Source organism: Corynebacterium lipophilum (assembly GCF_024102595.1).
GTDB lineage: Bacteria > Actinomycetota > Actinomycetes > Mycobacteriales > Mycobacteriaceae > Corynebacterium > Corynebacterium pseudogenitalium.
Genome location: NZ_JAEUWV010000005.1, coordinates 1 through 114,455, shown reverse-complemented (window position 1 = coordinate 114,455; position 114,455 = coordinate 1). Strand labels below are relative to the sequence as shown.

The 114,455-nt window shown below is 61.3% G+C and carries 106 protein-coding genes, 4 tRNA genes and 1 pseudogene; 44 read left to right on the top strand and 67 right to left on the bottom strand.

Annotated features, from left to right (window positions below):
• The first annotated feature begins 178 nt into the window (after window positions 1-178).
• Window positions 179-2,905, top strand: a complete 2,727-nt coding sequence (gene aceE, locus JMN37_RS05735; protein WP_252931334.1) for a pyruvate dehydrogenase (acetyl-transferring), homodimeric type — start codon at window positions 179-181, stop codon at window positions 2,903-2,905.
• A gap of 3 nt (window positions 2,906-2,908) precedes the next feature.
• On the opposite strand, the gene JMN37_RS05730 is transcribed toward aceE, so the two are convergent.
• Window positions 2,909-3,814, bottom strand: coding sequence for a Rib/alpha-like domain-containing protein (locus JMN37_RS05730; RefSeq protein ID WP_252931333.1), 906 nt, complete (start codon window positions 3,812-3,814; stop codon window positions 2,909-2,911).
• 3 nt (window positions 3,815-3,817) lie between these two features.
• Window positions 3,818-4,819, bottom strand: a complete 1,002-nt coding sequence (locus JMN37_RS05725; protein ID WP_252931332.1) for an alpha/beta fold hydrolase — start codon at window positions 4,817-4,819, stop codon at window positions 3,818-3,820.
• Between the two features lie 22 nt (window positions 4,820-4,841).
• Here JMN37_RS05725 and JMN37_RS05720 point away from each other — a divergent pair, with 22 nt between their 5' ends.
• Window positions 4,842-5,165: an acyl carrier protein gene (locus JMN37_RS05720; RefSeq protein ID WP_252931331.1), complete on the top strand. Its 324-nt coding sequence runs from the start codon at window positions 4,842-4,844 to the stop codon at window positions 5,163-5,165.
• Window position 5,166: 1 nt separating this feature from the next.
• On the top strand, window positions 5,167-5,961 hold the full coding sequence (locus tag JMN37_RS05715) for an HAD-IIA family hydrolase (protein ID WP_252931330.1): 795 nt from the start codon (window positions 5,167-5,169) through the stop codon (window positions 5,959-5,961).
• Window positions 5,962-5,963: 2 nt separating this feature from the next.
• On the opposite strand, the gene JMN37_RS05710 is transcribed toward JMN37_RS05715, so the two are convergent.
• From JMN37_RS05710 to JMN37_RS05685, 6 genes are all read right to left on the bottom strand, one after another.
• Window positions 5,964-6,287, bottom strand: a complete 324-nt coding sequence (locus JMN37_RS05710; protein WP_252931329.1) for a hypothetical protein — start codon at window positions 6,285-6,287, stop codon at window positions 5,964-5,966.
• A gap of 227 nt (window positions 6,288-6,514) precedes the next feature.
• Window positions 6,515-7,456, bottom strand: a complete 942-nt coding sequence (gene uriH, locus JMN37_RS05705) for a uridine-preferring nucleoside hydrolase UriH (RefSeq protein WP_252931328.1) — start codon at window positions 7,454-7,456, stop codon at window positions 6,515-6,517.
• The gene (gene uriT / locus JMN37_RS05700; RefSeq protein WP_070477959.1) at window positions 7,457-8,914 is read right to left on the bottom strand and encodes a uridine transporter UriT; all 1,458 of its coding nucleotides are present in this window, start codon (window positions 8,912-8,914) and stop codon (window positions 7,457-7,459) included.
• Between the two features lie 10 nt (window positions 8,915-8,924).
• On the bottom strand, window positions 8,925-9,722 hold the full coding sequence (locus JMN37_RS05695) for a serine hydrolase domain-containing protein (protein WP_252931327.1): 798 nt from the start codon (window positions 9,720-9,722) through the stop codon (window positions 8,925-8,927).
• Between the two features lie 13 nt (window positions 9,723-9,735).
• Window positions 9,736-10,374: a DUF4230 domain-containing protein gene (locus JMN37_RS05690; RefSeq protein ID WP_252931326.1), complete on the bottom strand. Its 639-nt coding sequence runs from the start codon at window positions 10,372-10,374 to the stop codon at window positions 9,736-9,738.
• A gap of 22 nt (window positions 10,375-10,396) precedes the next feature.
• Window positions 10,397-11,014, bottom strand: coding sequence for a hypothetical protein (locus JMN37_RS05685; RefSeq protein ID WP_252931325.1), 618 nt, complete (start codon window positions 11,012-11,014; stop codon window positions 10,397-10,399).
• Between the two features lie 115 nt (window positions 11,015-11,129).
• On the opposite strand from JMN37_RS05685, the gene JMN37_RS05680 reads away from it, so the two are divergent.
• Window positions 11,130-11,202: transfer RNA gene (locus JMN37_RS05680), tRNA-Asn, on the top strand.
• A gap of 562 nt (window positions 11,203-11,764) precedes the next feature.
• Here JMN37_RS05680 and JMN37_RS05675 read toward each other — a convergent pair.
• Complete coding sequence (locus JMN37_RS05675; protein ID WP_143110593.1) at window positions 11,765-11,944, bottom strand: hypothetical protein; 180 nt, start codon at window positions 11,942-11,944, stop codon at window positions 11,765-11,767.
• A gap of 46 nt (window positions 11,945-11,990) precedes the next feature.
• Window positions 11,991-12,374: a hypothetical protein gene (locus tag JMN37_RS05670; protein ID WP_143110594.1), complete on the bottom strand. Its 384-nt coding sequence runs from the start codon at window positions 12,372-12,374 to the stop codon at window positions 11,991-11,993.
• Between the two features lie 227 nt (window positions 12,375-12,601).
• Between JMN37_RS05670 and JMN37_RS05665 the strand changes: the two genes are divergently transcribed.
• From JMN37_RS05665 to JMN37_RS05635, 7 genes are all read left to right on the top strand, one after another.
• A complete protein-coding gene (locus JMN37_RS05665; RefSeq protein ID WP_083329380.1) occupies window positions 12,602-12,760 on the top strand; it encodes a LacI family DNA-binding transcriptional regulator in 159 nt (52 codons plus the stop codon).
• Between the two features lie 30 nt (window positions 12,761-12,790).
• A complete protein-coding gene (locus tag JMN37_RS05660) occupies window positions 12,791-13,285 on the top strand; it encodes an MFS transporter (protein WP_255365828.1) in 495 nt (164 codons plus the stop codon).
• Window positions 13,278-13,946 (top strand): DUF3800 domain-containing protein, encoded by a 669-nt coding sequence (locus JMN37_RS05655; protein ID WP_070975340.1) that lies wholly within the window; start codon window positions 13,278-13,280, stop codon window positions 13,944-13,946. Before JMN37_RS05660 ends, JMN37_RS05655 begins: the two co-directional genes overlap by 8 nt.
• Window positions 13,947-14,408: 462 nt before the next feature.
• On the top strand, window positions 14,409-14,957 hold the full coding sequence (locus tag JMN37_RS05650; protein ID WP_071573477.1) for an excalibur calcium-binding domain-containing protein: 549 nt from the start codon (window positions 14,409-14,411) through the stop codon (window positions 14,955-14,957).
• A 105-nt stretch (window positions 14,958-15,062) separates the two neighbouring features.
• Window positions 15,063-16,094 carry a LacI family DNA-binding transcriptional regulator gene (locus JMN37_RS05645; RefSeq protein WP_071573478.1) on the top strand — a complete coding sequence of 344 codons (1,032 nt, stop codon included), beginning with the start codon at window positions 15,063-15,065 and terminating at the stop codon, window positions 16,092-16,094.
• A gap of 179 nt (window positions 16,095-16,273) precedes the next feature.
• A complete protein-coding gene (locus tag JMN37_RS05640) occupies window positions 16,274-17,542 on the top strand; it encodes an oligosaccharide MFS transporter (RefSeq protein ID WP_252931324.1) in 1,269 nt (422 codons plus the stop codon).
• A 28-nt stretch (window positions 17,543-17,570) separates the two neighbouring features.
• Entirely contained in the window at window positions 17,571-18,998 is a 1,428-nt protein-coding gene (locus JMN37_RS05635) for a glycoside hydrolase family 32 protein (RefSeq protein WP_252931323.1), read from the top strand.
• 91 nt (window positions 18,999-19,089) lie between these two features.
• Here the strand turns inward: JMN37_RS05635 and JMN37_RS05630 are convergent, their stop codons facing one another.
• Window positions 19,090-20,463: an NAD-dependent succinate-semialdehyde dehydrogenase gene (locus tag JMN37_RS05630; protein ID WP_252931322.1), complete on the bottom strand. Its 1,374-nt coding sequence runs from the start codon at window positions 20,461-20,463 to the stop codon at window positions 19,090-19,092.
• Between the two features lie 135 nt (window positions 20,464-20,598).
• On the opposite strand from JMN37_RS05630, the gene JMN37_RS05625 reads away from it, so the two are divergent.
• A tRNA-Asn gene (locus tag JMN37_RS05625) sits at window positions 20,599-20,671 on the top strand.
• 296 nt (window positions 20,672-20,967) lie between these two features.
• Here the strand turns inward: JMN37_RS05625 and JMN37_RS05620 are convergent.
• Window positions 20,968-21,336, bottom strand: coding sequence for a DUF3800 domain-containing protein (locus JMN37_RS05620; RefSeq protein WP_252931321.1), 369 nt, complete (start codon window positions 21,334-21,336; stop codon window positions 20,968-20,970).
• Window positions 21,321-21,677 (bottom strand): DUF3800 domain-containing protein, encoded by a 357-nt coding sequence (locus JMN37_RS05615; protein WP_252931320.1) that lies wholly within the window; start codon window positions 21,675-21,677, stop codon window positions 21,321-21,323. The genes JMN37_RS05620 and JMN37_RS05615 overlap by 16 nt, the downstream gene beginning before the upstream one ends.
• A 159-nt stretch (window positions 21,678-21,836) precedes the next feature.
• On the opposite strand from JMN37_RS05615, the gene JMN37_RS05610 reads away from it, so the two are divergent.
• On the top strand, window positions 21,837-24,140 hold the full coding sequence (locus tag JMN37_RS05610; RefSeq protein WP_252931319.1) for a DEAD/DEAH box helicase: 2,304 nt from the start codon (window positions 21,837-21,839) through the stop codon (window positions 24,138-24,140).
• A 45-nt stretch (window positions 24,141-24,185) separates the two neighbouring features.
• Here JMN37_RS05610 and JMN37_RS05605 read toward each other — a convergent pair.
• A tRNA-Ile gene (locus tag JMN37_RS05605) sits at window positions 24,186-24,259 on the bottom strand.
• Window positions 24,260-24,415: 156 nt separating this feature from the next.
• Between JMN37_RS05605 and wecC the strand changes: the two genes are divergently transcribed.
• The 4 genes from wecC (at window position 24,416) to JMN37_RS05585 (ending at window position 27,484) form a co-directional block, all read left to right on the top strand.
• On the top strand, window positions 24,416-25,675 hold the full coding sequence (gene wecC, locus JMN37_RS05600) for a UDP-N-acetyl-D-mannosamine dehydrogenase (RefSeq protein ID WP_305883253.1): 1,260 nt from the start codon (window positions 24,416-24,418) through the stop codon (window positions 25,673-25,675).
• 311 nt (window positions 25,676-25,986) lie between these two features.
• A complete protein-coding gene (locus tag JMN37_RS05595; protein ID WP_252931318.1) occupies window positions 25,987-26,463 on the top strand; it encodes a hypothetical protein in 477 nt (158 codons plus the stop codon).
• Between the two features lie 2 nt (window positions 26,464-26,465).
• Window positions 26,466-26,843 (top strand): integrase core domain-containing protein, encoded by a 378-nt coding sequence (locus JMN37_RS05590; protein WP_252931317.1) that lies wholly within the window; start codon window positions 26,466-26,468, stop codon window positions 26,841-26,843.
• A 278-nt stretch (window positions 26,844-27,121) separates the two neighbouring features.
• The gene (locus tag JMN37_RS05585) at window positions 27,122-27,484 is read left to right on the top strand and encodes a terminase gpP N-terminus-related DNA-binding protein (RefSeq protein WP_252931336.1); all 363 of its coding nucleotides are present in this window, start codon (window positions 27,122-27,124) and stop codon (window positions 27,482-27,484) included.
• Between the two features lie 444 nt (window positions 27,485-27,928).
• On the opposite strand, the gene JMN37_RS05580 is transcribed toward JMN37_RS05585, so the two are convergent.
• From JMN37_RS05580 to JMN37_RS05530, 12 genes and pseudogenes are all read right to left on the bottom strand, one after another.
• The gene (locus tag JMN37_RS05580; RefSeq protein WP_252931316.1) at window positions 27,929-28,207 is read right to left on the bottom strand and encodes an ATP-binding protein; all 279 of its coding nucleotides are present in this window, start codon (window positions 28,205-28,207) and stop codon (window positions 27,929-27,931) included.
• A 316-nt stretch (window positions 28,208-28,523) separates the two neighbouring features.
• Window positions 28,524-28,747: pseudogene (locus JMN37_RS11430) on the bottom strand (hypothetical protein).
• Window positions 28,748-28,761: 14 nt separating this feature from the next.
• Window positions 28,762-30,948 carry a hypothetical protein gene (locus JMN37_RS05575; protein ID WP_252931315.1) on the bottom strand — a complete coding sequence of 729 codons (2,187 nt, stop codon included), beginning with the start codon at window positions 30,946-30,948 and terminating at the stop codon, window positions 28,762-28,764.
• Between the two features lie 33 nt (window positions 30,949-30,981).
• A complete protein-coding gene (locus JMN37_RS05570; protein ID WP_252931314.1) occupies window positions 30,982-32,208 on the bottom strand; it encodes a glycosyltransferase in 1,227 nt (408 codons plus the stop codon).
• Between the two features lie 63 nt (window positions 32,209-32,271).
• Window positions 32,272-34,266, bottom strand: coding sequence for a glycosyltransferase (locus JMN37_RS05565; protein WP_252931313.1), 1,995 nt, complete (start codon window positions 34,264-34,266; stop codon window positions 32,272-32,274).
• Entirely contained in the window at window positions 34,232-36,322 is a 2,091-nt protein-coding gene (locus JMN37_RS05560; protein WP_252931312.1) for a CgeB family protein, read from the bottom strand. The genes JMN37_RS05565 and JMN37_RS05560 overlap by 35 nt, the downstream gene beginning before the upstream one ends.
• Before the next feature lie 238 nt (window positions 36,323-36,560).
• Complete coding sequence (locus JMN37_RS05555) at window positions 36,561-37,400, bottom strand: ABC transporter ATP-binding protein (protein WP_252931311.1); 840 nt, start codon at window positions 37,398-37,400, stop codon at window positions 36,561-36,563.
• Window positions 37,384-38,316 (bottom strand): ABC transporter permease, encoded by a 933-nt coding sequence (locus tag JMN37_RS05550; protein ID WP_252931310.1) that lies wholly within the window; start codon window positions 38,314-38,316, stop codon window positions 37,384-37,386. Before JMN37_RS05550 ends, JMN37_RS05555 begins: the two co-directional genes overlap by 17 nt.
• A gap of 51 nt (window positions 38,317-38,367) precedes the next feature.
• On the bottom strand, window positions 38,368-40,431 hold the full coding sequence (locus JMN37_RS05545) for a glycosyltransferase (protein WP_252931309.1): 2,064 nt from the start codon (window positions 40,429-40,431) through the stop codon (window positions 38,368-38,370).
• 7 nt (window positions 40,432-40,438) lie between these two features.
• The gene (locus JMN37_RS05540; RefSeq protein WP_252931308.1) at window positions 40,439-41,056 is read right to left on the bottom strand and encodes a hypothetical protein; all 618 of its coding nucleotides are present in this window, start codon (window positions 41,054-41,056) and stop codon (window positions 40,439-40,441) included.
• Between the two features lie 10 nt (window positions 41,057-41,066).
• Window positions 41,067-42,089 carry a glycosyltransferase gene (locus tag JMN37_RS05535; protein WP_252931307.1) on the bottom strand — a complete coding sequence of 341 codons (1,023 nt, stop codon included), beginning with the start codon at window positions 42,087-42,089 and terminating at the stop codon, window positions 41,067-41,069.
• A gap of 255 nt (window positions 42,090-42,344) precedes the next feature.
• Complete coding sequence (locus JMN37_RS05530; RefSeq protein WP_252931306.1) at window positions 42,345-43,769, bottom strand: glycosyltransferase; 1,425 nt, start codon at window positions 43,767-43,769, stop codon at window positions 42,345-42,347.
• Between the two features lie 190 nt (window positions 43,770-43,959).
• On the opposite strand from JMN37_RS05530, the gene JMN37_RS05525 reads away from it, so the two are divergent.
• Window positions 43,960-44,032: transfer RNA gene (locus JMN37_RS05525), tRNA-Asn, on the top strand.
• A gap of 620 nt (window positions 44,033-44,652) precedes the next feature.
• Here JMN37_RS05525 and JMN37_RS11425 read toward each other — a convergent pair.
• Together JMN37_RS11425 and wecB are read right to left on the bottom strand one after the other, a co-directional pair.
• Window positions 44,653-45,981: a glycosyltransferase family 4 protein gene (locus tag JMN37_RS11425; protein WP_330166368.1), complete on the bottom strand. Its 1,329-nt coding sequence runs from the start codon at window positions 45,979-45,981 to the stop codon at window positions 44,653-44,655.
• 72 nt (window positions 45,982-46,053) lie between these two features.
• Complete coding sequence (wecB, locus tag JMN37_RS05515) at window positions 46,054-47,190, bottom strand: non-hydrolyzing UDP-N-acetylglucosamine 2-epimerase (RefSeq protein WP_252931335.1); 1,137 nt, start codon at window positions 47,188-47,190, stop codon at window positions 46,054-46,056.
• Between the two features lie 145 nt (window positions 47,191-47,335).
• Between wecB and JMN37_RS05510 the strand changes: the two genes are divergently transcribed.
• Window positions 47,336-47,584: a hypothetical protein gene (locus JMN37_RS05510; RefSeq protein WP_071573499.1), complete on the top strand. Its 249-nt coding sequence runs from the start codon at window positions 47,336-47,338 to the stop codon at window positions 47,582-47,584.
• On the opposite strand, the gene JMN37_RS05505 is transcribed toward JMN37_RS05510, so the two are convergent.
• From JMN37_RS05505 to JMN37_RS05470, 8 genes are all read right to left on the bottom strand, one after another.
• Complete coding sequence (locus JMN37_RS05505) at window positions 47,581-48,540, bottom strand: Ppx/GppA phosphatase family protein (RefSeq protein ID WP_252931304.1); 960 nt, start codon at window positions 48,538-48,540, stop codon at window positions 47,581-47,583. The two genes, JMN37_RS05510 and JMN37_RS05505, sit on opposite strands and share 4 nt — an antisense overlap.
• Complete coding sequence (locus JMN37_RS05500; RefSeq protein WP_252931303.1) at window positions 48,537-49,082, bottom strand: DUF501 domain-containing protein; 546 nt, start codon at window positions 49,080-49,082, stop codon at window positions 48,537-48,539. The genes JMN37_RS05505 and JMN37_RS05500 overlap by 4 nt, the downstream gene beginning before the upstream one ends.
• 61 nt (window positions 49,083-49,143) lie before the next feature.
• A complete protein-coding gene (locus tag JMN37_RS05495; protein ID WP_252931302.1) occupies window positions 49,144-49,629 on the bottom strand; it encodes a DUF4411 family protein in 486 nt (161 codons plus the stop codon).
• Between the two features lie 3 nt (window positions 49,630-49,632).
• Window positions 49,633-50,784 (bottom strand): ImmA/IrrE family metallo-endopeptidase, encoded by a 1,152-nt coding sequence (locus tag JMN37_RS05490; protein ID WP_252931301.1) that lies wholly within the window; start codon window positions 50,782-50,784, stop codon window positions 49,633-49,635.
• 76 nt (window positions 50,785-50,860) lie between these two features.
• Window positions 50,861-51,016: a hypothetical protein gene (locus JMN37_RS05485; protein ID WP_252931300.1), complete on the bottom strand. Its 156-nt coding sequence runs from the start codon at window positions 51,014-51,016 to the stop codon at window positions 50,861-50,863.
• 345 nt (window positions 51,017-51,361) lie between these two features.
• Entirely contained in the window at window positions 51,362-51,970 is a 609-nt protein-coding gene (locus JMN37_RS05480) for an FtsB family cell division protein (RefSeq protein ID WP_252931299.1), read from the bottom strand.
• A 90-nt stretch (window positions 51,971-52,060) separates the two neighbouring features.
• Window positions 52,061-53,335 carry a phosphopyruvate hydratase gene (gene eno / locus JMN37_RS05475; RefSeq protein WP_252931298.1) on the bottom strand — a complete coding sequence of 425 codons (1,275 nt, stop codon included), beginning with the start codon at window positions 53,333-53,335 and terminating at the stop codon, window positions 52,061-52,063.
• 240 nt (window positions 53,336-53,575) lie between these two features.
• Window positions 53,576-54,388 carry a lytic transglycosylase domain-containing protein gene (locus tag JMN37_RS05470; RefSeq protein WP_252931297.1) on the bottom strand — a complete coding sequence of 271 codons (813 nt, stop codon included), beginning with the start codon at window positions 54,386-54,388 and terminating at the stop codon, window positions 53,576-53,578.
• Window positions 54,389-54,510: 122 nt separating this feature from the next.
• Here JMN37_RS05470 and JMN37_RS05465 point away from each other — a divergent pair, with 122 nt between their 5' ends.
• The gene (locus JMN37_RS05465) at window positions 54,511-54,939 is read left to right on the top strand and encodes a hypothetical protein (protein WP_252931296.1); all 429 of its coding nucleotides are present in this window, start codon (window positions 54,511-54,513) and stop codon (window positions 54,937-54,939) included.
• Window positions 54,940-55,171: 232 nt separating this feature from the next.
• Here the strand turns inward: JMN37_RS05465 and JMN37_RS05460 are convergent, their stop codons facing one another.
• On the bottom strand, window positions 55,172-55,636 hold the full coding sequence (locus tag JMN37_RS05460; protein ID WP_252931295.1) for a hypothetical protein: 465 nt from the start codon (window positions 55,634-55,636) through the stop codon (window positions 55,172-55,174).
• A 9-nt stretch (window positions 55,637-55,645) separates the two neighbouring features.
• Window positions 55,646-56,299 (bottom strand): 8-oxoguanine DNA glycosylase OGG fold protein, encoded by a 654-nt coding sequence (locus tag JMN37_RS05455; protein ID WP_252931294.1) that lies wholly within the window; start codon window positions 56,297-56,299, stop codon window positions 55,646-55,648.
• Between the two features lie 20 nt (window positions 56,300-56,319).
• On the opposite strand from JMN37_RS05455, the gene JMN37_RS05450 reads away from it, so the two are divergent.
• A complete protein-coding gene (locus JMN37_RS05450) occupies window positions 56,320-56,919 on the top strand; it encodes a MazG nucleotide pyrophosphohydrolase domain-containing protein (RefSeq protein WP_252931293.1) in 600 nt (199 codons plus the stop codon).
• Here JMN37_RS05450 and dnaG read toward each other — a convergent pair.
• Complete coding sequence (gene dnaG, locus JMN37_RS05445) at window positions 56,916-58,829, bottom strand: DNA primase (protein WP_252931292.1); 1,914 nt, start codon at window positions 58,827-58,829, stop codon at window positions 56,916-56,918. The genes JMN37_RS05450 and dnaG overlap by 4 nt on opposite strands.
• Before the next feature lie 36 nt (window positions 58,830-58,865).
• On the opposite strand from dnaG, the gene JMN37_RS05440 reads away from it, so the two are divergent.
• The 5 genes from JMN37_RS05440 to JMN37_RS05420 all read left to right on the top strand — a co-directional run bounded on the left by JMN37_RS05440 (window position 58,866) and on the right by JMN37_RS05420 (window position 63,457).
• Window positions 58,866-59,261, top strand: coding sequence for a guanyl-specific ribonuclease (locus JMN37_RS05440; RefSeq protein WP_252931291.1), 396 nt, complete (start codon window positions 58,866-58,868; stop codon window positions 59,259-59,261).
• Between the two features lie 70 nt (window positions 59,262-59,331).
• On the top strand, window positions 59,332-60,333 hold the full coding sequence (locus JMN37_RS05435; protein WP_252931290.1) for a hypothetical protein: 1,002 nt from the start codon (window positions 59,332-59,334) through the stop codon (window positions 60,331-60,333).
• A gap of 250 nt (window positions 60,334-60,583) precedes the next feature.
• Window positions 60,584-62,278 carry a carbon starvation CstA family protein gene (locus JMN37_RS05430; RefSeq protein ID WP_252931289.1) on the top strand — a complete coding sequence of 565 codons (1,695 nt, stop codon included), beginning with the start codon at window positions 60,584-60,586 and terminating at the stop codon, window positions 62,276-62,278.
• Window positions 62,262-62,525 (top strand): cory-CC-star protein, encoded by a 264-nt coding sequence (locus tag JMN37_RS05425; protein WP_252931288.1) that lies wholly within the window; start codon window positions 62,262-62,264, stop codon window positions 62,523-62,525. The genes JMN37_RS05430 and JMN37_RS05425 overlap by 17 nt, the downstream gene beginning before the upstream one ends.
• Window positions 62,516-63,457, top strand: coding sequence for an ArsA family ATPase (locus JMN37_RS05420; RefSeq protein WP_252931287.1), 942 nt, complete (start codon window positions 62,516-62,518; stop codon window positions 63,455-63,457). Before JMN37_RS05425 ends, JMN37_RS05420 begins: the two co-directional genes overlap by 10 nt.
• 119 nt (window positions 63,458-63,576) lie before the next feature.
• On the opposite strand, the gene JMN37_RS05415 is transcribed toward JMN37_RS05420, so the two are convergent.
• Window positions 63,577-64,836 carry a deoxyguanosinetriphosphate triphosphohydrolase gene (locus JMN37_RS05415; RefSeq protein WP_370295953.1) on the bottom strand — a complete coding sequence of 420 codons (1,260 nt, stop codon included), beginning with the start codon at window positions 64,834-64,836 and terminating at the stop codon, window positions 63,577-63,579.
• Between the two features lie 57 nt (window positions 64,837-64,893).
• Here JMN37_RS05415 and JMN37_RS05410 point away from each other — a divergent pair, with 57 nt between their 5' ends.
• A complete protein-coding gene (locus JMN37_RS05410) occupies window positions 64,894-66,915 on the top strand; it encodes a TPM domain-containing protein (RefSeq protein ID WP_252931285.1) in 2,022 nt (673 codons plus the stop codon).
• Between the two features lie 4 nt (window positions 66,916-66,919).
• Here JMN37_RS05410 and JMN37_RS05405 read toward each other — a convergent pair whose 3' ends face one another.
• From JMN37_RS05405 to JMN37_RS05395, 3 genes are read right to left on the bottom strand one after another with little or no spacing between them, the layout of a single operon-like run.
• Window positions 66,920-67,345, bottom strand: coding sequence for a hypothetical protein (locus JMN37_RS05405; RefSeq protein WP_070362096.1), 426 nt, complete (start codon window positions 67,343-67,345; stop codon window positions 66,920-66,922).
• Window positions 67,345-67,851, bottom strand: a complete 507-nt coding sequence (locus JMN37_RS05400) for a hypothetical protein (protein WP_252931284.1) — start codon at window positions 67,849-67,851, stop codon at window positions 67,345-67,347. Before JMN37_RS05400 ends, JMN37_RS05405 begins: the two co-directional genes overlap by 1 nt.
• Window positions 67,852-67,863: 12 nt before the next feature.
• On the bottom strand, window positions 67,864-69,246 hold the full coding sequence (locus JMN37_RS05395) for a glycine--tRNA ligase (protein WP_252931283.1): 1,383 nt from the start codon (window positions 69,244-69,246) through the stop codon (window positions 67,864-67,866).
• A 114-nt stretch (window positions 69,247-69,360) separates the two neighbouring features.
• On the opposite strand from JMN37_RS05395, the gene JMN37_RS05390 reads away from it, so the two are divergent.
• A complete protein-coding gene (locus JMN37_RS05390) occupies window positions 69,361-69,777 on the top strand; it encodes a Fur family transcriptional regulator (RefSeq protein ID WP_252931282.1) in 417 nt (138 codons plus the stop codon).
• On the opposite strand, the gene JMN37_RS05385 is transcribed toward JMN37_RS05390, so the two are convergent.
• The 14 genes from JMN37_RS05385 to JMN37_RS05320 form a co-directional block, all read right to left on the bottom strand.
• The gene (locus JMN37_RS05385; RefSeq protein ID WP_240492792.1) at window positions 69,774-70,514 is read right to left on the bottom strand and encodes an isoprenyl transferase; all 741 of its coding nucleotides are present in this window, start codon (window positions 70,512-70,514) and stop codon (window positions 69,774-69,776) included. The genes JMN37_RS05390 and JMN37_RS05385 overlap by 4 nt on opposite strands.
• Before the next feature lie 8 nt (window positions 70,515-70,522).
• Window positions 70,523-71,260 (bottom strand): DNA repair protein RecO, encoded by a 738-nt coding sequence (recO, locus tag JMN37_RS05380; RefSeq protein ID WP_071573517.1) that lies wholly within the window; start codon window positions 71,258-71,260, stop codon window positions 70,523-70,525.
• The gene (era, locus tag JMN37_RS05375) at window positions 71,250-72,248 is read right to left on the bottom strand and encodes a GTPase Era (RefSeq protein ID WP_083433250.1); all 999 of its coding nucleotides are present in this window, start codon (window positions 72,246-72,248) and stop codon (window positions 71,250-71,252) included. Before era ends, recO begins: the two co-directional genes overlap by 11 nt.
• A gap of 658 nt (window positions 72,249-72,906) precedes the next feature.
• Window positions 72,907-73,821, bottom strand: a complete 915-nt coding sequence (locus JMN37_RS05370; RefSeq protein ID WP_176754791.1) for a DUF559 domain-containing protein — start codon at window positions 73,819-73,821, stop codon at window positions 72,907-72,909.
• Between the two features lie 741 nt (window positions 73,822-74,562).
• A complete protein-coding gene (gene pdxY / locus JMN37_RS05365; protein ID WP_070975323.1) occupies window positions 74,563-75,414 on the bottom strand; it encodes a pyridoxal kinase PdxY in 852 nt (283 codons plus the stop codon).
• A 25-nt stretch (window positions 75,415-75,439) separates the two neighbouring features.
• Window positions 75,440-76,780, bottom strand: coding sequence for a hemolysin family protein (locus tag JMN37_RS05360; RefSeq protein WP_252931281.1), 1,341 nt, complete (start codon window positions 76,778-76,780; stop codon window positions 75,440-75,442).
• The gene (gene ybeY / locus JMN37_RS05355) at window positions 76,781-77,347 is read right to left on the bottom strand and encodes an rRNA maturation RNase YbeY (protein WP_070975325.1); all 567 of its coding nucleotides are present in this window, start codon (window positions 77,345-77,347) and stop codon (window positions 76,781-76,783) included.
• Window positions 77,344-78,348 (bottom strand): PhoH family protein, encoded by a 1,005-nt coding sequence (locus JMN37_RS05350; RefSeq protein WP_070478049.1) that lies wholly within the window; start codon window positions 78,346-78,348, stop codon window positions 77,344-77,346. The genes ybeY and JMN37_RS05350 overlap by 4 nt, the downstream gene beginning before the upstream one ends.
• Before the next feature lie 11 nt (window positions 78,349-78,359).
• A complete protein-coding gene (locus JMN37_RS05345) occupies window positions 78,360-79,079 on the bottom strand; it encodes a 16S rRNA (uracil(1498)-N(3))-methyltransferase (protein ID WP_252931280.1) in 720 nt (239 codons plus the stop codon).
• Window positions 79,080-80,210, bottom strand: coding sequence for a molecular chaperone DnaJ (gene dnaJ / locus JMN37_RS05340; RefSeq protein WP_252931279.1), 1,131 nt, complete (start codon window positions 80,208-80,210; stop codon window positions 79,080-79,082).
• Window positions 80,211-80,238: 28 nt separating this feature from the next.
• The gene (hrcA, locus tag JMN37_RS05335; protein ID WP_252931278.1) at window positions 80,239-81,255 is read right to left on the bottom strand and encodes a heat-inducible transcriptional repressor HrcA; all 1,017 of its coding nucleotides are present in this window, start codon (window positions 81,253-81,255) and stop codon (window positions 80,239-80,241) included.
• A gap of 32 nt (window positions 81,256-81,287) precedes the next feature.
• Complete coding sequence (gene hemW, locus JMN37_RS05330; RefSeq protein ID WP_252931277.1) at window positions 81,288-82,439, bottom strand: radical SAM family heme chaperone HemW; 1,152 nt, start codon at window positions 82,437-82,439, stop codon at window positions 81,288-81,290.
• Window positions 82,440-82,705: 266 nt separating this feature from the next.
• Complete coding sequence (locus JMN37_RS05325) at window positions 82,706-83,374, bottom strand: hypothetical protein (RefSeq protein ID WP_083290858.1); 669 nt, start codon at window positions 83,372-83,374, stop codon at window positions 82,706-82,708.
• Between the two features lie 96 nt (window positions 83,375-83,470).
• A complete protein-coding gene (locus JMN37_RS05320) occupies window positions 83,471-85,309 on the bottom strand; it encodes an AMP-dependent synthetase/ligase (RefSeq protein ID WP_252931276.1) in 1,839 nt (612 codons plus the stop codon).
• Between the two features lie 84 nt (window positions 85,310-85,393).
• Here JMN37_RS05320 and malQ point away from each other — a divergent pair, with 84 nt between their 5' ends.
• Window positions 85,394-87,532 carry a 4-alpha-glucanotransferase gene (gene malQ, locus JMN37_RS05315; protein ID WP_252931275.1) on the top strand — a complete coding sequence of 713 codons (2,139 nt, stop codon included), beginning with the start codon at window positions 85,394-85,396 and terminating at the stop codon, window positions 87,530-87,532.
• Between the two features lie 4 nt (window positions 87,533-87,536).
• Here malQ and JMN37_RS05310 read toward each other — a convergent pair whose 3' ends face one another.
• From JMN37_RS05310 to JMN37_RS05285, 7 genes are read right to left on the bottom strand one after another with little or no spacing between them, the layout of a single operon-like run.
• Window positions 87,537-87,677 (bottom strand): hypothetical protein, encoded by a 141-nt coding sequence (locus JMN37_RS05310; protein WP_252931274.1) that lies wholly within the window; start codon window positions 87,675-87,677, stop codon window positions 87,537-87,539.
• Between the two features lie 11 nt (window positions 87,678-87,688).
• Window positions 87,689-87,817, bottom strand: a complete 129-nt coding sequence (locus JMN37_RS11310; protein ID WP_255364707.1) for a hypothetical protein — start codon at window positions 87,815-87,817, stop codon at window positions 87,689-87,691.
• Window positions 87,810-89,786, bottom strand: coding sequence for a M3 family metallopeptidase (locus tag JMN37_RS05305; RefSeq protein WP_252931273.1), 1,977 nt, complete (start codon window positions 89,784-89,786; stop codon window positions 87,810-87,812). The genes JMN37_RS11310 and JMN37_RS05305 overlap by 8 nt, the downstream gene beginning before the upstream one ends.
• A 27-nt stretch (window positions 89,787-89,813) precedes the next feature.
• On the bottom strand, window positions 89,814-90,554 hold the full coding sequence (locus JMN37_RS05300; protein ID WP_252931272.1) for a class I SAM-dependent methyltransferase: 741 nt from the start codon (window positions 90,552-90,554) through the stop codon (window positions 89,814-89,816).
• A gap of 36 nt (window positions 90,555-90,590) precedes the next feature.
• Window positions 90,591-91,394 carry an ABC transporter ATP-binding protein gene (locus JMN37_RS05295; protein WP_252931271.1) on the bottom strand — a complete coding sequence of 268 codons (804 nt, stop codon included), beginning with the start codon at window positions 91,392-91,394 and terminating at the stop codon, window positions 90,591-90,593.
• On the bottom strand, window positions 91,395-92,414 hold the full coding sequence (locus JMN37_RS05290; protein ID WP_252931270.1) for an ABC transporter substrate-binding protein: 1,020 nt from the start codon (window positions 92,412-92,414) through the stop codon (window positions 91,395-91,397).
• A gap of 21 nt (window positions 92,415-92,435) precedes the next feature.
• Window positions 92,436-93,500 carry a FecCD family ABC transporter permease gene (locus JMN37_RS05285; RefSeq protein WP_252931269.1) on the bottom strand — a complete coding sequence of 355 codons (1,065 nt, stop codon included), beginning with the start codon at window positions 93,498-93,500 and terminating at the stop codon, window positions 92,436-92,438.
• Window positions 93,501-93,586: 86 nt separating this feature from the next.
• Between JMN37_RS05285 and JMN37_RS05280 the strand changes: the two genes are divergently transcribed.
• Window positions 93,587-94,831 (top strand): alpha/beta fold hydrolase, encoded by a 1,245-nt coding sequence (locus tag JMN37_RS05280; RefSeq protein WP_252931268.1) that lies wholly within the window; start codon window positions 93,587-93,589, stop codon window positions 94,829-94,831.
• 1 nt (window position 94,832) lies between these two features.
• On the opposite strand, the gene idi is transcribed toward JMN37_RS05280, so the two are convergent.
• Window positions 94,833-95,390 carry an isopentenyl-diphosphate Delta-isomerase gene (gene idi, locus JMN37_RS05275; RefSeq protein WP_252931267.1) on the bottom strand — a complete coding sequence of 186 codons (558 nt, stop codon included), beginning with the start codon at window positions 95,388-95,390 and terminating at the stop codon, window positions 94,833-94,835.
• The gene (locus tag JMN37_RS05270) at window positions 95,390-95,860 is read right to left on the bottom strand and encodes a hypothetical protein (protein WP_143109957.1); all 471 of its coding nucleotides are present in this window, start codon (window positions 95,858-95,860) and stop codon (window positions 95,390-95,392) included. Before JMN37_RS05270 ends, idi begins: the two co-directional genes overlap by 1 nt.
• A gap of 149 nt (window positions 95,861-96,009) precedes the next feature.
• Here JMN37_RS05270 and JMN37_RS05265 point away from each other — a divergent pair, with 149 nt between their 5' ends.
• The 11 genes from JMN37_RS05265 to JMN37_RS05215 all read left to right on the top strand — a co-directional run bounded on the left by JMN37_RS05265 (window position 96,010) and on the right by JMN37_RS05215 (window position 109,703).
• On the top strand, window positions 96,010-97,863 hold the full coding sequence (locus tag JMN37_RS05265) for an ABC transporter ATP-binding protein (protein WP_252931266.1): 1,854 nt from the start codon (window positions 96,010-96,012) through the stop codon (window positions 97,861-97,863).
• A 61-nt stretch (window positions 97,864-97,924) separates the two neighbouring features.
• Complete coding sequence (locus JMN37_RS05260; protein ID WP_252931265.1) at window positions 97,925-99,046, top strand: MalY/PatB family protein; 1,122 nt, start codon at window positions 97,925-97,927, stop codon at window positions 99,044-99,046.
• A gap of 6 nt (window positions 99,047-99,052) precedes the next feature.
• Window positions 99,053-100,762, top strand: a complete 1,710-nt coding sequence (gene treS, locus JMN37_RS05255) for a maltose alpha-D-glucosyltransferase (protein ID WP_252931264.1) — start codon at window positions 99,053-99,055, stop codon at window positions 100,760-100,762.
• A 10-nt stretch (window positions 100,763-100,772) separates the two neighbouring features.
• Window positions 100,773-101,903 (top strand): phosphotransferase, encoded by a 1,131-nt coding sequence (locus JMN37_RS05250; protein ID WP_252931263.1) that lies wholly within the window; start codon window positions 100,773-100,775, stop codon window positions 101,901-101,903.
• Window positions 101,904-101,962: 59 nt separating this feature from the next.
• Window positions 101,963-103,327: a branched-chain amino acid transport system II carrier protein gene (brnQ, locus tag JMN37_RS05245; RefSeq protein WP_252931262.1), complete on the top strand. Its 1,365-nt coding sequence runs from the start codon at window positions 101,963-101,965 to the stop codon at window positions 103,325-103,327.
• A 9-nt stretch (window positions 103,328-103,336) separates the two neighbouring features.
• A complete protein-coding gene (locus JMN37_RS05240; RefSeq protein WP_252931261.1) occupies window positions 103,337-104,323 on the top strand; it encodes an LLM class flavin-dependent oxidoreductase in 987 nt (328 codons plus the stop codon).
• Window positions 104,324-104,334: 11 nt separating this feature from the next.
• A complete protein-coding gene (locus tag JMN37_RS05235) occupies window positions 104,335-105,780 on the top strand; it encodes an ABC transporter substrate-binding protein (RefSeq protein WP_070478023.1) in 1,446 nt (481 codons plus the stop codon).
• Window positions 105,777-106,685, top strand: a complete 909-nt coding sequence (locus JMN37_RS05230) for an ABC transporter permease (protein ID WP_252931260.1) — start codon at window positions 105,777-105,779, stop codon at window positions 106,683-106,685. Before JMN37_RS05235 ends, JMN37_RS05230 begins: the two co-directional genes overlap by 4 nt.
• Window positions 106,682-107,467 (top strand): ABC transporter permease, encoded by a 786-nt coding sequence (locus JMN37_RS05225; protein ID WP_070478025.1) that lies wholly within the window; start codon window positions 106,682-106,684, stop codon window positions 107,465-107,467. The genes JMN37_RS05230 and JMN37_RS05225 overlap by 4 nt, the downstream gene beginning before the upstream one ends.
• Entirely contained in the window at window positions 107,451-108,776 is a 1,326-nt protein-coding gene (locus JMN37_RS05220) for an ATP-binding cassette domain-containing protein (protein WP_252931259.1), read from the top strand. The genes JMN37_RS05225 and JMN37_RS05220 overlap by 17 nt, the downstream gene beginning before the upstream one ends.
• A gap of 18 nt (window positions 108,777-108,794) precedes the next feature.
• Window positions 108,795-109,703: a ribokinase gene (locus JMN37_RS05215; RefSeq protein ID WP_070478027.1), complete on the top strand. Its 909-nt coding sequence runs from the start codon at window positions 108,795-108,797 to the stop codon at window positions 109,701-109,703.
• On the opposite strand, the gene JMN37_RS05210 is transcribed toward JMN37_RS05215, so the two are convergent.
• On the bottom strand, window positions 109,683-110,897 hold the full coding sequence (locus tag JMN37_RS05210; protein ID WP_252931258.1) for an alpha/beta fold hydrolase: 1,215 nt from the start codon (window positions 110,895-110,897) through the stop codon (window positions 109,683-109,685). The genes JMN37_RS05215 and JMN37_RS05210 overlap by 21 nt on opposite strands.
• A gap of 36 nt (window positions 110,898-110,933) precedes the next feature.
• On the opposite strand from JMN37_RS05210, the gene JMN37_RS05205 reads away from it, so the two are divergent.
• Genes JMN37_RS05205 through JMN37_RS05195 form a run of 3 tightly spaced genes read left to right on the top strand, consistent with a single transcriptional unit; the run spans window position 110,934 to window position 114,246 of the window.
• On the top strand, window positions 110,934-111,593 hold the full coding sequence (locus tag JMN37_RS05205) for an aldose epimerase family protein (RefSeq protein WP_070478029.1): 660 nt from the start codon (window positions 110,934-110,936) through the stop codon (window positions 111,591-111,593).
• Window positions 111,577-112,350: a CPBP family intramembrane glutamic endopeptidase gene (locus tag JMN37_RS05200; protein WP_252931257.1), complete on the top strand. Its 774-nt coding sequence runs from the start codon at window positions 111,577-111,579 to the stop codon at window positions 112,348-112,350. Before JMN37_RS05205 ends, JMN37_RS05200 begins: the two co-directional genes overlap by 17 nt.
• A gap of 27 nt (window positions 112,351-112,377) precedes the next feature.
• On the top strand, window positions 112,378-114,246 hold the full coding sequence (locus tag JMN37_RS05195) for a BCCT family transporter (RefSeq protein ID WP_252931256.1): 1,869 nt from the start codon (window positions 112,378-112,380) through the stop codon (window positions 114,244-114,246).
• Window positions 114,247-114,455: the final 209 nt, after the last annotated feature.

The window sequence follows — 114,455 nt, the reverse complement described above, 5'->3', positions numbered from 1 at the left end:
CCGTTTAGTGTACATCTGCGGGTTACACATTACCGGACAAATATGCGACGGCCTCCGGGGGCCCTCGAGTTTTGTGACGTTCAACGCAATTGGCTGAAACCACGTATCCTGTTTTGCAGGTTTTCATTCCCGCCTGTGCCTCGCTGGTTGCAGGCCCGAAACGTTAGGAGGACGTTCCTTGGCTGAACACAATAATGACTCCAACATCCCGTTGATCCGCGAGGGTGTCGCTTCGTATCTGCACGATACGGACCCGGAAGAGACCCAAGAATGGATTGATTCGTTTGATGGGATTCTGGACCAGTCCACGCCGGAGCGTGCTCGATTTTTGATGCTGCGCCTGTTGGAGCGGGCGTCGGCGAAGCGAGTGGATTTGCCTGCGTTGTCGTCGACGGATTTCGTGAACACGATTCCGACGAAGATGGAGCCGGAGTTCCCTGGCGATGAGCAGATTGAGAAGCGTTACCGTCGCTGGATGCGTTGGAACGCGGCAATCATGGTGCACCGCGCGCAGCGTCCGGGTGTGAAGGTTGGTGGCCATATTTCCTCGTATGCGTCGGCGGCGGCGTTGTATGAGGTTGGTTTTAATCACTTCTTCCACGGCAAGGACGCTGAGCAGGGCGGCGACCAGATTTTCTACCAGGGTCATGCTTCCCCGGGCATGTACGCGCGTGCGTTCCTAGAGGGTCGTCTGACTGAGGATGATCTGGATGGTTTCCGTCAGGAACATTCGCGTCCGCAGGGTGGCCTGCCGTCGTACCCGCACCCACACGGTAAGGAGGACTTCTGGGAGTTCCCGACGGTCTCGATGGGCTTGGGCCCAATGAACGCCATTTACCAGGCACGTTTTAATAAGTACTTGCAGGATCGTGGCATTAAGGACACGGATCAGCAGCACGTGTGGGCGTTCCTCGGCGACGGCGAGATGGACGAGCCGGAATCGCGCGGTCTGCTGCACATGGCGTCGCTGTACGGCCTGGACAACTTGACCTTCGTGGTCAACTGCAACTTGCAGCGTCTCGACGGCCCCGTCCGCGGCAACGGCCAGATCATTCAGGAGCTGGAGGCCTTCTTCATTGGCGCTGGCTGGAATGTGATCAAGGTTGTGTGGGGCCGCGAGTGGGATGAGCTGCTGGAGAAGGACAAGGACGGTGCGCTGGTCCACGTCATGAATACCACTCCGGATGGTGATTACCAGACGTTTAAGGCCAATGATGGCGCGTTTGTGCGCGAGCACTTCTTCGGCCGCGACGAGCGGACGCTGAAGCTGGTCGAGGACATGTCGGATGAGGAGATCTGGGCGCTGCGCCGCGGCGGCCACGACTACCGCAAGATCTATGCGGCGTACAAGCGTGCGTTGGAGACGAAGGGCAAGCCGACGGTCATTTTGGCGCACACGATTAAGGGCTACGGCCTGGGCCACAACTTTGAGGGTCGTAACGCGACGCACCAGATGAAGAACCTCACGCTGGAGGACCTGAAGCGCTTCCGCGACAAGCAGGGCGTGCCGATCAGCGACGAGGAGCTGGAGAAGGATCCGTACCTGCCGCCGTACTACCACCCGGGCGAGGACGCTCCGGAGATCAAGTATTTGAAGGAGCGCCGCGAGGAGCTTGGCGGGTTCTTGCCGGAGCGTCGTGTGAAGTTCACGCCTCTGGAGCAGCAGCAGGACTTCGAGAAGGCTTACAAGGCCATGTTCAAGGACTCGGGTAAGCAGGAAGTTGCCACGACGATGGCGCTGGTGCGTACGTTTAAGGCGTTGATGCGCGATAAGGAGATCGGGAAGCGAGTGGTGCCGATCATTCCGGATGAGGCGCGCACATTCGGCCTGGACTCCTGGTTCCCTACCCTGAAGATTTACAACCCGCAGGGCCAGAACTACGTCCCAGTGGACCACGACCTGCAGCTGTCTTACCGTGAGGCGGCGGACGGCCAGCTCCTGCACGAGGGCATCAACGAGGATGGTTCCTCGGCGTCCTTCATCGCGGCCGGTACGTCCTATGCGACGCACGGCGAGCCGATGATCCCGATGTACATCTTCTACTCGATGTTCGGTTTCCAGCGCACGGGCGACAACTTCTGGGCCGCTGGCGACCAGATGACGCGCGGTTTCATCATCGGCGCGACTGCTGGCCGCACCACCCTGTTTGGTGAAGGCTTGCAGCATATGGATGGTCATTCGCCGATTTTGGCGTCGACAAATCCGGCGGTGGTCACCTACGATCCTGCCTTTGCGTACGAGATGCCGTACCTGATTGCCAAGGGCATCGAGCGCATGTACGGCGACGGCCACGGCGAGGACGTGATGTACTACATCACGGTTTACAACGAGCCGACGCATCAGCCGGCGCGTCCGGAGAACCTCGACGTTGAGGGCCTGCACAAGGGCATCTACCTGTTCGACGAGGGCGAGAAGCACGAGCACAACGTGTCGTTGCTTGCTTCCGGCATTGGTATGCAGCAGGCGCTTCGCGCGCAGAAGATCCTGCAGGAGGACTACAATGTGGGCGCCTCGGTGTACTCGGTGACCTCCTGGGTGGAGTGCGCGCGCGACGGTGCGCGTGTGGCCAACGAGCAGCTGCTGCACCCGGGCGAGGACGTCGGCGAGGCGTTCGTGACCCGTCAGCTGAAGCAGACGGAGGGCCCTTACGTTGCGACGTCCGACTTCGCCACGGACCTGCAAGAGCAGATCCGCCCGTACGTGCCGGGCCAGTACTTGGTGCTTGGTGCGGATGGGTTCGGTTTCTCGGATACGCGTGAGTCGGCACGCCGCTACTTCAATATTGACGCCGAGTCGATGGTGGTTGCGGCGCTGATGGGCCTGGCGAACGAGGGCAAGATCGAGATGGATGTTGCCGCGCAGGCCGCGAAGGACCTGAAGATCGACGACCCAACCGAAGCCTAAGGGCTAGCGCGGGAGGTACGGGGCGAGCGCCGGAATGTTCGGCGCCAACGCTGCGAACAGCGCCCCGACCACCGCGAGCGTAGAGAGCACCCCTAGCGTGATGACGAGCGCCCTCGAACCCGAGGAGCCGTTCGAGTCCGCTGGGGGTGTTTGCGGTTGCGTCGGCTCTGGCGGGTTGGGGCCGTCGTGGCTGATCCGGAGGAATGCGGTGCGGGTCGTGCCGTCTTCGAAGGTGGCGCGGACTTCGACGGTCGAGGGGGTGCGTGCGGCGTCGGTGGCGGTGCCGCTGACGGTGCCGGTGACGGGGTCGATGGAGAGGTCCCACCCGGCTGGTGGGTCGATGAGCTCGAACTTCGCGTCGGTGGGGAGCTCGACGCGATCGCGAAGGTTGAACGGCGTCGCTGTGAACGATGTGCCGTGGGCGACCTCGACTGGTTTGTAGACGGGTTCGTAGATCAGGCGCTGGTCGGCAACGAGCGAGACCGGCACGCTGATGTACTCCGTGGTCCCGTCTGGGTATTTCACACCGATGTCGAGGTTGCGGGTGTTTTCGCCGCGCTGGACGGTGGTGCAGCTCGGTGCGTAGAGCTGCCCGGCTTCGACTTGGTCGCAGTTGAAGAACTGGAGGCGCACGACAAGGGTCGTGTCGTTTTCGATCGTGGCAACGATGGGCACCCCCTGCGTTTCTCCCCCGCCGGCGACCCAGAACGTTGTCCCCTCCGGCGCCCCGGTCGGGGTGAAACGTGTGCTCTCTGTGTAGAGCTGACCTGGGACCAGCGGTACGTAACGGGGCTCGGTTTGGAACGTGGGCTGGTAACGGTCAGCGTCCGTGGTAACAGCCGCCGCGTACGGGGCACAGGCGATGGCGCAGGTTGCAGCGGTGGTGGCGGCGAGCAGTGTGTAGTTCATGGGTTATTTCGCGTCTTCGGTAATGCGTTGGATGAGTCGGTTGATGGCGGTGCTGACGGCGCCAGGCGCGTCGAGGGGCGGCATGTGGCCGCTTTCGGGCAGCACCTGCATGTAGGCGCGTGGCCAAATTTCGTGAAGCTTCGCGCTTTGGGAGACCGGGGTGACGGCGTCGTGGTCACCGACGAGGATGTAGCCGGGGATGGTGCTGAGCACCTCGCCGGCGTCGAGTTCTGAGTGGTGCAGCAGGTCCTCGAAGTAGCCGGCGTAGGTTTCCAGCGGGGTTTCGCGGATCATGGCGGCGTGGAACTGCACCAGTTGGTAGCTCATCGGCCGAAAGTAGAACCCGAGCGCGAGGACCGGGGTGAGCATGTCGGTGACGACTTGCCGCACACCTTCCGCGAAGTGCGGGGTCACGGCGACGACGCCTTCGATGAAGCGCCCGATCGGTCCGGCGAGGATCTGCGGCAGGCCTTGGACGGTGAAGGGTTCGACCGCACTGGAGATCTGCACCGAGCCGGCGAGGTTGAACTCGTGGTGGTAGCGCCGCATCATCGAAAGCGAAATCGGCCCGCCGAGCGAGTGCCCGACCACGATGGAGGGTCCGCGCACGTTGCGTTCGCGCATGACGGAGGCGACGTCGTCGGCGGCGGCGTCGATGGTTAAGAGTTCGGGGTCGACTTTGCCAGTCTGCCCGTGCCCGCGCAGGTCAAGCAGCAGTTGGCGCACCCCGTGGCCTGCGACCGCTTCGGTTTGCAGGAAGAATTCTTCGGCGGCGATGTTGAAGCCGTGGACGTAGACGACGGTGACGGCATCCGGGTCCTCGGGGCCGAGCTCGTACCAGTGGATGTTGACGCTCTCTCCCCCGGCGTCGACGGTGAGCACGCCTTCGCGGTCGGGCTTGAGCCCGTATTCGCCGTCGCCGGTGTGCAGCAGTTCGCGGGTTTCCACGAGCTGTCGGCGCGCTTTCGGCGTCAGCGATCGGAGGTAGGCAACTGTTTGCAGCATGCTTCCACCTTATTATGTGGGTATGGAACTCTCACAACGCTTAGATTTGAGCGCCCTCCAGCTTGAGGACGCCCCCTCCGACCCGACCGCGAACACCGAGGACGTCTCCGCGTTCGCTCAGCTCACGCGCCTCATTGAGCGGGTGACCGGCGAGGACACTGAAGCGCTGGACCGGGAGACCACGCTGGATGGTGCCGGGGTGGCGTCGTTAGATCGTATTGAGCTTGCGGTGCGCATCGAGCAAGAGCTTGGTGTGCCGATTGATGAGGAAACCTACCGGCAGCACTCGACGCTGGGTGAGCTATGCGCCTACATTGAAGGGCACGAGGAATACAAAGGAGCGTAGCGTGACTATTTCCTATCTCACTGACATGGATGGCGTCCTGCACAAGGAAGGGCAGATGATTCCCGGCGCGGACGCCTTCATTCAGCGCCTGCACGATGAATCGATTCCGTTTATGGTGCTGACGAACAATTCGATGCAAACCCCGCGGGACCTCTCGGCGAAGCTGGTCCGGATGGGCTTGCAGATTGAGCCGGAGCGGATTTGGACGTCCGCCACGGCCACGGCGACGTTTTTGTCGCAGCAGGTCGGAGAGGGTTCGGCCTACGTGATTGGTGAGGCCGGGATGACCACGGCATTGCACAAGGCCGGGTGGATCCTGACGGACCAGGATCCGGACTTTGTGGTGCTGGGTGAGACGCGCACCTATTCGTTTGAGGCGATCACGACGGCCTGCAACCTGATTTTGAAGGGTGCGCGGTTCATCGGCACGAACCCGGATCTGACGGGCCCCGGCCCGAACGGCATTCTCCCGGCGACGGGCGCGGTGGCCGCCATGATTACGTCGGTGACTGGGATGGAGCCGTACTACGTGGGCAAGCCGAACCCGGTGATGATGCGCTCGGCGCTGAACAATATCGGCGCGCACTCGGAGCACACGGTCATGATTGGTGACCGGATGGACACGGACGTGAAGTCCGGCCTGGAGGCCGGCATGCGCACACTGCTGGTGCGCACCGGGATTTCGGACAACGCCGAGATCGCCCGCTACCCGTACAGGCCAACGAAGGTGATTGATTCCGTCGCCCAGCTTGTGGACGTCATCACCGATCCTTTCGGCGACGGCGCGTACAGCTAGCCCTATCCTGCCGCTTCGACGCTGGCGCTGAAGCGGTACTCGGCGGCTAGCGCCGCGAGCGCGTCCGCGAAGCTGCGTGTGACGTCCGGGGTCGCGCGGAAGGTTTCGCGGCACTGGTAGGTGCCAGTGCTGTCCCGGCGCCAGCGGGTGAACCAGGCGTCATCCCAGAGCGCTTCGGGGTTGACGGGCGCGTCCGGAAGCATGAGCAGGAGCTCTTCGACGTGCATGCGCGCTGCGGCGGGCATGTCTTGGATGCTCATGACGGAGGTCGTGGGCGCGGCGCAGACAGAGCGCCACGTACGCGGGGCAACGAGTGTTGTTGTCATTGTGGGGACCCTTCTGTGTGTGACAGTGCGGCGCACGCGCCCGGTGACTAGCCGGTTCCGCGCCCGCTGACTAGGCGGGCGCATCTTCGTGCGAGACGAGGTTCGTCTTCCCCAACGGCCTCTCGCATCACTTTGCATGACACGAGACACACCGGGCAACCCTCAACAACTGGTTGATCCCCCTGTTTACTGAAGCTCTACTTGAGGGTCAGGGGGCTGCATCGCGGCTACCCCAGTGCCTTGACAGCGTCGAGCACCATGGACCAGAACCGCTCGGCGTCAAGCTTCGTGGCCACGGAGGTGTGGCAGTCCGCGGGCGCGGGGCTGCGGAAGTCGGCCACGGTGCGCCCGGTGGTGAGCAGCCCTTGCGTCTCGACGTCCACCGGTACCTTGACCGTCTCCACCACAGTTGGGTCGATGAGGTAGGCGACGCAGCATGGGTCGTGGACTGGCGGGTCATCAAAGCCCTGGGCGTCCTGGTAGTTCTTGCGGAACGCACCGAAGAGCCCCACTACGAAGTCGCCGACGTTCGTGCCCAGCGCAGCGAACTGCTCCTCGACCTCTTTCGTCGCCAGTGCCTGGTGCGTCAGATCAAGGCCAACCATGACGACGGGCCACTTCTCGTTGAAGACGATATGGGCGGCTTCAGGGTCGACGATGATGTTGAACTCCGCGCTTGGCGTCCAGTTGCCGGTGCCATACGCCCCACCCATCAGGACGACCTCCTTGACGCGCTCGACGATGCGCGGCTCCAGCCGGGCTGCAAGCGCGATGTTAGTCAGCGGGCCTGTAGGTACCAGGGTGACGGTCCCGGCGGGCTCGTTCATGATCGTGTCGATGATGAACTGCACACCGTGCGTCTCCTGCACCGACAGCGCCGGCTCGGGAAGCTCGAAGCCGTGGATTTCCATGCCGGTGTCGCCATGAATGCCCTCGGCGGTTTCCACCTCGCGCAGGATCGGCCGGGTCGCACCCGCGTACAGCGGAACGTCCGTGAGCTTTGCCACGGTCAGCACCTGCGCCGCGTTACGCGTGACCTTCTCCAGCGTGTGGTTGCCACCGACGGTGGTCACGCCAAGGAGTTCAATGTTTGAGTTTCCGGCTGCGAGCAGGATGGCCACGGCGTCGTCGTGGCCTGGGTCGCAGTCGAGGATGATCTTGGTTGTCATTTACTGCACCTTCTTTCGTGCCGCGTCTTCTGCGGCGATCGTGTCAGGAAGCGATTCGGGGCGCGGGATGAGGAACGACGTGCAGAACGCGCCGATGAGCAGGACCGCGCCCGCGATCATGCCGGCGCGGTAGCCGCCGTTCTGGTCGGCGAATGTGGCCACCACCGCGAAGATCACCGTGAAGGAGATCCCGGCGCCCAGGTTAAACGCGCCCGCGTTCAAGCCTGGCAGGTAGCCCTGGTTCGTCTTCGGCGCCAGCACCACGTGCAGCGACCCGAGCATGATGTTCGCGATACCCGCGTAGGTCACACCAGCGGCAACTGACAGCGCCAGCAGCAGGCCCTTCGTCGGGTTGGACACCACGAACGTGCCGAAGACCACCGACAGGAACGCACCGGCGATACCGATCTGCAGCATGAGCTTGTAGCCCACCCGCCCGGCACAGAACCCGGCGATCGGGCCGAACACCAGGCCGGCCAGCGCGTACGGGGTCAGCGTCCACCAGGACACCACGCCCGCCGACATCCCCGGCCCGAACGTTTCGTCCTGAGCAAGGTTCGGGACCAGGCCGTTCATCACGGCGAAAATGCCGGTCATGGTCAGGGTGGTCGTCGTCAAGAGTGCCCACGTGCGCCGCTCCTTGAGCAGGTGCGGGGCAACCAGCGGGTGCTCCGTGGAGGACTCGATGCGCCAGAAGACCACCAGCGCCACCGCGCCGACCGCGAGCAGAACAATAACCATGAACCAGTTCGCGGCGGCCAACGCACCGGCCTCGTTCAGCGCGGTCAGGATCGCGCCGACGGCCACGACCAGCGGGACCACACCCTTCCAGTCCATGGCGTAGCCGGCGTCGGACTTCGTCTCACGCACGCCGAAGTGCACGGCAAACACCGCCACGACCGCGAAGACGCCGATCACCCAGAACAGAGAGCGGAAGCCGAAGGCAGCTGTGAGCCAGCCGCCCATGATGGCGTCGATACCCGCGATACCACCGTTAATCGAGGTCAAGATGCCAATCAGCAGCGCGAACTGTTTCTCTTCGCGCACCTCCTGGCGCAGCATCACGGACGTCAGCGCGACCGTCGGCCCCGACACGCCCTGAATGACGCGCCCGATGAACAGCATGGTGACATTCGCCGCCAGCGCCGCAACCACCGAGCCAATCGCGGTGACCACCATCATGCCCACCAGCACTTTTCGACGCCCAATTAAATCTCCCCACCGCGGCATAAACAGGGAAAACAGTGCCGCAGCGGTAAAGAACGCGGTCTGCGTCAACCCGATCTGGGAAGTGGTGGCGTCGAGTTCACGCTCCATCGTCGCCAGCGCGGGCGCCAGCATGGACGCGTTCAGTTGGAACGCGAAGACGGCGGTTAACAGGGCAAGCATGAGTGGCCAAACCTGGCCGGGCGGCAGGCGGTGGCCTGCTTCCGGGGGTGGCGTGTGTGTATCGTGCATGCCCCCGAGTCTAAAGCAGGGCGTTCCAGATGGCAGTGTTCGTTTCCTGCCACAAGGGCTTCGCCCACTCGCCGAACTGCTCGTCAGTGAGCGCGACCATGGCTTGGCCCTGCGCAACCCACAGATAGGTCCCCGCCATACCGAAATGCCCCACCGTGTCGGCCGGCATGGTGTCGCCCGTCCAATGGGGGGACTTCTCCCCCTTAATCTCAAATCCGAGACCCCACGGGCATGGCTTTTGCATCCCGTAGCCGGGCACTACCCCACGCAAGTCCCCGAACTGGTTGCGGAACGCCTCCGCGACGGTGTCCGGGTGCAGCAGTGTGGGCTGCAGCAGTTCCGCGGCGAACTTGCTCAGGTCTGCGACGCTCGCGCGCGCCCCGTGGCCCGCGGAGCCTTCCAACACGGCGGTGTCCATCCCCAACGGTTCAAAGACACCTTCGTGCAGGTACTCCGGAAATGCGATGCCGGTGGTTTCCTCCACGAAGTCCGCAAGAATTTCGTAGCCAGCGGACGAGTAAATCCGCCGCTCCCCGACTGGCTTCTGCGGGCGCCTGCTATCGAAGCCGACGCCGCTGGCGTGCGACAGCAGGTGCCGCACCATCGATCCCTCCGGCCCGCACGGGGTGTCCAGCTCGAAGGCGCCTTCCTCCACCGCCAGCAGCACCCCGTACGCGGCGAGCAGTTTGGTCACGCTCGCCAGCTCAAACACCCGGTGCTGGTCCCCGTAGGTTTCCCCATGCGTACCGACGAGCGCCGCCGCGCAGTGCTTCACCGGCCAGGATGCAAGGTGCTCTTCTAAAATCATGCCCACATGATAGCTACTTGCGCACCCACTCGACGTGCACTTCGTAGTCCTGCATCGCGGTGCCCTGCTTGAGCGCCTCCGCGTGCGAGGTCATGAGCTCCTCCACTCGCGTGTGCGCGCGATCCAGCAACCCCTCCTTGACCGCACTGTCCGCCGCACGCGTCTTCTCCTCGGCGAGGAAGCCGGTGACGTCCTCCACCTTGACCTGGTTGAGCGGGTTCATCGACTGCTTATACACCTGCACGCTCTTATCGTCGATCTCCGAGGAGGTCACGCTCACCTCTGGGACTCGCACCGTGATGGTCTGGGCGGCGTCGTCAATGTTGACGCCGATCGCCTCGACGTCCGCGATGCCCGCCTTGACGGTCCCACTGTAGCTCAGCAAGAAGTTGCGCCCGGTCAGCGGCACTTTCACACCCGCGAGCTCAAGCCCCTTATTGTCGTAGTTGCCCACGTTCGAGTACGCATACTCCTCAACCGAGAGCTCCCCCACCTGCCTAAACGACGCCCCTATCGACGCCTCACTGATCTCCTCCCGACCGACCTGCAGGCCGTTCGGGACCACAAACTTCAACACCGCGAGCGCGGTGACCAACGCAATCACCAGTGCGGTAAGCACCAGCGCGCCTACTCGAAATCCTCTTTTTTCCACGCCGCAAGACTACAGCGACACGTTACCGCCCGATCTCATCGGGGGCACAGACCCGGATCTTGTCAACAAACTGCTGTGGCGCACCGCGGCCTCGCAGCGCGTCACCGTTGTAGCACGCGGAGTTCAGCCCGCGCTTCGACGTCCCATCCGGCAGCAGCGCCACCCAGCGATCCCCCTTGCGTTCAAACGGCACAATCCAGTCCGACTGCTTCTGCCCCGCCACGGCCCACTGGCCCTCGCAGTACAGCACGGTCGTCCCGGTCACGCCTGGCCAGCCCGGCATCGCCGCATCAAAGGCCTGCGGAGAGCACTTATTTATCGACGCCCCTCCGAAGCCCAACGCCGCCAACCCCGGCACCGTCGAGGACAACCCCGTCAGCCCAGCAACCACCTTCGGGTCCACGTTCGGGATCAGCCCCTGCGACACGGCGAACGCAGCTCCCGCACCAACAGCGGCCAGGACACCAAGCGTGATCCCCGCAATTGCAGCCGGGCTCAGTTCCTCGCCGTCGGAGCTGCCGGAGCTGTTGGCCTTGTCCGGCGCGGCCTGCTGCGTCTCCTCCGACCACGCGACAGGCGCCTGGACGGCCGTCACGGACACAGCCGAAGCTACAGTGAGTGCAAGCAGTGAGTGTTTCATAGCGACCACCCTACAACCGCCCACTGCTCATGTCCACGAAACATGCCCTGAACTGGCGATTTTTCAAATCCCAACATCCGGGTTAAAGTATTGCTCGTTGCTTTTAAGCACGTATTCCTCCATAGCTCAGTTGGCAGAGCATTCGACTGTTAATCGAAGGGTCACTGGTTCGAGCCCAGTTGGAGGAGCAACCACAACCCGAGGCGATCACCTCGGGTTTTTGCGTTTCTGGTTGCTGCGGTCTTGACCACGCTGATCCCGTCGATCTCTTTCGGCCCCCGACCGGAGCGAACGGGCACGCTCCCAAGTTGGCTTAAGGGACATTTTGTGTGTTTATCTCCGTCCGGCCCACCCTCTTCTCACGCCTAAGCTGGGGTTCCACTGATGATCAATGCCGGTTTCGAATTCTTTCGGTCCGTCGACCTCTTCCCGTTGACCTACTCCCGTCGACCGGAACACCCGAGCGCCTCGATGCGACCAGAATTGTGCACGTCAAGGGCTTTGCGCGTCCCCCTGGCTATATGCGACCGCCCAACGCACAGGCGGCTGGTTCTAGTCCCCTAGAGCCCTCGATGCCGCGGGTCCCTGCGCTACCCGCAGACTCCAGACCACACACCAGACGTCATTCGGTGTTGATTTCTCAAAACGGGCGAATGGAACTGTTTTGAAAACCATATCTGGTTGTTGGCCGAGGTCATCCCGGGAAACCAGATAGATTTATACACATAAAATGTCCCTTAAGCCCCCAAGTTATGAATTCCCGCTTTTTGCCGGTCCAAGAATCTCTATCACTAGAGGATCGACCTCCCCCTTGGCACTCGTCAGCAGCGCAAGGCGTGCCAACCTTGTTTTCGCGTCATCGGTGTCCTGGAAAACAGTGCGCTCATCATTCGCGTACGGAAGCACGCGCTTGCGGCGAAAAAGTCCCATAGTGTGCATGCTAATTTCCTTTTAACTCGAGCCGAAATATAGATTTTCAGTCTACTCGCAAAGACTTCAATGCCGAGTTCATTATGTTGTTGATTAGTTTGCGCTCTTCCTCGTTAGGGATGTTTGACTTCAAATGCGCCACTAGAATCTCGGACATGGTTCGAATCTCATGATGATTCCGAGCGCCAATCAGCCTATCGACGATCCACTCGGTTCTGTGCCACCATTCTTGAACGTTGGCAACTTCAAGCGTTCGAATTACTCCACGCAACGCAACTATCGACGCAAAGATAGGTGTCGCGGCAATGATTGCATTTGTTGCGGTGAAGTCCCAACCATCGATCATCACGGCAGCAGCAAATATACCTAAAAAGATGAAATATGCGATCCTTAAACTAATTTGGAGGATCGCGCCTTCCATAACCCCCATGCGTCTAAAGATAGTGTGTGAACGCACGCCCCGCCAGTTACACCACTGTGCCTGGACCCGTCGGTGCCACCGACGGGTTCGCTGGCTGGAGCGAGCACCCCATCTCACAGCAGACGCAATTCTGTTCACAAAATCCCGAGTCAGTTTTCGACGAGTACTCCGACCTCACCGCATCCCACCACGCCCATCCCAACCAAGACCACCCCACCCCGGCTATACTGCTTCAAATGTCCAGAAGTTCGCATCGTGTCACGCTCGCGGATATCGCGAAGCATCTCGGCGTCTCCACTGCCACGGTAAGCCTCGCACTAAACGGCAAACCCGGTTCGCGCATTCCGGAAGAGACAGTGCGGAGGGTCCGGGAGGCGGCCCGCGAGCTGGGCTAACGTCCAAACACCTTGGCGCGGGTTTGAAGACTGGGCGCCCGCACTACGCTGCTTTTGGGTATCGGCGTGATGTTCGTCCGCATTTTCCTCTGCGCGGCGTTTACCGGCCCGGTGTTGATTAGTATCGCGAAGATGCTGCACGCGTTTGAGGTTCCGCTGTGCATCCTGGCTATCTTCAAGTACTTCGCTATCCACTTCAACAAGGCACTCTCCGCGACCCTGTACCTGGTGGCATTCCAGCTGTCTTCGCAGCTCGGCAACGTGATCCTGTCCACCCCGCTGGGCTCGCTCCGTGACCAGATTGGTTACCAGCCAACGTTCTTCGTCATCTCCGGCGTGGCTTTCCTCGCTGGTGTGATCGCGGTGTTCGCGCTGAAACGCGACGATGAATGTTTTCTCAAAACGGTCGAATGGGACTGTCTTGAAAACCATATCGTGATGTTGGGCGAGGTCATCCCGGTAAGCCGGATAGATTTATACACACAAAATGTCCCTAAAGCCTCTCTGAATGGAAACCATGAATAAACGCATCTACCTCTACGCCGACGAAACCGGAAACCTTGACTACGACGGGACACCGAACCCACAAGGTGGCGGAGCATCAACCTACTTCGGCTTCGGAACCGCCGCATTCCAGCACGACACACACGGAGACGACCTCCTACAAGGGCTCCACCTACGCGCTAGTCGCTCCAAAGAAGGAATAAAGCTCACCCGCGGATTCCACGCCGTCGACGACTCTGCTAGAACGCGAAACGAAATGTTCAGCCTCATCCAAAAGCAAGCGCCCCGCTTCGATACAACCTTCCTGTACAAGTCAAACGCATACCCGCACATCAAAGACGCTGGACCAATGGGTCTCTACAAGACAGCCTGGTACTTACACCTCAAAGAAATCGCCCTCCAAGTTTCCGAGCCTCAAGACGAGCTGTTCGTCATTGTGGCAGAGTTCGGTACCAAAGGAATCAGAGAAGCTGCGCGACAAGCAGTAGAAGAAGTGTGCAGTCAGATACAGCGAAATATCACGCTATGTGTGTGGACCGCGCCCTCAGCGTGGGGATTACAAGTAGCTGATTACGGCCTTTGGGCTGTACAGCGGCATTTAGAAGGTAAGAAATGCACATGGTTTGAGCCGTGCATTAAACCGACGCTTGCGAGTTTGTTCCTTCCATGGGGGCGACCATAGAACATAGAGAAGCTGGCTATCTCACCTATCGGGGTAAGAAGTCCTCCCCTGGAGGACTTATCGCCAGCGTTGCCTTGATTATAACCAATAATGTCCACCGATTCAAGAGTTTTATGAGATGTTTCATACACAAACCGCTTCACTTTCTCCATCTGCCTGAAATCACTCCCCGAGCTCCAGGTTGTTCGCACACCCCATCACTGACAGGGATGGCTCGATCTCGTGCGGTGGACCAGAGCTTGGTGAAAACGAAGAACGACTAAAACGAGGTGAAGCCGCCATCGACTGGCTCAGGGGAAAGCTTGCAAGACAGCGAATTAGCGAAAAGACATGTAAAGAGTTTTTACAAAAGCCCACAGGCTTCATGCCTCCACGGCGACGAGTGAGGGATTAGGGATTGCCAACCACTCTCTTACAACATGTCATTTCAGGCTTTTCCAATATTCATGACATGATTTACACATGAGAAAAACAACTATCGCAGCAGCCCTCGCCTGCTCGCTCACGCTCGGCGTCGCAGCACCAGCACACGCCACTCCTGAAAGCCCTGCCCCGGCAACCACCACGACCTCCAAGCCGGAGACCCCTTCAGAGGGGCTTTCCGACGGCGCCATCGCCGCCATCGCAGTCACAAGCATCCTCGCGGTTCTGGGCATCGGCGCTGGTGCTACGTTCTGGGCGGTCCAGCAGCGCATCATTCCGAATCCACTGCCAGGCATTATCCCTGGACCACCGGCAAAGAAGCCTGCCCCGAACCCAGCTCCCGCTCCAAAACCAGCACCAAAACCCGCGCCGGCACCGAAGCCTGCCCCAAAGCCTGCCCCGGCTCCGGCTCCAGCTCCGGCCCCGAAGCAGGCACCCGCGCCTTCGCGCAGCGGCAAACTGCCTGCTAATGGCTCCTACAAGTCCTGCGCAGAAGCTCGCCGAGCCGGAGTCACTCCGATTTACAGCCACGAGCCTGGCTACCGCTCGAAGCTCGACCGTGACGGTGACGGTGTCGCCTGCGAGTAGTCGCGCCGACAGCAGACGCAATTCTGTTCACAAATTCCCGACTATTCCCACGAAGGCACCTACCACCCCCATCAAGCCCGACCCACCCCGGCTATACTGCTTCAAATGTCCAGAAGTTCGCATCGTGTCACGCTCGCGGATATCGCGAAGCATCTCGGCGTCTCCACGGCCACGGTGAGCCTCGCGCTCAACGGCAAGCCCGGTTCACGCATCCCCGAGGAGACGGCGTGGAAGGTCCGAGAGGCCGCGCGCGAACTGGGCTACCGCCCAAACACCTTGGCACGGGCGCTCAAGACTGGACGTACGCACACGATTGGTTTCCTCTCTGACGAGGTCACTACTACGCGTTTCGCCTCCCCGATGATTACAGGGATTGTGGATGAGGCCGAGCGGCTTGGCCACGCGGTCATGATGGCGGAGACCGGCCACCGTTCGGATCGGTTTGCTCCGGCGTTGCGTACGTTGGAGTCGCGGAACGTGGATGGCGTTGTGGTCGGGTTGATGGCGTCGCGTGAGCTGGATCTGCCGAAGACGAGCTTGCCCCTCGTGATCTGCAACGGTCAGGCTGGCGATCTTCCTGCGATTTTGCCAGATGACTATGCGGCGGGCCGGGACGCGATTGACTATTTGGTGGCGCGGGGGCACCGTTCGATTGCGTTGATCGGCAGGTTCCCAGACGAAGAAACCCCCTCGTTCAGCATCAGCGAGCGCATGCGCGGTATCGACGCCGCCCTGGCGCATCACGGGATCCGTCTGCACGTGGAGGGCTACGCGTCGGTGTGGGAGCCGGCGTCGGGGTATGCACGGATGTCGGAAATTCTTGACGACGACCCAGCAAACTACCCCACCGCGGTTCTGGCCGCGAACGATCGTTTGGCGTTGGGCGTGTATCAGGCGATGCAGGACGCGGGGTTGGATGTGGCGTCGACAATTTCGGTGTTGTCCTTTGATGATGAGGATTTGGCGGCGTTGGTGCGGCCGGGGTTGACGACGTTCCGGCTGCCGTATCAGGAGATGGGTGCGCGGGCGGCGCGCATGCTGGTTGGCCTTCTGTCCGGCGAACAGCCCGGTACCGAGAATCCCACATTGCTCCCCCTGAAAGTGGTTGAGCGTGGGAGCGTTTCCCAAGCTCGCTAAATCGTTTTAGCAACTTCCCCACCTTTCGCACACCCCCGACATACTATGTGCTTAAAGGTTTAAGCAGGGTCGCTGCAAGGACCAAGAACGAGAAGCGCAGCACGCGCACCTGCACATATCCCTGTGAAGCCATTGTCGTGCCCGGCTACCCCGGGCCTAACACGAAAGGACGTTCGGCGATGGATATGCTTCGATCGCAGTTTTCAAACCCCGCGTACCGCTTCGGTTCCGCCACGATTTTCCTGTTCTTCGCAGCGTGGGGGATCTGGTGGTCCTTCTACCAGATCTGGCTCACATCTGAGGCTGGCGGTCTGCAGCTCAACGGCGCGCAGGTAGGTACCGTCTACGCCATCCAGGGCGCGATCACGATGGCGTTGATGCTGGTGTACGGCGTGCTTCAGGACAAGCTGGACCTGAAGCGCCCGCTGACTATTTTCATCGGCGCGAGCGCAACCCTCATCGGTCCGTTCACGCAGTTCATTTACCACCCGTTGCTGCGCGACCACTTCATCGTCGGCGCAATCCTGGGCAGCGTGGTGCTCTCGGCGGGGTTCGTGGCTGGCGCCGGGCTGCTGGAGGCGTTCGTGGAGAGGATGGCAAACCGAACCGGCTTCGAGTACGGCCAGGCCCGCATGTGGGGTTCGTTTGCCTACGCAATTGTCGCGTTGCTCGCGGGTATCTTCTTCACCATCAACCCGATGCTGAACTTCTGGATCGGTTCCGCGCTCGGCGCGCTTCTGCTGTGCACCCAGCTGTTCTGGCACCCGCAGGGCACGGCGCAGGAGGCCTCGATTGAGGAGGTCACGGCGAAGACCCCGCCGGTCTCCGAGATGTTTGGCCTGCTCAAGGACAGCCATGTGTGGAAGGTCATCGTGATTGTGTTGCTGTCCTGGACGTTCTACACCGTGTTTGACCAGCAGATGTTCCCGGACTTCTACACGTCCCTGTTTAGTTCGCCGGAGGTCGGCCAGCGTGCGTACGGCACGTTGAACTCGGTGCAGGTCTTCCTTGAGGCAATCATGATGGGCCTCATCCCGCTGTTGATGCGCAAGGTGGGCGCCCGCAATACGTTGCTGCTGGGTATCGGCGTCATGTTCGTCCGTATCTTCCTGTGTGCGGCGTTCGCGGGCCCGGTGTTGATCAGTATCGCGAAGATGTTGCACGCGTTTGAGGTTCCGCTGTGCATCCTGGCTATCTTCAAGTACTTTGCGATCCACTTCAACAAGGCGCTCTCCGCGACCCTGTACTTGGTAGCATTCCAGCTGTCTTCGCAGCTCGGCAACGTGATCCTGTCCACCCCGCTGGGCTCCCTCCGCGACCAGATTGGCTACCAGCCAACCTTCTTCGTCATCTCAGGCGTGGTCTTCGTCGCAGGTGTGATCGCGTTCTTCGCGCTGAAACGCGACGATGAAGCCGTGGTCAACCCCGAAGAAATCCCAACTCGCTAGCCCGCAACGTTTCTAGAAAGGTTTCATCATGCAACCCCTCCGCCGCACCAACGACCGCTGGTACCCTTCGTTCCACGTCGCAGCCCCTGGCGGCTGGATCAACGACCCGAATGGCCTCTGCTTTTTCGACGGCCGGTTCCACGCTTTCTTCCAACATCACCCGTACAGCCCGGCGTGGGGCCCGATGCACTGGGGCCACGCCTCCTCTGCGGACCTGCTCGAGTGGCGCGAGGAGCCTATCGCGCTGGCCCCGGGTGAACCCGGTTCCGACGACGCCGACGGCATCTGGTCGGGTTCCGCCGTCGTCCACGATGGCACGCTGTATGCGTTCTATACGGGTAACCGCTGGGTCAACGGCGTCGATGACAAGGACGGCAAGTTCCAGACCCAGATGCTGGCCACCTCCACTGACGGCGTCCACTTTGAAAAGCACGGCGCCGTGGTCCCGCCCGTCAACGCGGATGCGCGAGACCCGAAGGTGTTCTCCCACGACGGACGCTGGTACATGACCATCGGCGCAGAGGTGGACGGGCGCGGTCACGTGCTGCTCTATACTTCCGAGGATCTCTACAACTGGTTCGAGGCCGGCTCCCTCTTTGTCGACCCAGACCCGAACGTCTTCATGGTCGAATGCCCTGATTTCTTCTTCCTCGACGGCAAGTGGGTGCTCATCTACGGCCCGATGGTGCGCACGCCGATCCGCTCCGGGTACAGCCTGCGCAACGGCCACAACGTCGGCTACGTCGTGGGCTCGTGGGAGCCCGACGCGCAGTTCGTGCCCGAAACCGACTTCCGGCTTCTCGACTGGGGCCACCACTTCTACGCCACCCAGTCTTTCGCCGCCCCCAATAACCGCCGCCTGGCGTTCGGCTGGATGGGCGAGTTCGCTCACCCGCTCGCCTCTCGCGAGGACAGTTGGTCCGGTCAGCTCAGCCTCCCCCGGGAGCTCTCTCTTAGCGACGCCCTCACGCTCCACTGCGCGCCCGCCCCCGAAATCGCCGGGCTCTTCGGCCCCGCCGAGACGCACGACGCCACCCTCCAAGCAGGCGAAACAACAACCCTTCCCCCGTTTGAGGAGGCATGGCTGCGCGTCACCCCCGACCTGGAGCAGCCCGTCCCGCTGCAGACAAACACCTGCGAGCAGGTGGTCCTCCACCTCATTCGTGACGACGTCCCCTCCGCCCACATCGTGTTCGACACCCTCGCCGAACGCATCCACCTGGTGCTCGCGCGGGGTAACGGCGCCGGCAGCGGCTACCGCTCCATGCCTTGGACCCCGGGCGACGCCCTGGGCATCTACCTCGACCGCGGCTCTATCGAGCTGTTCACCGCGGACGCTACGGAGACGCTCTCCTCCCTCGACTTCCTCGGTGAGGGGCCTCGCACCGTGGAGATCGAGTCCGTGGCGGGCCCTGTCGGTGTCAACGTCGAGGTGCGCCCGCTGAAGCGGGGTTAGCCCCGCCCACAGCAGACGCAATTCTGTTCACAAAATCCCGAGTCAGCTTTCGGTGACTACTCCGACCCCCGAAAGCCCCCGAACCACAGCGCTACTTCGCCACGAAGTAGCGCTGCTTATTCACAAACTCGTCCATCCCGAGCGGACCCATTTCACGGCCGAAGCCGGAGTTCTTCACGCCGCCGAACGGCAGACCTGCACCGCGGGCCTGCGGGATGTTGACGTGGATCATGCCGGTGACGACCTGGTTGGCAACCTTCTTGGCGCGCTCCTCATCGGTGGAGAACACGGCGCCGCCGAGTCCGTAGCGGGAGTTGTTGGCCAGTTCCACGGCTTCCTCATCGGAGGACACTTTGTAGATCTCCACGACGGGGCCGAAGAACTCTTCGTAGTAGGAGTCGGAGCCGACTGGGATGTCGGTGATGACGGCCGGGGTGAAGTACGCGCCTTCCCCAGTCAGTTCGCCTCCACAGTGCAGGGTGGCGCCGGTGTCGACGGCTGCGGCGACTTGTTCGCGCAACGTTTCGGCGGCTTCGCGGGAGGATAGCGGGTAGTAGTGACCGTCTTCCGGCGAGAACGGGTCTCCCTGGCGAAGCTCGGACACGGCGTCGACCATCTTGGAAACGAACTCGTCGTAGATGTCGTCCATGACGATGATGCGCTTGTTGGAGGTGCACGCCTGGCCGACGTTGCTCATGCGCTTTGTCAAGGCGGTGCGCACTTCACGGTCAATGTCGTCAGTATCCAGGACGATGTAGGCGTCAGTACCACCGAGCTCCAGCAAGGCCTTCTTTAGGTTGGCGCCTGCCGTCTTCGCAACGGCCTTGCCTGCCCCCTCGGAACCGGTGAGTGATACGCCTTGCACGCGTGGGTCCGCGAGCAGGTCTTCGATCTGGCTGTGGCTAATGCGGCGGTAGTTGAAGACGCCCTCGGGCACGCCGGCGTCGTCAAAGATCTGCTGGATTGCTTCGGCGGAGCGCGGACAGATGGACGCGTGCTTAAGAATTATGGTGTTACCCGCCATCAGCGTCGGCGCCGCGAAGCGCGCGACTTGGTAGTACGGGAAGTTCCACGGCATCACGCCGACGATCACGCCGAGCGGTACCTTCCGGATCACAACCTCCCCGCCATCGTGCGGCAGCGGCTCGTCCGCGCCGAACTCGGCACCGTGGTCTGCGTAGTAGTTGCAGATTTCCACGCATTCGCTGACTTCCCCGTCGCCTTGGTTAATGGCCTTGCCCATCTCCTCGGCGATGATGTTCACGAGGGTGTCGCGGCGCTCGTCGAAAAGCTGGGCAACTTTGCGCAGGTACGCGGCGCGTTCCTCGTAGCTGAGGGCACTCCATGTCTTGTACGCAGCGTCGGCGCGCTGGAGGGTGTCCTGCAGCTCCTGGTCAGTGGTCTGCTCAAACGTGGCGACGATCTCATTCGTCACCGGATTTTGTACTCGATATGTCGTAGCCATGGCCCCACGCTACAGCTTCTTCCCACTTTTCGACGCCCACTCACGCACCTTTACGCCAGTTCCCAGTCTATGCGGACCGCAGATTTCCCTTGTTCCCTGTCATGCGCTAGAGTGTCTTTCGCACCAAGTGTGTATTCCTCCATAGCTCAGTTGGCAGAGCATTCGACTGTTAATCGAAGGGTCACTGGTTCGAGCCCAGTTGGAGGAGCAAAGCAAAAGGCCCGAGGTTTCCGCATCCTCGGGCCTTTTGCTTCTCCTAGGCAGAATTACCCCTTAAGGGCTTAAGCCGGGTATCCCCTTTTGCTGAAAACGAGGACCGGCCCCCGTTACATTCGAGATGCAGGAGGGCCGGTCAAGTCTGAATACGCATCGAATCTATGCGCTAGTCTGGGAGAGCGGTAACCAACCGCAACCAGGTGCCGAGGTAGTGGGAGGTGAGCCCAAGTCTCAACACAATGACAACTATACCACTAGTAACCTACCATTTGGCAAGTTTAGTCCGCCCTATTTGTACTTAAGTTCGTCCTCAATAGTGAGAATATTGACTTTTCCAGCTTGAACGTCATCAAAACTATCCAGATCGAGCGCCCTTCGGAGACGGGCTGCTACCCGAGCTTTCACAGTCTCGGTCCCTTTTGGATGACAACGCTCATAGTTAATTGAGCTCGCGACAACATCCGCAAGTTGTATCAAGTCTGTTGACTTCGAATCGACATCGTAGGCCTCAATGACACTTCTAGATCCCATTCGCTTATTCACTTGTTCTTTTACTACCTTCGCGGCAGAATTCCCCTGGGGCGTCTGAACTAGATCCAGAAAAACATTAACGAGTTCACCCCGGTTAATATTTCCTCGTATCAGCTTTGCTGCCATGAGCGACTGTTGCTCCCAAGTCGCCAAATCATCACTAAAGGATCGTTGTGAATCGTAGACTGAACCCCCACCCTAACGTTGGCGATCGCCAGTTCTTCTACCAGATCGAAGTAAAACGGCAACTGATTTTTGCTAATTTGAGCAAAATGAATTTCCCCGTAAAAGCGGTATTTCTGGCGAAGATGCCTGATAGTACGAGCTAAGAGATATGGCTCCCGCACTTTTACAAAACCAACTACAAAGAATCCGCCTCTCGAATTTTTTGCACCCGATTCATCAATATAAATAGTTGAAACATCCACTCGATTGGGCAGAGAATAAGGCTTTTTCTGGGCTGTCATTCACCTGTCATACTACGAGGCTGGGATACCTCAGCTTTTCTTACACGCTATAGGATAACGCCTCCTTCCGCGTCGCAAATCAGCATACCGCCGCCCTACTCGCCGCACCCCCAGTTACACTGGTTTCATCGCTTACCCTCCCCAAAACCGGAGCCAACCATGCCAAACGCAGACGACCTCGAGGCCCGCGTGCAGCTCCTGGAGCGTGCGCTCGCGAAGCTCCTTGGCACCGATGATTTCGAGGCATTCCTCACCGAAACCGGAACCGAGCAGACCCGACCCAAACCCGCAACGCCACCGCAACCACCACAAGCATCACAAGCGCCAGCACACGAAGACCTCACCACAGTCACCAATCTCTCCTCCCCCGACGCAAAGCTGCGGCTGTTCGCCGACTACTTCCGTGGCCGCGAGGACGTGTACGCCACCGCATGGCAGAACGGCGAGAAGAAAGGCTGGTCACCGGCGTCCTACGGTCGTTACGACCGCAACAACCCAAATCTCAAGCCGCTCACGCCCCAGGTCCTCGAGCAGCATCTCCGCCGCGACAACAACCTCCACGTTGGGCTCTATCCACTCTGCAAGGGCGACACATGCTTCCTTCTCGCCTGCGATTTCGACGACGCCGACTTCCGCACCGCCGCCCGCCTGTATGCCGAGACCTGTCGCGAGTACGGCCTCGACCCGCTCATCGAAATCTCCCGTTCCGGAACTGGTGCTCACGTGTGGATCTTCTTCAGCGAGCCCGTCCCGGCTGCCCTTGCGCGCACCGTGGGAACCGGCCTGCTCGCTAAGGCCAGCCCGAAGCAGTTCTTCACCAGCTTCGACCGCTTCTTCCCTTCCCAGGACACACTGCCCGGCAAGCGCCGTGGCTTCGGCAACCTCATCGCGCTCCCACTCGCGGGTCAACATCGTGCCGAGCAGCGCACCATCTTTGTCGACGCCTCCTTCGAACCCACCGACGATCAATTCGCCACGCTCGCCTCCACCGCCAAAGCGTCTAAGTCCCAGCTCAAAAAGATTGCTGCACGCCTGCGGCCGGATCCAGAGACTCAGCTCCCCCAACCGCCGACCAAGGCCGAGCTCAAAGCGCTCAAACAAACCGGCAAAGTACTCATCACGCACGATTCCCGCGTGCACATCTCACTCGAAGGCGTCGACGGCACCACGGCCACCGCACTTCGCCACCTCGGCGCGATCCCCAACCCGCAGTTCTACATCCGCCAGGCCCAGCGCCTGTCCACCTTCCAAACGCCCCGCCTCATTATCCGCTTCGACGAGCACGACAACACTCTCACTCTGGATCGCGGCACGCTTGATCAGGCCATCTCTATCCTCAAAACCGCCGGTTACACCGTGAGTCGCCGTGGCAAAACACCAAAGCCGCACACCATGCACGCCGAATTCACCGGCGAGTTGCACCCCAAGCAGCGCAAAGCCGTCACAGCCATGCGCAAACACCCCACTGGTGTACTCGTCGCGCCACCGGGTGCGGGCAAGACCGTGATGGCGTGCGCGCTGATCGCACACCGCCAAGTGCCGACCGCAATCATCGTTCCCAATGTAGAGCTCGCCACGCAGTGGCGAGAAGCACTTACCAAATTTCTCGACGCCCCCACCATCGGCCGATACGGCGGCAACTCCAAGAAACTGAGCGGAGACATCGACATTGTCACCGCTCAGTCCATCAGCCGAACCGACTCACGAACCGATTTCCTCGCCGACTACGGCTACATCATCATCGACGAATGCCACCGCGTCGGTGCCGCCGGCCTCACCCGCGTCCTTGCAGACCTCAACGTCCGATTCATCAACGGCCTTACCGCGACCCCGTACCGCTCCGACGGCCTCGACGCCCTGCTACCTCTGATCTGCGGTCCTATCCGCCACACGATGGAACTCGAGCATGCCGGCCCCAAGCATTACGTTGTGCAAACTACGGAATTCTCCTACGCCGAGCCCCACCTCTATTGGCCCGACCTCGACAATGCCCTCGCCGCCGATTGCGCCCGCAACGCGCTTATCGCCGAGACCATCACCCGCGCCTCCGCCAATGGAAGCAACGTCCTTGTGTTGGTCAAGCGCCGCGAGCACATCAGCGCCCTCGAAACGCTGCTCACACGCGATCACCCCGGCCTCCGCATGCCGGTCTTCACGCTCCACGGCGCGCAGTCTTCGAAGGACCGCAAAGCCACCAGAAAGGCCCTCGACAGCACGCCCCAGTTCATCCTTATCGCCATGACCCAAATTGCAGGAGAAGGGGTAGACCTCCCAGCTCTCGACACCCTCGTCCTCGCAGCTCCTGTCGCGTTCAAAGGGAACGTCATCCAGCAAATCGGACGCGTTACCCGCGGCACGGAAAACACAGCCACGGTTTACGACTTCCACGACCACCAAGTCCCTGCACTCACCGCAGCGTTCCGCAAACGCAGTTCGGTCATTCGCAAGCAGGGCTTTGTGTAAACCGATGCGCTTACTTCTCGACGCTTTCCAGTATCTTAATTCTTGTGGGGCCAGCGGGGCTCGAACCCGCGACCAGCGGATTATGAGTCCGCGGCTCTAACCGACTGAGCTATAGCCCCAGTTGCTCCAACCAATTGGAGCTCGGTGCAGTATAACTGACCAGTCTACCGAGACCCAATCACACTGATTTGGACTGCTTTAGTACAATTCAAACAATATACCGAAGGGCGCAAAGTCTTGGCTGCACCTGAACTACTACCTATCAGAAAGTGGCAATGAAAATGGACGCAGATGTCGCATTTGTTGGCCTTGGATATATTGGCCTACCAACCGCCGTGGTGATGGCGGAATCCGGCTTGAAGGTAATGGGCGTTGATGTTGTCCAAGAAAAGGTGGACGCAGTCAACGCAGGCCACGTCACCATTGTCGAGCCGGGACTGGAGGAAGAGCTCAAGAATGCCCTTGAATCAGGCAATTTCAAGGCGACCACTCAAATGCCTCACGCGAAGAACTACGTCATCGCGGTTCCCACCCCATTTAACGACGACCACAGCGTTGACATGCGCTTTATCTATTCAGCCGCTGAAGCTATCGCACCAAAGCTCGAAGGTGACGAGTTGGTTATCCTCGAATCCACTTCCCCACCAACGACAACCGAAAAGATGGCGGCCCGGATTCTAGAACTTCGCCCCGACCTCCGTGCAGATGGCGACAACTCGGATTCCTCAAAACCTGTAGTCTTTTTCGCTCACTGCCCAGAGCGCATCTTGCCGGGCAAAGCTATGGAAGAGCTGCGCACAAACGACCGAATTATTGGTGGTATGTCCCCTGGCTCAGCGGAACGCGCTGAGGCAATATATGCAAGCTTCTGCAAGGGCGAGCTGCTCAAGACCAACGACCGCACAGCAGAACTAGCAAAGCTCACAGAGAACTCCTTCCGTGACGTCAACATTGCCTTCGCAAACGAGCTTTCTCTCATCAGCGACAAGCTGGGCATCAACGTCTGGGAACTCATTAACCTTGCAAACCACCACCCTCGCGTGAACATCCTGCAACCAGGCCCTGGCGTCGGCGGCCACTGCATTGCAGTTGATCCGTGGTTCATCGTTTCCGCTGACCCGGAGAACTCGAAGCTGATCCACACCGCCCGCAAGATAAACGACGGTAAGCCGGAATGGGTTAAGCAGAGGATCAAGGAGGCTGTGGCAGAGTCCAACGCTTCCAAGGTTGCTGTCTTCGGTCTGGCATTCAAAGCAGATATCGACGACCTGCGCGAGTCCCCCGCTCTTAACATCGCCGTCGATCTCGCAGAGGAGCTTGAGGATAAGCAGATTCTTGCTGTTGAGCCGAACTGCTCCGAGCTTCCAAAACGACTTAAGGGCTTCGATAACGTCGAATTGGTCAGCTACACCGACGCTCTCGAGCAGGCCGACGTCATCGTCCTGCTCGTCGATCACAAGGAGTTCAAGACCCTAGCCAACGACAAGTTCGAGGGCAAGAATGTTATTGACACTAAGGGCCTGTTGAACCGTTAGTTCTGCTCGTCGTCATTCCTAGGCTGTGCTCGAAACTGCGCTTCGGGTAAGCCTAGGAATGTGATGTCCAGTGACTTTTTGGACACGGAGTCCAGGATGTTTTTGGACGGGATGTCTATTGGCTTGTTGGACATTCTCGGCGGTGGAATAGCCAGATGGCTATTCCATTGCATAAACGAAGAAAGATCGCAGATTTCAATCCCGTTCGTGACGGTAAAACGGTCACACAGTTTTGCAAAGAGCTGGAGATCTCGCGACAGACGTACCACAACATCAAAAACCGAATAGCGCAGAAGGGCTGAGCAGGTATCGTGCCGGATTCGACTGCCCCGAAGAATCCGATGAAAAAATTTGATGAGGCCGACAAAATCGCAGTCGTTAATGCCAGACAACAGTTGATGGAACAAGGCTTGGATTATGGGCCTTGGTCGATCTACTACTTCTTGTTTGACACTTCAGGTGCAGATCGCACCCCATCGCGTTCCACAATCGCCTCGTGGCTGCATGAGCTGGGATTGGTTGATACCAATGCCCGCAAACGGCCCCGCAGCTCCTATAAGCGCTTCGCCCGTGACTTTGTCGGTGAACTTTGGCAAATCGATGGACTGGTCTATCGCCTCTTTGACCATGCCCACACACATGTCACGATTTACCAGATCATCGATGACGCCAGCAGATTCGATGTCGGAACCACAGCATTCGCCCTGCCTGAAAACGGTACTGATGCGCGCGCTGCGCTGGCCGTAAGCGTTCGTCGCTTACGGCAAACCTCAAGAAATCCTTTCTGACAATGGCGAAGCTTTCGCCACCTACCACCGTGGTTTTCTCTTTGGCTACTGAAACTTGGCTCGCTGGCGAAGATGTACTTGCTATTGCTGGTTTCGTCCCGACAACCCAGGGAAAAGACGAGCGATCTCACCGTAGGTTGATCCAGTTCCTCGATGCACGCCAACCAGTCAGCCTTGCTGAGGTCAACACATATCTGGCCGAATATCGCCAGGTATACAACGAACGACGACGGCATCAATCGCTGCTGGTCGGCAAGATGCACATCACGCCACGCCAGGCTTTCGATACCTTCCCCAAGGCACCATCGTCTACACATCCACTTGATCTAGATCAGATCTGGGCCCGCGTAGTTGACTATAACCAGGCGCACAATCCTTAACGCTTAATCCAAAATGCCAAACGGCCCCGCGGAAGCGGCAACTTCACACGAGGCCAACACCGATGATATGGCAGCTCAGCAAGGCATACGGCTTAAGGGATATTAGGGCATGCGAACGAAAACTCGGAGGATTTCCCGTATGACTAATGTGCGATACACGGATGCCCAGCGGCTCAAGGCATTAGAGGTATTCGACAGAACACAATCTGCTACCAAGACTGTTCGTGAGTTGGGTTACCCAGGCCGTTGGACACTCTATCGATGGATCAGAGAGCGTGATGAACCCCCAGCTGCCCATTCGGCGCACGACCTTAAAGCGCCACCCATTTGCGACAAAGCTCAAAGCCGTTGAGCTCTTCACCGCCGGTGTGTCTCCTGACACCATCGCATCTGAGCTTTCGCTGAACTCAAAAATGAGCGTCTATGCTTGGGCCCAACGATTCCGCGAAGAAGGAAAGTGGGGCTTGATGAGCGCAACTGCGTTGTCTGATCCACGCCGCCAACATCCGACACAAAATCAATGCACTCTAAAACCGGAAGAGCCCGTTTATTGGGGTGAACATCAGGTCATAAGCGGGCCAGGCCACTTGTTGCACACCCGCGCTTTCGGGGGTATGCGCGGAGTGCAAAAAGCAGTGTAATCCGAGATTAAATGTGGCGCAGGGCATAAAGCTTCGGTGTTCAAAGTCCTGGGACCACGCCAGCCCCCAAACCACGAACTCCGCCTTGAACTTGGCCGACCTCTGCCAGCAACGTCGGGAAAGTATGACCCACCACACCTGTTGCGACCGGCTATTTGGTAGCAGTGTCGTGACTATCCGGTAGCGCAACAGTGACTATCTGGTAGCGCTGTACATCCTTGCACGTTCATACTACCGGTAGCCACACCACACGGGTGTGGCATCAACTGGAAGGAGTCCGCTCATGACGGATTACCGCGCGATAATGACGTTGCTGATCAAACAGCGTTCTTATCGCCAAATAGAACAACAGCTCGAGTGCTCGCACCGTGCAATCGCACGCGCGAACCACACACTACGTACCTGCGGGTTTAGCACCGTTGAACAAGTTGCAGCGTTGGAGTGCTACTGGTTGGCTTCTAACCGCATATTCGGGCCTTCCAGTGTGATGATCTCAGCACCAACAACAAGCCGGTTGAGAATCGACTCGGCAATGACCGCGTCAGGAATCGACGCGTACCAGTCTTTCGGGGTGAACTGGGAGGTCACAATCGTCGAGCCGGCCTGTTCGCGCGCGGCGAGGATATTAAATATCTGATGCACTGTGGCAGCATCAATCGGCGTGGTTAAAAAATCATCGAGGACGAGTACATCCACGTTGTGGAGTTGCTCAATGAACCCCAACCGGATGGGGTTATCGGGTTGTAAGACCGCAAGTTGTACACCCCAGGCCTTGGATTGGCGGTACCCACGCGACGTGATAAAATTGCCTTCGGGGTGATTGCTTGCTTAACGTCTGGCAGATGAACTCGACGCAGATACGATTCCGATGCTCATCGATGAACCGGATCAGTTCTTAACGTTTCTTAGTCGAGTTCCGATGCGAAAAAGCCGAAGCGGTCTTCAACAACTCGTTGGTGTCGCGAAGCTCTTGATTTTCTCGACGCAGCTTGGAGACCTCTGCCACAAGGTTCTCAGGCAACCGTTCGAGAATGCATCCTTAACGTCGAGCGGTCTGCGTCCATTGCCTCGCTGGGTGCCACGAGACGCTCGGCTTTGGATCTACTGCTTGGCAAGCGGCTTGCATCGACATGTTTTCCGCCAGGGTGCGGTCTTCCACAAGTCGGACGATTCGGTCCTTTGCTTCCTGGTCAAATTTTCTTAGCATGTTCGAAGATTTTTCCGTCTGCTCAAACGGAATAAAACCTGGGAAACTTCACCCATCTACAAATACATGACTAATCTAGGGCGGCACTTCCTTGAATTTTGACCGGGACATCTCGAACAATATGGGGCCTTGCACTGGGTCGCCTTCGCGCGAATCCAATGATGCTGAGATTGCGCCCGTCCAGATTGTCTACTTCAAATATAAAGTTCGGCTGATCCTGGTAGCCCTGCGAATACAGCCTTCTCCCATTTTCCATCAAGTATGCAGCATACTCATATGAATTACTCGCAGCCATCTGTGGTTGCAGGCTTACCATCACCAGTCGTCCCGATGCGACCGCTTGCGGCTGCATTCGGATCAAGTCTGCATCATTCCACCCGTCTCGAATAACATCGGAGACGTTAACCTCGCCCTTCAAACTGCTATCCCGAGGCGACACATCGGAGTCTAGGAAGACTTGTTCTGCATTCTGCGGGTAAAACCCTTCAAGAGCACAGGCTGTCTTAAATACCAACCAGTTCAGGTGAAGACTCCCGACTCTCCCATGCTCGAGCAACCTATCGTGAAATTCTCGCCAGTTTGCATCCGTCGAGTGATCTGTCAACCGCTCGATTTCATCGAACCCCTCTGAAAGGTAGGTCTGCCCCTGTTGTTTGGGATCGAAGAGCGTTCGCCATTGCCGAGTCGGCCCGCTTTTAACCGATAGATCTGTGACTCGTGGTTGGCTGCTAGTAGCGTTGTCGTACTCTGGAATCCACGCATTCAGACGCGGATTGACAGCTGCCGGGGAGGAGACATTTTTGGTCGTAGACTCATTCTCAAAAACGACATCCAGCAGCTTTGGATCGGTTTTTTCAAGAAGTTTCCTCGTAAATTGGTCATTGGCTCGGTCTTCGATGCTCATGCATTGTGATGCTTTCACAAAGTACGCATTGTTCAGGACACTGATCTGCGGTTGATTAAGTGCCGTAAAAAGTCGGCTATTACCGAAATGACAACGATAGGAGGTAAGAAAGTTAAAGTTCGTGAGACGCTCCCTCAACGAAGCTCCACCAGCTCGTTCAAATGCCGATTTAAGATACGCGTGAGAAACAGCCTTAAGCGAAGCTGGAATCGCCAGCCGCTGCAACGACCAATCTACAATCCTTTGGATTTGCTCGTTCGGTGGTAGCGCCTCCGCCTGCGCCACCGATCCAAATACTTCATCAGGAATGTATGAAGCAGCGGCAGCTTGACGCATAATCTCCCCGCCTGCCCCAACCATTGTCAGAATTGGCTCGTCAGGCATTAAACGAACGGGAGACTGCGTGAAAAACTCCGGGCTTAGTTGCGACTGATAGTCACAATAACTGCGGATTGTCTCGTCAAAGCTTAACCGAATTCTTTTACCCGAATATGGAGTCGCCCAGGCCATTCCATAACGACGACGCAATTCGTCAGCAATCCGCATATCTTTCTCTAGCATTTCGCGTGCGGCGGGACTCTCGATCGGACGTGGGTCTGTAGTCTGAACGCGGAATTCTTGTGTGACCCCAGCCGCAGCCAATAATGAGAGCGCCATTCTAGAGTCGTTTCCGCCTGAGAGTCGAATGCGCTTTTCCATTTCAGTTGACTGACTCAAGTAGGCAAGCATAGAGGTACTTTCCTCGATGCCCCGCTCAATTAGGGCCTCTGGGTCTTCAATTCCAGATGCACTGGACAGCGACATCCTATCAATAATTCGAACCGAACTTGATGTGATGACTAGAGCTTCAGTTGGCAAAAGAAGCTTAACCTCGTTGCTCATTGTGTTCTCTTGGCAAGAGGCAGCGAGATAAACACCAATCCAGTTTGGAAGGAGAGACAGATAGTTCGGTTCATTAAGAGAGATCTGTCCAATTCGGCTCTGGTATGCGCTCGCAACCCCAGAGTAAGAGTCACTGATGATTATTCCCCGACCCGGAATAAATGAGTAATAGACAGGAGCCAGACCAAAAAAGTCGGAAAAGACAACGTGCTGCTCCTCACCTGGCCCGCGAGTCGAACACACTGCCATCCACTCGCCAAAAGCATCTCGAATGTCGCTTAAGGTGAGGTTGTTCGGAGCAGCCTCAGACAAGTCAAAAGAGCCTTGAAATCTCCGAGTAAAGACCAAACCGGAAAGTTTCTCTACGACGAACAGGGTTTGGTTCTCGAAGTACCAATCTTTGCGTTTATCAATCCGGTTCGCAGAACTCGAAAATTCGAGAAACTTATGCGACTTAAAAAGGGAAATCATGAATCTTTCTCGCAAACTTTTTCAACGATGCCTTTAAGAACCGTCGTTACACTCGAAGCCTTCGATAACAAACCGCTTGTCCTTTTCATGCCAACGAAACACGGTCAAAGACTTGCAGCTGACTCCTTCGGGAAGTTCAATGCGCCAAGTTCTGTCTACAGTTTGGTCCTCTTCTGCAAGATAGTGGTACCAGCCAATATCTGGATTTGTAGACAAGACGAGGGGAATATCTTCCCTACTTTGCTTAATAAGGCTGCCAGCCGAATCAGTCAACCCATACGCAATAAGGAGGTTGTGCTCACCAGCAGGTTTAGAGTCAAAATGCCCACGCAAACGCAACGACAGCGTCTTCAGTGAACGTTCCAATTCAAAGTGCAAAGGGTCGAGTAATGTGCTGGGCTGGTCTATCAGTACGCCCAAGTCATGTCGAGTATTAATCTTTTGAGAAAGCTGGGGGAAGAGCTCTGCTACATTCACGTCAGGGCCAAGCCTTGGTTTATTAGAAACCAGACGCACAAGGGGCTTAATGGACTCCGTGCTTGCGCTGTCCCCAACGTTGGTATCTTGACCGATGTGGCGAAGCCAAAGATACGTTGGCTTTCGGGAATCCACGATTAGTGGACAGTACCTGTCTGACTTGTTGTGAGCCGTCGTAGGAGGCTCAATGAGACCGCCCTCTTGATTCCAACCACAAATAGACGCTAACCCGATTGCAATCATTGGCTGATAGTTGGAGCGCACCATGCGAATTTGGCCTGAATCATAAATCGCCGTACACCCGAGACCGAAAGACACCTTCATATTCACGAATTCGGGCCGCACATAATTTTCCAATTGCGTGAAAAAATTCGTAGCCAACACATCGTCGTCATCAAGACGGAAAACTGCAAACGAATCCGATTTATCGAGCTCGCGTAACGCGACTTCCTCAAAAGAAATAGATGGAACCCTATCAATCTGTTCATCCAGAACAATTTCGGGATGCTTCGAAGCCAGCTCATTCAGCATTACCCTGTATTTGTGCGGAAGCTCCGGTGAATAAGAGATCACGTGCCGATAAATAATATTCTTCGGAGCATCAAGCAAAATAGGAATGGTGTAATTCAAGAAAAGTTCGGCCCGAGGACCCAGGCGCGAATCATCAAACAACGCCGCTTTATACTCTTCCTGGCTCCTATAGACACTGCCATTGCTTGCTTTCCAGCCTTCAAAATCTGGGCTGAAAAGGCTAAATCGGGTGTGACCAATGGCCATTGGCATTAGTTTTCTCCTTATCTTGAGACCTCAAAAACCTCTTGCGAGGAAACAAAGTTGGCACCGAAACTAGTTGTTTTGAACAAGGCAGACCACATCTTCCACAAATTGTGATACGTCCTGATGCCGACGAAGGAAATCTCTTCCCTTTGCGAGAGACTCGGTACGCCTAACCGACTCCCGTTTATCCAAGATATCTTGAGTAATTTCATCGACACTACAAAAAATAAACTCACTTGGATATACATATTCTGCGCCTCGCCAATTCAAAATGCCCATGGGAATGTCTGCGCAAAAAGCCTCACCAGGAGCCACATGTGAACCCTCGAAATCTGAAGTAGAAAGCACGTAGCCAAATTTCGCTAGCTCTTTACGGATGTCTGCCCAACCCGCATTGACCACATGATCACTCAAGTCGTTGTTCTCTACGAAGTCTCGGCAAGCCTTGTAATATTTACGCTCTTCTGCCACACCATTTACCCAGCCGAACGCCTCAGGGGCTTTGCCGAAGACGGTCAGAGAATATCGCTGGTCGACTTTCCGCAGATCTCGCAGAATTTCCAGAGCACGATGCAATCCTTTACGGCGAGGCACACTGCCAATCAAAGCAATCGCAAAAGGGTCACCGTCCGTATGATCCCGCTCATAAGAATCCACCGCATAGTAGTTCGGAATCAAATGAACTTTACTTCGAGCAATACCAAACTTCTCAATCAAATCTTCGTACGTGTGCAACGCGATCGCGATATAACCATTGACTTTAGAATCATCAACCTTGAAACCCGAGTCGCGAGTCAGTTCGTAAAAATGGCAGCGAATGAAAAGCTGTTGACTTGGGCGAACGTTGTGCGAAAAGTATTCGGCAGCCATTGTCATCCATTCGCACCAAATTATTTGGGCCCAAGCCAGTTCACGCTTGGTTGAATCCTCATCGAAAACACGTTCAGCTTGCCATTCATCGAGGTGGACCTGGAAGTACTCTTCAAGGTACGGAACGGCAGACTTGATGAATTTCAAATCGCTGCCAGCAATCAGCATACGAAGTTTGGAATGCTCTAGGAAACGGTCATACCGCTGCGACAGTGCATCTTCGACCAGAATTCGAAAAGGCTCACCGAACAAGTCCAGATTCAGAGAGTGCGCCCATTTCCCAACGAATTGCGAGAAGTTCGCAAATTCCTGTTCTGAAACTCTCACAAAACACTTCTGAAGTTGTCCCAAACCGTAAGAAACCGTTCCCGCGCCATGGCATGCCAAAAAGTCAATGCCAATTTTGAGGTAGTTCTCTTGGACAAGATCCCACGAATGAATCGCCTCGACGAAGACTTCTCCTGAGTAGTTTGCCGTGGAAGAGCTACCCATTCGGCTCGACTTATGATAGGTGTACAAAGGGCTATCATAATATGAAAAGTGACGGGAATGGCGACAGAATTCGGACATAAAAACAAGGTCTTCGCCCATTCTCACGTCGGACTTAAACCTTATTCCGTTATCCATGATAATAGAGCGCCGTGAGAACGCCATAACCCCCATAGATTGCAGCGTCACACAGCGCTCCAAGGTCGCAAGGCTATCGCTGTTTTCGCCAACAGTCACTCGGTCAACAACTCTAGGCGGTCCACCGTCAATGACGATCTGCATAGGCAATCGCACCAAGTCGGCACTAGTTTGCACGACATGGTCCGCGATGTAATCAAAGTTCTCCGAAATTAACTGATCATCGCCATCTAAGAAGAAAATATACTCCCCACGTGCAAGATCGAGTCCACGGTTTCGAGGAGCCGAAGGCCCTCCACTGTTTGAGTCCATCGTCTCAACTAGGAGACGATGCCCCTCATTCAACCTATTTTCTTCAAAAAGCCGACTCACAATATCGAGTGTTGAATCGGTCGAGCAATCATCCACCACCACTGCTTCCCACTGGTGATCCGCCCTCCATGGAAGCGACTCGATGCACCGCGCAACCGAGTCCTCTTGGTTAAAAGTCGTAATGACAAATGTGACTAGTGGTGCTTCCCATGATCCATTCCTAAACAACGGTAACCACTCCAGACTCGAAGCCATGTTCAATTTCATAAACAGCGTCGCAAGTTTTCATTACGCAATTGACTCCGTGGTGCTTAATACTTGTCTTTGGCCAAACTGGAAGGTCCTCCGCAAAAACAGGGTTCGAGCTATAAGTAACATGTCTTAAAGCACGCTGTATGGTTTCACTCTTTGCCATGCGTATGGATTCTTCGGAGGCCACAAAAACAAATGGCAATTCAAATACTGATTTGGGATCCAAGCCGTACTCCTGCCAGTACTTTTCAGAGATGGCAACTGCGCCATTTAGCGAAGCAGCCTTATAGAACTCTTGAATTGTATGCGGTTCGACTGAAGCATCAACGAGGATGACGATTTGACGTGCTACTGGACCAAGCTTTCGTGCATACCGCACTGATGGCTCTACATCCTCAAGGAGTCGCAGGCGAATCAAGACGCAGACTCCCGCTGTATCAGTTTCGACGGAAATACCGATCTGTTTTAATGCTTTTTGCAAACGTGCTTCGTAAGTATCAGCTTTCAAGACTCGGTTCAAAACTCTTAACCGCCGTTCCGCGCGATCATGAAGGAGTTCAGGCACAACGCGTGCAGGGCGATCCAGCTGTACAATCTCTTCACCAAAGAAATGTTCCGTTGCCCTTGTCCGGTTGGTAATAATCGTGCAGCCTGTAGCCGCCATCTCAAAGGCACGCCGAGCTAGCATCGTCGGCGAGCTGGTAACAGTATTGATCGAAATTCCGTACTGATTCGTACGGTAAAGATCTGCGGTTTTTTCATATGGGACTGCCGGTTGAATGCAATCGGCATACTTTGCTGGGTATCCAAACTGCTCTGTGGAACGACCAGAATACCGATCATAAATCTTTAGATTTAGACCGGAATCAAGCACGCTGTCTAGGATTTCCCCTTGGATCTCTTGCCGCTCGGAATGGTTCTTGTACCAGGAACCGGCAAATATCACCTGATTTTCACCATCGGAGTGCTCGCGGTCGAGAGCATTAAACAGTCTCGGTTGAACTCCAAATGGCATGCATTCCGCATTCCGCTTTCCTGTCACCTTGAAATACTCTGGAATCATCTCTCCTGCAGTGGTCCAGATGTAATCAAACCGCTTGGCGGTGTCCACAAAATCATTCACCCGATCGATGAAGTGAGTAGGGTCTTCCTTGTTCCAAAAGATTGTCGGAATTCCCCTTTCGTTACAGTATTCCAGTATGGCGAGCAACTCGTTTCGATTCTCGTACTTAAAATTAACCGAGCCGTAAATGCGAGCCTTCCAAGGAGATTCATCGCCAGGCATTCCCTGCCATGCCGATTCACAGAGGAAGATATCAGGCTGATGTTCTTCGAATACTTCAAACCAATTGCCTGGAGTAACAGGTCTGGCATCAATTTCTGGGGAGAGCGAGCCCCAGCTAAACGGATCAAGAATTACTACAGCCTTAAGGGCAGAAAGCAACGAAAATCGAGGTTTAAAAAAGTCCCGGTTATCTAGTTCCGCGCTGTAGGGAAGAATCAAGTCTTTTTTCAGTTGCCATTGCTTGCCAAAGCGTTGCGCAGTTTCCTCCACTGAGGTGGTCGAAGCAAGCGCTGGGTTCTTCGGCGCCCGATTTGTCGCTGGCTTAAGATCCTTGGCAGTATCACTCCTGGTGACTTGCATCGCGAACGACTCTGCATTCGAAAGGCCAGCAATTACGTTTTGCATACCCGCTTGGACTGCGCGTGCCTTTGAAACAGAACCTGCAATGTTGTTAATGGTTCTTACTGTTCCTTTAAAGGCCGCAGTATTTGCGCTAATTGCTTTTGATAGCGTTTCTACGGCTTCCAGCGAGTCGCTTAAGTCCGAAATACTTTTTTGGATTTCGCGGTTCTGAAGTCTCGTATTGTGTATGCGTCTTCCAGTACCTCGAAACACCAGAAAGAGGAAAAATAAAGCACCGATCGCAGCCAAAAGAAAGAGACACCTGCGCCACAGCTCCCCTGAGCTGAAGATTGCCACACCAATCAAAAGGGCCTCAGCAAGCCCAACTGCTGCAATACCCTTTGTATTGTCAAGTTTATTCAGCGTTTTCAATAGGTCTCCTTGCTCAAGGGTTTATGAGAGCAGTTGCGCGTGCAGATTTAAAGATTTGCTCTATTATAACACAAGCTTTTAAGGCTGACAGACGATAAGTTCGCTCAACCTAATTGCAGCTCATGTTGGTGAATTCAAAAAAGCTGCGTTCCCTCGAGCCTTTTACGGCCTATCCGCGGATCACAACACACAGAGGTCAATTAACTAAACCCCGACGACGCAGAAAGAAATGCTTATGCTATCGAATTATTACCTTTGCTGGTAGGTAGGACTCGGGTAATTCCGTGAGGAATTCATTCGCGGGTGTTTTGTCATCCTTCGCCATTAGTCCAGCCCACCTGGTGTATAGGGAGCAAATTTCCGACGATAACCCATCGGCGATAAGCTCTCCTTGGTTGATCCACAGCACACGCGAACAGTTCTCCTCTACTTGAGCAATCGAGTGAGAAACGAAGAATAAATTACCTGCACGTTCAAGGACCTCGTTCATCCTTGCGCGTGCTTTCCAGCCAAATGCGGCATCTCCCGTTGACAATGCCTCATCAATCAAGAGGATTTCTGGCTTCACTGCTGTCGAAATGGCGAAAGCCAGTCTCGCCTTCATTCCCGCAGAATAGGTGGACATGGGCCGCTTCACTGCATCGCCAAGTTCTGTCCATTCCGCCAGTAGCGGAATTTGCTCGGTGGCTTCACTCGGGCTCATACCCAAGGCTAAGCACCCCAGATAGATATTTGTCTCACCTGGAAGATTCCCCTGAAGCGCCGCATTCACGCCCATAAGCATCGGCTGGGACTGCACGAGGATCTCTCCGGAGGTCGGGTTCTCACCGCCCGCAATTAGTTTCAATAGTGTCGACTTTCCGGATCCGTTTAGCCCAATGAGCCCAATCGATTCCGAAGGTCGCACGGCAAAAGAAACGTCCTTGAGTGCATCGACAACCATTTTTCCTCGACCAGCGCGAACCGTGTTTGCATCATCGGAGCGCGACTGACTAATGACGTACCTTTTCGAAACGTTGTTGACGACGATTGCTGCATCATCAATTTCTTCGATTGGTTGATTACGCAAGCCGGACATATTTTTCCTCCGCAGCCCAAAAGTAAATGAATCCCACGATAAATGTTCCCGCGGTCCAGACAAGCAGGATCAGCCACACATCCAGCGCCGGGACGGTGCCGTAGATGGTGACGTCACGGATTGCTGTCAGGAACTCGTACGCGGGGTTTTCCACCATGATCTTCTGCAGGGTGGGAACGTGGGAGAAACGGTCCATCGTAAACATAACGCCGGACAGAAAGAACCACGCCTGCGTAATAATCGGCACCAGCGCCTTCACGTCCGGGATTTCCGCGGTCAGCCGAGCAAAAATCAGCATCAGCCCGCAGCCAAAAAGGTGGAGCATCACATACAGCGGCACCACCAAAATGGTTGTCCATGTGGGAAAATCACCCCACTGTGCCACGAACGCCAAAATGAGGGCCACGCCGGCGGGCAGCAGATTATCGATCGCCGCGCGCAGCGTCTGAGAAAACACTAGCGACGCCCGAGGGAACGGGAACGCAGAAATCATCGCCTTCGAGCTGGAGATCAGCCCGCTGCCGGAGCCCAACATCGAGGTGAGCATCCGCATGAAAATCAGGCCAATGAACAGGTAGCCCACGAAGTTGTCCACGTCGCGCGCCGTCTTAAACAGCAGGCCGAACAGGAGCCCATAGAAGGCTACGTCCAGGATTGGGGAGACAACCAGCCACAGCTTCCACAAGCGATAGTCACGGGTCGAGCGCAACGCTTTCGAGCGCGCCTCCGCCCCGATGAAGAACCGGCGCCTCCACAACTCCCTAATGTAGCCACCGAGGCTGGGACGTGGGTTGAGCGGGACCAGGTCACCCTTGGATACTACTTGGACGCGTGAGGTGGACTCCCCTAGTTTTCCCGAAAGCTCTTTGAGAAAGCCGACGCTGTAGGGCTTCGCCCCTTCTCTCTGTTGGCTCATGTCATTAACCATCCTGTCCGATTGCCTCCCCCAGCGAGGGAAGAACAATACTTATCGTAGCTTTCCCATCATATCGACAAGTGCCTGCTGGATTGAGCTGGCGTCCCCAATCTCCGACCGGAAATCGAGTGCTTGTACCGACAGCGGGGAGCCTGGCGTGACGATGCCCCACACCGGGACCCCCGAACCCGCATAGTCGGAGTACTTAGACGGCAGGAAAGGATTGACCGCAAAAGACCCCGGCTGCAGCGTCATGTCGTTGACCAACAAGACGTCGAGCTTGTGGGTGATGGCCAAAAACTCCAGGTACGGCACGTAGTCATTGATGCGCAGGCTGAAAGCAGGCGCGTTACTTGCCGCAAAGGCGCGCAGCGTTCGCGGGTCATCACAAAAGATATGAAACTCCAGCTTCTCTTGCAGGTGCTGCGGCAGGTCCATCACCGCATCCAGAATCGGCCCCAGGCCCCGGTCACGATAGAAGCTGCCAAAGTAGCCGATGCTCAGCTTCTTCCCATCTGTCTGGTACGTGCTCGTGCCGTGGTAGAGGTGCTTGGGCGGGGTCGGCTGCGGGCGCACCACACTCTTTGCCTCCGCGGCGCGCCGAATCGGCGCCGGGTACTGCGAAAGCATGACGTGACGCTGGTTCTCGTTGGTAAATAGCAACTTATCCGCTAGCAGAATGGTCACCGCCTCCGTCAGCTCGAAATGCGATGCAATCTCCACCTCTGCCCCACCCAGACGCTTGAGTGCACGCGTGAGCTTCCACGCGGTGGGCCCAGGCGTGAGCTTGCCCCGGCGTGGCTGACCATCAGCACCAACTCGGAGTGGGTCAGAAAACTCCGCCTCCCACCGCAGCTGTGGATAGGCCAGTTTGATAAGCGCGCCGGCCACGTGCGATCCCGACCACAAGGCCCGCGTGTAGAGCACGGAGTACTCGCTTCCTTTTGCCTGGAGCTTTCGTGCCGCGCGCAGGGCGTCACGCCCAAATTGTGCGATGAGCGGCCAGGCCGAAAAAGAGCATTCAGTGTTGAGCTGCACGTGCTCACCAATGACCGGATCGACCATGAGGTAGGTCGACTCATCCCGCTTGCGAATGCTCCGCATGTCCGCGGAAATCACGTCCACCTGCACGCCGTCGCTGGCCAGCGTCTTGGCCATCACGTTGGCGGCAGGGTCAGCAAACGGCGGGAAGCAATAGGACACCACGAGTTTCTTCGAGCGCTGCGGTCGCAGGTCACTCCACGGTAACCCAGCAACACCCAAGTCAACCGCGCAGGCAATCGCGTCCTCAACCTGGTCGCGTGCGCCCGTAAGGTAGTCACGCACAAAGGTAAATTGCGCGTCTTCGAGGTTTTTCAGCGCCAGACGGGAAGATTCATCGACGCGAAGGGCCCGAATCTTGGCAATGCACTGCAACCTTTCCACCACAGAGAACTGGAAGCTCGCCTTTTGACGGGAGACGGAGCCCTTCCGCACCAACCGCAGGTACGCGGCGTCCTGAGCGTCAGCCGGAACGGTGAAGGCGAAGTGCGGGATGGTCAGCAACTGGGCGAAGAACGCCACATCCTCGCCAGACTTGAGCTCTTCATCGAAGCGAAACCGCGTGGCGATGTAGCTCGGGAGGATCTTGCACGCATTAAAGCCCAAGGTCCACGGGATGTCGCGGGCCAATTGCGTGCGGCCGGTGGCCTGCGAAATCCGCGCCGACAGCGCGCTGTCATGATGGCACCCATCTTCCCCGATGTCCCGTATGGGAAGCAAGACGGCCTCGTGCGGCTTGCACAGGCGAAAGCCCGCGGCCAGAAACTCCGGCTCGAGGCCGTCGTCATCATCGACGAACGTGAAGTAGTCGCGCGTCACGCTGGTCAACCCCACGTTGCGCGCATGCGCCGCACCCACACCGGTGGTGTTAATAATGCGCAGGTCATAGTCCGTGGTCAGCCCGCGCAGGTAGGACGCGCTGCCGTCGTCTGGCCCGTTGAGCACCACGATCACCTCAAACAGGCTCGGGTCGAGGGATTGCCGGTTCAGACACTCGATGAGCCGCGGAAGCCTGACTCTTCCTGCAAAGCTGGGGACTATGACCGAGATCCCCACGGTGAACTTCCCACACATACGTACCCTACTTCATCCGAGCCAAAAGCTTGTACAAACGAATAATCACGCCTTGAGGCAGATACCTTTTCACGGGCTTGACCACCGGAATCACTCTGTCTAGAAGGGCGGACAGCACCGACGGCGTCGACAGCTCCGGCAAGGCATCGGCGCCCGCGTCACGGTACTCCACATACTGCAGCGCCGCCAGCCCCAGACTCACGTCCGCCGCGCTGCGCAGGTGGCCCGCCCCGTCCGCAGTCTCCGCCACGCGTGTTGGCAGCACCCACATCTTGACCCAGCCGGGCTCACACGCAACTGCCCCGGCCGTCAGATTGTCTGGCCCGCGCAGGAAATTCGAGGCCCGTTCCGGCGCGCTGTCAGGACCAAGTGATGCCCAGTAAAACACCTTGGGCGCGGTCTGCGACGATGATTTCTCGTGGGCGCCAATGAAGTCCCAGACCGTTTCTGCGGGAAAGTCCACAAAAATCACGGTGTCATAGGAGCTCAGAGTCCCCGTCAGGTCAGAAGTGAAGACGACGTTGCGACCCAAGTCCCCCACGCTAACCACTGCCGTCGAATCAACGACAACACACACGGCGTCCTGGGGGCTATGCCCGGGATAAGGCTTATCGGCAAAGAGCATGAGTAACCTACTAGCGAAAATCTACGGTTGACGGAGACGCGGCGCACCCAAGGACATCGAGCAGAGCCTGCGACACCTGCTTATCGCGCTGCTTCTTGACCCACTGCCGGCCATCCTCAGATACCTTCAACTTGGTGCGGACCTCATCAAGAGATTTCCAGAGCCTCGCTAGCTCCTCAGCGTGCTCGGGCCGAACAACGTCTCCCGCCTCAAGCTGGGTAATCAACTCGGCAGCTTCACCGCTTAACACGCCAATGATATGAATCCCCAGCCCCATGAGCTCAAGGGTCTTGGACGGCACCGTCCGACCCGGTGGCTTCCCGTCAGTCAGGTGCACCAACACGGTGTCGGCCCAGGAATAATAGTTTTGCAGTTCACCAGCGGGGATACGGTGATGAAAGTCCACGTCCAGACCAAGCTGGGTGGCCTTGTCCCGCAACATCGTCCACGACACCCCGTCGCCCACGAAACGGAGCCTGACCTTCACGCCTATCTCCTGCGCCAGGTACGCGGCCACCAACGCGTTTTCCAACCACTGGGCGCGCTCAAACGTACCGGCACACAAAACGTTGAGCCCTTCGTGCTCTAGCGCCTGCAGCGGTTGGGTGTCCAGCTGCGTCCGCGACGGAAAAACATTCCTAATGGTGACCACGCCCCGGGTGCGCTTGCCGGTTGAGTCTTTCTCTTGCTGGCGCAACTGCAGATCAAGCTGCTCAGAGGTGGTCAGCACGGCGGAGACATTTTTGAGAGCCGAAGTCACGCCACGCCCAGTCACCGCGGTCACCGCCTGCAAGGGCCCGTGACGAAGGAGCTTTTCTCGCAGCGACCGGCAGCCCGTGGCCGCATTCCAGTCCTGGTTTTCGTGCGACAGCTCCGGCGATGCGTCGCGCAAGTCGAAGACGTAGGGAACCCGCTTCAATCGCGCGATGAGCTGGGTGACGGTAGCTATGGGCAGGGCTGGAACCGTGCCAATGACGACATCGAGACGCAGTTTTCCCACCTCCGACCAGGGGTTGAGCGATACCGCCAACATCTAGACAGCCACCACTGCCGCTCACAGTGTGGGAGTGGTGCAATCCCGGTCACCGCATGGCCAGCATCGACGAGAATTTTAGTCAGCCACATCCATTTCCGCTGTGGCACCCCATTTTCGAGATACCAATACTGCGACACGATGAGAATACCCACAGCTTGACTAGGCTCCTTCGCACTGACGACCGTTCCGGCCTCCGTCAATCATACTACTTCCCACCAACCCCGCGCACTTTTCGGCGCCCGCACGCCCTAATCAGTGAGTCGCTAGCCGTCGGATACGGCGATATAGCGGAAGGAGTTTTGCCATCACCCGCTCGGCGCTTTGTTGCCCAAGGACGAGGGTAGCAACTGTGCGAATCGCCTCTCGGTGGTCAACGAGGAGGTCGAGGACTCGGTCCTGAACGCGCAGCGGGGTGTGGTCCACCAGCGCGGCGAACCGCGCGGCATCGACCGGGTGGAACGCAGAATCAGCAGCCACACTGACCGTCTCCAGCGACACTTTCTGCACCTTCGGCTCCAGCCCCTTGATGCAAAAGCCCAGCAGCGACTGCCCCTGTTCGAGGTGCAGGCTCACCACAACGCGCGACTGCCCCTCCTCTACCGGCACGAGGTGGCAGTGCCCAATGCGCCCGCGCTTTATAGATTTGAGGCCCACCACGGCCTGGTGCCGGGAAATTTTTCGCCCCTTCGCGTCCACCACGAGCAGGTCCACGACGAAGTTCTCCGGCTCTATGGGTTCCTCACTGTTCAGCAACAACACGATCGTGGCGTCTACTACCCCTTGTGTTCCTTGCCCTGCCAACGCGAAGGCGACCCCGTCGCCCACTGTCTTACCAACAGCGAAATTCTGCGCACCCTGGTCGATCCTTTCTGCAACCGTCGGGAATGCAGAGGCCAACTCGTCATAGTCATGCAGCGGCGGGTTCTTTCCTGTCTCCTGCAGCAAACGCTCCAGGACCGAGCCATCCTGGTACCGCATGGCATTGTCCTGTCCATCATGCAGGGACCGGAGGTAGCTGACGTGACGGGCATCAAGAATTACTGGCGAATACCGATCTGTGAGATCATGCGGGCCCCCTTTGGGCGCACGGATGTTTTTCACGGTGTCAATCGAGCACAGCGCCATCAAACCCATGGAATTCATCGGCACATGCGCCAGGCGGAAGTTACTAAAGTGCGTACCGTCGAAGATTGCCTCAACCCCTAAGGGGAAGCTCACAAACATCCCCACGAACGGCTCCACAAGGTAAGGCTTCGCCGCATCAAAGAACCCCGTTGCCAGCATGTCATCATCATCGAGCCGGTAAGAACCATAGACCCCCGTGTGACCGCTGGCCCTGATGACCGCCTGTGGAGTGTCCCACGCTTGCTCACCATCCTTGCACTCATCGAGCCACAGGAAGTCATACTGCTGCCCCGCCTCCTCCAGCCTGGACTTCCAACGCTGCGGAAGGGACTCCGAATAGGAGACGATGTGGGTGACCTCATGCCCACGCGCCGCCTGTGCCAGCAGCGGAACCGTGTGCTCGAGGAAATGGTTCGTGCGAAATTCCAAGCGCTGCGGGTCATAGAGGTAGGCGCGGTAGTCCGCCTCGGAAGATAGCTTCTTCCCGTTGCTCGCTCGCCAGGAACCAGACTGTGGAACAAACAGACTAAACCGCGTCTGCCCAATGAACAATGTCTTTCCTTCCTGCTGCCACCATCCCTTTGAAGCCTATACCAGTGTAATCACCACCGCGTGCAGCACTCCCGACGCACCGCAAAAATCCACTCTTTCCAGCAGATTTGCTTCATTCTCGCCCCAGGTTATGTAGTTATATCTCGTTGCACAGAGTACCGAAGCAATTCGGACTCACCGCATAAGATAATCCTCCATAGCTCAGTTGGCAGAGCATTCGACTGTTAATCGAAAGTTCACTGGTTCGAGCTCAGTCGGAGGAGCAATCACAGTCCGACTTTCGGCGGGCTTTCGCTTTTATACTCCCGGAGTAAGGGGGGCTGATGCACTCACCTACTCCCAGCAACTCCGCGATGGCGGCAACCATGCACGCTGGCGCGTGGCCGTTACCAAAAGAATTGGCCACGTTCGCAAAGCATTAGACTACGCCACCCCGCAAGAAGTAGAAATCGAGTACCATCTCACCCATCCCGTCAATACGGGCTAGTAAAAGAAGCGGAACTAAACCCAGGACGCTTCAGAAGAACGGACGGATGCTGTTCTCTGCGGACCGTGTGATAATGCTGAACGGCAACGATGTTTCCAAACGCTTTAACTCCTCCGACAAGCGAAGTGCACGGTGCAGTTCTGCCCGATTCAATGACTTTGAACCAATATCTAATGCAGAGATTGCTTCGCTATATTCCCCCAATCTCAACCAAGGATCGCATTTTATCGTTGTGCGACCCACCCTTACAGGGAAGAGCCTTTACGCTCAAAGAACTAGCCGGAATACCGCTTGTCCGAATTCTTTCCCCCAATTTGTTCCTGAAAGATACCCTGTCATCAAGGTACAACGGGGTAGCCGCGGTTCCGATTAATCCGATTTGCTTAATGATAGCTTTCAATTCTTATCCTGGGCAGCGAGCATGATTGCTTCTAGAATTGCTTTGGGCGCAGCAATTTGCCTTTGCGCAGTAACCCAAGCAGCAGCCCTATCTCCTATACAGAGCCGATCTGGCTCCTCAATAAGCTTTGTCCAAAGTTCTGACAACGCAAACGGGTCACCTGGAGGTACCACGTCACCAGCCCCATGTTCTTGAATTAACTTGGCGCTTTCGCCTCGAGCCACCGCTGAAATATGCAATTTGATGCCCATAAGTTCATACGTTTTGGACGGAACAACCATTTGCAATGATGGCCAATCTGCGAGGTGAACTAGTCCGGTATCAGCCCAGTCATAGTGCTCTTGTAACTTGTCCACCGGCAGCCGACCAAAAAACTCAGCATTTACCCCATAGTCACGAGCGAGTTTAAGAAGTTTAGGCTTTCCAACTCCGCTACCTACGAACCTCAGGCGCACTCGATATCCGCTTGCTTCGCAAAGAGCCGCAGCAACAATCGTGTTCTCAAGATCTTGAGCGCGCCCAACAGTCCCAGCATACAACACGTTAAGAGATCTCTTATTCGAGCTGGCACAATGTCCAGAGGCGTATACGGCCTCTGGCGGAAAAACGTTTCTGACAGTAATGGTTTTCGGGTTTTGACAGCCCTTGGATCGTAATTCCTTCCGCTGCTCGAGATCTTCTCCAAGCATCTGGGATGTAACCGTAATCACATTTGCGTTCTTAAGTACCCTGTTAAGCATACTTCGCGTTAACGCACTCAAAATCTGAATCGGCCCCAGGCTAAGCAGGGATTCTTTTACAGACCTATCTCCCACGCTGTGGTTCCACCGACTTCGTTCTGCTAGCAAATCTGGCCAAGCATCTCTCAAATCGATAATGTACGGAGCCTTAAACCGACGGCTCGCAACGTACGTGACCAAAGCCGTCGGTATAGCCGGAACGGTACCAACAATTAAATCTGGAGAATATTCCTTTAGACTCGATGGCCGCTTCATTATCACCCACAGAGCACCCACGGCAACAACGGCCTGATTGAATATCTTCCCGGTTACGGAGCTCGACGAAGGAATAAAACCAGATCGAATGACTTTTTCCCCAGAACCCCCGTCTGTAGTCTCCATCGCTGATCGAAAAGCGCGCTTCTTGTACCAATCCCGTAGAGACACATTTCTTTCGTAGTGAGGCTTTGGGGCTACCACAAAAACCTCATGCCCCGCCTCGTTGAGCACTTTCGAAAGCCATGACCAACGCCTTTGGGGGACTCCGTTCTCCGGAGCCCAGTACTGGGAAATAATGAGAATCCTCAAGGCCAACTCCCAGCTCATCTACTAAAAAACTAAGACAGCATCTACATCAGCAAATCTCACTGCTGAAGTGTGACATTCTTTCACAGTACCTTACTTATTTAGTGGAGAAAACTCCGCGATTTTAGTACCGACACCGAGCAATTCCGCGACAGCAGCCACCGACCGCTGAGCGGCACAACCATCGCCATACGGATTTACCGCATTCGCCATCGCGTCATAGGCAGCAGACTGATCAAGCAGGTTCTTAGCTTCTGCCACAATTCGCTTGCGGTCAGTTCCCACGAGCTTGACGGTACCTGCGACCACTGCCTCAGGGCGTTCCGTATTCTCGCGCATGACCAAGACTGGTTTTCCTAACGAAGGCGCTTCCTCCTGGACACCGCCGGAGTCGGTCAGCACCAGGTAGGCACGGTTCAGCAGTGCAGTGAACTGATCGTATGGCAGTGGATCAGTGATGATCACGTTGGGAAGGTCTTCAATGAGTGGCAACACAGCGTTTCGCACCTTTGGGTTCAAATGCAGTGGCAGCGTGAATACATGGTCCGTGTATTCAGACGCCAGGTCTCGCACCGCGCTACCGATCTCCTTCATTGCTTCCAGATTCTCGCGCCGGTGGGTCGTCACTAAGACAACTTTTTGATCAGTATCGGCGAGTTGCTGCAGACGAGGATCGTCAAAGTTGACGTCCCAGCTCGATGCGACGAGCAAGGCATCGATGACTGTGTTACCTGTAACAACAATGTCCTTCGTCCGGAAGTTCTCACGGCGTAGGTTTTCACGAGATTCCTCGGTTGGCGCCAAGTGCAAGCTCGCAACTTGACCAATAATCTTGCGGTTCGCTTCCTCCGGGAAAGGCGAGAAAATATTGCCGGTTCGAAGGCCTGCTTCCAGGTGCACGATTTTTACACCGCGGTGGAACCCAGCCAAAGCAGCCGTCATCGCAGTAGACGTATCTCCCTGAGAAATGATGACATCCGGTTGCTCTTGTTCGATGACTGCATCGAGCCCCTGCATCGCACGGGACACAAGCTCGTTGAGCGACTGCCCTGGCTTCATCAGGCCCAAATCATGATCTGGCTCGATGTCGAAGCGCTTGTTCACTTGTTCCAGCATTTCCTTATGCTGACCAGTAGACACCACAACAGATTGGAAACGGTCATCAGCTTCCAATGCTTTCACCACAGGTGCTACCTTGATCGCCTCAGGGCGGGTCCCGTAGATCGTCATTACTTTGGGCTTTGCTTCAGACACAGCTTCCTCAATGTGGTTCGTAGTTACAAGAGCACCTTTTAATCTAGTGCAGATAACAGACGTAGGCCATTAATTCCCCGCCCACGCCACTGTCACTTTTTAAAAATGTACTATGGCACACATGATTCAATTCGTTGTCGGAGCAGCCGCCGGGTACGTGTTCGGCACGAAGGCCGGTCGCAAGCGCTATCACCAGATTGTCAACGCTACGCAGAAAGCAGTGAACTCGCCGGTGGCCAAACAAGTGGTCACGTCCACCCGCAAGGCCATCGCGAACAAGATCGATCCGGAACCCCGCATGCGCGAAATCAAAGACTTGCGCGGTAAGCGGGGGGATCACAACCAGATTCTGGAGCCCGACGAGGACTAATTAGCCAATGAGGCCACGATGCCGTCGAGGATGTCTTTCTCACTGATCACAATCGAGTCAAGACCAGTGAGTTCCTCGGCGGCTTTTAATATTTCCTCGACGACGGCGGCGCCGGCGGGGATGACGTCGGCACGCCCGGGGTGGATCACCGGGTGGTCTTTGCGCTCCTGCACGCTCAGAGCCTGGATCTCCGCGATGGTGGCCCGCAGGTCCTCGAAGGTGAGGCGTGAAAGGTGAATGCGGTCTGGGTCGTACTCGGGAAGGCGCTTGGTGAGCGCGGAGAGCGTCGTAAAGGTGCCGGCGCAGCCGACAACCGTGCGAGCCTTCGCCATGTTGACCACCGCCGCGGCGTGCTGGACCTGCTCGCGCGCGTAGTCGCGAGCCGCGCGCAACTCCTCGGAGGCTGGCGGGTCTGAACGCAAGAATCGCTCCGTGAGGCGCACACACCCCATCTGGGTGGAGATGCGCCCCTCGATGGTGTCGCCGTTGCCCACAACGAACTCGGTGGAGCCGCCGCCTAAGTCAATGACGCAGAAGGGGCCGTCGTCGGTCGGAAGGTCCATCGTGGCGCCGATGAAGGAGAGCTGGGCTTCCTCCTCCCCCGTGATTACCTCGGCCTGTGCGCCGGGCTGGATCTGGCTGAGCAGCTCGCGGGTCATGTCGAAGAAGACGTCGCGGTTGGAGGCGTCGCGAGTCGCAGAGGTGGCGACCATGCGCACACGCTGCGCACCCTCGGCGAGCATGCGTTCGGTGTAGGTAGCGAGCGCCTTGCGGGTACGCTCAATCGCCTCCGGGTTCAACGCTCCAGTCTCGTCCACGCCCTGGCCCAAACGCACGATGATGTTCTCGCGGCAGACTTCCTCAAACGTGTTCGTCTCGGGGTCGAAGCGGGTGATCAAGAGGCGGATGGAGTTCGTGCCGCAGTCGACCGCGGCGAGTGTTCGCGGCTGGCTCATGCGAGGTGCTCCCCCGCCTCAGCAAGCGTGATGCCGAGGTCTTCGAGCGTCGGCCAGTCGGCAGGGATCGCGGTGTCGCGCAGATTGCCGTGCTCGGCAGCGAGCGCCACCGCCTCCGTACCGAAACGGAAGTGCTCCGGCCCCTCCGCAAGCGCGTAGGCAATCAGCACGTGCAGGCACTTCACCCGGTCCGGCATGCCGCCGCCAGAGAAGTCCGTACCCAAGTTCTCAATCTCGTTGCGCTTCGCCAAAAAATACTCGTGAGCGCGACGATAGTCCTTCTGCAGGTCCTCGTCCTCAGCCAGGCGGGCCTCCATCCACTTCATCACCTGAGCGCCCTCCAAACGCGAAGCCTCGGCGGTGAGGCGGCGGTCCGTCAGGTAGTAGAGCGTGGGGAACGGAGTGCCGTCGTCAAGCTTGGGAGCAGTCTTTACCACCGCAGGCTGGCCGTCCGGCGTGCGGTAGGAAATTCCCAGCACACCGCGAGGCGCGCGGCCGAGCTGCTCCTGAATGATATTGAGATCCTCTTGAGTCGGTTGCATGAGCAACATTGTTTCACACGAGGTGGGCGGCGGTGGAACGGTGCAGCGGTGAGGCGGTGAGCTACACCGTGATGCTCCGGGCCCGTAAAAACTCAAGAAGTGTTTTGCACTCAACATTGAATGCGGCAGCCGCATCTGGGATCTTGATCCTCTTTATCGCATTTGGGGCTGGAGTCTCATTCGAGACAATTGTGTATCCATGGCGAGCGCCCGATGCCACGAGCCACGAGTCAGCCACATTCAGAAAATCATCTACTGCCACTTGTTTGTATGCGGGGTCTTGCTTCTCTTCAGCCCACAAAGTTACCCGTTCATATGCTTCGAGCTCAGCCTCATCTGTCTGCAGAATCTGCTTTGGCTGCACATGATCCAAATACCACTGCAGCTTCGGGTGACCCCATTTCCTCAGCTCAGCGTCCACTTCCGCATGGAAGAACACATCATCAGTGAAAAGCGTGTTCTCAAGTTCATTCCACAAGGTTGGGAACACATCATCGGGATACAAATTGGTGATTGTTCCTAGGAAGCTCGTATCAATTAGGTACACCGGCTACCCCACTTCCCGGCTAGCCCAATGGCTTCTCTTCACGAGATTCTCAAAGGACTTGTACGAGGAAGCGCCAAGAAGCCGCGCAGCATCCCTCTCAGGAATTTGTCCGGATTTTGCGGCAAACGTGATCGTCTCAAAGAATCGCTCGCCGACGCGAGACCGAACGAGGACATGGAACGAAGGACCGCCGCTGCCTTCTTGTGTAGCTTTCTTTTCATTCCTGACACGGACCAATCGCATAACTTCGTCGAACTCTTGTTGCTCGATCGAGAAGATACCTTTCAGGCGCAACAGCGTCGCTTCCCTACTGATGCCAAACGCGTTTGCCAGAGACGCGACGTTGTCGAGCAAAGAACGCTTCTTGTTGTACCGTTCCCTCACTGCAGTCTCTGGAGCGAGGAATGCTGCTGCAAATTCGTTACACCAGCGCTCTACCTTCAGGTGGTCGCTGTGGTCAGAAATACCAGCCTCCCCCAAAGCAACATGTCCCAGCTCGTGAGCGAGGCTGAAGAGCTGCGCAGTTTTGGCGTCACTTGTATTCACAAACACCAGGCAGAATTCCCCATCAATCAGGGTAAATCCGCGGAACTCATCAACACTGAGATGACGTTGCGTAGAGTTTCCGACAATGGAATTTCGGGATACTAAAATCCCTGCATCTTCCATATGATGCGTTAGTGTCGTCACTCTCTCTGGCCCAGGAATTGCAGAAGCCTCGTCAAACCCCAGCGCGATGCGAGCCTGGCGAGCAGCCAGGATGGGACTGGTGGAATCTTGGGCAGAGCGCAGAATTTCAGGACCAGGAATTCCAACTTCCTCCGCGTAATCCGCGTACCACCCCAAGCGCCCCTCGGCGGAGTGAATAACTTCCTGCAGATCAGGACTCAGCCCATCGAGACGCTCATTTCTGACAGTACGAAAATCAGGTACATCAGCCTCTTCGCCAGAAGGCGCCTGAAGAAGGAGCCGTCCAAATGGGATTCGTGCCTTCTTCGCTAGTTCCTTCGCTTGGTTGAGCGTCGGACGCTCCTCCCCTGAGCGCCAATCGTTTACCTTGGGAAACGTGGCACGGAGCTTTTCGTCACTGAGTCCTGTACGTCGCAGCGCCCAGTCCAGTACAGACGGCTCGATATCAATACGCAGAACCCCCATCGCTTCCCTCCTTTCAATCTTGGTAATGAAAACGGCGCAACAGAATTGAGAATACTTTAACTTGCCTGGTTAAACGTTAAAACCCAAGGACCCAGCCGAAGAACTCAGTGAGCTTCGAGCGCTTCTTTCTCTTCGGGAGCGTGAGGTAATCAACCAGCCACTGCTGGTCGATGGGCTGCTGTTTGGGGCGGGTGTTCTTAGGCGGGAGTTGATCCGGTGCGTTGGAATTCATCGGTCGTGCTCCTCTCATTGTCGCAGGCCGTTGTGTTTGTTTCAGACTACATGGTTCTGGTACTCGGTTGTGCTCGTTGGGATCCGGCGTGAGCGTTAAAAGCGTGCGCTAGATGTCGTGCGATGCAGGTCGCGCTGTTTGGGCCGGGCTTGGCGGTTTTCGGCGACCAGCGTCGCACTCCTTAAATCCCACGCTATTAATCGGTCGACGGGAGCGCCGCGAGGGCCGGCGCAGGGCTGTCAACCCGGTGGTTTTCCAAATGGGAGTATAAGGATTGGAATAATCCAGGTGGGGGCGCGCAAAAAGTGGATTGCAGTAATCCTGTTGCTACCTTTTAGGCTCGGGCTACTGCGCTTCAGGCGCGTCAGGCGCCCCAGGTGCTTCCGCGGGCGCTTCGGGCACAAGCGATTCTGCGGGAGCAGGCGATTCTTCAGGAGCGTCGGCGGGAACGTCCTCCGGGACCTCGCGTAGCGAGTCCCAGAGGAAGACGGCCCAGCCGCGGTCGTCGGGGGTTTCGTCGGAGGTGATGGTGGTGCCGTGAGTCATGCGGGGGTCGATGACTCGCCAGGCGGACTCGCCGGGCTCCATCACGCCGAGGCGGCGGCGGGCGACCTGGTTGAGATACTCGGGGTCCTCGTACTTCGCGATTTCGCGCTCAAGGTCAGCCTGGCGGCGCTCCAAGTACTCGATGTTTGCCTGGGCGCGCGCGATCTCGTTGCGGCCCTCGTAGAAATTACGAAGTGGGGCTGCTACTGCCACGAGTACGGCGATGAGGACGATGATGAGCAGGGCGAGCGTCGCTAAATTGGGGGCGGCGAAGCGCGACTCCCTGTTGGCCTTCTGCTCGGCGAGCTGCTGCTTGCGCTGCTCGCGGGACGCCACGGGCACAGTGCGAGCCAGCCGCTTCCTGCGGCGCTTCGCTGTGTGCTTGTCTCGGGGCGTGCCAGTGCTCATAGTGCTCATTAGTGTACAGCAGGGAAAAACGCGACACCCCCTGCCACGCGCGAGCGCGCGATCGGCAGGGGGTGCGTACGAATCAAGCGATTACTTGAAGCGTGGGAATGCGGAACGACCAGCGTAAACAGCGGCGTCGCCGAGCTCCTGCTCGATGCGCAGCAGCTGGTTGTACTTCGCAACGCGCTCGGAACGAGCCGGTGCACCAGTCTTGATCTGGCCGCAGCCCAGAGCCACTGCGAGATCCGCAATGGTGGTGTCCTCGGTCTCGCCGGAGCGGTGGGACATCATGGTGCGGTAGCCAGCGCGGTGAGCCATGTCCACAGCGTCGAAGGTCTCGGTCAGGGTACCGATCTGGTTGACCTTCACCAGCAGGGCGTTCGCAGCGTGCTCCTTGATGCCGCGTGCGAGGCGCTCAGGGTTGGTGACGAAGAAGTCGTCACCAACAATCTGGACCTTGTCGCCGATGGTCTTGGTCAGGTTTGCGTAGCCCTCCCAGTCATCTTCCTGCAGTGGGTCCTCGATGGAGACGATTGGGTACTCAGCGATGAGCTCCTCATAGACCTTGGCCATCTCCTCAGCGGAGTGCTCGCCGCCCTCGAACTTGTACACGCCGTCCTCGAAGAACTCGGAGGAAGCAACGTCCAGAGCCAGTGCGACGTCCTCGCCAGGCTTGAAGCCAGCCTTCTCGATGGCCTCAACGATCAGGTCAAGCGCTGCGCGGGTGGAGTCGACGGAAGGAGCGAAGCCGCCCTCGTCGCCAAGGCCGGTGGACAGGCCCTTTGCGTTGATGACGGACTTCAGGGAGTGGTAGACCTCTGCACCCATGCGCAGAGCCTCAGCGAAGGACTCAGCGCTCAGCGGAGCAATCATGAACTCCTGGACGTCAACGCCGGAGTCAGCGTGCTCGCCACCGTTGACGATGTTCATCATCGGAACAGGCAGGATGTGAGCATTTGGGCCGCCGATGTAGCGGTACAGCGGCAGACCAGCGGACTCAGCAGCAGCCTTCGCCGCAGCGATGGACACGCCCAGGATCGCGTTCGCGCCGAGGCGGGACTTGTTGTCCGTGCCGTCGAGCTCGATCATTGCCTTGTCGAGCAGACGCTGATCGTCAGCCTCGATGCCAGCCAGTGCGTCAGCGATCTCCTCGTTGACGTTCTTGACAGCCTTCTGGACACCCTTGCCGCCGTAGCGATCGCCACCGTCACGCAGCTCGTGCGCCTCGTGTGCGCCAGTGGACGCACCGGAAGGAACACCCGCAATGCCGTGCGCACCATCGTCGAGGAAAACCTCAGCCTCAACGGTTGGGTTACCGCGAGAGTCCAGAATTTCACGAGCAAAGACGTGCATAATATCAGCCACTACAGTTCATCTCCTTGAGATTGGCCAAACCAAATTTCCGTTACCGATTGTTCCAGATCGCAACAAAAAATGCTTGTTGGTGTTCGTCACACTCGCGCTTTCCCTGCGTTTCCGTGCAGCGATAGGCTCACAACCACGCCATTTAAGGTCACACCATTCGGAATGTGATCTTCGTCAAACCTTTTGCCCATGCCCGGTTTCGCCCACTTTTGTGGCTTTCTCGGCATGGCTGGGGCACGCCTACCGGGTGGCGCGCTGGGTGAGCGCGTAGTTCGCAGCGGCATCGCGGACGTTGTGGAGGTACTCGCGCGAGTGGTTATACGTCAGCACCGCGTCGGCCCACCCCTCCGCAGTGGACAGGTCACGCCCGTTCGCACAGAGGAGGTTCGCTGCGCTCAGGGCGGCGTCGTCAATTTGCTGGGGGTTTGCCACCCCATCGCCGTCGGCGTCGCGGCCGTAGATCGCCCACGAGCCGGGGATGAACTGCATCGGCCCCACCGCGCGGTCGTACTCGGCATCGCTGTCGAGGGTGCCGCCGTCCGTGTCCGTAATGAGTGCGAAGTTGCCCGTGCCGTCGAGTGCCGGGCCGATGATCGGCGGCTGCGCCACACCGTTTTCATCGAGGCGACCAGCGTCAAACTTCTTGCCCGTATAGGTGCCGTGGCGGGTCTCCACCCACCCGATCCCAGCGAGCGTGTTCCACTGCAGATTACAGGCAGGCCAGGCCTCCGCCGCGATCAAGGCGGCGTTGCCGTAAGCACGCACCGCCTGCGGGTCGACCCCGATCTCCTCCGCGATAGGGGCAGCCCACGCGTGGAGTTCGTTGGCGGTTCGGCCGGGCGCGTGGACGTCGATAGCAGGTGGTGGCGTGGCCGCAGCCGGGGGTACGTCTTCCGGGACGGGTTGGCGCTGCACAAACTGCTCCGGGCCGCCGAGCGCGCTGAGCAGGAAGGCCACCAACGCAACAACCATCACCACCGCGCCGACAACGACAAGCAGCGCCACACACCCACACCCGCGCGCACGCCTGCCGGGACGGCCAGAAAACGTCATGGCAGAAGATCCTACACTACCCCCGTAATCCCCAATTTTCACTTGCGTCACACCAGTAACAGGTATGGTGTATCCCGTTCTGTTTTTCAAGCACCTATTTACAACCTGAAAGTGAGCACCCTATGCGCATTTCCACCCGTATCGCAGCCATCGGCGTCGCAGCCCTGACCGGCCTGGCAGGCCTCACAGCACCAGCAGCACAGGCACAGGACGCCACCTCGCTCCTGCAGCTGGTCAACGGCAACGTCAAAACTATGAACTGCAGCACCCTGCGCGTCACCCTCAACGGCACCGGCGTCGCCGGCAAGGACACCACCCGCCAGCAGTTGGTCAACAACCTCAACGGCAAGATCGGCGACTCCATCGCCCTTCGCGTCATGTCCGGCGGCACCGTCCAGGCGGTTGCGGACCGTGCGCTGGAGTGCGGCATCGTGAAGCCGGACCCAGTACAGGACTGGGCGAAGCTCCTTGGCAGCTCCCAGACCAACATCCCACCGCAGCTGCAGCAGCTGTCCTCCAACCTGGACCTGGGCCAGCTCCTGGCACGCTAGGTATTAGGCGCTCGCCCCGTGGCTTGCGCACCACATTCCCGTTTTTCTTCGCCGACTTTTGCGTTTCCCCAGGTCACGTAAAGCACGGGAGGGAATGTGGTGTCAGTCCAAGCAGCACGCGCACCACATTCCACGATTCCGATCGGCGAGCGCGGCAAAAGCCCAGGTCGGACAAAACCTGTGAGGGAATGTGGTGCGCACCCCCGCTAGCACACAATCCCCAAAGAAGCCCCTACTCCACCACCAACTTGATCACGTCGGTGGGGCCTTCGTCGCCCGCGAACTCAACGGGCTCGACGGTGGGGGTAATCGGGGCGTCCACATCGAGCTCATCGCCGGTGGTGGCGCCGGGGCAGGCGTCGATAATTGAGGGGTCGAACCACTCGATGGCGGGTTTGCGATCATCGCTGAAAATGACGCCGATGCCGCTCCAGGTCTCCCAGCGTTGTGAGTCGTCGTTGATGCTGTAGACATCGTCGGGGTTGAACCCCAGGGCCTCAGCCTGCGCCTTGTCCGTGTACGGGCAGAAGAAATAGGCGCGCTTGGCGTGCTCGCCGGCAACCTGCGACACCGTAAACGGCGTGCCCTCCTGAGCGGCAGCTGCGAAGCCCAGGTCCGTCGACTTCTCTGTCGAACACCCGGCTAACGCCACACAGCCGAGGGCAAGTCCGGCAAGAACCGTTGTACGCGCCTTCATGATGGTCTCCTATCCTTGGCGGGCGTGCTCACGTAGTGCGAATTCTACCGCGTCGAGTGGCAGCTCGGGGGCGTGCTCGTCGCGCCCGGCCTTGATGGCTGCCAGGTAGGTGCCGTATTCGTCGGCGGACCAGTCGCTGGTTACGTCCAGGCCGGCGCCCTTCGCGCGGTTGGAGCAGATGATGAGTGGCTTCTCGTCGGCGGCCTCCTGCGGGCCGGCCAGGAAATAGATCAGGCCGGAGCCGAACTTCGCAGGCAGGCCCGTGGCAACGACGGCCTCGTACTGCTGGACCGGCGTGAGCTCACCGGAGCCGACCTTACGCAGCGCCTGCAGCAGCGCGTTCGCCTTGCCCTTGTTGCGCAGGAACTGCTGTAGCTTCAGCTGCGCCTGCGCGTTCTTGCCGCCCTGGAACGCGAAGGACGCGCCCAAAAAGTCGATGATCTGGTCGCGGGCGAACTCGGAGTCCACCACGTCCTGCGCGAAGGCGAAGACTTCGCGGCGGGTCAGGGTCGCGGTGGCGTCGTCACGGAAGGGTGGGACGCGGCGCAGGTTGTGCGGCCAGCCGGTCTTCCAGCGGATCGGGGAAAAGCTGACGGTTTCTTGCGCGACGGCTTCCGCGGTTGGGGAAACGGCCTTGATGGCTTCTGCAATCTGGTTTGTCATGCGGACTATTGTTACACACTATGACCATCCTCGTGCTTGACCCTCGTTGGCCCGACATGCTGCCCGTTTCAGTAGCGCAGCGCATCCGGGGACCAGTGGAGTTCACCATGGAAGTACCCGTCTCCGTGCGGTGGGACCTTGCCGACGCTCCCGACGGCCCCTGCCCCTGGCTCCTCACCACAAACGAGGATGACGAGGTGGTGCGGGAGCGCGTCGCGAAGGGCGAGCACGTCGAGCGGGTGCCCTCGCTCGAGGACCCCGTCCACCAGGCAGTATCCGTCATGCACGCGGCGCGCACGCGCGGGCAGTGGGAGCGCTCCATGACGCACGAAACGCTGCTGCCCTACCTCCACGAGGAAACCGAGGAGCTCGCCGCCGCCATCACCGACAACGAGGGCGACGAAGCCTTGCGCAAAGAACTTTCCGACGTCCTGTTGCAAGTCCTTTTCCACGCCGAAATCGCGGCAGAGCGCGGCGCGTTCGGGTTCGCGGAGGTGGCGCAGGGGTTCGTCGACAAGATGAAGGCGCGCTCCCCCTACCTTTTCGACGGCAGCACCGGCACCATCGACGCCGAAACCCAAGACCGGCTGTGGCAGGAGGCCAAAGCCAAGGGTAACTAGCCTTGCGGCCCGTAGGCCCCGCCGCGCAGCGCGCGGTCGTTGAGCTCGCGGCGCGCCTGCTCCAGCGCCACCAAGTCGGAGAACAGCGCGTTGTAGGCGGCCTCGTCGTCGGAGGGGCGCATGCGCTGCAACTGCGCCTTCAGCAGCGCAATCTGATCCCCCACGCGGGTCTCCTGTAGGCGTGAGAGCACCGAGTCCACGTAACGGTCAATGTCGTCCGGGTGCATCGGCTCAACCGCCAACTCTGAAACGAAATTGCGGCCCACCAGGTCCAGCATCTCCTGCGCCACCTTCGCCAAAAACTGCGGGCCCACGTGCGCGCCCGTCACCCCGCCAGCCTTCTCAATCGCGTCACGCACCTGGCGATACGCCGGGTTCGTAAACGCCTCCGGCGAAATGCCCTCAAAGTAGCTGCCGGCCTTCTCCGGGTACTGCAACGCAATCTTGAGCGCCTCGCGCTGAGGCCACAACAGCGGATCCTGCGGGTTCGGCGGCACCAACGCGGGCGGCTGGCCCGGCGCGGCCTGCTGCTGGTTGCGCTGCGGCTTCTGCCAAGTGCGCTGCTGCTGCTTCGGCCGACGCGCCTCCTCGCGGACCTGCTGGAGCACCTCGTCCGGGTTCGGCCAGCCCACCCAACCGGCGAGTCTGCGCGCGTACTCCGTCTGCAGCACCTTGTCGCTGATACCGGCGACGACGGGAACGGTGCGTCGCAACGCCTGCAGACGCCCCTCCGCCGTATCTAGCGAATAGTCCTTCAGCAGGGACTCAATCACGAACTCAAAAATCGGGATTCTCGACGCCACCAAGTCCCGCAACGCGGAATCCCCACGGTCAAGGCGCAGGTCACAAGGGTCCAGTCCGTCGGGGGCGACCGCCACAAACGACTGCCCCGAAAACTGCTGATCCCCCTGGAACGCGCGCATCGCCGCCTTCTGCCCAGCCTCGTCGCCGTCGAAGGTGTAGATCAGCTCGCCGCGGAAGTAATTGTCATCCAACATGAGGCGGCGGATCACCGCCATGTGGTCCTTACCGAACGCCGTACCACACGACGCCACCGCCGTCTTCACCCCCGCAGCGTGCATCGCCATCACGTCCGTGTAGCCCTCCACCACCACCGTCTGGTGATCCGTAGCAATGTGCTTCTTGGCCAAATCCAGCCCAAAGAGCACCTTCGACTTGTGGTACAACATCGTGTCCGCGGTGTTCATGTACTTACCCATCGGGTCATCATCAAACAGCTTGCGCGCCCCGAACCCGATCACGTTGCCAGCCACGTCCTTAATCGGCCAAATCAGGCGGCGCCGAAACTTATCAATCGGCCCACGACGCCCCATACTCGAAATCCCGGCATCCTGGAGCTCCTGGGCGTCGAAACCCTTGCGAAGCAAGTGCTTCGTCAACGTATCCCAGCCATCCGGTGCGTACCCACACTCGAAGTGATAAATCAGCTCCTTCGAAAACCCCCGCTCCAGCAAGAAATTCCTACCGACCTCCGCCTCCGGAGTCTCTAACTGCTCACGGTAAAACTCGTGCGCCGCCTTATTCGCCGCCAACAGGCGCGCACGAGTCCCCGGCTTCACATCACGCCCACCAGTCGTCCCGCCCTGGTAATTGATGTGGTAGCCGATCTCCTGAGCAACCGCCTCCACCGCCTCCGGGAAGGACATCTGCTCCATCTCCATCAGGAACGAAAAGACGTCCCCGCCCTTGCCCGTGGAAAAGCAGTGGTAGTACCCGCGCGCCGGCCGGACGTGGAAAGACGGCGTCTTCTCATCCTTAAACGGGCTCAAGCCCTTCAGCGAGTCATACCCAGCCGGTTTGAGCTGCACGTACTCGCCAACGATGTCCTCGATCGCCGCCCGCTCACGAATAGCCTCAATGTCACTATCCGGAATTCTGCCCCTAGCCATACGCACATCGTAGCGCCTGTGCCACAATGACTCAGCGTGAGCCGAAAAACGAAGAACACCGCCGTCGGTGCCGTCGTTGTCGCCGCGGCGCTCCTGATCAACACGTTCCTGCCCAACAAGGACGAGGGCGCCGCGTCGGGAGACCCCACCTCCTGCCCGAACCTCCCTGCAGAGGCCTGGGACACCATCAACCTCATCGAATCCGGCGGACCCTACCCACACCCAGAGGACGACTCGCGCTTCGGTAACTACGAGCGCACCCTCCCCGAAGAGCCACTCGGCTACTACCGCGAATACACCGTGGACACGCCGGGCGTCCACCACCGCGGGCTGCGACGGATCGTAACCGGCGGCGGAGCCGACGGCGTCGTCGACGAGTGGTACTACACCGACAACCACTACGACACCTTCTGCGAGGTGCAGCCGAGGTAACCAACTGGGGGAAGGTGGCGTCTCGAGCATACTCGGGAAATTGTGAACAAAATTGCTACACTTCCAACGCATGGGGGAATTCGCAGCGCTCAGCGCACACATTCACAGCCTTCGGGGACGCACAGTACAAGCTCAGCGGCTCAAACGAGCCGTCGCGAGCGGGACTATGGTGCGGATTGGGAGGTATGGGGCCGTCGAAAAGCGGTGGTGGGGCACGCTAGACCCCGACACCCGCCGCATCGCACGAGCTCTCATCCACGGCCGCGAAAACCGCAAAGCCGCCATCGTTGGGCGCACCGCCGCGCGCCTCCACCGCCTCCCCGTGCCACACCTCGGCCGACAGCCCGAACTCACCGAAGTCGCGCTGCCCAACGGCACCTCCATCACCCGCAGCAAATGGCGCCCCGGCCTCCACTATCGACGCCAAATCCTCCACACCACCGACACCATCGCCGGAATCCGCGTCGCACCCCTGCCCGAAACCATCGCGGGCATCTTCAAATGGGAGCCACGCGCGCAGCTCTACCCCGTCCTCAACCACCTCAAACACATCGGCGGCCACGAGGACACCATCACCGCAGCCATCTGGGCCCTGCCCCGCCAACGCGACCGCAACACCCTCCAACTCTGCTGGGAGCGCGCCTCCCACCACCCAATCGCGCCCGAGCTCAGCTACCTCGCCACCGCCCTCCTCTCCCACCACGCACTCCCCGCGCACTACTGGCACACCCAACCGCACCGCGTCATGTACGGCACCCACTTCGCCCTCGCACTCACCGACGCCCCACTTTTCGACGACCACTGCGCCCCCACCGAAACCAGCTGGGTCCGCACATTGCACGTCCCCGTGGAAGCACTCCACCGCGACCTCCGCGGCACGATCAACCTCATCGCCGACACCGTGCGCGCCACCTACCGAGGCCGCCCGCATTGCGACATCTGCCGGGGCCCGCGAGAACCACTGCAATATGCTGACAGCTCCCCACGCGACGCAAGCATTGAAGCCTACATCGCACGGATTAGCAGATTCCCCGACGATGAGCGGCCCGAAGGCCTTCTTCCCACGTGGTGATTTTGGGGGTGGCATGTGTGCTCTCGAGCGGAGTCGGGAATTTGTGAACAAAATTGCGTGTGGTTGGAGTCACAAAATGCGCAATTCTATTCACGATTTTCCGAACAATCTCGCGAGGCATATCCCCACCCCACGCGAGCCGTCGCCGACGAGAACCTCCAGGAGAGTTCAGAAAACGCCGGAAATGAGCTGTGAGGTGTGGCATACTTTCCGCAGTTGTGACTCAAGACACTGACAGAAAGGCGACCGCATGAACTCGCTCTTCCTCGTACTCATCGGGCTGGCGATGCTGCTCACTGGGTACCTGCTCTATTCAAAGTTCCTGGGCCAGCGGGTCTATAAGCTCTCTGAGAGCTATGAGACCCCGGCGCACACTATGGAAGACGGTGTGGACTACGTGCCCACCAACAAGTACGTGCTGTGGGGCCACCACTTCACTTCCGTGGCGGGCGCCGCGCCGATTATCGGCCCGGCAGTCGCTGTGATTTGGGGTTGGCTGCCCGCATTCCTGTGGGTGACCTTGGGAACGGTGTTCTTTGCGGGGATGCACGACTTGGGGGCGTTGTGGGCGTCGCAAAGGCATAAGGGGCAGTCGATTGGCACGTTGTCGGGGCGCTACATCGGCGCGCGTGGGCGCAATCTCTTCCTCGTGGTGATTTTCTTGCTGCTGCTGATGGTCAATACTGCGTTCGCGGTGGTGATTTCGAACCTGCTGATTGCGACGCCGTCGGCGGTGATTCCGACGTGGGGCGCGATCCTGGTCGCGGTGCTGATTGGGCAGGCGATTTACCGACTGAAGTGGAATCTGCCGCTGGTGTCGGTGGTTGGTGTTGTGGCGCTGTACGCGCTGATGGTGATTGGTGACCGCGTGCCACTCGCGCTGCCGGAGACGGTGATGGGTATTCCGGACCGCGGTATCTGGATCATTTTGCTGTTCGTGTACGCGTTCATTGCGTCGATGCTGCCGGTGTGGGTGCTGTTGCAGCCGCGTGATTACATCAATGGTCTGCAGCTGTTTGTTGGTCTGATTATTCTGTACGCTTCGTTCTTTATTGTGCGTCCGGAGATTGTGGCGCCGTCGATTAATGAGGCTGTGCCGGAGGGCACGCCGAGTATCTTCCCGCTGCTCTTCGTGACGATTGCGTGTGGTGCGGTGTCTGGCTTCCACGGCATTGTTGCTTCGGGTACGTCGGCGAAGCAGTTGGATAAGGAGACGGACGCGCGCTTCGTCGGGTACTTCGGTGCGGTTGGTGAGGGCCTGCTGGCGCTCGGCACGATTGTGGCGACGACGGGCGGCTACAAGACGATCGCGGATTGGGAGAACGTGTACAACGAGTGGAACGCCGGCGGAGTCAACGCCTTCGTCGAAGGCGGCGGTGCGTTGATGAACCAGGGCCTGGGCATACCGACGTCCCTGTCGGCCACCATCCTGGCCACCATGGCTGTCCTCTTCGCTGCGACCACGATGGACTCTGGTGTGCGCCTGCAGCGCATGGTCGTCGGCGAGATCGGCCAGATTATGGGCGTGAAGCTCTCCGGCCTGGCAGCCACGATCATCGCTGTGGGTGCCGCGCTGGGCTTGACGTTCTCCACCGGCCTCGACGGGTCCGGCGGCATGATCATCTGGCCGCTGTTCGGCACCACGAACCAGCTGATGGCCGGGCTGACCCTGGCAGTCCTGGTGGTCATCCTGACCAGGCTGCGTCGCCCGACGCTGCCACTGCTGATCCCGCTGGCGTTCGTGACGCTCATGTCACTGTGGGCGGCGGTGCTGCAGCTGCGCACCCTCTTCGAGGCAGGCAACTGGCTGCTGCTCGCTATCGACGTCGTCATTATTATCTGCGCGATCTGGGTCATCGTTGAGGCGATCACCGCGATCAGCAAGGCGCGCCGCGAGCCAGCCGTCGACTGGGAGGACACGCCGGTCCATGAGCCTGCGCAGTAAGCTGGCCGCGCTCGGCGCGGGCCTCAGCGAGTTCTACCAGGCGCCCTACCGCCGCGAATTCGCCCGCGCCGCACGCGAGGAGGACGACCTGTTCACCCTGCTGGTTGCCTCCGAAATGCTCGGCATCCCGAACCCCGCCAGCTACTACACACTCGAACTCCTCCCCCTGCTTTACGACGACTTCCACGCCTGGCACACCCGCATGGGCATGGAACACTCACCACTCGACGGAATCTCATGTTGCTAGACGCCCCAGTCATGTTCTTCGGCGGGAAAGGTGGCGTCGGCAAGACGACCATCTCCGCCGCCACAGCCGTGCGCCTCGCCGCGCGCGGCCGCCGCGTCCTCTTAGTTTCGACGGACCCCGCACACAACCTCGGGCACATTTGGAACACCTCGCTTCACGACGCCCCCACCGCCCTCGAACCGAACCTCCACGCCATCGAGCTCGACCCAGCAACCATCACCGACCAGCACCTGCGTGCCGTCGGCGAATCGATGCGCGCCATGATGCCCGAACGCCTCCACCGCGAAGTGGACCGCCACCTGGAGATGTCACGGCACTCCCCCGGCATGCACGAGGCCGCCCTCCTCGAGCGCATCGCGGACCTTGTCGCAGAGCGCGGCGACTACGACCACATCATCTTCGACACCGCCCCCTCCGGCCACACCTCCCGCCTCATGGCACTCCCCGAGGTCATGGCCGCCTACACCGACGGCCTCTTGGCCCGGCGCGATAAGTCCGATAAGTTCAGCGAGCTCGTCCGCGGGATGGGCGGCACTTCCGGGGACAGCGGCTCCCCCGTCGACCGCCGCAATCAGCAGATCCGCTCCACGCTACTGAAGCGCCGCCGCAAGTTCGAGCGCCTGCGCGCCGTCCTCACCGATCCCGCCCAGTGCGTCTTCCACATCGTGCTGACCGCGGAGCGCCTGCCGGTCATGGAGTCGATGGAGTTCTACGAGGAGCTCACGTCCCACGGCGTGCACGTCGGCGGGGCCGTGGTGAACCGCCGCGCGCCAGATGAGGCCGGCTCATTTTTGGCGGGACGGCGCGAGGTGGAAACGCGAGCGCTGGAGTTGCTTGACCTTCCGGTGCCGATCCTTGAGCTTCCGTGGCTTCCGGGCGAAATTGGCACGCGGGGTGCGCTCGAGCAGATCGCTGGATTCCTCTCCTCGTGATGGTGGGAGTACTGCTCTCAAGTTGAGTCGGGATTTTGTGAACAGATTTGCTTGTGTGCAGAGTCACAAAAACTGCAATTTTGTTCACGATTTCCCGAATAATCTCGCGAGGCATACCTCTAGTAGAAGCCGTCGAATGCGGCGGCCTTCTTCGCGGTGCGCTCGAGGCGCGACTCCGTCATCGAAGCGATCTGGTCCACGATGACGCGCTCGCGCTCCAGATCTGTCTCGGCGGCCTCGAACCACTGCTGGAACATCGTGTCCAGGGTGCCCGGCGCGCCGGCGCGCAGGTACTCGTGGACGTGGAAGATGCGGTCGCGTTGCCGGTCCTGGCGAGCGAGGTGCGCGGGCTCGTCCATCACATAGAGCACGGCGACGGTCTTGAGAAGACGGACCTCTGCCTCCACGTCAGGCGGGACTACGAGGTTGCCGTGCTGTCTGCCCAGCACGTTGTTTGCTTCGTCGGTGAGCGTGGCCTGCGTGACCCCGCCGACGTAGCGCCCGACCAGCTCCGAGGTCAGCGCTTTGAGTTGGGTCCAGGACTGGAGAGTGAAGTCGAAGTCGGCGGCTGCGGCGATGGCTGGCAAGGCGCGGAGGCGGTCGGCGGCGTCGATGAGGGAGTCGGCGGTGCCGCCAAACGCGGCGGCACCTTTCTCGGCGAGGGCGGCGAGCTCGACGAAGTCCCAAAGGACCTGCAGTGACACGCGGGAGGAGACGATGCCGTCTTCGACGTCGTGGACGGAGTAGGCGATGTCGTCGGAAAAGTCCATGACTTGGGCTTCCATGGGTGGGCGCAAATCGGTGTGTCCGGCGCGTGCCCAGGCGAGGACGTCGGCGTCTTCGTCGTAGGCGGAGTATTTGCGGTTGACTGTGCCGTCGGGGTTGGTGCGGGTCCACGGGTATTTGGTGGCGGCGTCGAGGCTGGCGCGGGTGAGGTTGAGGCCGTAGGTGGTGGCGTCGATAATTATTTTTGGTTCGAGGCGCGCGAGGATGCGCAGGGTTTGTGCGTTGCCTTCGAAGCCGCAGGGGGCGGCTTCGTTGAGGGCGTTTTCGCCGTTGTGGCCGTAGGGCGGGTGGCCGATGTCGTGGGTGAGGCCGGCCATTTCGCATAGGTCGGGGTGGAGGCCGAGTCCGGTGCCGATGCCGCGTGCGATCTGGGCGACTTCCAACGAGTGGGTCAGGCGGGTGCGGGGTGTGTCTCCGTCGCGAGGGCCGACGACTTGGGTTTTGTCGGCGAGGCGCCGCAGCGCCGCGGAGTGGAGGACGCGGGCGCGGTCGCGGGCGAAGGCGTCGCGGGTGTCTGCGTGGGGCGCGGTTTGGGCCCCTTTGGGGGCTTCGGGGGCGCGGCGTTCGACGTCTGCGGCGTTGTAGGTGTACACGCCCTCGAGCGTAAACGGTTCCGGCACGTTTCTGTGTGAGCGACTACCCTCATTGGCATGACTAAGCGCAATTACCGTCTCTTGGCCGCTGCCCCGCTGTTTGTTGGGGGCGCGTTGCTGGCCGTCGCTCCGGTGGCGGAGGCTGCAGCGCCGTCCGTGTCTGTGCAGGCGCTGGCGCCTAGCTTGTTGACGTCGCCAGTTACCGACGAAGCCGGCGTCCTGACTGCTGGGGAGGTCTCCCAGGTTGAGGACGCTATCGCGCAGGTCAGCGCGCAGAAGGGACGCTCGGTGCGGGTGGTGTTCCTCGATTCTTTTGCGGGCACGCCGCCGTCGGAGTGGACGGAGGACGCCGTGCGGGCCAACGGGCCGAACACGGCGGTCATCGCGATTTCGCCGAATGAGCGCGCGTACAGCGTGACCACTGGCGAGCAGTGGTCGTCCGCGGAGGCGGACGCGATTGACCAGGCGGCGTACGCGAAGTTGACGCAGTCCGATTGGGCTGGTGCGGCGTTGGCCGCGGTTGAGGCGGCCGGCAGCTCCGGCGCGGGCTCGGGCGGCACGGGTTCGGGGGCTGACGGTGGCGAGGCAACCGGCCTGATTGCTGGCGGTGCCGGGCTCGCCGCGGTTGCTGGTGGCGGGTACTGGGCTGTGTCGCGGCGTAAGAACAAGCAGCACCGGGAGGCACAGGTGGCGTCGGCACGCGAGCTGGCACCCGGCGATGCGGATTCGTTGAACCGCCTGCCTACCGCCACCCTGGACGCGGTGGCGCAGGAGACGCTCGTCACCGCTGACGAATCCGTACAGCAGGGTCAGGAGGAGCTGCGCCTGGCTACCTCTGAGTTCGGCGCGGACCGCGTGCGCCCGTTTACCGCCGCGATGAACTCGGCGACCACTGCCCTGCAGCGCGCGTTTCGCACCCAGCAGGCGCTGCACGACGCCATCCCGGAGACCGAGCCGGAGCGCCGCGCCATGCTCATCGACATCATTACGTCCGCCCGCACGGCTGAGGCGTCGCTGCGCGCGAAGACGGAAGAGTTCAACTCGATGCGCGGTGTGCTAATGCGCGCGCCGGAGGAGATCGAGAAGGTCATGCAGCGCACCGTGGATTTGCGCTCGCGGCTGGAGCCGGCGAAGCAACAGCTAGCGGCGCTGCGGGAGCAGTATCCCGCCCAGATGCTGCACTCCATCGACGGCAACGTGGAGCTCGCCGCCGAGTCTCTCGACGAGGCCGAGGCGCAGTTGGACAAGGCCCGCGGTCTTGCCGCGCGTCCGGCCGGTGAGCAGGGCCCGCTTCTCGACGTCCTCTCCGCCGCCACCCGCGCCGTCGAGCTTTCCGACCACAACCTGTCAGCCATCGAACACGCCGACGCGAACATCCGGACAGCGAAGGAGAACCTCTCGTCGCTGATCCAGGAAATCCGCGACGAAATCGAGCAGATTACGCAGCTCAAGGGGGCACGCGAACAGGGTGCCGACATTGACGCGGCTGCCCTCGATCGCGTCACCGCGACCGCCCGCGATGCCATCGCCAACATCGGCGACCGCGACACCACCGACCCACTGAGCCTGTACGCCGACTTGAGCGACGTGGACGCCCAGCTCGACGCAGAAATCGAACGCGCCGAGGGCGCCGCCCACGACCAGTCGCGGGCGCTGACCATGTTCGACCAGCAGATGCAGGTGGCCACCACCCAGATCCAGTCCGCCGAGGACATGATTCGTTCCCGCGGCCGCATCATCAGCTCGCAGCCGCGCACGCTGCTGGCCCAGGCACAGCGCGAGTACGCGGAGGCCCAGCAGCGCCGCACCAGCAACACCCGCGAGGCCATCGAGTACGCCCGCCAGGCAACCACCACCGCGCGTCGCGCGATCCAGGCCGCCAAGGACGATCTGGATCAGTACCGCCGCGCCCAGGCCCGCGATACCGCGAACTCCATGGCGCAGGCCGTGCTGTGGGGCTCGATCCTGTCCGGCGGCGGCAACCGCGGGGGCGGCTTCGGGGGCGGAGGATTCGGTGGAGGCGGCGGCTTCTCCGGTGGCGGCGGTGGCGGGATGAACACCCGCGGCGGCACTTTCTAACCGGCTAGTAGCGCAGCCTGCGCGTGGGCGTATCCACGTACGTGAGCGCCCACGTTATAAACAGCAGGTCCCCCACGAGCGCCTCGGAGGCGCAGTCCCCCTGAACGGTCACCTCCAACTCACCGTTGAGGTGGCCGTTTGTTGTTGCGACGGTGATACCGCGGGCGTCGATAATGTCGCGGCAGCGCCCCCGGGTTCTGCGCACCGTGTACGGCCTGCCGCCGCACTCGGCGGCGTAGCGCGCCACCGTCAGGCTCGTCTTGCGTAGCAGATAGCGCTGGCCGCGCTCGTCGACCCCGCGCAGCGACGCAGGGGACGTCGACACCATCGTGATGCGGTGGCCGTCCGCGGTGATCGTGGCGCCCTCCACGGTTGCCACCGCCGCATCGGTTCCTTCGAGCGCCGCACCGCGCCACCACACCGTGGTCATTAGAGGAACATCACCAGCACGATGATTCCCGAGAACAGCAACAGCGTGCCGATCAGAGCGTTCGAAATCCCGAGCTTCTTCGCCTCCAGGACCTCGCGGCTCACCCATGCCAGGCCCGCAACGTCGGTGGCGGGCAGGGTGGTTTCGCCCTCGAACTCGAGGATCGCCTTGCGCACGCCGTTGTGGTCCTGGGTGAACTGCGCGACCTTCTCGCCGGCGGCGTCGTTGACCACCCAGTTCTTGCCCCACTCGTTGACCAGCACGTAGGAGCGCTCCCCGATGTGCACAGGGATCTCCTTCGCGCGCGCCAAGGAAGCGGTAGCTTCCACTACTTTCTCACCGTTGCACGTCGCCACCGCACCGGACTCCGGCGCGACCAGCAGGTCCCACTGCTGCCCGCCCACCGTTGCGGACTCGTGCGTGAACTCGCCGAGTATCTCCGGGCCGGCCTCAGCCAGCAGCTTCGGGGCGTCGCGCTGCGTGCGGTCCCAGCTTACGTAATGCATGGTGCGTGCCTCCTAGCAGCCGATCAGGCGGGTCGCCAGGTATGCCTCGAGCTCGTCGATCTTGACGCGCTCCTGCTCCATCGTGTCGCGCTCGCGGACGGTCACGGCGCCGTCCTCAAGCGAGTCGAAGTCGAAGGTCACGCAGAACGGCGTACCGGTCTCGTCCTGGCGGCGGTAGCGGCGGCCGATCGCACCAGAGGTGTCGTAGTCCACGTTCCAGTGCTGGCGCAGCTTCGCGGCGAGCTCCTCAGCGGGCTCGGCAAGCTCGGACTTCTTGGACAGCGGCAGCACAGCAACCTTCACCGGCGCCAGGCGTCGATCCAGCTTCAGCACCACGCGGGTATCCGTGCCACCCTTGGCGTTCGGGGCTTCTTCCTCGTGGTAGGCGTCGACAAGGAAGGCCATCATCGCACGGCCAAGGCCGGCGGCTGGCTCGATGCAGTACGGCGTCCAGCGCTCGTTTGCTGCCTGGTCGAAGTAGGACAGGTCCTCGCCGGACTTCTCGGAGTGCGTGCGCAGGTCGTAGTCCGTGCGGTTTGCAATACCCTCGAGCTCGCCCCACTTGGAGCCGGTGAAGTTGTAGGCGTACTCGATGTCGACAGTGCGCTTCGAGTAGTGCGACAGCTTCTCCTTCGGGTGCTCGTACAGACGCAGGTTATCCGGGTTAATGCCCAGGTCGATGTACCACTGCAGGCGGTTATCAATCCAGTACTGGTGCCACTCTTCATCCTCACCCGGCTTGACGAAGAACTCCATCTCCATCTGCTCAAACTCGCGGGTACGGAAAATGAAGTTGCCCGGCGTGATCTCGTTGCGGAAGGACTTACCAATGTTGGCGATGCCGAACGGCGGCTTCAGACGCGCGGACGTCATCACATTCTTAAAGTTCACGAAGATGCCCTGCGCCGTCTCCGGGCGCATGTAGTGCAGGCCCTCCTTGTCGTCGACCGGGCCGAGGTACGTCTTCATCAGGCCCGAGAACTCACGCGGCTCAGTCCAGTTGCCCGGCTGGCCCGTCTCCGGGTCCTTGATGTCAGCCAAACCGTTTACTGGCGGGTGGCCGTGCTTCTCCTCGTAGGCCTCCAGCAGGTGGTCAGCGCGGTAGCGCTTGTTGGTGTACAGCGACTCCACCAGCGGGTCCGTGAACACCTCCACGTGGCCCGAAGCCTCCCACACCTGACGCGGCAGAATAATCGACGTATCCACGCCGACAGTGTCCTTGCGGGACTGCACCATGTGCTTCCACCACTGGCGTTTAATGTTTTCCTTCAGCTCGACGCCGAGCGGACCGTAGTCCCATGCAGAACGCGTACCGCCGTAAATTTCACCGGCCGGGTACACAAGGCCACGGCGCTTGCAAAGGTTAACAACGGTATCGATCTTGCTGGCTGACATGAACACTCCTCATAGATGGGTGATGCAAAAACTACCCGCTTAGTGTAGCCAATCACCCAGACACTTAGCATCTACCCCACCACATTGGCGCCGTCCGCTACTCTGGAACGCACTATGCCAAGCTCGAATAACCCCGTCAGGAAACTCGGCCCGCGCATGACCCGCCAGCGCCAGGCCGTCGTGGACGCGCTGAAAGACATTGACAAGTTCAGCCCCGCCAAAGACATCCACGCAGCGCTGATCGACCGCGACGAGCAAGTCGGTCTCACCACCGTCTACCGCACGTTGCAGGGGCTCGCAGAAATCGGCGCCGTCGACGTCATCCAAAGCCCAGAGGGCGAAACCCTCTACCGACACTGCCTCACCGAGCACCACCACCATCACCTCGTGTGCGTCAAGTGCGGCACCAGCGAGGAGATCGAAGGCGGCCCCGTCGAGTCCTGGGCTGAGGCCACCGCCAAAGAGCACGGCTTCACACTCGTCGCCCACGAAGCAGAAATCTACGGCATCTGCAGCACCTGCCAGGCCTAATCAAACTTATCGACGGCCCCTCCGAACCTCCTGTCCCGCTTCGCATACTCGTAGACGGCGTCGAACATGTCGTCCTTGGTGAAGTCCGGGAAGAGCTTGTCCTGGTAGACCATCTCCGCGTACGCCGACTGCCACAGCAAAAAGTTCGACGTCCGCTTCTCCCCACTCGGCCGCAAAAACAGGTCCACGTCCGGCATATCCGGGCGGTACATGTACTTCGCGAACGTCTTCTCCGTAATATCCCCAGGCGCAATCTTGCCGTCCCGAGCGTCCTTGGCCAGCTGGCGGGCGCCGTCGATAATCTCGGCGCGACCACCGTAATTAATGCACATCGCAAGTGTGAGCCCCGTGTTGTCCTGCGTGAGCTCCTCGGCCGCCTCGAGCTCGCGTAGCACCGAGCGCCACAGGCGCGGGCGACGCCCCGCCCACACGATGCGCACGTTCTTCTCGTGCAGCTCCTCGCGCTGGCGGTGCAACACATCGCGCGAAAAGCCCATGATGAAGCGCACCTCCGAGGCAGCGCGGCGCCAGTTCTCCGTCGAGAACGCATACGCCGACAGCCACTCCACCGACCCCATCTCAATGCAGGCATCCACGCAGTCCAGCAGCACCGCCTCACCGCGCTTGTGGCCCTCCGTGCGCTTCATGCCGCGCTCCTGTGCCCACCTACCGTTACCGTCCATCACTAACGCGATATGACGAGGAATAAACTCCGGGGAAATCTGCGGTCTGCTCATGGGAAACATTATGCCTGCTTCATCACTCGCAAACTTGTTAACCCCGCCCCCAAATAAAACTGCAGGTGAGCAGACGTCGCCCGGTGCACCTGCTCCGCGAACTCCTCCGAACACACATGGTCATGCTCCAACAGCCACATCGAATGCAGCACCTCCGGGTCCACATCCATCGCCCCCGGCGGCCTGCACAGCGTGCACACCGCGCCGCCAGCCGCCGCGTGAAACGCCTTATGCGGCCCCGGCGTCTGGCAGTTCGCGCAGTTAAACAGGCTCATCTTCCAGCCCGCGTGCGCCGCCGCCTTCAACAAGAACGCGTCCAACACCAAGGTCGGGTGCGTCGGCGACTGCAGACGCTCGAAGCCCTCCTGCAGCAGCGCAAATAACTCCGGATCCCCCTGATCAAAGGACAGCTTCTCGGCAGCCTCCAACATCGCGCAACCCGCCGCGTACCTATCGAAGTCATCAATGATCGCGTGACCATAAAACGCGACGGTATCGGCGCTAGTGATCGTCGATAAGCCTCTGCCCGGATAAACCTGCACATCCACCTCGACGAACGGCTGCAAGCGCGACCCGAACCGCGACCGCGCCTTGCGCACCCCCTTCGCCACACCCCGCACCAAGCCATGATCGCGCGTCAACAACACAACAACGCGATCCGCCTCCCCGAAATCGTACGTGCGCACCACAAACGCACGATCACGCCACGACGGCCTCCCCGCCCCGCGACCTCTCCTAGAAGCCAAGACGCCCCAACGCCTTCGGGTCCTCCTGCCAGTTCTTCAACACCTTCAAACGCACATCCAGGTACACGTTCTGACCCACAAGCTCCATAATCTGCTTCCGCGAACGGTGCACAATCCCACTCAAACGACGCCCGCCAGGCCCCTCGATAATCCGCTTCTGACCAGGACGCTCCAAAAACATCACCGCGTAAATCATCATCCGATCCGGGCGCTCCGGATCCGGATGCATCTCATCAATCTGCACCGCCACCGAGTGCGGCAGCTCCTCACGCAAACCACTCAGCGCCTCCTCACGGATCAACTCCTCAATCCGCGCCTCGACGCCCTCATCCGTCACCTGATCAACCGGATAAAACCGCGGCCCCTCCGGAAGCTTGCTCACCAACACATCCATCAGCACGTCCAGCTGCACCCGGTCCTTCGCAGACACCGGCACCAACTCCACGTCCTTACCCAAGTACTCGTGCATCTCCAACAGACGCTCCCCCACCACGTCCTTCGGCACCTTATCCAACTTCGTCACGATGCCCACAATCGGCGTCTTCGGCTTCGCCGCCCGAATCTCCTCCAAAATGTAGCGATCCCCCGGCCCCAACTTCTCATCCGCAGGCACCGTAAACCCAATCACGTCCACATCCTGGTACGTATCCTTCACGATCTCATTCAGCCGCTGCCCCAACAACGTCCTCGGCCGGTGCACCCCCGGCGTATCCACCACAATCACCTGCGCATCCTCCCGATTCACCACCCCACGAATCGGCCGACGCGTCGTCTCCGGCTGATCCGCCATAATCGCGATCTTCTCCCCCACCAACGCATTCATCAGCGTCGACTTGCCCGTATTCGGCCTGCCCACAAAGCTCACAAAGCCCGACCGGAAGCCCTCCGGGGTCTGTGTGAAGCCCGCGTAGTCGGGGGTGCTCGCATTTGCGTTTGTTTCTGCTGGTGCGTTGGACAGGTCCGGGAACTCCGGGAAGTTTTCGCTCATGGTGCAGAAGTCTACCCTGCGCTGTTGGCAGTGCAGTGTTGTCGCTGTTTTAGCTCGGGCCGTTTTCGTTTCGTTTTAGCTCCGGTGGAGGTGTTAAAGGAGTGCGACGCTGGTCGCTGAAAATCAGCCCGGCAGGGTGAAAAAGCGCGACCTGCATCGCACGCTTCTAAGCGCACGCTTTTAACGAATAGGTGGCGAAAACCAGAGCAAAATGGGCGCGAACTGAAGGCAGTTACGACCCCAAGACAGCCACAAAACGAGCGCTTTTACAGTACTCTCCTGGAGGTTTAGCTCCGGTCGAGGTGTTAAAGGAGTGCGACGCTGGTCGCTGAAAATCGGTCTGGGAGGGTGAAAACGCGCGACCTGCATCGCACGCTTCTAAGCGCACGCTTTTAACGAATAGGTGGCGAAAACCAGAGCAAAATGGGCGCGAACTGAAGGCAGTTACGACCCCAAGACAGCCACAAAACGAGCGCTTTTACAGTACTCTCCTGGAGGTTTCGTTCCGGTCGAGGTGTTAAAGGAGTGCGACGCTGGTCGCTGAAAATCGGTCTGGGAGGGTGAAAACGCGCGACCTGCATCGCACGCTTCTGAGCGCACGCTTTTAATGAATAGGTGGCGAAAACCAGAGCGAAACGTGGAACGAAACGGACGCGAGCTACCGGCGGGCGCGGTTCAGGGCGGAGTGGACCGTCGATAAGAAGGAGGCGGGGTTGCTTTCCACATCGTGGGGAGAAAAACGGATCAGCTCATAGCCGAGATTGCGCAGGGTATCGGCGCGGCGCTTCTCCTTCAGCAGCACATCTGCCGTATCCACGTCGGGGCCAATGTACTTCATGTTCCCATCGATTTCGATGATCAGTGCGTTTTCCACGAGAAGGTCTACACGGTAGCGCGTCGAGTCTATCCATACGTTGGACAACACATTCCTGAAGCCCGCGTCTAATAGCACTGCTCTGGTATAGGACTCCGGCGCAGACTCCGGACCGAGCACCGCATACTGAACAGCCTTCCGAGCTGCCCCAATCCCATGAAACCGGGGAGTCGTGCGCATTAAATACTGCAGCTGTGGCGCGATGAGCGTGCGCGAATAGAGCAGCCAGTCCGCGGCTACGAGTGCGTGCTTGAACCCTGCCTCGCGGGCAATCTCCAAAAAGGTCCGGTACGGAGTTGTTGTGCTCAGATGCTGGCCTTGCACCACCTCATCCGGCCGAAATCGCGACCGCACGTAGCGTACATCCGGCTGCCGAGTCGGTTTCGGCGGCGGGTTGTGCGTCAACATCGAGACCTGTGGCATCGGCTGATTGACCGTCCACATCCCCAGGAGGTGCGCGGCCGCCCGGCCCGTCACCACCGCAGTCTGCGCAACCGCACCGACAGCGAAGCTCCGCGCCCAGTCACGCTGGTACTGCGGGACCTCCTCAATTATCGACGCCGGCACCGCCACCCCCGACGACAACCTCACTAACTCGCCAGAGTCCAAGCGCTCCCGCACCTCTCTACTCACATTCACGCAGCTCCGAACGTCAACGAACTCTGAGCGCAACCGTGTTTTCCAGTCCCCCGTATCCATGCGCCTCATTGTGGCAGGTATGTGGTCACCGGCGCCAGGGTTTTTCGGCTTTGCACACCATGGTGTGCATCCGGGGGCACCCGACCTGGCCGCGAGCGCTGCCTCGAAAACCACCGCGAATACCACCTCGAACACCACCTCGAAAACGTTCCGGTGGAGGTGTTAAAGGAGTGCGACGCTGGTCGCTGAAAATCGGTCCGGCAGGGTGAAAACACGCGACCAGCATCGCACGCTTCTAAGCGCACGCTTTTAACAAAATGGGCACGAAATGGGCGCAAATTGAAGGCAGTTGCGACCCTGCTTTGGCCAAAAACGAGCTGTTTACAGTACTTTCTCCTGCAGTTTTCGCTCCGGTGGAGGTATTAAAAGCGTGCGACGCTGGTCGCCGAGAATCGGCCCGGCAGGGTGAAAACACGCGACCTGCATCGCACGCTTCTAAGCGCACGCTTTGAGCAAAACGGGCGCGAAATGGGCGCAAATTGAAGGCAGTTGCGACCCTGCTTTGGCCAAAAACGAGCTGTTTACAGTACTTTCTCCTGCAGTTTTCGCTCCGGTGGAGGTATTAAAAGCGTGCGACGCTGGTCGCCGAGAATCGGCCCGGCAGGGTGAAAACACGCGACCTGCATCGCACGCTTCTAAGCGCACGCTTTGAGCAAAACGGGCGCAAAAAAGGCGCAAAAAAGGCACGAAAACGGCGCGAAAAGAGCGCGAAAACGCCGGCGGAACTGCCGGCGCAAACGGCTAGAGCGCCTCGACCTCGAACTGCAGCTGAGGGTTGGCGTAGGCGTCCTGGGACTCGACGAGCAGGAGCTCGGCGGAGTCGGCGTCGTAGGTGCGCTTGAGCAGGTCGTAGACGGAGCTGGCGGTCTTGGCCAAGGCGTCGGCGGCGTTGCCGCCGCGCAGGTAGTGGCCGGTGAAGAGGGCTGCGGTGACGTCGCCGGAGCCGTTGCGCTTGAATGGCAGGCGTGGGGTACGCACGATCCACTTGCCGTGGTCGTCGACGGCGATCATTTCGATGGTGTCGGCGGGGGCGTCGTCGCGTTCGACGGAAGTGACGAGGACGGTGGAGGGGCCCATCTCGCGGGCGGCGTCGACGGCGCGGAGGGTGGAGTCCAGGTCGGTGACGTCTTGTTCTACCAGGTAGCCGAGCTCGAACTGGTTGGGGGTGATGAGGTCGGCGACAGGGACGACGCGATCGCGCAGGAGGGGCGGGATGTTGTCGGAGACGAAGCAGCCGGATTTGGCGCTGCCCATGACTGGGTCGCAGGCGTAGATGGCGTCGGGGTTGACGGCTTTGACGCGGGCGACGGTGTCGATGATGACGTCGGCGATGTCGTCGCCGCCTTGGTAGCCGGAGAGGATGGCGTCGACACGCGGGAGGGCCCCGCGCTCCTCGATGCCGTCGATGATGGCCGCAACCTCCGTGGCTGGGATCATTGGGCCTTTCCAGGAGCCGTACCCGGTGTGGTTGGAGTAGTTGACGGTGTAGACGGGCCACACTTCGTGGCCGATGCGCTGCAGTGGGAAGACTGCGGCGGAGTTGCCTACGTGGCCGTAGGAGACGGCGGACTGGATCGACAAGATATTGCTCATGGGGATAAGCGTACAAACCTGACGGCTACTTGTCTTCAGAACCCCCGTCTGAATCTTCCATGGGTGCTTCGGCGGGTTCGGGGACCTCGATGAGCACGCTGCGGGTCTTGATGCGTCCGCGCCGGTCGCGGCCGCCTTCCGCGGTGTAGCGCAGGCCGTCGTGGACGATGGCGGAGCCCGGCAGCGGCACGCGGCCCAGCTCGTAGGACAGCAGGCCTGCCACGGTGTCGACGGAGTCGGTGACGTCCTCCTCGAAGGCGAGCTCGTAGTCGAGGTTGTCGGCGAGGAAGTCGACGAGGTCGTCGAGAGGCAGGCGTGCCTGGGCGCGCAGGGTGCGCGCGGCGACGAACTCGATTGGGGCGTCTTCGTCGTCGTCGTATTCGTCGGTGATTTCGCCGACGATTTCCTCGAGGAGGTCCTCCATCGTGAGCAGGCCGGCGACGTTGCCGAACTCGTCGATCACGATGGCGATGTGCGTGTTCACCCGCTGCATCTCTTGCAGCAGCACGTCGAGCGGCTTGGAGTCCGGGATGAACAGCGGCTCACGCATCAGGGTGGACAGCACGGTGTCCGGCGCCACTGGGGTGCCGGTGGGGCCGAACATGTCCTTCAAGTATGCGACGCCCACAATCTCATCGACATTCTCCCCGATCACGGGCACGCGGGAATGTCCGGAGCGCACCATCAGCGTGGTTGCCTGGCGGGCCGTCTTCTCCCCTTCAATCCAAATCATTTCGGGGCGCGGCACCATGATTTGGCGGGCGTGGGTGGAGGCGAGGTCGAAGATGTTTTGGATCATGCGGCCCTCGGCGGTTTCCACCACGCCTTTCTCCTGGGCGATGTCGACCATCTCGCGCAGCTCCACTTCGGTGGAGTACGGGCCGTCGCGGAAGTCCTCGCCGGGGTGGAACAGGTTGCCCACCCAGATGAGCAGGCGCGATACCGGCCCAAGCACGCGGTTGACGATGACCAGCCACGGCGCCGCCTTCAGCGAGATCGTGTAGGGGTTGCGGCGCCCCGCGGTGCGCGCAAACACACCGATGATGCTGAACTGCAACAGTGTCACCGACGCGACGGCGGCGATGATCGCCCACGCGTCGGAGGGGATCAGATCCATCGCCAGCATGGCGGCGAAGACCGCTGCAACGGCGTCAAGGACGGTGCGCAGCATGACCAGCATGTTGATCTGGTTCGCGCGGGCGTCGACAACTCGGGCGAGTGCCTTGGCACCTGAGACTTCGTCCTTGACCATGGTCTCGACGCGCGCGCGTGAAATCGGGGTCAGCGCCGATTCGACCGATCCGAACAGGCCGGAAAGCAGCAGCGCGAGCACGGCGACGAGGCCGTAGGCAACGGTGAACTCCATTTAGTCGCGGCCCTTCATCATGCGGTCGAGCTCCTCGCGGTCGGCGGCTGAGGGAAATGCATGGGCGCCGGTCGGCTTAGGCTGGTACTCGATGCCGCGTGCCGCCAGCGAGTCGTACCAGTCCGCGAGCAGCTCGTTTTGCAGCGAGAACATCTCGCGTTCCTCGTCCGGCATGACGTGGTCGTAGCCGAGCAGGTGCAGCACACCGTGGACGGTGAGCAGGGCGAGCTCGTGGCCGAGGTCGTGGCCTGCCATCTCCGCCTGCTTGCGGTCAAAGGATGGGCACAGGATGATGTCGCCGAGCATCGCCGCGCCGAACGGGGACGCGTCCGGGCGTCCGCCGCCTGGGGTGAGCTCGTCCATCGGGAAGCTCATGACGTCCGTGGGCCCTTCCAGATCCATCCACCGAACGTGGAGGTCAGCCATGGTGGCTTCGTCGACAAGCGTGATGGTTGCCTCCGTGTCCGGGTGCACATCCATGGCTTGCAGGGCGAAGGAGCAGACATCGACGAGCATTTCCTCGTTGACGTCCGCCTCCCCCGATTCGTTGAGGACTTCAATACTCACTGTCTTGCCTCTTCTTCGCGTTGTTTTCGTTCGTAGCGTGCGGCGTTGCGCGCGTCGTGCTCGTCGTAGGCCGCGACGATCCGGGAGATCAGGTGGTGGCGCACGACGTCTTCCGCGCGCAGGTCCTGGAAGGAAATGCCCTCGATGTCGCCGAGGATGCGGCGGGCGACGCGCAGGCCGGAGACCGTGCCGCGTGGCAGGTCAACCTGGGAAATATCGCCCGTGACCACCATCTTCGAGCCGAAGCCCAAGCGGGTGAGGAACATCTTCATCTGGGAGCCAGAGGTGTTCTGGGCCTCGTCGAGGATGACGAACGCGTCCGAGAGGGTACGCCCGCGCATGTACGCCAGCGGGGCGACCTCGATGATGCCGGCCTCGATAAGCTTCGGGATGGCTTCCGGGTCCATCATGTCGCGCAGCGCGTCGTAGAGCGGGCGCAGGTAAGGGTCGATCTTGTCACTCAGGGTGCCCGGCAGGAAGCCGAGCTTCTCCCCTGCCTCGACGGCGGGGCGGGTCAAAATGATGCGCTTAACCTCTTTATTGTGCAGCGCCTGCACGGCCTTCGCCACGGCCAGGTACGTCTTACCGGAGCCCGCAGGCCCAATGCCGAAGGTGATGGTGTTGTCGTCGATCGCGTCGACGTAAGCCCGCTGACCTGCCGTCTTTGGCCGGATGACCTTGCCGCGCCGCGAGATGATCTCGGCGCCGAGTAGTTCCGCCACCGACTCCGGCGACTCCACCTCCATCAGCGAAATCGCGTGCGTGACGGTATCCGCGGTAATGGGGACGCCGCGTCGCGCCATCGACTCGAGCTCGTCGAGCACCCGCAGCGCGTGCGCGACCACCACGGCCGGGCCCCGCACGGTCACCGCGTTGCCGCGCGCGTGCACGTCGGCGCCGAGGTGTTGGTTGAGCACCCGCAGGTTCGTGTCATTAATACCGAGCACGTCCTGGGTGTATACAGAGTCAAGCTCAATGTTGCGCGTGACCAAAGGTTCCATGTCGCCTAACCCTACCAGCGCGTCGTCAGCGCGCCGATTGCGCATAGTGCAGCAAAACCGGCGCTGGCGGTGCGCAACACTTCCGGCCCGAGGGTGACAGCGCGGGCGCCGATGAGCTCGAGCTCATCCTCGCCGATGCCGCCTTCCGGCCCCACGATGAGCCAGATGTCCCGCCCGAACTCAACGGTGGTCAGCGGCACGGCCGCGTCTTCGTGCAGCACCAACGCTTGCTTCTCGACGCCCCCTTCGCCCACCTCCGCAAGCAGGTCCTTCAGCTGGTTCGTGGTCACCGGATCTGCGACCTGCGGCACCCAGGCCCGGCGCGCCTGCTTCGCGGACGCGATCGCCTGGTGCTGCCACTTCTCCACCTGCTTGGCCTGCTTGGCGGCGGGCCAGCGCGCGATGGTGCGGTGCGAGATCCAGGGGACGATGGCGTCGACACCTCCTTGGACGGCGAGATCGACGGCGAGCTCCGCGCGTTCCGACTTCGGCACTGCCTGCACCAGGGTGACGCGCTGCTCGGGCGCGGCCACGGTGCGGACTTCGGTGACGTCGCCGCGCAGCTGCTGTTTGTCGCTGTGGCGGACGATGACGTCGGCGACGGTGCCGGCGCCGTCGGTCAGCGCGATGTGCTCGCCGGGCTCGATGCGTTTGACGAAGGCGTGCTTCGCCTCGTCGCCGTCGAGGGTCCCGCTGGCGGGGTTCGGGGTGAGGAAGTACGGAACGCTCATTTAGCGGCGGAACCTGTCGCGCATGCGGGAGAAGAAGCCTTCGTCGCGCTCGTCGTCCTGGTGGACGCCGGTGGCGTCGCCGCGGGCGTCGCGAAGCTGCTCGAGGCTGCGGCGCTCCTCGCCACTGAGGTGCGTCGGCACGACGACCTGGATGTGGGCGATCATGTCGCCGTGGCCCTCGGCGCGCAGGCGTGGCATGCCCTCGCCCTCGAGGCGGACCTCGTCGCCGGGCTGGGTGCCGGCCGGGATCTCGATGGTGGTCGTGTCACCGGCAAGGTTTTCGACGTCGATGCTGGTGCCCAGCGCGGCGTCGTACATCGGCACGTTCAGGCGCAGGTGCAAGTCGTTGCCGTCGCGCACGAAAATCTTGTGTGGCGCGGTCTGTACCTCCACGTAGAGGTCGCCGGCGGGGCCGCCACCGTGGCCGACCTCGCCCTGCCCCGCCATGCGGATGCGCATCCCGTTGGCGATACCCGCCGGGATCTTCACCTTCAGGTCGCGGGTGGCGCGCACGCGGCCGTCGCCGGCGCACTGGCGGCACGGATCCTGGATCACTTCGCCGTAGCCGTGGCACTTCGGGCAGTCGTGCGTGGTCATCACGTTGCCCAGGAAGGACTGCTGAACTTCCTGCACCACGCCCTGGCCTGCACAGTAATCACACTGCACGGGCTTCGCCTCAGACTCGGAGCCGGTGCCGTGGCACTTCTGACACAGCACCGCGGTATCCACGGTGACCTCCTTGGTCACGCCCGCATAGGCGTCCTCCAGGGTGATCTGGGTGCGCAGCAGGGCGTCGTTGCCCGGCTGGACGCGCGAGCGCGGCTCGTGGCTGCGCCCGCCCCCGCCGAAGAAGGCGTCGAAAATGTCGCCGAAGCCCCCGAAGCCGCCGCCACCGGCGCCGCCCATGCCGCCCTGCTCCATCGGGTCGCCGCCGCGGTCCACGATGCTGCGCTTCGCCGGGTCCAGCAGCACCTCCTGCGCCAGCGAGATCTCGGCGAACTTCTCAGTCGCCTCATCAGACGGGTTCACATCCGGGTGGTACTTGCGGGCGAGCTTCCGGTACGCCCTCTTGATTTCCTGCTCGGTCGCCTCTCGGTCAACGCCGAGGATGCCGTAATAATCACGAGCCACTAGTTAGTTCCCTTTCAACACTTCGAAGTTATTCGCCCCGCAAAATGCGACTGATGTACTGAGCCACGGTGGCAACCTTTTGCATGGTACCCGGATAGTCCATATGTGTCGGACCGACCACCCCAAGGCCGCCGAGCGCCTCGTCGCCAGCTCCATATGCAGTACTAACAATGGAGGCCTGAGAAAATTCCTTTTCCTCATTCTCGTTGCCAATACTGACCGAGACGTGCTCCAGCTGCTGCGCGTTCGCCAACAGCTTCAGCACGATCACCTGCTGCTCCAGCGCCTCAATCACGCTGTGCAGATCCACCATCCGGTTCACGCTCAAGTTCCCGGCGCCCGCGATGAGCAGCCGGTCTGTTGTGGTCTCCACCAGCGTCTCGATGAGCACCGCCGTCGCCCGCTCCACCGCATCCGCGATAACCGGCGGCGCCTGCGCGTGCAGCATCTTCAGCGCGGCGGAGGCATCGCGCATCGTCTTGCCCACCAGCACCGTATTGAGCAGGTCCCGCAGCAGGAACACCCCGTCGGTGCCCAGCGGCGCGGCGAGCTCCACGTTGCGCTGGTCCACGCGCCCGGTGTCCGTGATCAGCACCAGCAGCAGCCGCGTCGGTGACAGCGCCACCACCTCGCAGTGCTTCACACGAGACACGTTCAGCGTCGGCAGCTGCACCACCGCCGCCTGGTTCGTCAGCTGGGCCAGCAGCTGCACACTGCGGCGCAGCACGTCCTCCATGTCCACGCCGTGCTCAAGGAAGTCCAAAATGGCGTGGCGCTCCGCTGTGGACAGCGGTTTGACATCGTGGAGGGCGTCGACAAACGCGCGGTACCCGGCCTCCGTCGGGATGCGCCCCGAGGACGCGTGCGTCTGCGTGATGTAGCCCTCGCGCTCCAGCACGCTCATGTCGTTGCGGATGGTCGCCGAGCTGACCTTCAGCCCGTGGCGCTCCACCAGCATCTTCGATCCGACGGGTTCCTGCCGCGCAATATAGTCGGCGACGATTGCGCGCAGCACCCGCTGTCTGCGATCATTCGCTGCACTCATTAGCACTCTCCTTCGTCGACTGCTAACTCATACTACTCTGCCTCTTCGGCAGCCAAAATGTCCGTCACGATCCCGTCCGCCAGCAAGCGCCCGGCATCAGTCACGGCCACGCGCTCACCCGCAGTCAAAAGGCCCGCCGCCACATACTTCTCGACGACCCCCTCCGCCCCCGAACCAATCATCCCCCGAGGCACGCCCTCCTTCAGCCGCAGCCCCAGCATCACCTGCTCCTCGTGCCGCTCCTGCGGCGTGAGCGTCTCCCCGCCGTCAATCGGCAGCGTGCCTTCGGCGAGCATCTGGTTGTAACGTTCCGGCCGCTTCACGTTCCAAAACCGGCGGTCCCCAATAAACGAATGCGCCCCCGGACCCGCGCCCCACCAGTGCGCGCCACGCCAGTACAGCAGGTTGTGCTGGCACTCCCCGCCTGGCCGCGCCCAGTTGGACACCTCGTACCAGCCGAACCCGGCCGCCTCCAAGGTGTCGGCGATCATCTCGTAACGGTCCGCGTACACATCCTCCTGCGGCGCGGGCAGCTCACCGCGGCGGATCTTGCGCGCCATGGCGGTGCCGTCCTCCACGATCAGCGAGTAGGCGCTCACATGGTCGACGCCCGTCGACAGGATGGCGTCGAGGGTGCGGCGTACGTCGTCGTCCGTTTCCGTCGGCGTGCCGTAAATCATGTCCAGATTCACGTGCTCGAAGCCGGCGTCGAGGGCCTCCTTGGCCGCCGCGACCGCCCGCCCCGGCGTGTGTTTCCGGTCCAACACCCTCAGCACCGACGCCGACGCCGACTGCATCCCCAACGACACCCTCGTAAAGCCGTGCTCCAGCAGCCCCGCGAAGTACGCCGGATCCGTCGACTCCGGGTTGGACTCCGTCGTCACCTCCGCCCCCGTCTGGATGCCGAAGGTGTCCCGCACCATCGACAACACCCTGCCCAGTCCATCCGCCCCCAACAGCGAGGGGGTCCCACCCCCGATAAACACCGTGCTCGCCTCAGCCACGCCCGGCTGCTGCGCCGCCAGCTGCAGCTCCTTTTCCAGTGACGCCAGGTACTCCGCGTGGGAGCTTTCCACCTCCGTCGGCGTATAGGTATTGAAGTCACAGTACCCACACCGCGTTGCGCAAAACGGCACGTGGATATAGACGCCAAAGTCGGGCTGTGATTGCTGCGCGGTGTTCATACTTCGCAATTGCAGCAGACCCGGCGCCAGTTTGCGAATTGTGTTCGAGGCGCGCTCCCTGACCGGCCAGTGCCAAAAGACGCAACCCCCCCCCCTTTTTCACGACCTGGGCTTTTGCCTCCTCCCCCAACAAGAAGTGCGTCCTTTGGCACTGCTACATGAGGACAAGCACCAAATTCCCTCACAAACCATCAGCGAACTGGGCAGACGCAAACCCTCGCCCTCAAAATGAAGGAATTTGGTGCGCACCCCCTCGTGCCACAGACCTATGCCCCGCGTCGGCGGCGCTTCGCGGCCACCTTCGCCACAATGGCGTCCACCCGAGCGCGCTCCTCGAGGAACTGCGGCGGGGCGACACCGCGCATCGTGCGCACGAACGCGGGGTGGTCGATGCAGACGGTTTCCATCCAGCCATCGACAGCAGCCTCGACCAGCTCCCCGACTCTCGCATACAGGTGTGGCAGGCTCACGGCACCCAGTTCCCGGGCGACCATCTCGGTCTGCTCGAGCGTGTACTGCACGATCTCGCCGAGGTGCTGCACGGTCAGGTCGGTGCGGCCGGCAAGCGCATCCTGCATGGTCTGCACGGAGAACGGCGCTTGGAGTGGGAAGAGGTCTTCGAGGCCGGCGGCGTCAAGAAGTTCGGGCTCGGGGATCTTTTCCTCCGGTCGGTAGGAGGCGGAAAGCACCCCGGCGCGCATCCCGGTGGTCAGCGCCTGGCGAAGCCCGATGAGTTCGCCGACGATGCGGCGGGCGTCGTTGCGGGCATCGTCGACGATTTCGACGAATTCGGCGAGGCAGTCGTCGGTAAGTTCGCCGTCGTAGTCTGCGACTGCTTCGGCGAGGTGCTCCGTGTATTCAGCGACTTCGTCGCCGATGTTGTAAATCTCCTGTGTCAGCTCACGGTGGCGTAGCATCGCTGCAGTTTTATGCACGAATAGCCCCCTTCTGGCTCACAGGAAGTACGGATCAAAAGTCGATGGAAATGTTAAGCCATGGGCGCGCCCCACGGGTTGAGGCGCGCCGGGGGCTTAGCGCTCGTAGAGCTTGTCGATGTCCTCACGGAAGCGCTCGAACACCACATTGCGCTTCACCTTGAGGGTTGGCGTCATCTCGTTTGCCTGCTCGCTCAGGTCGCGGTCGAGGATGCGGAACTTCTTGATCGCTTCGGCGTGCGAGACGGTCCCGTTGGCGACGTTGATGGCGTCTTGCACCTCGGCGCGCAGGACGGGGTCGCCAGCGAGCTCGCTGAGTTTGCGGTTCTCCGGGATGTTGTGGGTGGACTTCCAGCGCTGCAGCTCCTCCTCGTCGAGCGTGACCAGCACGCCGACGAACGGCTTGCCGTCGCCGACGACGAGCGCGTTGGAGATCAGCGGGTCCTGGCGGATGATGTCCTCCATCGGCCCCGGTGAGATGTTTTTGCCGCCGGCGGTGACGATGAGGTCTTTCTTGCGGCCGGTGATGCGCACGTAGCCTTCGTCGTCAACCTCGCCGAGGTCGCCGGTGTTGAACCAGCCTTCGGTGAAGGCTTCCTTGGTGGCGGCTTCGTTGTTCCAGTAGCGGTCGAAGACGCCTGGGCCCTTGAACTCGATTTCGCCGTCGTCGTTGGTGCGGACTTGGTAGCCATTGACCGGGCGCCCGACGGTGCCGATCTTGTTGGCGTTCTTGTTATTGACGCAGGATGCGGCGCAGGTTTCGGTGAGCCCGTAGCCCTCGTAGATTGGGATGCCGATGCCGCGGAAGAAGTGCAGCAAGTCGGCGCTCATGGCGGAGCCGCCGGTGATGCCGTACTTCACGGAGCCGCCGATGGCCTCCTTGATCTTGGAGTAGACGACGCGATCGAAGACGCGTCGCTTCGCCTTGAGTATCCGGCTCGGCCCCTCGGGGGTGTCCATTGCCTTGGAGTACTCAATGGCGGTCTTCTCCGCCTCAAGGAACGCAGCCTTGCCGATGGCTGAGCCGTCCGCGGCCTTGTTGTAGGCCGCGTTGCGGACCTTCTCGAAGACGCGCGGCACGCCAAGCACCATGTTCGGCTGGGCGCGCTGCAGCTCCACGGTCAGGGTGTGGGTATCGGCCCAGTGGGACTGGGTGGCGCCCGCCATCGTCAGAGCAAGGCAGACCGCGCGCTGCAGCACGTGCGCCAGCGGCAAGAACGTGACGACGCGCTTGCCGGGGCGGGCCACCTCACCGATGTCGTTCTTGATCAGCGCCCAGGTCTGGTGAGCCCAGTTGCCGTGGGTTAAGGCCACGCCCTTCGGGCGGCCGGTGGTGCCGGAGGTGTACACGATGGAGCCCAGGTCGTCGTGGGTGAGGGAGGCGGAGCGGGCGTCGACAAGCGACTGCTCGACGTCCCTGCCCTCGAACTTGATGGTTTCGACTCCGGCGGCGTTGAATTCGTAGATCTTGCGCAGCTTCGAGCTCGAGTCCTTCAGGCGCGGCTTGCCGTCTTCCTGGAGGAGGAAGGCGCTCATCAGCTGGGTGTGGTCGCGCGACTCGGTGAAGGCGATCTCGGCGCCGGAGTCCTCGAGGATCCACTGGATCTGGTGCATGGAGCTCGACGGGTAGATCGGGACGCTGACTGCCCCCGCTGCCCAGATGGCGAAGTCGACGAGGGACCACTCATAACGGGTGGAGGAAAGGACCGCGATGCGGTCGCCCGGCTCGACGCCGTTTGTGATGAGCCCCTTGGCCGTTTCGTAGACCTCTTCGAGGAACTCCCCCGCCGTCACGTTGATCCAGTCGTAATTACGTGGGCGGGAAAACAGCACGATGTGAGGCTTTTTCGTGCAGATATCCACGAGCGCCGACAGGCAGGTGTCAGTGGAACTCAGCTTGAATCCGAGCGGAGTTGTGTACGTTTCTGAAGCCATGGTTGGCAAGGTTACCTGACAGAAACTACCTTTTGCGTGAGCTCCACTCTGCAAAACATCAGTTCTTTGGCACAATGGGTTGATGTGACCAACGTAGAACTACTCCATTCGTTAGCTTCCGCGTACGGGTTCGGCACAAGCTACCGCGCTTCCAACGGTGCGATGACCACCCCGCCGCCGGAATCGTTCATCTCTCTGCTGCAGGCCCTGGGCGTCAACATTAGCGACGCCCCCTCCGACGAGGAGCTGCACCACCTCATTCACGCCAGGCACCAGTACTGGGCAACCCGCCCGCTGCCGCCCTGCGTTGTGGCCACGGCCGGGCAGGAGCGCCACTTCAACGTCCACGTGCACGACGGCCACCCAGCCCACACTTGGATCCAGCTTGAGGACGGCACCCCGCGCGAGACCTACCAGGACGAAAACTGGGCACCACCAACTGCCGACGTCGCCGGCGTGGTCTGGGGCGAGGCCACCTTCCACGTGCCGGGCAACCTGCCCCCGGGCTACCACACGCTGCACCTGGAGTCCGATAACTTCAAGGACTCCTGCCCGCTGCTGGTCGTTCCGGCCCGTCTAGAGAGCAACCAGCGCTACATCGACAACCCGGTCTTCGGCGTGATGGCCCAGCTGTACTCGGTGCGTTCCGAGCAGTCCTGGGGCATCGGCGACTTCGAGGACCTCGGCACGCTTGCGGTGCTGCTGGCTGAGCAGGGTGCTGACTACCTGCTGATCAACCCAGTGCACGCCGCGCAGCCGATCCCGCCGGTGGAGGACTCGCCGTACCTGCCGACGTCGCGCCGCTTCGTCAACCCGATCTACATCTCTGTCGAGGCGGTTGATGAGTACTACAAGCTTGACAAGGACGCGAAGGTCCAGATTGAGCGCATGGTCGCTCCGCTGAAGGCACTCAACCGCAGTGCGGAGCCGCTGCGTCGCAACGAAATCTTCGAGACGAAGCTCGCCGTACTTCGCGAGCTGTTCTTCATCGCCTGCGCCGATGAGCGCCGCACCCACGACTTCGAGCTCTTCTGCCTCGACGAAGGCGAAGGCCTCGAGGAGTTCGCCCGCTGGTGCGCAGTGGAGGCAATGGAGACCGCGCCGTCGCGCCACGAGCTCGACGAGGAACTCGAGGAACTCACACGCTTCTACATGTGGCTGCAGTTCATCGCCGACGAGCAGCGCCGCCGCGCCCAGGACAAGGCGCTGGCAGCGGGCATGAAGGTCGGCATCATGACCGACCTCGCGGTGGGGATCCACCCCGATGGTGCCGACGCCAACACGCTTGCCAACGTGCTCGTCCCCGAGGCGTCCGTCGGTGCCCCGCCGGACCAGTACTCCCAGCAGGGCCAGGACTGGTCGCAGCCGCCATGGCACCCGCAGGCGCTCGCCGAGGCCGGCTACGAGCCGTGGCGTGAGCTGCTGCGCACCGTGCTGCGCCACTCCGGCGGTATCCGCGTCGACCACATCCTTGGTCTCTTCCGCCTGTTCTGGATGCCACGAAACGTCTCCCCGATGTTCGGCACCTACATGAATTACGACCACGAGGCCATGGTGGGCACCCTGGTGCTCGAGGCGCAGCGTGCGAACGCCGTGGTGGTAGGCGAAGACCTGGGCACGTTTGAGCCGTGGGTCCAAGACGTTCTGCAGGACAAGGGCATCCTTGGCACGACGGTACTGTGGTTCGAGTCGTACGACGACGGCTCCCCGCTGCACACCTGGGATTACCGCCGCTTGGCGTTGTCGGCCGTCGGCACGCATGACCTGCCGCCGACCGCTGGCTACCTGCGGTTCGCGCACAACATCCTGCGCGACGAGCTCGGCCTGATCGAGGAGCCCCTCGATGAGCTCAACGAGCAGGACCACCAGTGGCAGGCCCGCGTGCTGGACCGCGTGCGCGAGGACGGCCACTTCCACGGCACCTCCCTTGAGCACACCGAGTTCACGCAGCTGAGCGCCGAGGAGTTCGCCCGCGACGTCGACGTGGAGGACCTGCTCGTCGGCCTTACCCGCTTCATCGCCGCTACCCCATCGGCGATGACGGTGACGAACCTGGTGGACATGGTCGGCGATACCCGCATCCAGAACCAGCCGGGCACCAACGCGGAGCAGTACTCCAACTGGTGCATCCCGCTGACGGACAACAACGGCAAGGCGGTCCTCATCGAGGACCTGCCAAGCATCGAGTTGTTTGGGCGGGTCGCGGAGGCGTCGAAACGCTAGCGCGCTAGAGCAGCCCGGCCAGGGCCGCGACGACGACCAGCGCAATCATCACCCACAGTGCCTGTGTAACACGGGACTGTGGGTATTTGCGTTTCTGCTTCGGAAGCTGCTGATCGCGCTTGCGGAGTTCTTCAGGGTTGGCCATAGTTGACCACCTTACTTCTTCGAAATTTTGTACGCGATCCAGTCACTCAAACGCAGCATCGCCCACGACGCCACCCCCGCGAGCGGCAGCGCCACCAGCAGGATCAGTGGCGTCTGCAGCCACGGCGACAGATCAAACATCGCTGCCCTCGAGCCCGCGTCGCACCAGCAGAGCGCGCGTGTCCTTGTCGCGGCCGCGGAAGGCGCGGTAGGCCTCGGCGTAGTCGCGCGCGGCACCAACCGAGAGCACCGTGTCCCGGAACCGCTGGCCGCTGTCCCGGTTGATACCGGATTCCTCGATGAACTGGTAGCCGTCGGCGTCCAACGCCTCCGCCCACAAGTAGGAGTAGTAGCCCGCCGAGTAGCCGCCCGCGAAGATGTGGTTAAACCACGTTGAGCGGTAGCGCGGCTCGAGACCCTCGACGTCTAGGCCAACCTTCTCGAGTGCGCGCTGCTCGAAGGCGTCAATGTCCTCGGGCACCTCGCCGTCGAGCGAGTGCCAGGCCAGGTCAATCGCGCAGGCTGCCAGGTACTCTGCGGTGGCGAAGCCCTGCCCGAACGTCCGCGACTGGCGCACGGCCTCCAACAGCGCGTCGGGGATGACTTCGCCAGTGTCCACGTGGCGCGCGTAATTACGGATAATCTCGGGCGTGAACGCGTAGTTCTCATTGATCTGGGAGGGGAACTCCACCCAGTCGCGCGGCACGTTGGTGCCGGAGAGCGTCGGGTAGCGCACGTTGGACAGCAGTCCGTGCAACGCGTGGCCGAACTCGTGGAACACGGTCGTAACCTCGTCGATCGTCAGCAGGTCGGAGGTCAGCGACATCACGTTCACCACGACGGGCTTGGTGCCGGTCAGCGTCGACTGGTCCACAAAGGAGCTCATCCAGGCTCCCCCGCGTTTCGACGGCCGCGCCCCGTAATCCGTCAGCAGCAGGCCAATGCCGGTGCCGTCTTCCTCCTTGACTTCCCACACGTGTACGTCGTCGCGGTAGCCGTGCAGGTCCTCGCGCTGAGTAACCGTGATGCCGTAGAGCAGGTTCGCAGCGTAGAAAACGCCGTCGCGCAGCACCTGCTGCAGCGGGAAGTACTTGCGAAGCTCCGCGTCGTTGACCGCGAAGGCCTCCTCCCTGCGGCGTGCCTCCCAGTACGGCCAATCCGCGCCGTCCAGTTCCATCCCGGCCAGCTCCCCTGCCAGCTTACGTTCCGCGGCGGCGTTCGACGCGGCCGCGGGCGCGAGGTCGCTGATAAGTTTGCGGGCCGCGGCCGCGCTGCCCGCGGTTTCCTCCGCGATGACGTAATCGGCATGCGTGTCGAAGCCGAGCAGCTTCGCGCGCTCCTGGCGCAGCCGCACCGACTCGACCACGAGCGCACTGTTGGTGTCGCGGCCGCGCTGGCGGGAGGCGTCGAACAGCTTGTGGCGCGCGCTGCTGGACTCGAGCTCGGCCTGCAGCGACTGGGTCGTCGGCAGCTCGATCGGCACGACGTAGGCGTCTGGGGTGTCTGGGTCCTCTGCGTCGCGGTAGGCGGCGAGCTGCTCCTCGCTCAGGCCCGCCAGCTCGTCGCGGGTCATGCGCACCGCGAGCTTCGTCGTGTCCGCGAGTAGGTTGCGGCCGAACTGCTCGGAAAGCTCCGAGAGACGCTGATTCAGCTCGCGCAGGCGCTGTTTGCCTGCCTCGTCGAGCTCCGCCCCGCGGCGGGTGAACCGGCGCAGCAGCAGGTCGTAGAGGCGGCGCGACTCCTCGTCCGCCGGGGCCTCCACTGCGCGCAAGCGGTCGTAGAGTTCCTGGTTCTGGTAGATCGCGTCGGTGTGCGCGGACAGACGCGGCACAATCGCGTCCGCGACCTGGTCAAACTCAGGCGAACCGTCGGTGCCCTGCAGGTTGAAAAACCATGCCAGGACTCGCTCTAAGTCGCTGCCCGCGCGCTCCAGCGCCTCGACGGTGTTCTCCCACGTCGGAGTGTCCTCGGCGCAAATGCGCGCAATTTCTTCTTCATGGAGCACGAGCGCCCGCTCGAAAGCGGGCAGCACGTGTTCAAGGCGGATCGCCTGGAAATCAGGCAGTCCATACGGCAAGTCGGACGGGTGCAACAACGGATTGTCAGTCATGGCACCCCATCCTACTTGGGGTGTGAGTTAGGCTGGCTTGCGGCCAATCACCAGGAAGGTCGGGCGCGACTCGTGTCCCTGTGGCGTGCCGAACTCCTCGTCGATCTTGGCAATCTCCGGCAGCTCAACAACCTCGACGTCCTCCAGGCCAGCGGCGCGGAAGACTTCCGCGTATGCCTCCGGGGAGTCGGCCGTCGCGAGTGGAAGCTCCTCGAGCAGTTCGTCGGTGTAGGTCAGCACGAAGGAGTCCGGTCCATTATCGGAGATGACCTGCGTGTCCTTCGCGATGCCGTCCGCGAACCACGTCGCGTCCGCGGCAATCACCAGGCCGCCTGGCTTGAGCGCCTTCGTCCATCCGCGGATCGCTTCCGTCGGCTCGCGCAGGGTCCACAGCAGGTAGCGGCTGACAACGACGTCGAAGTCGTAGAAGGACGGGGGCAGGTCCGTCACGTCGACCTCGGCAAACAGTGGGGTGTTGATGCCTTCCTCCTGTCGGAGCTCCGCTTCGTCGCGGGCCTCGTCGAGCATCGGCTCGCACGCATCCACGCCGACGACCGCGTAGCCGAGCTCCGCAATGATGTGCGCAATGTAGCCGTCACCAGTGCCCATATCCAGCACTCGAACCGCGTCCTCCGGCATGTAGCGCTTGAAGATGTCAGTCCACGCTGCACGGTCTGCCTTGGCGCGCTCTGCTGTCCTGTGTTCGCGGTGGTATGCCTCAGCCCGGCCTGCCCAGTACTCAGTGATGCGTGCTTGGGTATCTGTCATTTGGGACAACTCATTCCTACAGAAGAAAGACAATAATCACTCACTAGCATAAGTCACCTTCGGCAGCTCGTCGAGGAATTTCGCGCCGGCTTTTCGGAATGTCAGCACGAACCCGTCTTCCGTCTTAATCCGGCGCACCGGCAACCGATAGACGGGTTCAAGCAGCTCGGGGCGAAGCACGTCCTCCGTCGGCCCGGTGGCGACCACACGCCCATCGTGGATCAGCATGACGTCGTCGCAGTAGCGCGCAGCCAGGTTTAGGTCGTGCAGCACCACGACGGAGGCGCACGGCAGCGACGCGATCAAATCCATCACGTCGTATTGGAACCGGATGTCGAGGTGGTTTGTTGGCTCGTCGAGAAGCAGGTGTGTGGAGCGCTGCGCAAGCCCACGCGCGATGAGCGCACGCTGCTTCTCGCCGCCAGACAACGCCGAGAAGTCGCGGGTGGCAAGGTCGATCGCGCCCACGTCACGCAGGGACTTTTCGACGATCACCTCATCCTCACTCGTCGGCTTGCCCGTCAGCCCAAGGTACGGCAGGCGGCCCAGCATCACTAGTTCAGCGATACTGACCGGCATGTCGGACTCGTGCTCCTGCGTGACCACCGACAGCTTGTGCGCCAGCACCTTCTTGTTCATCTCACCGAGCGGTTCGCCGTCCACGGTGACGGTCCCCGTGTCTGGCTTCAGGGAACCAAACAGGCACCGGAGCAGCGTGGTTTTGCCGGAGCCGTTCGGGCCGACCAGCCCCAACACCCGCCCGTCCTGCACGGTGATATCAATATCGTGCAGGATGGTGCGCTTTCCGCGTCGGAAGCGGATTCCGGTGCCCTTAATCATTTAGCGCTGCTCCAGAAATTCGTTGAGCTGCTCCAGGCCGTCGATGGACATGCCTGATGGTGGCTCCGCCAAGTAGAGCAGCATCGGCATGATCGCACCGTTCTTGCCGGCGTTGGTGTCGTTGATGCCCTTGATCTGCTTCACGCCCTCGATGGACGCGGCCGCGGCCTCGTCGCCGCCCTTGGAGTGCAGCGAGATGATCACGTCGGGGTTGCGGGCGATCAGTTCCTCGTCGCTGACCTCGAAGACGCGGTCAGCGGAGTCGCCGAAGACGTTGATCATACCGGCGGACTCGACGATCGGGTTGGACATGGAACCGGCGCCGTAGGCGTAGTTCACGGAGCCATCCGTCGCCGGGTAGAGCACCGCTACGCGCAGACCCTCACCGGCCTTCTTGGCCTCGGCGGCCTCCAGGCGCGCCTTGGTCTCCGCGGTGAACTTCTCAGCAGCCTCGCTGGCGTCGAACAGGTCTCCGTAGAACTTAATGTGGTCCCAGACATGGTCCCAGCTCGCCGCGCCGTTGAGCGCGCCGCAGAAGCCTGGCTCCTCGATGATTGGCACGCCGGTGCCCTGCATCGCGTTGTAGTCGACGTTACCTGCGTAGCCGATGATCAGGTCAGAGTCCGTCGCCACTATCTCTTCCTTCGAGATCTGCAGGTGTCCGCCAGCATCGACCTTGTCGGTCAGCAGCGGGATTGCGGCCACTTTCTTCGCCAACTCAGGCGAGAAGTACTCCCCCGGGAACGGGCCGGCAACCATGTGCACGTGGTCCAGCACGCCGAGTGCCTCAAGCGTCGGGACGACGCCCACGCGGTTGACCAGCATCACCTTCTGTGGCACGCCGTCGATCTCCATCGAGTGGCCACAGTTTTCAAACTTGTGTGCCTCTGCCGTCGCGGTCGCGGATGTCGATGCGTCGTTCGCTTCGGTACCTGCCTCGTTGCCGGAGCAGGCCACGAGCCCGAGGCTCAGGGCGGCCGTCGCGACGAGGATGCCTACCCGGTTCACTGTGCGTTTCATGATCTACCTTTCGTGTCGGTATTAGCTTGCGGCGCGCATGTTGCGCACCAGGATGAGCAGGAATGGGGCGCCGACAAGCGCCGTAATAATGCCGATGGACAGCTCGCGCGGTGCGAGCAACATCCGGGCGCCGATGTCCGCCCACATCAGCAGCACCGCGCCGAGTAGCCCGGCGATCGGCAGCATCGTGCGGTGCGCGCCACCAACGGCCCGGCGCGCCAGGTGCGGGATAACCAGACCGACGAAGCTGATGGAGCCCGCCATCGCGACGATTGCGCCGACGAGTAGACAGGCCACCACGAGCATTGCCAGGCGGAAGCGCTCCGGGTTGATGCCAGCGGTGAGCGCGGTTTCGTCGCCGATGCCCAACGCGTCCAGGTTCCTGCCCCAGATGACGGCGACGATGAGGCTGAAGAGCACCACGATGACGGTGATCAGCAGCGAGAGGTCCCAGGACGCGAGGCCCAGCGAGCCGAGCAGCCAGAACATCACGGAGCGGGAGCCTTCGGCGTCGCCGGAGGCGAAGATGAGGAAGCTGGTGATCGCGGAGAGCGCGTAGCCAAGCGCGACACCCGCCATGAGCAGGCGGATTGAGGTGAGGCGGCCCTGCGAGCGCGCCACCGCGTACAGAACAAACGACGCCGCGATCGCGCCGAGGAACGCGCTGCCCTGCAGTGCGTAGTCGCCGAACGCTGCACCGGCGCCGAAGAGGATCGCCAAGGCCGCGCCCGTCGAGGCGCCGCCGTTGATGCCGATGATGTAGGGGTCCGCGAGCATGTTGCGCACGAGCGTCTGCAGGATCGCACCTGCGATCGAGAGGCCAGCGCCGACGAACATGCCGAGCACCGCGCGCGGCATGCGGATGTCCCACACAATGGTGTTCTTCACGGGCTCCACCTCCAGCGGGGTGCCGAAGAAGTGGTGCGAAATGATGTTGAGCGTCTCGCTCGGTGCGACGGGCACGGAGCCGTAGCCCACGCACATAATAAAGGTGAACACGAGGGCCGCGCTCAGGCCGATCGCCCAGGCGGTCGCTTTCATTCGGTGTTTGCGAAAGCCGAGGATATCGGCGTGTTCTGTACGCATGCAGATTAAGGTAAACCAACTCACAGCTTTCGTCAATTATCCAATTGATTCTCCCAGTATCTTGGTGGCGTTTACACTGGCCTGTCATGGACGTCACCATCACCTGCCCCGCCGGCGCTATCACCGGCACCGCCACCGCCACAATGCGCGAGTTCCACTCCATCCCTTACTCGCGTATCGACGCCCCCTTCGACCCACCACGCCCCGCCCCCGAGGGCCATCTCATCGACGCCACCACGCCGCACCCCGACACGATCGGGTTGAGCATCACCACACCACCCGACGCACGCGCTCTCGACGACTACCCTGTGATGGTCTACCTGCACGGGGGCCGGTTCGAGGAAGGCAACCACTGCGAGACCACCTCGCAACCGGAGGCGTTCGCTTCGCAGGGCATCGTGCAGGTGCGGGTGGGGTATCGTCGAAAATTTCCTGGGCTGCTTCCCTTCCCCAACGACACGTCATTCCGCGCGGTGGAGGACTGCCAGGAGGCGCTGCGGTGGGTGCTGCGCAACATCGAGCATTTCGGCGGCGACCCGACCAACGTCACCTTGGTCGGGCACTCGGCGGGGGCGGCGCTGGCGCTGTGGTTGGCGCGCCGCGACCACTTCCAGGGAGCGTTCCGGCGCGTGCTGGCGCTCTCCCCCGCGTTTCCGCGCGTGCCCTTTGCGCAGCGTAAGTGGGCGGCGCGCGGGGCGCTCGGCACGCCACTGACGCGCCTCGACCTCAACTGGCTGGCCGACCGGCGCTCGGACGCCATCGAGCGCGCCTACCAGCGCTTCCGCACCCAGTACTTCCACGACATCGCGCTTGGTCCGGCGCCGTTCGAGCCTGCGGAGCTCGCCGAGGTGCCAATCGTGGTCACCTCCACCCGCGAGGAGTTCCACCAGTCCGGCGAAGGATTCAACGCGTTTGGCGCCGCGTTCATCCGCTGCTTCGGCCGATTCTTCGGCGCCAAAAGCGCGGCGGCCCGGCGCAACTACATCGAGGCTGCGCGCGCAACCGACCCTGACGCTGTTGTGGGCAGGTTCTTCTCGGATGCGCTGGTCCGCCGCTGGGTCGACGCTGCCTGCGAGCACGGCCCCGCCGACATCCACCAGATCGAGTTCTGCGCGGACACCCCGCTCGGCCACAGCTACGAGCTGGACACGCTGTTCGGGGAGCCCACGACCCACATCGGCCAGCTCATCTACGGCTACATCCGCAGCGGGCAGGCCGACTGGCCCACCTACCGGCCGGGTCGCCAGGTCCTGCGCGCCTCGCTCAGCGCAGACACAACCGCGGTCGTGAAGGATCCGCTGCGCCACGTGCGGGCAGCGTTCAACCAGTAGGTTAGCGCCCGGCGCGCTCCATCGCGGCGCGCAGCCGCGGATCCGCCAGCTCTTCGACCAGCCACGGCGAAAACGCGAACGGGGTCGCGTCCGCCGCGCGAACGACGTCGGCGGGGTCCGCCCAGTGCCACGAGTCCACCTCGTCCGGGTTCGGGTCCAAGGCCTCGTGCCCCGGCGCCAGGCACGCCGAGTAGACCGGGCAGACCTCGTACTCGACGATGCCGGAAGAGTCCACCGCACGGTAGCGAAACTCCGGGAGCACCGGCGTCACGTCCAGCACGGCACCCTCCGGAAGACGCAGCTCCTCTACGGAGCGGCGCAGGATTGCGGTCGGCACGTCCTCGCCGGGGCCAGGATGGCCGCAAAACGAGTTCGTCCACACCCCGGGCCACGTCTTCTTCCCCAACGCGCGCCGGGTGAGCAGCAGCTGACCATCCTCATTGAATAGCCAGCAGGAAAACGCCAGGTGCAGCGGGGTGTCTCCGGTGTGCACCTCCGCCTTATCCGCGGCCCCGATCGGGGCCCCGTCGTCGCTGAGCAGGATTACTTCTTCGCGCATTAGTTATTCAGGTTCCCCTTGAACGTGACGTTGCCGATCGTGAACTCGGCATCCCAGAGTCCGTCCGGGGTCACGTCGAAGGCGTACTTCGCGTTCGTGGTCGCCCCCGGACCCAACGGGCGGTCGACGCCGAGGATGTCGACCCCGGCCTGCTCGGCGCTGATGGGGTTGGCGTCGACAAACTTGTTGTTGCCGGTGTTGTAGCGCAGCTTCGGCTTGAGCACATCAACTGGCATTGGAACGTCGCTCTTGTTCGTCACCGCAACGACAATGATGCCGCCGGAGCCGGCGCCGTAGCTGCTGCCCTGCCACTTGTAGGACAGCTTCATCTTCGGGTCATCGACGCGCTTGCCGGTAATCTCCTTGGACACCACCGGGTCCACGAATTCTTGGTGAAACTCGGGTTGTGGGGCGCCAGTGGGCGTCGTCACCTCGATGTCAGTGGGGGTTGCAGTGTCATCCTCTGACACGCACCCACCCAGCGTGAGAGTAGTAACGAGCAGCAAGGCCGCAGCTGACAGTGTGTGGTGGCGCATCAGTGCCCTTTCGTATGGTTCAAGCGAAAACAATTGGTCACTATTGTACGAGTATCTCCCGATCGCGCTACGCTGGGCCACCTATGCAATCTCTCACCCGTGTGTTACAAAGCGCGTCCGCCCTGTGGCCGTTCTACCTCGCCATCGTTGTGATCTCTACGATAGTGGCAGGCCTCGGGCTGATTTCGCCATTCATCGTGCGCGAGGCCACCGACACAATTGTCGACGCCATCAATAACTTCGACGCCGCTCCCGCCGACCCAGTACGTACCGTCCTGTGGCTCGCGTTCGCGCTATTCATCGCAACCTCGCTCAGCGGGCTGGCGAAGAACGTCTCCGGCTACCTCGGCGACGTCATGGCGGCGCGGATCCGGCAGATCCTGTCCACCCGCTACTTCGCCAAGCTGCTTTCGCTGCCGCAGCGCTACTTCGACACCCAGGTCACCGGCACCATCATTGCCAGGCTGGACCGCTCGATTGCCACGGTGACGCAGTTCATCCAGTCCTTCTCCAACAACTTCCTGCCGATGATCATCCAGATCATCGCCATCCTCATCATCACGTCCTTCTACTACTGGCCGCTCACCCTGCTGTTGCTCGCGCTCTTCCCCATCTACACGTGGCTGACGGCGCTGACCTCGAAGCGGTGGCAGAAGTGGGAAGCAGAAAAGAACGCACAGATCGACGAGGCGAACGGGCGCTTCGCAGAGGTCGTCGGCCAGGTCAAGGTCACAAAGTCGTACGTGGCCGAGGTGCGCGAGCTGGACAAGTTCGGCAACCACTACAACAACACGGTGAGCATCACCCGCCCGCAGTCGCGGTGGTGGCACTCCATGGACGCCCTGCGCGGGCTGGCGATGTCGCTGATCTTCATGGGTATCTACATGATCCTGTTCGTGCGCACCATCCAGGGCCACTTCAGCATCGGTGACATGGTCATGCTTATCCAGCTGGTCACGATGGCCCGCCAGCCGGTGATGATGCTGAGCTGGATCGTCGACAGCGCCCAGCGCGCCGTCGCAGGTTCCCGCGACTACTTCCAGGTCATGGACGAGCTGGTGGAGCCGACCGCGAACCGCGAGCTCGTCGCCGCGACCCAGACCTCAGGCGTGCCGGACCTCACCGTCGAGGAGCACCGCCCGCTGCCGGTCCGCGAACCCGTCGTGGAGTTCGACTCGGTCACCTTCGAGTACGAGCCCGGCGAGCCCGTCATCCACGACATGAGTTTCAGCGCCCACGCCGGGGAGAAGATCGCCCTTGTCGGCGAGTCCGGCGGAGGCAAGTCCACCATCGTCAACCTGCTGCTGGGCCTCTACCCCATCCAGGAGGGCACTCTCAAGGTGTGCGGAAAGGACTTGGCGGAGCTGGGCGTCGAAAAGCTGCGCGCGACCACGGGCGTGGTGTTCCAGGAGGCGGCGCTGTTCTCTGGCACCGTGTTTGAAAACATCGCCTACGGCAAGCCGGACGCGACGATGGACGAGGTAGTCGCGGTGGCCAAACGTGCCAACGCGCACGACTTCATCATGAAGTTCACCGACGGCTACGACACCGTCATCGGCGAGCGCGGCCTGCGCTTGTCCGGCGGGCAGCGCCAGCGCATCGCCGTCGCGCGCGCGATGCTCAAGGACGCGCCGATCTTGATTCTCGACGAAGCCACTTCTGCCCTCGACACGAAGGCGGAGCGCGCCGTACAGGCCGGACTCGACGCGTTGATGGAGGACCGCACTACCATCATGATCGCGCACCGGCTGTCCACCATCGCGGACGTCGATACCATTATCACGTTGCGCGACGGCCGCATCGACGAAATTGGCACCCCTGAACAGCTCGCGGTCTCCGGCGGTATTTATTCAGAGCTCCTGCGGCTTACCGCGTCCTCGTCTGCGGCGGATCGTGCCAGGTTACAGGCCTTCGGCTTCCAGTCCGACAACAACTAGGAGGAGTAGCAACCCTGCGAGCCTGTGGCGAGTAAGGGCGGCCTGACTACAGTCTTGGAGCATGAAGTTCCCAGACCTTTCCACACTCCGAAACCGCCGCACCCGCAAGTGGACCGTGTACGACGAAAACGTGCTGCCACTGTTTATCGCCGAAAGCGACTTCCCCACCGCCCCGCCCGTGATGGCGGCGTTGCTCAACGCCGTCGAGCGCGAATGCTTCGGCTACACGCCCGCCCCACGCGCGCAGTGCCTGGCGAAAAACGTCTCCGAGTTTTACGCACAGCGCTACGGCTGGCGCCCGGACCCAGCGCGGATTGTTACCGTCCCCGACGTGGTACGCGGTGTGCTGCTCGCCATCGAGCACTTCACCGAAGGCGACGTCATCGTGCCCGTGCCTGCGTACTTTCCCTTCCTCGAGATCGCCTCAACTGCGGAGCGCAAGCGCGTGGACGTCAGCAGCGAGGGCGGCCTGAACTTGGCAGAGGTCGAGGAGGCGTTTCGTGACGGCGCCGGCTCCATTATCGTGACGAACCCGATGAACCCGTGGGGTTACATCTTCAGCCGCGAGGACCTCGACGCGATCTGTGACATCGCGCGCCGCTACGGCGGCCGGGTCATCGTCGACGAGATCCACGCCCCGATCGTCTACGAGGGCAGCCACGTGTGCGCCGCCGAGCACAACCCGGACGTCTGTATCACGGTCACGGCGACGTCGAAAGCCTGGAACGTCGCCGGACTCAAGTGCGCGCAGATCCTCTTCTCCAACGACGAGGACGTCGCCACCTGGAACGCGCTGTCCGACATCACGAAGGAGGGCACGGGCACGCTCGGCATCGTGGCGGCGGAGGCCTGCTACGCACACGGCGCCGAGTACTTAGACCAGCAGGTCGAGCAGCTGCGCGCCAACCGTGACTGGCTCGTCGAGGAGCTACCGAAGCAGATCCCGGGCATCACCTTCCCCGTTCCGGAGGCGACCTACCTGCTGCTCGTGGACTTTTCCGGCACGAAGCTCACCACCGAAACCCCGGCCGCGTGGCTGTTAGAACACGCCGGGGTGGCGCTCAACGAAGGCACAAGCTTCGGGCCCGGCGGCGCGCACAAGGCCCGCCTGAACTTCGCCACCTCGCCCGAGATCCTGCAGGAGGCCGTCCGGCGCATGGCTGAGGCAATCAAGCTACTGTGAGGAGGCATGGACGAAAACGCGAAACTCCCTACCCCGCAAGCCACCGACTTCTCCACGCCGACCCCTGCCGCCGAGCCGTGGGAGCGCCCTGACCCAGAGTGGTACAAGGACGCGGTGTTCTACGAGGTGCTGGTCCGCGCCTTCTTCGACCCGAACGGCACCGGCTCCGGCACGCTGCAGGGCCTCGAGTCCAAGCTGGACTACCTGCAGTGGCTCGGCGTCGACTGCCTCTGGATCCCACCGTTCTACGACTCGCCGCTTAAGGACGGCGGCTACGACATCCGGGACTTCCGCAAGGTGCTGCCGGAGTTCGGCACGGTGGAAGACTTCGTCTCCCTGATCGACGCCGCCCACCGCCACGGCATCCGCATCATCACCGACTTTCCGATCAACCACACCTCCAACCAGCACCCCTGGTTCCAGGAGTCGCGCCGCGACCCTTCCGGCCCGTACGGGGACTACTACGTGTGGTCGGATGACCCGGAGAAGTACGCGGGCACCCGCATTATCTTCATCGACACCGAGGAGTCCAACTGGACGTTCGACCCGGTGCGCAAGCAGTACTTCTGGCACCGCTTCTTTTCCCACCAGCCGGACCTGAACTACGACAACCCGGCGGTCCAGCAGGAGATTTTGGACGTCATCCGCTTCTGGCTGGACCTGGGGATGGACGGCATCCGCCTCGATGCCATCCCGTACCTCTTCGAGCGCGAGGGCACCTCCTCGGAGAACCTTCCGGAGACACACGAGTTCATTAAGAAGGTCCGTGCGATGTTCGACGAAGAGTACCCGGGTCGCTTCTTGCTTGCGGAGGCGAACCAGCTCCCGGAGGAGGTCGTCGCCTACTTCGGTGAGGGCGAAGGTGACGAGTGCCAGATGGCCTTCCACTTCCCAGTCATGCCACGCATCTTCATGGGGATCCGCCAGGAGCTGGCACAGCCGATCGTCGATATCTTGCGTGAGACGCCTCCGATTCCGGAGTCCGCGCAGTGGGGTATGTTCTTGCGCAACCACGACGAGCTCACGCTCGAGATGGTCACGGACCAGGAGCGCGAGTTCATGTACCAGAACTTTGCGTTCGAGCCACGGATGCGCGCGAACGTGGGCATCCGCAGGCGGCTTGCACCGCTTTTGGGTGGGCACCGCGGTCGCCTGGAGCTTGCGCACGCGCTGCTACTTTCCCTGCCTGGTTCGCCGTTTTTGTACTACGGCGACGAGATCGGGATGGGCGACAACATCTGGCTGCCCGACCGCGACGGCGTACGCACCCCGATGCAGTGGTCGAACGACCGCAATGGTGGATTCTCGCACGCGGATCCGGAGCGCCTCTACTTGCCGCCGGTGCGCAATGACCAGTACGGCTACGACATTGTCAACGTGGAGTCCCAGATGAAGCTGGAGAACTCGCTGCTGCAGTGGGTGCGCCAGATGATCATGATCCGCAAGCAATACCGCGCGTTCGGGCGCGGCTCTTACATCGAGGTGGGGCATGGGAACCCGCAGGTGTTGGCGTTTATCCGCGAGTACGAGGGCGAGCGGATCCTGTGCGTGCACAATATGTCCTCGCGCCCGCAGGCCGTCGAAATGGATCTGTCGCACTACAACGGCGTGGTGCCCCGCGAGCTGACCGGCGGTGAGGAGTTCCCTGCCATCGGCGAACTGCCGTGGCTGAGCACACTCGCGCCTCATGGCTTCTTCTGGTTCGATATCTCCTAACATTGGTCACATGATTGATATTGCTGCGCAGCGCTTCTACGGCGCCAAGTCTGAGCCGGTCGACGCCATTGACGTCGTCGCCGCGGAACATGTCTCCTCCCCCACCACCGGTGAGCGCTTCACCTGGCAGATCCTCGCGGTGCACCACGGCGGCACGGTCGACCACTACCAAGTCTTTGTCGACGCCACCGGCACCCAGGACGTCCTACACACCCCAGAGGGTGCCGAGGCCTACTTGGCCAACATCGCCAAGTTCGGCGCGGTAGAGGGCGCCATCGACGCTGCTGGTGCTCGCCCGCTCGGTGCCGAGCAGTCGAACACCTCGCTGGTGGTTGGCGAGCACATCGTGAAGGTGTTCCGCCGCCTCGAGGACGGCCTGAACCCGGATGTGGAGCTTTTGAGCCAGATCGCGGACTGCCCCGCCGTCGCCGCGGTGCGCGGCTACGCTACCCGCGATGGCCAGACCCTTGCGATGCAGCAGGACTGCATCGTGGGCGGCACTGACGGGTTCGTCCTCGCATCTGGTGGCAAGCTCGACGCCACCGACACCGAAGCGCTTGGCGCAGCGATCCGCCAGGTGCACACCGCGCTCGCCGACGCCTTCCCAACCGAGACTGCCAGCCCGTCGGCGCTGCGCACGCGGCTCACGCGGCACCTTGACTCCTATATTCAGCGCGCGCCGGTGCTCGAGCAGTACCGCGAGCGCATCCTGAAGCTCTACTCGCTTCTCGACGCCAGCTCCGCTGCCACCGCCGCTACATCCCTGACCACGCAGCGAGTCCACGGCGACCTCCACCTTGGGCAGACGCTGAAAACGGACTCACAGTGGTTCCTCATCGACTTCGAGGGCGAGCCCGCGCGTCCCCTACAGGAGCGCCGCCTGCCCGATCACCCGCTGCGCGATGTCGCCGGGATGATCCGCTCCTACGGGTACGCCGCGGCTGTGGGCAACTTTGACGCTGCCTGGGAGCGGGAGCACGTCGAAAAGCTGCTGGAAGGCTACGGCACTGCCCCCGCGAGCGAGGACCCAGTTCTCGCTGCGTACGTGGTGGACAAGGCGGCGTACGAGGTGGTGTACGAGGCGAACAACCGCCCTGATTGGGTGGAGATTCCGTTGAAGGCGATCGAAACTCTCGTGTAAACGTCTCACAGAATGGAAAAGATTTCCCATTTTTTCGCTGTGTGTTGTACTGTGTGGCAATGGACCACACACAGAACGCTCACACGGGCACGAAACAGGGGAACTCCACCCAGGCGGTCGTCGTCACCGCGCTGGCGCTGTTCTCCATGTTCTTCGGCGCCGGCAACCTGATTTTCCCACCAACCCTGGCCGTCCAGGCAGGCGATAACTTCTGGCCTGCCATCCTCGGCTTCCTCAGCACCGGCGCGCTGCTGCCGGTGCTGGCGGTCATCGCGATTGCACTGTCCGGCGCGAACGTGCGCGACCTCGCGCAGCGCGCCGGCAGCATCTTCGGCGTCGCGTTCCCAGTGCTCGCCTACTTGTCCATCGGTGCGTTCTACGCGCTGCCACGTACCGGTGCGGTGTCGATGGAAACGGCCATCACCCCGCTGTTCGGCGTGTCCAGCCTTTTCGCCTCGGGTGTGTGCAACGTCATCTTCTTCGGCATCGCCCTTGCACTGAGCTGGAACCCGAACACAATTATGGAAAAGCTCGGCAAGTTCCTCACCCCGGCGCTGGTCATCCTGCTGGTCGTAATGATCGCCGTCTCCCTGTCACGCTGGAGCGCTGAGCCATCCACCCCTTCGGAGCAGTACCAGTCCGGCCCGTACCCGACCGGCCTGCTGGAGGGCTACCTGACGATGGACTCCATCGCCGCGCTGGCCTTTTCCATTGTTGTGATTTCCACGCTGCGTTCGAAGGGCTTCCCTGAGGGCAAGAAGCTGGTCAACGGTACGATCGCAGCGGGCGTCGGCGCAGGCGCGCTGCTGGCGGTGATTTATGTCGGCCTGGGCATGATCGGCCGCATCATGCCGGATGCCACCCGGTTCGACAATGGTGCCGGCTTATTGGCAGAGGCGGCCCACTTAACAATGGGCCAGGCAGGCCAGGTCATCTTCTCGCTTATCGTGTTGCTGGCATGCCTGACTACCGCGGTTGGCCTGATTACTGCGACGGCGGAGTACTTCTCTACTGAGTTTGGCGGTGCCTACCGCACGTGGGCGGTAATCTTCACTATCACCTCGATGGTCATCGCGACCCAGGGTCTGGACTTCGTGATGACGATCGCAGCCCCGGTCATCGGCTTCCTGTATCCGCCGGCCATCGCCCTGATCTTTGTCACCCTGGTCGAGCCAGCGTTCAAGCGCCGCATGGCCTTCCGTTGGGCGTTTTTCCTGCCGATCTGGGTTGCTGTGGTCTGGTCAGCAATCGAGACGTTCATTTCCTTGGGCTGGGGTGCCGACGCCCTGCGTCCGCTGGTGACGTGGGCTCCACTCGACGCGGTAGGCCTTGGCTGGGTCCTGCCGGTGGTCGTCGCGTTCGTCATTGGCCTGGTCGTGGACCTGGCCCGTCCGAAAAAGCACGCGGAGGCCATCAGCGCGTAGTGTGGGGCCATGTCTCTTCCACTCTCACTGATTGATTTTTGCACCAGATACTCCGGCGAGTCCGTCGCCGACGCAATGCAGCGCTCCGTTGCATTCGCGCAGAAGGCGGAATCGCTGGAGTATTCGCGTATTTGGTACTCCGAGCACCACAACATGCACAGCATTGTCTCTTCGGTGCCCTCGGTGCTCATCGCCCACATCGGGGCGAAGACCGAGCGCATCCGGCTCGGCGCGGGTGGCGTGATGCTGCCGAACCACTCGCCGTACGTGGTTGCGGAGCAGTTCGGGATGCTCGAGGAGCTCTACCCGAACCGTATTGATCTCGGGCTTGGCCGCGCCCCGGGCACCGACCAGCAAACGCTCGGCCGCGCCCTGCGGCGCGACCCGCGGGCGGCCGAGCACTTCCCGGAGGACGTGCTGGAGCTGCAGGCCTGGCTCAGCGATAACTCCCCGCTCGCCGGAGTAACCGCCGTGCCGGGCGCAGGCACCAACGTGCCGCTGTACATCCTCGGCTCCTCTATGTTCGGGGCGTCGCTCGCAGCGAAGCTCGGTCTGCCGTACTCGTTTGCCTCCCACTTCGCGCCCAACATGCTGGAGCAGGCCACGGCGTATTACAAGGAGAACTACGAGCCGTCCGAGCGCTACCCGGAGCCCTACTGCATCGCGGCCGTAAACGTCACCGCCGCGGACACCGCCGAGGACGCCGAGCGCCAGACCCACCTGGTGCACCGCAACCGGGTGCGCGCCATGATCAGCCGCCGCGGCACCATGCTCAACGACGAGCAGCTCGACGAGGTTGTGCGCTCCCCACAGGGCCAACAGATTATTGGCATGCTGCGCTACACCGCGGCCGGTACCGGTGATCAGGTCCGCGACTACCTCACCGACTTCGCCGCCACCGCGCACGCGGACGAGTTGATGATTTCGCTGCAGGCCCCAACGCATGAAGAGGCGCTGCGTTCGATGGAAATTCTCGCAGGAGTCTGGGACCGCTAGACTCTACACTCATGCATTTCAGCACCCTGTCGCGCGGGCTGATGGCGTCCGCGCTCGGCGCCACGCTCGGACTGAGCCTCGCTTCGTGTGGTCCCGCGACGCCCAGGGAGGATGTGGTCGTCGCAACGCAAGGGCCCCCTGCGGGCCTCGACTTCACCTCCATCGGTGGTGCCGCGGCACCCCAGGCGCTGATGGGCAACATCTACGAGACGCTCGTGCGTATCGACGCCAACGGCGAACCGCAGCCGTGGTTGGCGACCTCGTGGCGTGTAAGCGACGACGGCACCGTCTACACCTTCGACCTGCGCGAGGGCGTGACCTTTTCCGACGGCTCCCCCTTCGACGCCAGCGACGCCGTCTTCTCCATCAACTATGTGAAGGACTCCTGGGTCAACGGCATCAAGGAGAACATGGACCCGGTCGCATCCGCGCGCGCGGTGGACCCGCGCACGCTCGAGGTAACGCTGAAGGCACCGAGCGAGCAGTGGCTGTGGTCCATGGGAACGATGACGGGTGCGATGATGACGCCCGACTCCGTGGGAAGGCTCGCTCGAAACCCGTTGGGCACCGGGCCGTACACGCTGCGCTCGTTTGAGCCCGGCCACTCGATTGCCTTCGACCCGCGGCCCGATTACTGGGGCACAAAGCCGCAAAGCGGGGCCATGATCCGCTACTTCGGCGACGCCATCGCTGCGGTGAACGCGCTGCGCGTCGGCGATGTGGACGTCGTGTGGGCGATGCAGGCGCCGCAGCTACTCGACGCTTTGCCTGAAGACATCACCACCGCCGTCGGTACCACCAACGGCGAGGTGGTCTTCAGCATGAACAACAAGGCCGCACCCTTCGACGACGTCACCGTGCGGCAGGCCGCCGCCTACGCCATCGACCGTGACGCGCTCAACGCGGTGGTCTACAACGGGCTCGCCACCGACACTGGCGGCGCGCCCGTCCCACCGACCGACCCGTGGTTTACCGGCACCAACTACTACCCCTTCGACCCGGACAAGGCACGCGAATTGCTCGCCGGACGCACCCCTGAGGTCACCATCGAGGTGCCCAGCCTGCCGTACGCGCAGACCGCCAGCGAGCTCATCTACTCCCAGCTTCGCAGCGTCGGCTTCCGCGTCACGCTGCACACCGTCGAGTTCCCGGCGGTGTGGCTGAACAAGGTGCACAAGCAGCACGACTATCAGGCGTCGATTATCTCGCACGTGGAGCCGCGCGACATGGTGCACATGTTCGGCAACCCGGACTACTACTTCGGCTACGACTCCGCGCACGCCCGCGAGCTCATGGCGCAAGGCGACCTGCGGGCCGCGGTGGACACCATCATGGCGGATGCCGGGGCGCTCACCCTGGTCAACGCGCCGAACATCGTGCTCTACGCGCCGGGCGTGCACGGGCTTGACCCGAACGTGGTCACCGATTCCCTGCCACTGAACGAGGTGCGCCGATGAAACACATTGCGTCAACACTGCTGCGGCTGCTCGCGCTGCTCGCCGCGGCCAGCGTGGTGATCTTCCTTCTGCTGCGGGCCATCCCGGGCGACCCGGCGCGCATCGCGCTTGGGCTCAACGCCTCGGATGAAGCGGTGGCGGAGCTGTCGCACACGTTGGGGACGGACCGCCCGCTGGTGGCCCAGTACGTGGGCTGGATCGCGGCGATGCTGCGCGGTGACTTCGGGGTGTCGCTGGCCAGCGGCGCGGACCTGGGCCCGGTGATCTGGCAGCGCGCGGGGGTCTCGCTGGTGTTGGCGGTGGCTGCGATGGTGTTGTCGCTGGCCATCGCGCTTCCTGTCGGGATCTGGCTGGCGCGGCGAAACAGTGCGGTGCTGTCCGGGCTGACGCAGCTGGGCATGGCGGTGCCGAGCTTCGTTGTCGGCATTGTGGCCGTGGCGGTGTTCTCGGTGCGTTTGGGCTGGTTGCCTGCCAACGGGTGGGGCACGGCTGCGCACGCGGTGTTGCCGGTGCTGTCGCTGACCGCCGTGCAGACGGCGATCCTGGCGAGGTATATCCGCACCGCGGTTTCCGAGGAGCTCGAGCGCGACTACGTGCGCACCGCGCGCTCTACCGGTGCGAGCATGACGCAGGTGGTGCGCGAGCACGTGCTTCGCAACGCCGCGCTGCCGGTGCTCACGGTGGTGGGGATCCAGCTGTCCGCGCTGGTGGTCAGCGCCGTGGTTGTGGAGCAAGTCTTCGCCATCCCCGGCCTTGGCTCTTTCCTGCTGGACTCGGTGCGCAACCGCGATATCACAGCGGTGCAGTCCACGATGATGCTGCTGGTGGCGTTTACGCTACTGGTCAACGCGCTCGTGGACATCGCCTACGGGGTCGTTGACCCGCGTGTCAGGAGGGCGAAGTGAACCCGAAACGAATAGCTGGGTGGATAACGCTGGGGGCCATCGTGTTCGTGGCGGTGCTCTCCCTAGTGTGGACGCCCTACGACCCGCTGCAGGCCATGCCGGCGCAGCGCCTCGCCGCACCAAGCGCTACGCACTTGCTCGGCACCGACGAGCTGGGCCGCGATCTACTCTCGCGCATCATGATGGGCGCGCGCTACACCGTTGCTGCGAGCGCAGGTGCCGCCGCGCTCTCCCTGCTCGTGGGCGTGCCACTCGGGGTGCTCGCGGGCATGCGACGCTCCTGGACGGAGCGCGCCGTCATGGGCGGCAGCGACGTGCTCATGGCGTTTCCGGCGCTGCTGCTGGCCATCGCGTTGACCGCTGCATTCGGCGCCAGCATGTGGATCGTGGTGCTCGCCCTTGGCATCGCGGGTATCCCCGGGTTCGTTCGGGTCTCGCGGGTAGCCACGCTTCGCGTGATGTCCCAGGACTACATCCTGGCCGCGCGCCTGAACAAGGTGCCTGGGATTATGGTGGCGTGGCGCCACGTGCTGCCGAACATCCTGCCGGTGGTCATCACCCAGATCGCGGTGGCGTTTTCCATGGCGGTGCTGGCCGAGTCGGGCCTGTCCTTCCTCGGTTTCGGTGTGCAGGCGCCCTTTGCGTCCTGGGGCCGGATGCTGCAGGCCAGCCAGCCTTACCTGGCCACAGCCCCGCACCTTGCGCTGTGGCCGGCGCTGGCCATCGCGCTGACGATTCTCGCGTGCAACGTAGCAGGAGGCCACCGTGATCAACGTTTCTAACCTCCGCATCGAGGGCCTGCTGCACGGCATCAGTTTCACGCTCGAGCGCGGCCAGCGCCTCGGCATCATCGGCGAGTCCGGGTCCGGCAAGTCACTCACGGCGCTGTCCATCATGGGGCTCACGGACCTCCCCGCGGAAGGCTCCATCACCGTCGACGGCGTCGAAATGATCGGCACCTCCGAGCGGACCCGCCGCCGCGTGCGCGGCTCTCGCGTCGCAATGGTCTTCCAAGAACCCATGACGGCACTCGACCCGCTCAAGAAGATCGGCAAGGTCGTGCCGCGGCACCTGCTGCAGGAAGTCGGCGTCGACCGCCCCGAGGCTTACCCGCACGAGCTCTCCGGCGGGCAGCGCCAGCGCGTGCTCATCGCGCTTGCCCTCGCCGGCGACCCCGATTTCTTGCTTTGCGACGAGCCCACCACCGCCCTTGACGTCACCGTCCAACGCCAGATCCTGGACCTCATCGACGCCGTGGTCCGCCGCCGCGGCATGGGGCTGCTGTTCATCTCCCACGACATGCCGGTGGTCAGGCACATGACGCAGGAAGTTCTGGTGTTTCGCGCTGGGTCGATCGAGCCGACGGACAGCGCCTACTCGCGCAAACTGCTCAACCCGACGCTGCCCACGCTCGCGACTGCGCCACGCGAGGTAGGCGCGCCCGTGGTCACGCTTCGCGACGTCTCCGTCACCCGCGGCACCACCAAAGCACTACACAACGTGAACCTGGAGGTCCGCCGGGGCGAGCGCATCGGCATCGTGGGCGGTTCTGGCTCCGGCAAGACCACCCTCCTGCACGTCATCGCGGGCTTGCGCGGCGTCGACTCCGGGGAGGTCCGCATCAACGGCGGCTGCCAGATGGTGTTCCAGGACCCCTACTCTTCCCTGGACCCGCGGATGCGGGTCGGGGCGTCGGTGGAGGAGGCGGGCGTCGATACGCGGCGGGCCCGCGAGGTGCTTGCCGCGGTGGGCCTCGAGGGCACCGAGCGACGCTTGCCCCGCGAGTTCTCCGGCGGGCAGCGCCAGCGCATCTCTATCGCGCGCGCGACCGCCGCCACCCCCGATATCCTGCTTGCGGACGAGCCCGTCTCCGCCCTCGACGCCACCCTGCGTAACCAGGTGCTCACCCTGCTCGACGAGCTCGCCTCCACCCTCGTGTTCGTCTCCCACGACCTCGGCGTGGTGCGCGCGCTGTGCCCTCGCACGATCGTGATGCACGAGGGCGAAATCGTGGAGGAGGGCCGCACGCAGGACGTCCTGCGTAATCCGCAGCACGAATACACGCGGCGCCTCATCGACAGCATGTTTTAGGCGCTACTGTGGGTGGGTATGAAGATCGTAGTAGTTGGTTCCATTAACGCAGACCTCACCGTCAACGTTGCCCGCCACCCTAACCCGGGCGAAACCCTACTGGGCGAAGGCGGCGGGCTCACCGCCGGAGGCAAGGGCGCCAACCAGGCGTGCGCAGCCGCGAAGCTGGGCGCGCATGTGGCGCTAGTCGGCGCGGTTGGTAAGGACTCGAACGCGGCACCGGCGCTCGCGCTCCTGGAGGTCGCGGGTGTGGACCTCACCCACGTCGAGCAGAAAGAGGAGGTCACCGGCCTTGCTGTGATCACCGTGGCCGCCGATGGCGAGAACACCGTCCTGGTCGTGCCCGGCGCGAACGCCGAGGTGGACGCGAACCACGTTGAGCGCCACGTCGCCGCCATCGAGGACGCCTCACTCGTGTTGCTGCAGGGCGAGATCCCCGCGGACGGCTTCGCCAAGGCGGTCGAGCTGGCGCAGGCCCACGGTGCGCGCGTCGTGGTCAACCTTGCCCCCGTCGTGGAGGTGGACCGCGCAGCACTGCTCGCCGCCGACCCGCTGCTCGCCAACGAGCACGAGGCCGGCCTCATCCTCGAGCAGCTCGGCGTCTCCCCGCAGGAGCCCCCGGAGCAGCTGGCCCAGCAGCTTCTCGACGCCGGCTTCGCCTCCGTCGTGCTCACCCTCGGTGCGGCCGGGGCGCTCATCGCCGACGCGGATGGGTTGCGCCCGGTGGCCACGCCTCGGGTGGAGGCCGTCGACACGGTTGGCGCTGGTGACGCGTTCGCGGGCGCGCTGTGCCACCGCCTGGTTGAGGGCGACACCCTGGACGAGGCCGCGAAGGTCGCGGCGAAGGTCGGCGCGATCGCTGTAACGAAGCCCGGCGCGCAGCCCTCCTACCCGAGCGCCGTCGAGCTAGACGCCTACGATTTCTAACAGCGCACCCAGCACGGTCTCGCCGTGTCTGCGCAACCCGTCGTGCTGCATGTGCGCGTTTTCCCACACGTTGATGCCGAGTGCCTCGGCGGTCTCGAGGGAGAACTGGCGCGGCACGTACATATCCTGCGTATAGACGGCCGCCGCGGTCCGAATCCCGTGGTCGGCTGCGTTGAACCCTGCAGCCCCGGCGTAAAGGTTGGGCCAATCGTCCTTGGCCGCCAGCTCGTGCGCTGCCTGTTTGAAGGGGCGCAGCGCCGGGTCCTCGTCGAATTGGAACGGGAAGACGTGCTCGCCGGTGAGCAACCCTTCGCCGGCGCCGAAGCCGGGAGTGCGCTCGGCGACGCGCTGCGCCGACCACGCGGTCGCACCCGGTACGGTACCGCCGTAGATGGATTCGTGGATCACCCCGTAGAGCGGGCCAGACTCGTAGCTGACCAGCGCGCCGATCTGCGCAAGCACGTCCGTGCGCATCGCACCATTCGGGTGGAAGGGGGCCTCGAGCAGCGCCGCGATCGTGCCTGCGCCGCCCTCCTGCCCCAACAGCGTGCCGATGGTCCGGAAACGCCGCGCGCTCAGCCGCTCCCCGGTTGGCAGGAACTCCTCGCGCTGCTCGAGGTGCTCGCACACCTCCGCGATGCGCTCCTGCGCCCACGGCACTGCCTCGAAGAGCTCCTCGTGGCGGGCCCGCACGGTGGCGAACGTCGCCTCGTACACCTCGTCCACGCCCCTGCTGATCGAGGGCAACCCACCCGTAAACAGCGCCGCACGCAGCGAGTCCGGGTAGCGCAGCATGTAGTGCACCAGGCAGAACCCGCCGAAGGACTGGCCCAGCACGTCCCACTGCGCCAGCCCCAGCGTGCGGCGCAGCGCTTCCGCGTCGTCCACGATGACGTCGGCGCGAAGACGGGTGAAGTCGATGGTGGCGTCGCCAAGCATGGCGCGATCGATGCGGGAGGAGCGGCCCGTGCCGCGCTGATCCAGCAGCACCACCTGGTAGCCGCGCTTGGTGGCGTACTCGATCCACTCGAAGCGCTCGCGTGGGCTCGGGAAACCTGGGCCGCCCTGGAGGAAGAGCAGCGCCGGCGCGTCCTTCGCGGTCGTGGCGCTGCGCACGATGCGCGCGAACAGCTGCACCCCCTCGCGCTCGAAGGGGACATCAACGCAGTGGAGAGAGGAAGCAAACAGAGACATGGCCCTCATGCTATACCCCCACTAGCATTGGGAGCCGTGACGCAACCACTGTTTTTTCATTCCCAGCACAATCCGGCCCACGGAGGCATCCCAGTTGTTGCCCCGTGGTTCGCACAGACCCTCGGCGAGCAGATGCACGGCTGGGCAACCAGCCTCGAGTGGCAACACGACGGCGACACGATGCGCGTGAGCCACGACAACTTCCACCTCGTCTTCCGCAGCCAGCTTGACGACGCCCGCTCGCGCTTCGAACTGACCATCACCAACGGGGCGACCACCCCGCGGCCCGTCCAGATCGCGCTGCACCCCTACTGGGCCTGCGACGCGGCAACCGCGGAGCTCTCGGGTGTCCAAGGCTCCCGCTTCCTCGACAAAACCGACGGCGAGTTGAAGACGGTGGAGGGCCCGCTGCGCTTCGGCAACGAAACCGACGCCGTGATTGCCGGAGCGACCAGCGCCGTCCTCCGCGACGCCACGCGCGAGCTCACGTTTACCTGCACCGGCACCGACCACCTCGTGGTGTGGAACCCCGGCCCCGACGTCTGCCGCGACGCCGAGGACCTCGGCGACGACGACTGGGCGCACTTCGTGTGCGTGGAGCCAGCGCTGCTCGGCGAAGACCGCCGCGGCGTGACCCTGATCCCGGGTGCTTCCGCGAGCATCGCGCTGGAGGTCGCCGTTGCAGCCCTACCCTGAGTACCACCTCCTCGCCGCTGAACGGCCGTGGTGGCGCGCGCTCATAGAGGCGCTGCTGCTCGTAGCGTTCTTCCTCACGCTGACGCTGGCTGCCTTCTTCTTCCTGGACGCCACCGGCGACATGGAATCTCAGCTGGCCATCGTGCTCAGCCTTGCGCTGACGCTGCCGGCGGCGTTCCTCGCAGCACGGGTGGCCGGACGCGATCCGGCGCTGCTCGTCAGCGTGGCGGGCCGCGTGCGCTGGCCAATCGTGCTTCGCAGCAGCCTGGTCATGCTGGTACTGTTCGGCCTGACCACGCCGTGGGAAGACATCGACCTCACGCCAATCCTGCTGATGTACGTGCTCATCACGCCGTTTCAGGCGGCGTCGGAAGAGTTCATGTTCCGCGGCGCTATCCCCCAGATCGTCGGCACGTGGGTGCGCTCGCCGTGGGTGGCGTACGCGGTACCGGTCATCCCCTTCGTGGCGTTGCACGAGTACAACTGGATCGGACTTACCGACATCCTCGTGTTCACCATCTGCGTCTCCGCCCTTGTCTGGTACACCGGCGGACTCGAGGCCGCAGTGGTGATGCACGCGTTTAATAATATCTCTGTTTTCTTCATCGAACCCGACGCCAGCCCTACCGAGCTTGGGTGGGTTGACCTGGCGTTTTCTTCCGCATTCACCATCGGTGCAACGCTGCTCCTCCTGGCTATCAACCGCCGAAAACGTCCGGACCCAACTAGCCATATCGTCCCGGATGCGGTTAACTAAGAGACTCACAATCTCAAGGAGCACCTCATGTCCAGCACCAATGCTGCACCCGCCTACCCCGACGACATGCACCCCGGACTCGTCCCCGGGATCAGCGTAGAAGAACAACGCAACCGATTCGGGGTGGACAAACTCGTCTTCGGTGTCACAGCGGTGCTCATCGTCGCGTTCATCATTTGGGGCATCGCCGCCCCAGACACCGTCGGCGAAGTCGCCGGCAACGCACTGAACTGGGGCATGTACAACTTCGGCTGGCTGTTTAACATCATCATGTCCGGCTGCGTCGTCCTGATGCTCGTCATCGCGTTCTCACGCTTCGGCACCATCAAGCTCGGCAAGGACGACGAGGAACCGGAGTACTCCTTCTTCTCCTGGATCGCCATGATGTTCGCGGCAGGTATTGGCGTCGGCATCTTCTTCTTCGGCCCCTCCGAACCCCTCAACCACTACATCACCCCACCACCGCTGACTGTCGACGCCGAAACCCCCGAAGCCCTGCACCAAGCCATGGCGCAGTCCCACTTCCACTGGGGCGTTTCACCGTGGTCAGCCTACGCACTCGTCGGCGGTGCCCTCGCCTACTCGACGTACCGCCGCGGCCGCGTCTCCCTCATGTCCTCCATCTTCACCCCGCTGACCAAGGGTGGTGCCGCGTGGACCGGAAAGATCGTCGACATCCTCGCGATCGTCGCCACCCTCTTCGGCACCGCGGCCTCCCTCGGCGTTGCGTCCCTGCAGATCACCGAGGGCGTCTCCATCGTCGGCGGCATCGAGGTGTCCACCGGCGTGCTCATCGCCATCGTGATGCTGCTGTCTACCGGCTTCATGATCTCGGCCGTCTCCGGCGTGTCCAAGGGCGTGCGCATCCTCTCCAACATCAACATCACGCTGACACTCGGCGCGATCTTCTTCGTGTTCGTCACCGGCCCGACCCTGTTCCTCACGAACCTGATCCCGTCCGGCACGATCGCGTACGTCGACAAGTACATGGACATGGCGTCCCGTTCGCTGACCTGGGGCACGGAAACCCTCGACTTCCAGTCGGCCTGGACCGCCTTCTACTGGGCATGGTGGATCGCGTGGACCCCGTTCGTCGGCATGTTCATCGCCCGCATCTCCCGCGGCCGCACGCTGCGACAGTTCGTCATCGTCACCATCGTCGTACCGACGACCGTGCTCATCCTCGCGTTCACCATCTTCGGCGGCACCACCATCTCCTTCAACCGGGACAACATCCCAGGTTTTGACGGCACCAGCTCCACCGAAAGCGTCCTCTACGCCATGTTTGAGCAGCTACCGCTGTACAGCATCACCTCGGTGCTCCTGATCGTCATCCTCTCGATCTTCTTCATCACCTCAGCCGACTCCGCCTCCGTCGTCATGGGCACCATGTCTTCCAAGGGCGACCCGGCACCGAAGAAGCTCATCGTGTTGTTCTGGGGCGCATGCATGATGGGCATCGCCGTCGTCATGCTGCTCACCGGCGGCGAAGACGCGCTGTCCGGCCTGCAGTCCCTGACCATTCTCTCCGCGCTGCCCTTCTCCGTCATCCTGATCTTCATCGGCATCGCCTTCCTGCGGGATCTCTCCACCGACCCACTCGCGATCCGCAACACCTACGCGCGCTCCGCGATGCGCGCCGCTGTGATCAAGGGCCTCGAAGAATACGGCGACGACTTCGAACTCACCGTCAACCAAGCCGACGAAGGCAAGGGCGCCGGCGCCGACTTCGACTCCACCGCCGCCCACGTCACCGACTGGTACCAGCGCACCAATGAGGACGGCGAAAACGTCGGCTACGACTACGAAACCGGCACCTGGGCCGACGGCTACGAAGCCGAAGACTCCGATTCTGAGTCTGAGTCTGGGTCTGGGTCTGGGTCCAAGAAGGACTAGCTCGGCAGGGCGCCGACCAGCTCAGCTCATCAGAGCCCTTTGCGCAAATGGGAGTAACAGGATTGTAGTAATCCCCGTTTCGGGGAGCGCGGACATTTTGTTGGAGTGTTGAGGGCTGGAAGGTATTCCGATGCCCGCAAAGTTCCCCGACACCGTCCGCGAGTCCGCGGTCGACAAGTACTTCGAAGGCATGACCACCCCCGAGGTCT

Excerpts from the sequence above, each read along its gene's own strand:
- JMN37_RS05730 (WP_252931333.1), bottom strand. The coding sequence starts at position 3,814 with ATGAACTACACACTGCTCGCCGCCACCACCGCTGCAACCTGCGCCATC.
- JMN37_RS05725 (WP_252931332.1), bottom strand. The coding sequence starts at position 4,819 with ATGCTGCAAACAGTTGCCTACCTCCGATCGCTGACGCCGAAAGCGCGC.
- JMN37_RS05720 (WP_252931331.1), top strand. The coding sequence starts at position 4,842 with ATGGAACTCTCACAACGCTTAGATTTGAGCGCCCTCCAGCTTGAGGAC.
- JMN37_RS05710 (WP_252931329.1), bottom strand. The coding sequence starts at position 6,287 with ATGACAACAACACTCGTTGCCCCGCGTACGTGGCGCTCTGTCTGCGCC.
- uriH (WP_252931328.1), bottom strand. The coding sequence starts at position 7,456 with ATGACAACCAAGATCATCCTCGACTGCGACCCAGGCCACGACGACGCC.
- uriT (WP_070477959.1), bottom strand. The coding sequence starts at position 8,914 with ATGCACGATACACACACGCCACCCCCGGAAGCAGGCCACCGCCTGCCG.
- JMN37_RS05695 (WP_252931327.1), bottom strand. The coding sequence starts at position 9,722 with ATGATTTTAGAAGAGCACCTTGCATCCTGGCCGGTGAAGCACTGCGCG.
- JMN37_RS05685 (WP_252931325.1), bottom strand. The coding sequence starts at position 11,014 with ATGAAACACTCACTGCTTGCACTCACTGTAGCTTCGGCTGTGTCCGTG.
- JMN37_RS05675 (WP_143110593.1), bottom strand. The coding sequence starts at position 11,944 with ATGGGACTTTTTCGCCGCAAGCGCGTGCTTCCGTACGCGAATGATGAG.
- JMN37_RS05670 (WP_143110594.1), bottom strand. The coding sequence starts at position 12,374 with ATGGGGGTTATGGAAGGCGCGATCCTCCAAATTAGTTTAAGGATCGCA.
- JMN37_RS05665 (WP_083329380.1), top strand. The coding sequence starts at position 12,602 with ATGTCCAGAAGTTCGCATCGTGTCACGCTCGCGGATATCGCGAAGCAT.
- JMN37_RS05655 (WP_070975340.1), top strand. The coding sequence starts at position 13,278 with ATGAATAAACGCATCTACCTCTACGCCGACGAAACCGGAAACCTTGAC.
- JMN37_RS05650 (WP_071573477.1), top strand. The coding sequence starts at position 14,409 with ATGAGAAAAACAACTATCGCAGCAGCCCTCGCCTGCTCGCTCACGCTC.
- JMN37_RS05645 (WP_071573478.1), top strand. The coding sequence starts at position 15,063 with ATGTCCAGAAGTTCGCATCGTGTCACGCTCGCGGATATCGCGAAGCAT.
- JMN37_RS05640 (WP_252931324.1), top strand. The coding sequence starts at position 16,274 with ATGGATATGCTTCGATCGCAGTTTTCAAACCCCGCGTACCGCTTCGGT.
- JMN37_RS05635 (WP_252931323.1), top strand. The coding sequence starts at position 17,571 with ATGCAACCCCTCCGCCGCACCAACGACCGCTGGTACCCTTCGTTCCAC.
- JMN37_RS05630 (WP_252931322.1), bottom strand. The coding sequence starts at position 20,463 with ATGGCTACGACATATCGAGTACAAAATCCGGTGACGAATGAGATCGTC.
- JMN37_RS05620 (WP_252931321.1), bottom strand. The coding sequence starts at position 21,336 with ATGGCAGCAAAGCTGATACGAGGAAATATTAACCGGGGTGAACTCGTT.
- JMN37_RS05615 (WP_252931320.1), bottom strand. The coding sequence starts at position 21,677 with ATGACAGCCCAGAAAAAGCCTTATTCTCTGCCCAATCGAGTGGATGTT.
- JMN37_RS05610 (WP_252931319.1), top strand. The coding sequence starts at position 21,837 with ATGCCAAACGCAGACGACCTCGAGGCCCGCGTGCAGCTCCTGGAGCGT.
- wecC (WP_305883253.1), top strand. The coding sequence starts at position 24,416 with ATGAAAATGGACGCAGATGTCGCATTTGTTGGCCTTGGATATATTGGC.
- JMN37_RS05590 (WP_252931317.1), top strand. The coding sequence starts at position 26,466 with ATGGCGAAGCTTTCGCCACCTACCACCGTGGTTTTCTCTTTGGCTACT.
- JMN37_RS05585 (WP_252931336.1), top strand. The coding sequence starts at position 27,122 with ATGAACCCCCAGCTGCCCATTCGGCGCACGACCTTAAAGCGCCACCCA.
- JMN37_RS05575 (WP_252931315.1), bottom strand. The coding sequence starts at position 30,948 with ATGATTTCCCTTTTTAAGTCGCATAAGTTTCTCGAATTTTCGAGTTCT.
- JMN37_RS05570 (WP_252931314.1), bottom strand. The coding sequence starts at position 32,208 with ATGCCAATGGCCATTGGTCACACCCGATTTAGCCTTTTCAGCCCAGAT.
- JMN37_RS05565 (WP_252931313.1), bottom strand. The coding sequence starts at position 34,266 with ATGGCTTCGAGTCTGGAGTGGTTACCGTTGTTTAGGAATGGATCATGG.
- JMN37_RS05555 (WP_252931311.1), bottom strand. The coding sequence starts at position 37,400 with ATGTCCGGCTTGCGTAATCAACCAATCGAAGAAATTGATGATGCAGCA.
- JMN37_RS05550 (WP_252931310.1), bottom strand. The coding sequence starts at position 38,316 with ATGAGCCAACAGAGAGAAGGGGCGAAGCCCTACAGCGTCGGCTTTCTC.
- JMN37_RS05545 (WP_252931309.1), bottom strand. The coding sequence starts at position 40,431 with ATGTGTGGGAAGTTCACCGTGGGGATCTCGGTCATAGTCCCCAGCTTT.
- JMN37_RS05540 (WP_252931308.1), bottom strand. The coding sequence starts at position 41,056 with ATGCTCTTTGCCGATAAGCCTTATCCCGGGCATAGCCCCCAGGACGCC.
- JMN37_RS05535 (WP_252931307.1), bottom strand. The coding sequence starts at position 42,089 with ATGTTGGCGGTATCGCTCAACCCCTGGTCGGAGGTGGGAAAACTGCGT.
- JMN37_RS11425 (WP_330166368.1), bottom strand. The coding sequence starts at position 45,981 with ATGAGCTGGGAGTTGGCCTTGAGGATTCTCATTATTTCCCAGTACTGG.
- wecB (WP_252931335.1), bottom strand. The coding sequence starts at position 47,190 with ATGACGATCTACGGGACCCGCCCTGAGGCGATCAAGGTAGCACCTGTG.
- JMN37_RS05510 (WP_071573499.1), top strand. The coding sequence starts at position 47,336 with ATGATTCAATTCGTTGTCGGAGCAGCCGCCGGGTACGTGTTCGGCACG.
- JMN37_RS05505 (WP_252931304.1), bottom strand. The coding sequence starts at position 48,540 with ATGAGCCAGCCGCGAACACTCGCCGCGGTCGACTGCGGCACGAACTCC.
- JMN37_RS05500 (WP_252931303.1), bottom strand. The coding sequence starts at position 49,082 with ATGCAACCGACTCAAGAGGATCTCAATATCATTCAGGAGCAGCTCGGC.
- JMN37_RS05490 (WP_252931301.1), bottom strand. The coding sequence starts at position 50,784 with ATGGGGGTTCTGCGTATTGATATCGAGCCGTCTGTACTGGACTGGGCG.
- JMN37_RS05485 (WP_252931300.1), bottom strand. The coding sequence starts at position 51,016 with ATGAATTCCAACGCACCGGATCAACTCCCGCCTAAGAACACCCGCCCC.
- JMN37_RS05480 (WP_252931299.1), bottom strand. The coding sequence starts at position 51,970 with ATGAGCACTGGCACGCCCCGAGACAAGCACACAGCGAAGCGCCGCAGG.
- JMN37_RS05470 (WP_252931297.1), bottom strand. The coding sequence starts at position 54,388 with ATGACGTTTTCTGGCCGTCCCGGCAGGCGTGCGCGCGGGTGTGGGTGT.
- JMN37_RS05465 (WP_252931296.1), top strand. The coding sequence starts at position 54,511 with ATGCGCATTTCCACCCGTATCGCAGCCATCGGCGTCGCAGCCCTGACC.
- JMN37_RS05460 (WP_252931295.1), bottom strand. The coding sequence starts at position 55,636 with ATGAAGGCGCGTACAACGGTTCTTGCCGGACTTGCCCTCGGCTGTGTG.
- JMN37_RS05455 (WP_252931294.1), bottom strand. The coding sequence starts at position 56,299 with ATGACAAACCAGATTGCAGAAGCCATCAAGGCCGTTTCCCCAACCGCG.
- JMN37_RS05450 (WP_252931293.1), top strand. The coding sequence starts at position 56,320 with ATGACCATCCTCGTGCTTGACCCTCGTTGGCCCGACATGCTGCCCGTT.
- dnaG (WP_252931292.1), bottom strand. The coding sequence starts at position 58,829 with ATGGCTAGGGGCAGAATTCCGGATAGTGACATTGAGGCTATTCGTGAG.
- JMN37_RS05435 (WP_252931290.1), top strand. The coding sequence starts at position 59,332 with ATGGGGGAATTCGCAGCGCTCAGCGCACACATTCACAGCCTTCGGGGA.
- JMN37_RS05430 (WP_252931289.1), top strand. The coding sequence starts at position 60,584 with ATGAACTCGCTCTTCCTCGTACTCATCGGGCTGGCGATGCTGCTCACT.
- JMN37_RS05425 (WP_252931288.1), top strand. The coding sequence starts at position 62,262 with ATGAGCCTGCGCAGTAAGCTGGCCGCGCTCGGCGCGGGCCTCAGCGAG.
- JMN37_RS05420 (WP_252931287.1), top strand. The coding sequence starts at position 62,516 with ATGTTGCTAGACGCCCCAGTCATGTTCTTCGGCGGGAAAGGTGGCGTC.
- JMN37_RS05410 (WP_252931285.1), top strand. The coding sequence starts at position 64,894 with ATGACTAAGCGCAATTACCGTCTCTTGGCCGCTGCCCCGCTGTTTGTT.
- JMN37_RS05405 (WP_070362096.1), bottom strand. The coding sequence starts at position 67,345 with ATGACCACGGTGTGGTGGCGCGGTGCGGCGCTCGAAGGAACCGATGCG.
- JMN37_RS05400 (WP_252931284.1), bottom strand. The coding sequence starts at position 67,851 with ATGCATTACGTAAGCTGGGACCGCACGCAGCGCGACGCCCCGAAGCTG.
- JMN37_RS05395 (WP_252931283.1), bottom strand. The coding sequence starts at position 69,246 with ATGTCAGCCAGCAAGATCGATACCGTTGTTAACCTTTGCAAGCGCCGT.
- JMN37_RS05390 (WP_252931282.1), top strand. The coding sequence starts at position 69,361 with ATGCCAAGCTCGAATAACCCCGTCAGGAAACTCGGCCCGCGCATGACC.
- JMN37_RS05385 (WP_240492792.1), bottom strand. The coding sequence starts at position 70,514 with ATGAGCAGACCGCAGATTTCCCCGGAGTTTATTCCTCGTCATATCGCG.
- era (WP_083433250.1), bottom strand. The coding sequence starts at position 72,248 with ATGAGCGAAAACTTCCCGGAGTTCCCGGACCTGTCCAACGCACCAGCA.
- JMN37_RS05370 (WP_176754791.1), bottom strand. The coding sequence starts at position 73,821 with ATGGATACGGGGGACTGGAAAACACGGTTGCGCTCAGAGTTCGTTGAC.
- pdxY (WP_070975323.1), bottom strand. The coding sequence starts at position 75,414 with ATGAGCAATATCTTGTCGATCCAGTCCGCCGTCTCCTACGGCCACGTA.
- JMN37_RS05360 (WP_252931281.1), bottom strand. The coding sequence starts at position 76,780 with ATGGAGTTCACCGTTGCCTACGGCCTCGTCGCCGTGCTCGCGCTGCTG.
- JMN37_RS05350 (WP_070478049.1), bottom strand. The coding sequence starts at position 78,348 with ATGGAACCTTTGGTCACGCGCAACATTGAGCTTGACTCTGTATACACC.
- JMN37_RS05345 (WP_252931280.1), bottom strand. The coding sequence starts at position 79,079 with ATGAGCGTTCCGTACTTCCTCACCCCGAACCCCGCCAGCGGGACCCTC.
- hrcA (WP_252931278.1), bottom strand. The coding sequence starts at position 81,255 with ATGAGTGCAGCGAATGATCGCAGACAGCGGGTGCTGCGCGCAATCGTC.
- hemW (WP_252931277.1), bottom strand. The coding sequence starts at position 82,439 with ATGAACACCGCGCAGCAATCACAGCCCGACTTTGGCGTCTATATCCAC.
- JMN37_RS05320 (WP_252931276.1), bottom strand. The coding sequence starts at position 85,309 with ATGGCTTCAGAAACGTACACAACTCCGCTCGGATTCAAGCTGAGTTCC.
- JMN37_RS05310 (WP_252931274.1), bottom strand. The coding sequence starts at position 87,677 with ATGGCCAACCCTGAAGAACTCCGCAAGCGCGATCAGCAGCTTCCGAAG.
- JMN37_RS11310 (WP_255364707.1), bottom strand. The coding sequence starts at position 87,817 with ATGTTTGATCTGTCGCCGTGGCTGCAGACGCCACTGATCCTGCTGGTG.
- JMN37_RS05305 (WP_252931273.1), bottom strand. The coding sequence starts at position 89,786 with ATGACTGACAATCCGTTGTTGCACCCGTCCGACTTGCCGTATGGACTG.
- JMN37_RS05300 (WP_252931272.1), bottom strand. The coding sequence starts at position 90,554 with ATGACAGATACCCAAGCACGCATCACTGAGTACTGGGCAGGCCGGGCT.
- JMN37_RS05295 (WP_252931271.1), bottom strand. The coding sequence starts at position 91,394 with ATGATTAAGGGCACCGGAATCCGCTTCCGACGCGGAAAGCGCACCATC.
- JMN37_RS05290 (WP_252931270.1), bottom strand. The coding sequence starts at position 92,414 with ATGAAACGCACAGTGAACCGGGTAGGCATCCTCGTCGCGACGGCCGCC.
- JMN37_RS05285 (WP_252931269.1), bottom strand. The coding sequence starts at position 93,500 with ATGCGTACAGAACACGCCGATATCCTCGGCTTTCGCAAACACCGAATG.
- JMN37_RS05280 (WP_252931268.1), top strand. The coding sequence starts at position 93,587 with ATGGACGTCACCATCACCTGCCCCGCCGGCGCTATCACCGGCACCGCC.
- idi (WP_252931267.1), bottom strand. The coding sequence starts at position 95,390 with ATGCGCGAAGAAGTAATCCTGCTCAGCGACGACGGGGCCCCGATCGGG.
- JMN37_RS05265 (WP_252931266.1), top strand. The coding sequence starts at position 96,010 with ATGCAATCTCTCACCCGTGTGTTACAAAGCGCGTCCGCCCTGTGGCCG.
- JMN37_RS05260 (WP_252931265.1), top strand. The coding sequence starts at position 97,925 with ATGAAGTTCCCAGACCTTTCCACACTCCGAAACCGCCGCACCCGCAAG.
- treS (WP_252931264.1), top strand. The coding sequence starts at position 99,053 with ATGGACGAAAACGCGAAACTCCCTACCCCGCAAGCCACCGACTTCTCC.
- JMN37_RS05250 (WP_252931263.1), top strand. The coding sequence starts at position 100,773 with ATGATTGATATTGCTGCGCAGCGCTTCTACGGCGCCAAGTCTGAGCCG.
- brnQ (WP_252931262.1), top strand. The coding sequence starts at position 101,963 with ATGGACCACACACAGAACGCTCACACGGGCACGAAACAGGGGAACTCC.
- JMN37_RS05240 (WP_252931261.1), top strand. The coding sequence starts at position 103,337 with ATGTCTCTTCCACTCTCACTGATTGATTTTTGCACCAGATACTCCGGC.
- JMN37_RS05235 (WP_070478023.1), top strand. The coding sequence starts at position 104,335 with ATGCATTTCAGCACCCTGTCGCGCGGGCTGATGGCGTCCGCGCTCGGC.
- JMN37_RS05230 (WP_252931260.1), top strand. The coding sequence starts at position 105,777 with ATGAAACACATTGCGTCAACACTGCTGCGGCTGCTCGCGCTGCTCGCC.
- JMN37_RS05215 (WP_070478027.1), top strand. The coding sequence starts at position 108,795 with ATGAAGATCGTAGTAGTTGGTTCCATTAACGCAGACCTCACCGTCAAC.
- JMN37_RS05210 (WP_252931258.1), bottom strand. The coding sequence starts at position 110,897 with ATGTCTCTGTTTGCTTCCTCTCTCCACTGCGTTGATGTCCCCTTCGAG.
- JMN37_RS05195 (WP_252931256.1), top strand. The coding sequence starts at position 112,378 with ATGTCCAGCACCAATGCTGCACCCGCCTACCCCGACGACATGCACCCC.